Here is a 114,490-nt window from a genome sequence, read left to right as displayed (position 1 = left end):
GGAGATGTATATAAGGGAAAGCACCCCGTGCGGTATGTTCACCGTCACATCAGCCAAATAATTGAAGATTCGGGTGCCCCGGTCCGCCGAGACCCGCGAGGTCAGCAACTGCGGTCGTTCCTCGATGAACGACGTCGTCACGTTCCCCGCCCGAAAATCCGGGTCATCCAACACTGCTTGCAGGAACGGCACATTCGTGGCCACCCCACGAATCCGGACCTCAGCCAACGCCCGCCGCGACCGCGCCACCGCCGTCTCGAAATCCCTGCCCCGACACGTCAGCTTCACCAGCATCGAATCGAAATGCGCACTGACCTCCGCGCCCAACGTCGCCCCACCATCCAGACGCACCCCCGCCCCACCCGGAGTGCGGTAGGCGGTGATCCGGCCGGTGTCAGGCCGGAACCCGTTCGTCGGATCCTCGGTGGTGATCCGGCACTGCATCGCCGCGCCGCGGATCTGCACCGCATCTTGCGACAACCCCAACTCGGCCAACGTCTCCCCTGCGGCGATCCGCAACTGGGACTGCACCAAATCCACATCGGTGATCTCTTCGGTCACCGTGTGTTCGACCTGGATACGAGGGTTCATCTCGATGAACACGTGATTGCCGTCGCGGTCCACCAAGAACTCGACCGTGCCCGCACAGGTGTAGCCGATCTTGCGGGCGAACGCGACCGCGTCCGCGCAAATCTTTTCCCGCAACCCCGCCGGCATGTTCGGTGCCGGCGCCAGCTCGATCACCTTCTGATGGCGACGCTGCACACTGCAATCGCGCTCGAACAGATGCATCACGTTGCCATGCTGATCAGCCAGGATCTGCACCTCGATGTGCCGCGGGGCGATCACCGCCTGCTCCAAAAACACCGACGCATCACCGAACGCCGAATTCGCCTCCCGGGCAGCAGCTTCAATGGCCTCGCGCAACCCGTCGATGGTCTCGACCCGCCGCATCCCCCGGCCACCGCCACCAGCAACCGCCTTGACGAACACCGGGAACCGCATCGACTGCGCCGCAGCCATCAACTCATCAACATCCTCCGACGCCTCACTCGACGCCAACACCGGCAACCCCGCTGCTTTGGCTGCCGCGATCGCCCGGGACTTGTTACCCGTCAACTCCAAAATGTCGGCGCTGGGACCCACAAAGGTGATGCCCGCCTCCGCGCACGCCGCCGCCAGATCCGGGTTCTCTGACAAGAACCCATACCCCGGATAAATGGCGTCAGCACCCGCACCACGGGCCGCCGCAATCACCTCCGACACCGACAAATACGCCCGCACCGGATGCCCCGGCTCACCGATCTGATACGCCTCGTCAGCCTTCAACCGATGAACTGAGTTTCGATCCTCGTACGGGAACACCGCCACCGTCCCGGCACCCAACTCATACGCAGCACGAAAAGCACGAATCGCGATCTCACCACGGTTGGCCACCAACACCTTGCGAAACATCAACGCGCCTCCACATCGCCCACGAAATCATCACTCCACCATGACGACCCGACACCAGGTGCGGATAGTCGCGAATTGCGACCGGGATGGAGCTTCACGAATCCTAGGGGCGGTCGAAACCTCACAGCGCCGGACATGGCATCTGTGCGTAAGACGAAACCCGGTATGCACCTGCAGGGGGCGGCCAGAGGACGAACTCGTCGTTCACTTCCCTACAGGTTCGTCCTCGAGCGACGAGTCGGTGTCATAGAAGCCGCCGGGGCGGTTCTCGTACTTGTTGACCGCCCACGTCACCGCCCACAACACGACGCCGAGCAGCAGCATCACACCGGCGATCTTGTACTGGATCATCTGCGCGTCGGTCCTCGCCCACGGGCCCGCGAGGAACAAACAGAGCACCGCACCGAGCGCAGGTATCCAGACCGGCGCCCGGAAGAACGCCTTCACATCTCCGCGCTTGAGAACGAGGCACGCGACGTTGACCACCGCGAAGACACAGAGCAGTAGCAGGCCGGTGGTGCCGGAGAGTGCACCCACCACGGAATTTTCCGACAGCTGGTTCACCACGATGATCAACGCGAACGAGAGCAGCGTGGTGAAGATGATCGCCGTCCACGGTGAACGACGGCCCGGCAACACCTTGCCGAGCCCACGGGGCAGCACTCGCTGGTTGGCCATCCCATAGATCAGGCGACTCGCCATCAGCATGTTGATCAGCGCGGTGTTGGCGACCGCGAACACCGTCAGATACGGGAAGATCTCTTCGATCGGGACCGACGGCGCGCCCAGTTTCACCACCGACAGCAAGATGCCCTCATCCGAGTTCTCTGGCTCGAAGTCCAGCGGGAGTACCGCGATGACCGCGACCACCACCAGTACATAAATGAGGCAGGCGATGCCGAGACCGGACAGCATCACTTTGGGGAAGATCTTCTCGGGGTTCTTCGTCTCCTCGACCATGTTGACCGAGTCTTCGAACCCGACCATCGCGAAGAAGGCGATGGTGGTCGCGATCGTCACCGCCAGGAACCAGCCCTTGTCGTTGGCGTCTTCGAACACCACCAGGTTGCTGATGTCACCGTCTCCGGTTCCCCGGCCGGCGGCGACGAAGCCGATCACGATGACGATGATCAGCGCCGTCATCTCGACCAGGGTGAGGATCACGTTGAATTTCACGGATTCACCCACGCCGCGCAGGTTGATCAGGGCGAGCACGATCATGAAGGCCAGAGCGACCACCAGTTGGGCGGTTGTTCCGGTCGGGACGTCGAACCAGCCGAGCCCGTCGGCGTCACTGAATGATTCGTTCAGCCCGGCCAGGAGGTTGGCGGCCACCACATTCGACGACGTGGATGCGCTGGTGATGCCCGAGCACACCACCGCGAACGCGACCAAGAAGGTCAGGAAGTGGATACCGAAGGCCTTCTGTGCGTACAGGGCGGCGCCTGCACACTGCGGGAACTTGGTGACCAACTCCAAGTAGGAGAAGGCTGTCAGTGTCGCGACGGCAAAGGCGAGGATGAACGGCAGCCAGGCCATACCGCCGACGTTGTCGATCATGCTGCCGGTCACCGCGTAGACGCCTGCGCCGAGGATGTCGCCGACGATGAACAGCAGGAGCAGCTTGGGGCCCATCACCCGTTTGAGTGCGGTCGGTTCGCTCTTTTCCGGAGCGGGATCAACAGTCGTGGCCGTCATCGTCAACCATCCGTTCGCCGGGAATTGATTTCACTCAGCCTCTACCCCATTCGTCCGGCCCGCAAGTGGTACCGCCCAGCTCGAATGTCATTTTTCCGTAACGCTTTCGCCGTAGCGTGGCGAGCATGACCACCGTCGTCGAGAACGCCTACGTCATCACCATGGACGCCGGCCACCGTGAGATCGCCTCCGGGTCCGTCGTATTCGACGGCAATCGGATCACGGACGTCATCGACGGCAAGGTCGATCCTGCGATGGCGGACGGAGCCGAGATCGTCGACGGACGCGGCTGCATCCTCACCCCGGGCCTGGTCAACACTCATCACCACCTCTATCAGTGGCTGACTCGAGGCCTCGCCGCTGATCACACCCTGTTCCAGTGGCTCACCACGCTGTATCCCGTGTGGGCGGGCATCGACGAGAACGCCGTGAACGTGGCGGCAACCGGCGCGCTCGGCTGGCTGGCCCTCTCGGGGTGCACCACCAGCACCGACCACCACTACGTCTTCCCGAAAGAGGGTGGCGACATGCTCGCGGCCGAGATCATCGCGGCGCAGACCGTCGGCCTGCGTTTTCACCCCACGCGTGGCTCGATGGACCTGAGCGAGAAGGACGGTGGGCTGCCCCCGGACAGCGTGGTCGAGACCATCGACCAGATCATGTCCGCCAGCGCAGATGCGATCGACCGCTGGCACGACCCGGGCCCCGATGCGATGGTGAAGATCGCTCTTGCACCGTGTTCACCGTTCTCGGTGACTGCCGACCTGCTTCGTGCCTCTGCCGAACTCGCCAGAGAGAAACGAGTACGTCTGCACACACATCTGGCCGAGACGGAGGACGAGTCCGCCTATACGGCAGACCGTTTCGGATGCACACCGATCGAATACATGGAAACGGTCGGCTGGCTGGGCCCTGATGTCTGGTTTGCACACGGGGTCCACTTCGACGACCACGCGATCACGACCTTGGCTACCTCCGGGAGTTCGGTGGCGCATTGCCCGTCGTCGAACGGCCGTCTCGGTGCCGGAACCGCCCGCGCCCGTGATCTTTTGGCGGCGGGCGTCCCGGTCGGCCTGGGTGTGGACGGCGCGGCCTCGAACGAATCCAGCCGCATTCTCGAAGAAGCGCATCAGGCGGTGTTGATGGCGCGTGCCACCGGCGGACCGACGGCGCTCACCACTCGACAGGCACTCGAGATGGCCACGCTGGGCGGCGCGCGCGCACTGGGCTGCCAGGAAAGTATCGGCTCCATCGAATCCGGCAAGCTCGCCGACATGGTGCTGTGGCGACGGGACGGCTTGGGGCACGCAGGTATCGCGGACCCTGTCGCCGCCCTCGTCCTCGGCGCGGTTCCCCCGGTGGAACGTCTCTGGGTGAACGGGAAGACCGTCGTCAGGGCGGGAGAATTGACCACCATCGATGCCGAGGCGACCGCCGCCGAGGTGGCGGCCGCGCACGACGTCCTGATCGCGAAGGCCGGCTGATGGACCTGCACTCCGTCGAATCCGTTGTGGTGCCACGGAACCGCGCAGATCTGGCCGACTTGTCCGGCGCCGACGGCCTGATGGCCGGCGGCACCTGGCTGATGAGTGAACCGCAGATGCACCTGCACCGGCTGATCGACCTGCGGGGACTACGGTGGCCCGACCTCACGATCGCCGAGGAAGGTCTCGACATCGGCGCCACCTGCACCATCGATACGTTGCAGTCCACCACCTACCCGGGTGACTGGGTGGCCACCACAGTGTTCCGCCAGGCCGCGCGGGCGTTGTTGGCCTCGTACAAGATCTGGAAGAGCGCCACTGTCGGCGGCAACATCTGTCTCGGGTTCCCGGTGGGTTCGATGATCTCGATGTTGTCGGCGCTGGACGCCGAGTTGCTGATCTGGAAACCGGACGGGTCCGACGTCCGATGCACGGTCCCCCACTTCGTCACCGGCAACTCCACCACGGTCCTCGACGAGGGAGATGTGTTGCGCTCAGTACGGATCCCCGCTTCCAGCCTGCGCCAGCCAACCGTTCTGCGGAAGGTGGCCCTGTCCCCCCTCGGCCGGTCCGGAGCCGTGGTCGTCGGGCGCAGGACGCCGGACGGCGTCGTGATCTCGGTGACGGCGGCGACCGATCGCCCGTATGTGGTGGTCACCGACTCCTTGGACCCCGAAACCGTGGCAGCGCAGGTCGATTCCGCTGTCCCGGCCGGCGCCTATTACTCGGATGCCCACGGGGCGGCCGATTGGCGCCACCAGGTCACCGGAGTGCTCACCCGAGACGTCGTCGCGCACTTGGCCGGACTGTGAGGAGCACGCTGTGAAGATCAATGGTGAAGACGTGGCCGCCACGCCCGCGGCCGGGCAGTGTCTACGAACGTTCCTGCGCGACCAAGGCGAGTTCGGGGTCAAGAAGGGTTGCGACGCAGGCGATTGCGGTGCCTGCTCGGTACTGATCGGCGGCGAGCCGCACCATTCGTGTCTCATTCCGGCGTTCCGGGTGATGGACGCCGAGATAACCACGGTCACCGGACTCGGTACGCCAGAGAACCTGCATCCTGTGCAACAGCGGTTCGTGGACGCCGCCGGTTTCCAGTGCGGATTCTGCACCGCCGGAATGGTGATCACCGCAAGCACTTTCGACAAAGATCAGCGAGATGACCTACCGAACAGCCTCAAGGGCAACCTCTGCCGGTGTACCGGATACCGCGCGATCCGCGACGCCATCGACGGCGTGGTCGGCACCGAGAAGGTGTCGCCGGGAGACTCCGGTCCATCGATCGGCCGCTCGGTGTCGGCTCCGGCCGCACCACGTATCGTCACCGGGACCGAGCCGTACACGATGGATGGATTGCCGGACGACGTCGGCCATATCTCGGTGCTCGGGAGTCCACACGCGCACGCCCGCATCCTGTCTGTCGATGCCTCGGCGGCCGCGCAGATGCCCGGAGTACGAACAATTCTGACGTACCTCGACGATCCGGGGGTGCCGTTCTCGACCGCACGCCACGACCACCGCCACGACGACCCCGACGACGGATACATCTTCGACACCACGGTGCGTTTCATCGGGCAGCGGGTGGCCGCAGTGGTAGCCGACTCGATCACCATCGCCCGTCGCGCCGCCGAACTCATCGTGGTCGAGTACGACGTGCTGCCCGCCAACTTCGATCCGGCGGTGGCCACCGATCCCGCAACACCGACGGTGCACGGTGAGAAGGGGCCCGATTCGCGGATTGCGGATCCGGCCCGCAACCTCGTCGCCTCCGTCGACGGCACGGTGGGCGACATCGACGCCGGTCTCGCGCAAGCTCGTGACAGCGGGGGCGCTGTGGTCTCGGGAACGTGGCAGACGGCCCGTGTCCAGCACGCCCACCTCGAAACCCATGGCGCGGTCGCCTGGCGAGATGATGACGGCCGGGTGGTGGTGCGGTCCAGCACACAGGTCCCCTTTCTGGTGCGGGCCGAGCTGTGTCACATCTTCGGATTCAGCGGCGACAACGTCCGTGTGTACGCCGCTCGGGTGGGTGGCGGTTTCGGGGGCAAGCAAGAACTGCTCACCGAAGACGTGGCGGTGCTCGCTCTCATGAAGACTGAGCGCCCCGCGGTATACGAGTTCACGCGCACCGAGGAGTTCACCCGGGCCCCGTGCCGTCATCCGATGCGCGTGGGGGTGACGGCGGCGGCGGGCGCCGACGGAATCCTCACCGCGCTCTCGGTGTCGGTACTGTCCGACGCCGGCGCCTACGGAAACCACAGCAGCGGGGTGATGTTCCACGCCTGCAACGAGACCATGGTGCTCTACCGCTGCCCCAACAAGCACGTCGACGCACAAGCGGTGTACACCAACAACATTCCGTCGGGCGCTTTCCGTGGTTACGGCCTGGGCCAGGTCGCGTTCGGCATCGAGGGCGCGATCGACGAACTCGCGGCACAGCTGGGCATCGACCCGTTCGAGATGCGCCGTCGTAACGTGGTCGTCCCCGGAGACGAGTTCGTCGCCTGGGAGGTCGAAGAGGGCGACCTCGAGTTCGGGAGCTACGGACTCGACCAGTGCATCGATCTGGCCGAGCATGCGCTGATCGCCGGGCGTGCTGACCCGGCCCTGGCGGGCGAGGACGTGGCAGGCCGGCCCGGGTGGCACATCGGCGAAGGTATGGGGACGGCGATGATCGCCACCATTCCGCCGCGTGGGCATTTTGCCGACGTCGCGGTCACGCTGACCGATGACGGCACGTACATCGCCGCGGTCGGCACCGCAGAGTTCGGAAACGGAACCACCACCGTTCACAGCCAGATCGCGTCGTCGGCACTGGGGTGTTCACCGGGCCAGATAGCGATCAGGCAGGCCGACACCGATGAGGTCGGCTATGACACCGGCGCTTTCGGATCAGCCGGCACGGTGGTCGCCGGCAAAGCGCTCGGACTCGCGTGCGCTTCGCTGCGCGGCGAGATCCTCGCCATTGCAGCGCGTGCGCTCGACACTGATGTTGCCGAGTGCACGCTCGGACCGCAAGGCGTGCAGGCGGGCGCGGAGTTCATCGACCTCGCCGGGATCGTCACCGTTCACGGAGGACCACTGCGCGCCACGAGCACTCAGAACGGCACCCCGCGCTCGATCGCCTTCAACGTCCATGCGTTTCGTGTTGCGGTCAATTCCGCCACCGGCGAGGTGCGCATCCTGCAGTCGGTGCAGTCCGCGGACGCCGGAGTGGTGCTCAACCCGCAGCAATGCCGGGGCCAGGTCGAAGGCGGTGCGGCACAGGCGATCGGCAGCGCCCTGTACGAGGAGATGATCCTCGACGAGGGCCAGGTGCTCACACAGGTGTTGCGCAACTACCACATCCCCCAACTCGCCGATGTGCCGGAGACCGAGGTGTACTTCGCCGACACCTTTGATTCGATCGGCCCTCTCGGCGCCAAGTCCATGAGTGAGGCGCCCTACAACCCGGTGGCCCCCGCCCTCGAGAGTGCGATTCGCAACGCGGTGGGCGTCCGGGTGTACGAACTGCCGATGAACCCGTCACGGGTGTGGCGGGCCATCAGCAACGGTCAGCCGCACCAACCCGGGTCATGACCGTCGACCGGGCCCTTATCGCCGTCGACCGGGCCCTTACTGCCGTCGACCGGGCCCTTATCGTCGTCGACCGGGCTCTTACTGCCGTCGACCGGGCCCTTACCCCCGTCGACCTGGCCCCCATTTCATCGAGCGGGACTCTGCTTTAGATGGCGAGCCGGGTCGCCGGACCTGTCTCCATCCGGCCGGAAACGATCTGGAGGCCGTGGTGGGTCCCGGGTTTCAGCCACTGCGACAGCGTCGGGCCCTCGGAGAGCACGGTGACCCGGGCATAGCGCGCTCTGCCGGTGAGCTGGGCGCCGGCCAGCAGCAGGGCACCGTCCACCGGTTGGGCGAACCCGAGCCCGCCCTTGATCGGGAATGCCGGGCCACGGCCCTCGGACTGCGTCTGGACGGTCCAGTCCGGGCCTCCGGCAACGGAACCCGTGAGTACATCGCCGCTGAACTCGGCGAGTACCTTCGGCAGACTCCAGTGCTCACGCCCGCCATGGACCGAGGCCGCGGAGTCGACGGCGATGAACGGCACCGATATTCGCGGCATTGCGCCGAGGCCGGCGCCGGGTCGTCGCAGTACCGGGCTCGCCAGGATCTCCCGGTACGGGCCCACAGGCGACTCGAGATAGTCGACGACCATGCCGATGGTGATCGGGAGGACAGAGCCCTTCGGACCGATGGCCTTGGCCTGCTCTGTACTCCGATGCCACCACAGGGTGGCGCGCACCGCAGCCGGCCACGGCGGCGGCGAACTGATCGGCACGTCCCCTGGCTCGGTTGCGGACTCGGCAACACTCCACATCAGCATGCCCCTTTCGCGGACTCCGGCATCGTGACGAACAGGGGAAGGCGCAGTGCTCCAGGCGCACTCTCGGGGACCACCGGTGATCGCGGCGCCGTGGCAGCAACGCGCCGGTACGGCTCACCGAGGCCCGGGCGCTTGTCCTGCTCACCCTTGTTGGGCCACATCGCGATCGCTCGTTCGGCCTGAGCGGTGATCGTCAATGACGGATTGACACCGAGGTTCGCGCTCACCGCCGAGCCATCCACCACATGCAGACCCGGATGACCGTAGACGCGGTGGTACGGGTCGACCACACCGTGGTCGGCGTCGGCGCCGATCACACATCCGCCGAGGAAGTGTGCGGTCATCGGGATGTTCACCACTTCGGCGATCGAACCACCCGGGTCTCCGTCAATCTTGTCGGCAAGCAACCTGATGGCTTTGTGGCCCTGGGGTATCCACGACGGCGGAGGATCACCCGCTCCGCGGCGACTGGTCAGCTGCCGACCGAAAATCGTACGCTTGGAGCCCAATTCGAGTGAGTTGTCGTCGGTCTGCATCACCAGCGCGATCACCGTCTTCTCTGACCAGTGCCGCACGGACAGACTGCGGAAGAACGCTGCCGGGTGCCGCAATGCCACCCCGATGGTCTTGAACACTCGCGGGACCGGCCCGCCGCCATCGGACAGCACGGTCTGGAGTAAACCGATGGCGTTGCTGCCCTTGCCGTATCGCACCGGCTCGATGTGGGTGTGGTCGTCGGGGTGGAACGACGACGTGATGGCAATGCCCTGTGTGTAGTCGACTTTTCGATCACGAGCTGTCGCGGCCAGCACTGCCTCGCTGTTGGTGCGGACCACCGACCCGAGTTGGTCGGACAGCTCCGGCAGCTCGCCGGTCTCCTTCATGGCCAACAACAACTTCTGGGTGCCGTAGGTGCCGGCAGCGAAGACCACCTGACCGGCGAAGATCGATGTGTCCTTGCGCCGGAGTTTGGCGCCGGTGCGGCGGGTGACGACTTCGTATCCGTCGACGGCGGGCCGCACCCCCCGCACCGAGGTGAGAGGCAACACGGTGACCCCCGCGTTCTCGGCGAGGTGCAGGTAGTTCTTGACCAGTGTGTTCTTGGCGCCCACCCGACAGCCGGTCATACAGGAGCCGCACTCGGTGCACGCTGTACGTTCGGGCCCGACCCCGCCGAAGAACGGATCGGACTCTCGCTCGGTGCCGTTGCCGAAGAACACGCCGACCGGCGTGGTGGTGAAGGTGTCTCCCACCCCCATGTCGTCGGCGACCTCGCGCATCACCTTGTCCGCCGCCGTCACCAGTGGGTTGTCCACCACCCCCAGCATGCGACGGGCCTGGTCGTAATACGGGTTCAGCTCGTCCTGCCAGTCGGTGATGTGTCCCCACTGCGCGTCTTCGAAGAAGCGCTTCGGTGGTTGATAGAGAGTGTTGGCATAGTTGAGCGACCCGCCGCCCACTCCCGCGCCGGCCATCACCAACACGTCGGGCAGAAGGTGGATACGTTGCAGCCCATAGCATCCCAGCCACGGAGCCCAGAGGTACTTGCGGAGCCGCCAGCTGGTCTTGGGCAGCTGATCGTCGGTGAATCTGCGGCCGGCCTCGAGAACGGCCACCTTGTAGCCTTTTTCGGCCAGCCGTAGCGCGGCCACCGATCCGCCGAAACCTGATCCGACGACCACCACATCATAGTCGTTCATGCCGGCTCACTTTCGCGTGGTCGAGGCGCGGGCACCGTGCCGCGGCCGAGGTCGTAGTCACTCAGATCAGCCGAGCGCAACGCTTGTCGGAACTCCCACGTGAACGTCGGCCACATGACCGAGTTCCGACCGTTCTTGTCGAAATACCAGCTCGAACAGCCGCCCGAGTTCCACACCGTGCCCTCGAGTTGCTCGTCGATTCCCCGGTTGTATTCGGCCTGCTTGCGCTTGTTGACGTTCACCGAAGCGATGTTGCGAGAACGCATCTGGGTGATCGCCGAGCTGATGTACGCGGCCTGCGACTCCAGCATGAAGACGATGGAACTGTGACCGAGGTTGGTGTTCGGCCCGTACATGAGGAACAGGTTCGGGAAGCCGTGAACGGTGGTGCCGCGATACGCATTCGGGCTGCCGTTCCAGGTGTCGGCAAGGGTGCGCTCATCTTCGCCGTAGAGCACGCTGGCCACCGGTGGCTCGGTGGCGGTGAACCCGGTGCCGAACACGATGGCGTCGACCTCGTGTTCGCGGCCTGCACCGTCGACAACGCCGCTGGCGGTCACCGCCGCCATGCCGGTGTCCACGAGGGTGACGTCTTCGCGCGCCAGCGTGGACAACCATGTGTTGCTGAGCAACATTCGCTTGCAACCGATGGTGAACTTCGGCGTCAACTTCCTACGCAGCACCGGATCCTTGACCTGCTTGCGCAATTGACTCATGGCCAACAGCTTGAACATCGGCAGCAGGAACGTGAACTTCGCCAGGGCGACGACGTAGGCCTCGCGGTAGAAGTACAGACTGTTGCGTGCGAATCGCTGGGTGAACGGCGCCAGGCGATACAGCGTGCGTTCCAGCTTACCGATCTGCCGGTCGAGGCGCGGGATGATCCACGCGGGCGTCCGCTGAAAGACCGTCACATGCGCTGCAGGACCGGCCAATTCAGGTACGAACTGAATCGCCGAGGCCCCGGTCCCGACAACGGCGATGCGCTTACCCGCCGGATCGAAGTCGTGGTTCCAGGTGGCGCTGTGGAACATCGTGCCGGTGAACTTGCCGATGCCGGGGACGTCGGGAAAGCTGGGATTGGACAGCGTACCGGTGGCGGCGATCAGGACCTGCGCCTCGATCTGTCCTCGTGCGGTCGACACCGACCAGCGCGCCTTGTCTGCGTCCCACCGCGCGCCGAGCAGTTCACACTCGAAGACGGTGCGATCGCGCAGGCCGCTCTGGTCCGCCACCGATCGCAGGTACCCGAAGATCTCTGGCTGGCGAGCGTAGTTGTGCGTCCACTCCGGGCTCTGGGCAAACGAGAACGAATACAGATTGCTCGGCACGTCGCATGCGGCGCCCGGGTACGTGTTGTCTCGCCACGTCCCGCCGACATCGCTTGCGCGCTCGATGATCAGTACGTCGGCCGAAGGGGTGTCGGCGAGAATCTTGTGTGCTGCAGCCAGGCCGGCGAAACCGGTGCCGACGATCAACGTGTGCACAGACGCCGGAAGATCTTGCTGTTCGATCGGATCTGAACTCGGCGCGGTCATGTGGTGGTCACCATTGCCTCCCATATCGGTATCAACCGCTTGCGGAGCTCGCGGTCGGACTTCTCGTTGCGGAACAGTGCCGAGACCGCCAGTCCTCGGGCGAGTTCGACACTGATCTCGATGGCCTCTGGCGACATCCGGTCACCGAAGATCGCGGCGCCACCGGTGTGGATGGCTTCGTTGACCCGCGCCTCGAGCGGCAGCACAGCTGCATGCAGTGCAGGATCGGTCCGGGCCGCGATCCACAACTCGAGGGCAGCGTAGAAAAGCGGACCCGAGAAGGCGTCGAGAAATACCTCGACCCCGGGAACCTCGCCACTCGCATGAGCTCCGAGCAGTTCGTCCAGCCGCTGTTCCACCAGGTGCTCGACCGCCGCAACGACCAACGATTCCTTGGTCGGGAAATGGTGCAACTGGGCGCCGCGGGACACCCCCGCGCGTCGAGAGATCTCCTGGGTACTGGTCCCGGAATAACCGTTGTCGATCAGGCACGAGATTGCTGCGTCGAGCAGTCGCGCCCGCATCTGCGCAGTGCGCTCGGCCTGGGTTCGACTCTGCGACGGAGCCTGGCCGGCCTCCTCCGTCACGCGTGTGTTGGTCGCCACATCGGTGAGGTTAGCGAAGAATTAAGAAACAGTCCAGTCTGTTTGTAAGTTGATCTCGCAGCTGAAAAAGCCCACCACTTGGCCCGGGTATGTGGAACCCCGGACCAAGAGGTGGGCTCGGTCCAGAAGAACTAGCGCGCCAAGACACCCTTGGCGACATGGGTGATCTGCACTTCGTTGCTGCCTGCGTAGATCATCAGCGACTTCGCATCACGGGCCAGTTGCTCGACTCGGTACTCGGCCATGTAGCCGTTGCCACCGAACAACTGGACGGCTTCCATCGCGACTTCGGTTGCCGTGCGTGACGAGTAGAGCTTCATCGCCGACGCCTCGGCGAGGTCGACCGGCTTGCCTGCCTGCGACCGTTCGAGGGCATGGAAGACCATGTTCTGCACATTGATCCGGGCGACCTCCATCTCGGCCAGCTTGAGCTGGATGAGCTGCAGATCGGCGATGGGTTTGCCCCACAGGGTGCGCTGCTTTGCGTATTCGACGCAGAGTCGCTGGCACTCGTTGATGATGCCGAGCGACAGCGAGGCGATACCGACGCGCTCGAGAACGAATCCGGCCTTGGCGCCCTCACCGCCGCCTTTGGCACCGACCTCCTCCGTCTCGCCGAGGAGCCGGTCCTTGTCGAGCTTCACGTTGTCGAAGAACAGTTCGCCCGTGGGCGACGACATGATGCCCATCTTCTTGAACGGCTTGCCCTGAGTGAAGCCCTCCATGCCCTTGTCGAGGACAAAGGTCAAGACCTTTCGCTGGCGCCGATCGACCGACGAGTCGCCGTCGTCGAGCTTGGCGAAGACCACCGCGGTGTCCGCGAACGGACCGTTGGTGATGAATGTCTTCTGGCCGTTGAGGACGTAGTTGTCGCCGTCTCGCCGGACGGTGGTCTTCATGCCACCCAGTGCATCCGATCCCGAATCCGGCTCTGTGATCGCCCAGGCGCCCACCTTGTTCATGGTGACGAGGTCGGGCAACCACCGCTTCTTCTGGGCGAGCGTGCCCTTGGATCGGATCGTCGACGGGGTGAGTCCGAGACTGACACCCATCGAGGCGACGATGCCCAGGCTCACACCCGACAGTTCGATGTTGAGTATGGCGCCCATCGAAGTCATCCCCGGGCCGCCTCCCGAACCGGTCTTGGGCTCGGCTTCTCCGCGGGCCACCGCTTCATCCCTGGCGAACTCCTTCTCCAGGGCATCGGAGGCCATCGCATCCACGCCGAAGGTCTTGAGCAGGTTCCGGATGATGTCGTAGGGCGGGAGGACGCCCGTCTCGAGCTCATCGATGTGCGGACGGATCTCCTTGTCGATGAAGCCGCGCACGGCATCGCGCACCATCAGATCTTCTTCGGACCACTCGTACATGCAGATTCCCCTCGGATGTCGACGTTCTGCACCAACACTAGAATCCGAGATCACTTTTCGAGGCGGTTCACCGATTCCCGGATCCCGGCCGCAGACGCCAGCGGCCACCGCGACGACGTAATCGGATCACGTCTGCGGGCTGGACCTCGATGCCGAAGAAGTCCGCCCCGATCGCGGCCGCGACAACGCCCTGTGCGGTACCTCCGGCGACGACCACTGCGACATCGTCGCCGCCTCGGTCTTGCAGCCAACAGCGAAGGCGCCCAACAAAATCGACGACACTCTCGCCGCCATGCGGAGCGGCTGCCGGGTCGGCGAACCACCGACCGAGTTCGAGGGGGTCTACCTGATCGGGCCGCAGGCCGGTCCATCTGCCCAGGTCGATGGCCCGCAGTGCCGGTTCCACGTCTGCGTCCCGCGCGCCCATCAACCTGGCCGTGTCGCGCGCAGAAACGTCCGGAGCAACAAAGACTTTCGCGCCCGAGTGCAGGCGCAGACCCGTGGCATCGGCTTGTCCTCGGGTGTCCAGCGGCTCGTCGTGCGACCCGAAGGCCAACGTTGCATTGGGGCCCGTTCGTGCAGCCACGACCACTGTGAGATCCAGTGGGGGTTGGCCCGTCATGTCGGGCGGGCTCCGCCTTCCGCCCCGTTGCGAGCACCTGCACCGGTCGTGCGGGCCGTCTGTTTGCCGATCCAGTTGAGCGCCACCGCGAATCCGAGGCCGAGCACTGCCCACAAGATCACCTGATTGATCACCGAGTAATACCGGAAGTCGCCGAGCAGATCGGCCGGGAACCCCGGGAACACCATCGACTGGCCGTCCATGAGCGGGCCCGGCACCTCGTCGAAACTCGGCAGCAGGACCACGGTGACCGCGATCGCGGCCAGATACGCGCCGCCCGCCACCACTGCCGCATACAGGCCACCGATCTTCGGTGACAGCCAGAACGCCAAGACCGCTGCAGCGATCGTGAAGCCCACCGACAGCAGCAGGATCGTCAGGTACGCCCCACTGCGCGACCCGATCGTGTCGTCACCACCCACCGCGGGCGGATTCGCGGGATACGCACTGAAGGGAATGAGATACACCGCGACGAATCCGCAGACTGCGAGCAGAGCTGCCACCGTCCGCGGGTCGGTTGTCGGGTACCGCCGGCCGACGTAGGCCCACACAACCGTGAAGGCAACGGCGAAGAATGCCCCGATGATCAGGCCGAACACCACCGACCCCACACCGGCGCCGAAGTTCTGCTGCACCGTCCGGGAGAACAACTCGTGGTCGTGCGCGTGAGATCCGCCGGTCAGTTCGAGTTCGGCGTGCGACCGGCCTTCCTCATACCCGACGGCACGGTCGACGAGGGGCTCGATGTAGATCCGGGCGAAGACGAACGCGACGATTCCGGCGACCAGACCTGAGAGCAGTCCGGCGCCGATGAACTTCTTTTCCACGTGTTCGCCTGCTCAGTGGCAGGGGAAGCCGAGGAAGTGCCGCGCGTCGTGGATGTACTCGTGGACATGGGTGTCGCTGCCGAACACCGACACCGCGCCCTGGTCGAATCCGAGGAAGTAGTAGGCGAGGGACGCGACCATGGTGGTGGCGGTGAGCCAGAGTGCGGCATTCACGACCGACACATCCGGGACCGCGACGGCCAACGTGGGGGCACTCGAAACCGGTTGCGAGACCGAAGAACTCGACATTGATATCTCCTCTCGCGGGATGCGCGCCCCGCGTCGACCTGGTGGGTGTCGTGCCCCGGTCCCCTGACTTGCGGCTCCACCCGGTGGGTTGAGATCAGCTCACAGTGGCGCGACCGCTCCGGATTTGCACCGGATTTCCCGTTCGCACGACGTGCGCTGACTCTATTCCGCGGCGTTTTGCCCGGTCAACACCGACCCGCCGAATGATTGGCCGCCTGCGATCCCCCGGTCGGCGCCTTCTCCCTATATGTCAGACCCGTCATGGATCATGGAGCAATGGCCGCCCGCAAGTCCCCCACCTCGACATCCGGGGTGCCCAGCGCACAGAAGGTGCTCGGCCGCTTCACAGCGCCGACCCGTACGTGGTTCGACGCGGCCTTCCCGGCACCCACATCAGCACAGCTCGGGGCATGGAACTCCATCGCGGACGGCCAGAACACCCTGGTCGTCGCCCCCACCGGGTCGGGCAAGACACTGTCGGCATTCTTGTGGGCACTCGATCGGCTCGGCGCCGACCCGCTTCCCGACGGCGCCAAGTCCGCCGGCACGCGCGTTCTCTACGTCTCACCGCTGAAGGCTCTGGCCGTGGATGTCGAGCGCAACCTGCGCGCACCCCTGATCGGGATCACCCGGGCGGCGCAGGAGCTGAACCTGCCCGTCCCCCAGATCACGGTGGGCGTCCGATCGGGCGACACCCCGGCCGCACAGCGCCGTCAATTGCTCCGCACCCCACCCGACATCCTGATCACCACCCCCGAATCCCTCTTCTTGATGCTCACGTCGTCCGCGCGCGACACGCTCACCTCGGTGCAGACGGTCATCGTCGACGAGGTGCACGCCGTGGCGGGCACCAAGCGAGGAACCCATCTGGCGTTGTCGCTCGAACGTCTCGACGCCTTGCTCGAGAAGCCGGCACAGCGCATCGGGTTGTCGGCAACCGTCCGGCCGCCCGAACGTGTCGCGGGATTCCTCTCCGGCAGCCGGCCCTACACGATCGTGCAGCCGCCGGCGTCCAAGACGTTCGACCTCTCGGTCGACGTCCCTGTCGCGGACATGACCAACATCCCGGTGATCGCCGGCGACGAAGAGATCGACGACGAGGCATCCGCTCCGGCGGCCGGATCGCTGTGGCCCTTTGTGGAGAGCTCGATCGTCGACCTCATCGAGAAGAACCGGTCGACCATCGTCTTCACCAACTCCCGTCGCCTGGCCGAGCAGCTCACGGCCCGCCTCAACGAGGTCCATGCCACCCGGCTCGGCCAGGCACCGGAGCCCGCATCCAATCCGCGGGTGCCCGGCGGTGCGCCGGCTCAGGTGATGGGCAGTGGCGCCAGCAAAGGTGCCGAGCCCCTGCTCGCGCGCGCCCACCACGGATCGGTGAGCAAAGAGGTACGCGGACAGATCGAGGACGACCTCAAGTCCGGCCGCCTGCGGTGTGTGGTGGCCACGAGCAGTCTCGAACTCGGCATCGACATGGGTGCTGTCGATCTGGTCATCCAGGTGGAGGCCCCACCGTCGGTGGCCAGCGGATTGCAACGCATCGGTCGTGCCGGGCACCAGGTGGGCGAGATCAGTCAGGGTGTGCTGTTCCCCAAGCACCGCACCGATCTGCTGCGGTGTGCTGTGGCGGTCGAGCGGATGACCGACGGACTCATCGAAGAACTGGTCGTTCCGGCCAATCCGCTCGACGTACTGGCGCAACAGACCGTCGCGGTGTGCGCGACGGGCAGCATCGACGTCGACGAGTGGTACCAAATCGTCCGGCGCAGTGCGCCTTACGCCACCCTGCCTCGTCCGGTCTATGACGCCACGCTTGATCTGCTGTCCGGCCGTTACCCGTCCGACGAGTTCGCCGAACTACGACCGCGAGTGGTCTGGGACCGGGCCAAAGGCACGATCACCGGACGTCCCGGTGCTCAGCGTCTGGCGGTCACCTCTGGCGGCGCGATCCCGGACCGCGGGCTGTTCGCCGTGTACATGGTGGGCGAAAAGCAAACGCGGGTCGGCGAACTCGACGAGGAGATGGTCTACGAGTCCCGGGTGGGTGACGTCTTCGCCCTGGGCGCGACCAGCTGGCGGATCGAGGAGATCACGCACGACCGGGTGCTGGTCACTCCGGCGTACGGCCAGGCGGGCCGGCTGCCGTTCTGGCACGGCGACAGCATCGGCCGTCCTGCCGAACTCGGAGCCGCCATCGGCAAGTTCGTCGGCGAGCTCAGCAGCACGGACACGATGGCCGACCACGCCGAACGCCTCGGCCTGAATGCTTTCGCCCGAGAAAATTTGGCGCAGCTCATCTCTGAACAGCAGGCGGCCACCGGCCACCTCCCCACCGACCGCACGTTGTTGGTCGAACGCTTCCGCGACGAGCTCGGCGACTGGCGGGTGATCCTGCACTCCCCTTATGGCCTGAGAGTTCACGCGCCGTGGGCCAGTGCCGTCACCGCACGTCTGCAGCAGGACTACGGCATCGACGGGGCCGTCTCGGCCGCCGACGACGGGATCATCGTCAGGCTCCCCGACACCGACGACCAGCCTCCCGGTTCGTCGTTGTTCAGTTTCGAGCCCGACGAGATCGAGCAGATCGTCACCGAGCAGCTGGGCGGCTCGGCCATGTTCGCGTCACGGTTCCGCGAATGCGCTGCGCGGGCACTGCTGTTGCCACGGCGCAACCCCGGCAAGCGTGCGCCGCTGTGGCAGCAGCGTCAGCGCAGTGCTCAATTGCTGGATGTGGCAAGGAAATACCCGCAGTTCCCCATCATCCTCGAGGCGTTCCGCGAATGTCTGCAGGACGTGTACGACCTGCCGGCCCTTGTCGACATGCTCACCCGCATCCAGAATCGGCGCCTGCGGGTCATCGAGGTCGAGACCGAGACGCCGTCCCCGATGGCCTCCTCGTTGCTGTTCGGCTACGTGGGCGCGTTCATGTACGCCGACGACGCACCGCTCGCCGAGCGTCGCGCCGCCACCCTGTCCCTCGACACCGCGCTGCTGGCGCAGCTGCTCGGGCGCGTCGACCTACGGGAGTTGCTCGACCAGAACGTCATCGCCGACACCGAGGCCAAACTCCAACGCCTGCATCCGGACCGGCAGGCGAAAGACGCCGAAGGCATCGCCGACCTCTTACGCTGGCTCGGTCCGCTCACCGCAGACGCGGTGGCCCTTCGCTACTCCGGCGACGATTCACGCGAGCTGCTCACCGAGCTGGTGGGCGCCGGCCGGGCCATCGAGGTTCCCCGCGGCGGAGACATCGTGTGGTTCGCTGCCGCCGAAGATGCCAGCCGGTTGCGGGACGGGCTCGGGATCCCGCCACCGCAGGGCCTTCCGATGGCGTTCCTCGACCCGGTCGACGATCCGCTCGGCGACCTCGTCGGCCGGTTCGCGCGCACCCATGGCCCGTTCGTCGCAGCCGATGTCGCGGAGGCGCTGGGACTGGGCATCGCTGTTGTCCGTGACACCCTGGTGCGGCTGGCCGGCCAGCGGAGGGTGGTCGAAGGCGACTTCCGGCCCGAACCTGCCGGCACCCTGCGCAGCGGCGAGCAGTGGTGCAACTCCGAGGTCCTGTCCGGATTGCGCCGGGCCTCGCTCGCGGCAAGCCGGGCGGAGATAGCTCCCGTCAGCCACCAGACCTACGCGCGATTCGTCACCGGCTGGCAGCACGTCACCGACCGCACGCGTCTGCGCGGCATCGACGGGGTGTCTGCGGTGATCGACCAACTGGCCGGGGTTCCCATCCCCGCGTCGGCGTGGGAGTCACTGATCCTGCCCGCCCGGGTGTCCGACTACCGGCCCGACATGCTCGACGAGCTCACTGCGGGTGGCGAGGTGCTGTGGGCCGGGCACGGTCGGTTGTCCGGATCCGATGGCTGGATCAGTCTGCACCCCGCCGATCTCGCCGAGGACAGCCTGCCCGCACCCACCGAGATCGACATGGGCGATCTGCACGAGCGGGTGTTGGACCAGCTCGCTCCGGGCGGCGCCTTCTTCTTCCGTCAGCTGAGCGACTCGCTGTCCGTCGACGGTGTCGCGCCGCTCGGGTCGGACCTCGAGATGGCCTTGTGGGACCTGGCCTGGGCGGGTCGTATCAGCAACGACACGTTCTCTCCGGTGCGCGCCCTCCTCGGACCGGGCCGCAAACCCGGGGCCGTCCGGGGCATACCGGCGCACCGCGGGCGGCGCAGATTCGCGCGCACTCCCCGTACTGCGCCGATGTCGATGACGGGGCGATGGTTTGTCCTGCCCCCACCGCTGAGCGACCCCACATTGGCCATCGCCGCGCAGTGCTCGACGCTGCTGGACCGCTACGGCGTCGTCACCAAGGGCGCGGTGATGACCGAGGGCGTCGAAGGGGGCTTCTCTCGCGTGTACAAGGCCCTCACCGGATTCGAAGACAGTGGCAAGGTGCGACGCGGTTACTACATCGACGGACTCGGCGGTGCGCAGTTCGCCGCCACCACCACCGTCGACCGACTGCGCGACGAGGTGGAGACCATCGGTCAGTCCGCCATCCCCCTCGCCGCCACCGACCCAGCCAACCCGTACGGTTCCGCACTGGGCTGGCCGCCTCAGAAAGAAGGCCATCGCCCGGGCCGCAAACCGGGTGCGCTGGTGGTGCTGGTCGACGGCGACCTCGTGCTGTTCGTCGAACGCGGCGGAAAAACAGTGCTCACGTTCAGCGAGGACGCCGACACCCTCGCCGCAGCCACCTCCGCGCTGGCACGGGTGGTCATCCGAGGTCAGGTCGATCGGCTGTATGTGGAGAAGGTCAACGGAGAACCGGTGCTGACCGGTGACCTCGCCGAGCATCTCCGGGAAAGCGGCTTCTCGGCCACGCCTCGCGGCCTGCGACTGCGCCGCACCGGATGAAACTCGCGTGCGAAGTGGCCGGTGATGCACGTGCTGCCGGGTCGGGCGTTTTAGGCTGTACCCGGGCCGGGACGCACCACTGAAGGATGACCATGACGCAACAGGCAACGACAACTGCAGCGGCAACGCTCAGTTCGGAGCTGCCCGCCTGGCAGCAGGCTCGCCGCCTGCGGATCATCAAGGCTGCCAATGCCGCCCTCAAAGAGCAGGAGTACGAGCAGATCCAGATCCGCGACGTGGCCAATGGGGCCGGCGTCGCGTTGGGCACGCTGTACCGGTACTTCTCGTCCAAGGAGCACCTCTACGCCGCGGTACTGCTCGATTGGGCGGCACCCGCGTATGCGAGGTCGGGCGAGGAATTGTCCGAGCACCAGATCCGCGCGAAGATGAATGCCGTCATCTCCTCGTTCGAGCGACGACCGCACTTCTTCAAGGTGCACGTCATCTTGCAATCCAGTGCCGACCCCAACGCCAAGGCCTTGCTCGCTCAATTCTTCGAGGTCTGCCAACACACGTTGGCCGACGACTTCGCGCGCCTGGGACCCGAGGCAGCCAAGGATGCAGCGATCATGCTGTGGTCGATCATCAACACCGTGCTCACCGGGACGGTGTACAACGAGGGATCCATGGACGACGTCTATCGACTGTGCAACCGCTTCATCGACTTCCTGTTCGGTGCGCCCATCGACCCCTCCCTTGAAAACTAGATTTGAGTTCTAGTACGTTGGCCGGAAGACTTCCATCTTCCGATCTGACGCGCAGGAGTATCCATGGGTTTTCGGGGCGATGCCGCCGTGGTCGGTTTCCAAGAGCTTGCGCCGCAGAAGGTCTCGACTCGTACGCCGCGCTTCACCTTGGAGCAGTGGGCAACGCTGGGAGCGGCCGCGATCGCTGATGCGGGCCTCACCGGTGTCGAGATCGACGGGATCGTCACCTCCACCCTGCTCGAGTCCGAGATGTTCGTACCGTCCACGATCGCCGAATACCTCGGTGCGCGAATCAATTTCGCGGAGACCGTCGACCTCGGCGGCGCGTCGGCCGCCGCCATGGTCTGGCGCGCTGCCGCCGCCGTGGAACTGGGTATTTGCCAGGCTGTTCTGTGCGTGATCCCCGCGGACTACGGGGTTCCGTACAACGAGAAGAAGCCGCTGCCCGACAGTCTGACCGACATCCTGCTGTACGGCTCGTCGTCGAACCGGTTCGGTTCACCGCAGGCCGAGTTCGACATCCCGTTCGGGAACCTGGGCCAGAACGGCCCGTACGGCCAGATCGCGCAACTGTATCGATCGGTGTACGGCTACGACGAGCGGGCGATGGCCAAGATCGTGGTGGATCAGCGCGTCAACGCCAACAACACTCCCGATGCGGTGTTCCACGACAAGCCCCTGACCATCGAGGACGTTCTGGCGAGCCCGATGATCGCGGACCCATTGCGTCGACTCGAGATCGTGATGCCCTGTTCGGGCGGCGCCGCGGTTCTGGTGACGTCGGCCGACCTGGCCCGTCGGAGCAAGAACCGCCCGGTGTGGATCAAAGGTTTCGGCGAACACGTTGCGTATAAGACACCGACGTATGCGGAGGACCTCCTGGAGAGTCCGATCGCGCGTGCCGCCGAAACAGCGTTCGACATGAGCAGGCTCGACCGCTCCGACATGGACATGGTGTCGATCTACGACTGCTACACGATCACCGTGTTGATGAGCCTGGAAGACGCGGGATTCTGCGACAAGGGCAAGGGCATGGAGTTCGTTAATTCGCACGACCTGACGTTCCGAGGTGACTTCCCGCTCAACACCGCGGGAGGACAACTGGGTTTCGGTCAGGCCGGCCTCGCGGGCGGCATGCACCACGTATGCGACGCGACGCGCCAGATCATGGGTCGTGCGGGTGCGGCCCAGGTGCCCGACTGCAACCGGGCATTCGTCTCCGGCAACGGCGGCGTGATGGGCGAACAGACCACACTCGTACTGCAGGGCGACTAGGAAGCGATGACCTGATGACGTTCGCCAAACCGATGCCGGTGAAAACCCCTGTCAGTGCGCCTTTTTGGGACGCGCTCTCCGAACACAAGATCCGGATCCAGTACTCCCCCTCGTTGGGTCGTCACGTGTTCTATCCCCGGATCTTGGCGCCTGGGACGTTGGCCGATGATCTCGAATGGAGAGAGATTTCCGGGCTGGGAAAGCTGTACACGTTCACCATCGCGCGTAAACCGGTGTCTCCGCACTTCGCCGACTCCGTGCCGCAGCTGCTCGCCGTGGTGCAGTGGGACGAGGGACCGCGGGTGTCCACCGAGTTGGTCAACGTCGACCCCGCAAAGATTCACATCGGCATGCGGGTCAAGCCGGTGTTCTTCGACTACCCCGACGACGACGTCGCCTTGTTGCGGTACGAGCTGGCTGACTGACGCCGCGCCGGCGGGCGGTCAGTCCGGGACCGGCACGGGTTCCAGCAGTTCGGCGCGCGACTCCGGCGCGGCTGCACGCAGGGCATCAGCGGATTCATCATCGGGCTGCCGCTGCGATGCCACCTCCGCCTCGACACGCGCGAGATAGGTCTGCACCTCGAAGTCGGTACGGTCGCTGTCCCAATCGAGCAGCGGCGCAACGAGATCGGCAACCTCTCGTGCGCTCTTCACACCGCGATCCGGGTACTCGATCGCAATCCGCGTCCGCCGGGCCAGCACGTCTTCGAGGTGCAGTGCGGCTTCGCTGACCACCGCGTAGACCACTTCGACCCGCAGATACTGGGGCGCCGCGGCCAAGGGTTCGAGAAGGCTCGAGTCTTTCTTGGCGTAGGCCAACACCTCGTCGATCATCGAGCCGTAGCGGTTCAGCAAGCGACGGATGCGGTAGGGGTGCAACCCGAATCGCTGCCCGAGTTGATCGCACTGGTTGATCAGGGCGTGGTACCCCTCGGCCCCGACCAGGGGAACCTTGTCGGTGACCGACGGAGCCACCCGCACCGGGATGAAGTCGGTGATCGCGTCCACCGCGTCGGCGGCCATCACCCGGTAGGTGGTGTATTTCCCACCGGCGATGGCGACGAGGCCGGGCGCGACCTCGGCCACGGCATGCTCGCGAGACAGCTTCGACGTCTCGTCGCTCTCGCCCGCCAGTAGCGGTCGCAGGCCCGCGTAGACGCCTTCGATGTCGTCGTGAGTCAACGGTGTGACCAGCACCTCGTTCACCTTCTGCAGGATGTAGTCGATGTCCGCCCGAGTTGCCGCAGGGTGAGCGAGGTCGAGATTCCAGTCGGTGTCGGTGGTCCCGATGATCCAGTGTGTCTCCCAGGGGATGACAAACAGCACCGACGTGGCGGTGCGCAGGATGATGGCCGATTCGCTGACGATGCGGTCCCGTGGGACGACGATGTGGACGCCCTTGGACGCGCGGACCCGAAACCTTCCACGCTGCTTCGACAGAGCCTGGATCTCATCGGTCCAGACACCGGAGGCATTGATGACGCAGTGACTGCGGATGTCGGCGGTCTCACCGGTCTCGGTGTCTCGCACGCGGACTCCGCTCACCCGGTCGGCCTCCCGCAGGAATCCCGTGACCTGGGTGGAGGTTCGGATGACGGCGCCGTAGTGCGATGCGGTGCGGGCCACCGTCAGGGTATGACGTGCGTCGTCGACCACGGTGTCGTAGTAGGTGATTCCACCGGTGAGCGAGTTGCGTTTGAGCGCCGGGGCAATCCGCAGTGCGCCCGACCGGGACACGTGGCGTTGTCCCGGAACGGATTTGGCTCCACCGAGTGAGTCGTACAGGAACAGGCCGGCGGCCACGTACGGCCGTTCCCAAACGCGGTGGCTCAGTGGATACAGGAACGGCAGGGGCTTCACCAGGTGCGGCGCCAGCGTGCTCAGCGACAGCTCACGCTCATGGAGCGCTTCGCGAACCAGACCGAACTCGAGCTGCTCGAGGTACCGCAAACCACCGTGGAACATCTTCGACGATCGGCTCGATGTTCCCGACGCGATGTCGCGGGCTTCGACGAGGGCCACACGCAGACCGCGGGTTGCGGCGTCGAGCGCAGTGCCCACACCGACGATGCCACCACCGACCACCACCACGTCGAACAGCTCTGTGGACAGCCGTTGCCAGGAGTTCTCCCGATATCGAGGGCCCAGGTCGGACGGTCGATCGGGGTCGAATGCCGCTGCGCTCATCGCTATCTCCTCTGGTCACGGGTCGATCACCTGCCGCCGCGAACTCCGAAGCGGGCGAACCGGCCGGACTACCGCCGACAACGCTACCCGCTGGTAACCGGTCCGCCACCGCAAGTGGACCGGCCGTGTCCAAGTAGACAATCTGCGCGGATGGTCATGGGAAACTCGTTCCTGTGAGCAACAGCACCGGTTACATCGCTTCCATCGATCAGGGCACCACGTCCACCCGCTGCATGATCTTCGACCACGCCGGCCGAGTGGTCAGTTCTGAACAGATCGAGCATCAGCAGATCTTCCCGAAGTCCGGCTGGGTGGAACATGACGGTGCGGAGATCTGGCGCAACGCCCGGAGGGTGACCGCGGCCGCGATGGCCGCCGAAGATCTGTCCACCGCAGACATCCACGCCGTGGGCATCACAAATCAGCGTGAGACCACGCTGCTGTGGGATCGCGCGACCGGTGAGCCGATCTACAACGCCATCGTGTGGCAGGACACCAGGACCGCGGCACTCTGCGAGGAACTCGGCGGCGAGCACGGTGCCGCCCGGTATCAGGAGCGCACCGGCCTCCCTCTGTCCACCTACTTCGCAGGGCCGAAGATCCGCTGGATTCTCGACAACATCGATGACGCACGTGAACGTGCCGAGGCCGGTGAATTGTGTTTCGGCACAATGGATACCTGGCTGGTCTGGAACATGACCGGGGGTCCCGACGGAGGTCGACACCTGACCGATGCGACCAATGCGTCGCGGACCATGCTGATGGACATCGAGACGTTGCAGTGGGATGAGGAGATCTGTGCCGAGATGCAGATCCCGATGAGTGTTTTGCCGGAGATCTGCAGTTCGTCGCAGGTGTACGGACGGGTACGCGAGCGTGGGGCGCTCGCCGACGTGCCGATCGCGGGCATCCTGGGTGATCAGCAGGCGGCGACGTTCGGTCAGGCCTGTCTGGAGCCTGGTGAAGCGAAGAACACGTACGGCACAGGCAACTTCCTCCTCCTGAACACCGGTGAGGAGGTCGTCCGCAGCAGCCATGGATTGCTCACCACCGTGTGCTACAAGATCGGCGACAAGCGGCCCGTGTACGCACTGGAGGGCTCGATAGCGGTGACGGGTTCGCTGGTGCAGTGGCTGCGGGACAATCTCGGATTGATCGGCGCTGCAAGTGAAATCGAGACGGTGGCCCAGACCGTGGATGACAACGGCGGCGCCTACTTCGTGCCCGCCTTCTCCGGCTTGTTCGCGCCGCGTTGGCGGCCCGATGCCCGGGGCGTGATCGTGGGTTTGACCAGGTTCGTGAACAAGGGCCACATTGCGCGGGCGGCCTTGGAGGCCACGGCGTTTCAGACACGTGAGGTGATCGAGGCGATGCAGGCCGATTCCGGTGTCGAGTTGTCGACACTGAAGGTGGACGGCGGCATGGTGGTCAACGAGCTGCTCATGCAGTTCCAGTCGGACATCCTCGGTGTTCCCGTGGTGCGTCCGGTTGTCAGCGAGACCACTGCTCTTGGTGCGGCGTATGCGGCCGGGCTGGCTGTGGGCTACTGGGGCACCGAGCAGGATATTCGGGACAACTGGATGCAAGACAAATCGTGGGAACCGTCCATGGCCGCTGATGACCGGGATCAGCGATTCGCCGAGTGGAACAAGGCAGTCGAGCGTAGTTACGACCTGGCCTGACCTCAGGTCTTGTCAGGGGTGTCGGGGTTGTCAGGGCCGTCGGGGTCGTTCGCGTTGGGGGTGCCCGCTTGTGGATTCGTACCCGTTCCCGACACCGCGACCGAGCCGGCCTCGCCCGGCCTGGCCCAGTCGCCCAGGACGGGTGGTCCCACCAACGGAAGGCGCCCGATGATCTCCTCTGCGTTTTCGCGGGTGTGCAGATAGGACGCTGCGCGGTGTTCGCCTTCTTTGTCTCGGCCCCCGCCGCGTCCGGCTGCACCCGGCGGGATCATCGGCGACCCACCGCGAGTCGACGTTGTCGGGCCGGACCCAGGCATCGATCCGCTGCCGGCGGTTGGCGTCGCGAGGGGTGTAACCGGGCGTGCAGCAAGCGATTTCGGGTCCGCAGCGGCGCCGACTCCACCTGCGCCACCTGCTCCGAGTCCTCCGAGTCCCCCGCCGCCGCGTGCTCCGGTCCCAGCCGCTCCACCTGTGCCTGCGCCCGCAGTCCCCGGCCGGGCTCGAGCGGAGTTCGTCGCAGCGCCGGTCGCGCCGGCCCCGTTTGTCTGTCCGGAGATCGGTGACCCGAAAGCCCCGTTGAGCGGGCCGGGTGTTGATCCGCCGGCCTGTGCTGCCTCGGTTTGACCCACGTCACCGAGTGACAGCGGTTTGTCTGCTACCGGCTCGCCGCGGAAGGTCTCTTGTCCACCTGTGGGGCCCCCGGGCCCAGCGGAACCTGCCGCGCTCGCCGTGTTGTTGCCGCCGCCGACGCCTCCGAGTAGCCCTGAGTTGTCGCCGCTGCCCGAACTGCTGCCGTTGAGGCCGGCTGGATGGGTGTTGATCGGTTGGAAGTCGGCCCCCAGCTGTGGCAGTGGTACTCCGGTGTATTCGGGTAGCGAGCCGTTGGCGCCGATGACCGGGTTGCTGTAGATGTCGGTCATCGTCGTGGCCAGTTCGGATTGTTGCAGTACCTGCCGAGCGACGCTGGCAGCGTTGCCGCTGTATTGGGCGTCGAGGTCGGCGACGCTGCCCTGTGTCTGCGACAGGATCTTTGAGATGGCCGAGATCTGGTCTGCTATCTGCATTCCCACCGATGCGGAGTCGTCCATATGGCGAATCGCATCCATCGTCGCGTGCCGCGAGCCGGTGACCGACTCACCATGGAATTCCCCTTCGGGATACAGCCGCCCCAGCGTGGCGTAGTAGGTGTCCGACGCTGCCCTGATCCTCGCCGCGATCAACTTGATCGCCTCAGCGTCTGCTTCCGCCGAACTCGGCGCCATGCTGGCGCACACCGACCGCATCTCGTCGATCGCATGCCCGAACCAGTCCGTCTGCCCAATTGGCTTAGGCGCCATGAACTCCCCCGATTCACATAGTCCGTGCTATCTGCCTAGTCGTGCTAGCTGCCTAGTCAGTGCCAGTTGCCTGGTAGTGCCGCTTACCCCACCAGCGCCTCCCCAGGCGCCTCGCTGACTTGAACTTCAAAGCCATGTCCGCACTCATACTCCGTTGCGGGCCTCAGCCAGGGATCTTGTCGATATATGCGCGCGTGAAGTCTTCGACGAGCTTGCATGCGTCAACATTCGGTGGCCCAGGCAGTGGCGCGCTAGTAATTTGCGTAATGACACCTGCTTCGAACGACTGGACGTATGTCGCGCACATTGTGCTGTGTTGATACCTCAACGTGAAATAGCCGACCTTTTCATTTGCGAGATGTAAGTCGGGCATCCACTCCACCTCATCGGTAGCTCGGCGATACTCGGCGAGCGAGTTCGAATTAGTTACGACCTGGCCAAGGCCGAATTTATTCGGCATGAGCCAACCGCACCCGCGAGTACCCTGACCGTCAACTTCAGCGACATCCCTGATCTCTCCGGGGTCGACCCCAAACGTACGCAACTCGGCATCTGAGAAAGCCACACAGGGTTCGTATGGCGTTCCGTTGTTCGACTCGTTCCACCGGTTGGGAAATACTTTGTCGAAGGGAAGGGGAACAGGCACCCCAATCGAACTTTGCACTGGTTCAGTTGTCGTACCGGAAACCGCGCGCGTGCTTCGATCGTTCACCTGACAAGAACATATGAGCAAAAAGAGCAATAATGAAATAACCAGCCTAGCTGTCATTGCCGAAAACCTACCGCAGATTCCATGTCGGCGACATTCATTGAAGTCTTCGATTTGATGCAATTCGAAGCCAAGCTTCGAAGGTACGAGCTCTCCGAGTCCAAGACCTGCGCGAGGGAACTATTGCCGCCGCCGCGAATTAGTTCTCGAAGGTTTGCAATAACCCCTTCACCCTCAGCGCATTCACCAGCCCAGTTTGTCATCAAAACGTTAACCAAATTTGACTGTTCTTCCTGCAGCACAGTTGCAAACGCCTCAGCAGCTCTTGCCAGCTCGTCCCACTGCGCATCGGTGAACTTCACTTCGTCTGTCACAGATCACTCCCCCGTTAGACCCCTCGCTCGGGGTTAGACGTTAACCGGTCCTGGCTGGTTCCGTCCGATCCGTTCGCGGTTTGGTGGCTGCGCTGCCGTGTTCGGCTGACTGTTCCCATTTTGGCTGTAGCCAGGTGGTCGAGCCCTTGGCCATCGACTGGCCGCCGCCCATCCTCTCGCGCGACCCGCACGCGCACGCATACCAACGACTGGGCGACATCCAGCGCCAGTCGCACACGTCGTGAACCACCCCCAGACGCCGCTAGTGGTCCGGTTGCTCGCCTGGCTTCTCGCAGGCATCCGTGTCGTCGTTGGCTGGGTTTGCGGTCGACTCGTCAATAGGTTGCTGCTGGAGCTGCATGCGTTGTTCGCGGTCGTCGAGAGCCGCTTCGCGTTCGGCGATGATGCTCTGCCATGCGGCCTCGATGGTGTGGTCGGTGTGGTGGGCTCGGTTGATTCTTGGTTGTTGGTCGGGGTCGATGTATGTGGGTGGGATCCAGGCGACTCGGCCGGCGTCGGGGCCGTCGGTGACCATCACTGTCTGCCACTGGTCTTCGCCGGGCCCGATCATGGTGTGATGCGGGATGCAGGCCGGGGCCAGTTCGTCGATGTCGGTGAGGCCGCCGTCGGCCCAGGCGGTGGTGTGATGGATTTCGGTCCAGGAGATGGGGTTGCGACAACCTGGACTGGTGCAGCCGCGGTCTTTGGCGAACAGCGCCATCCGTTGGCCTTGTTGTGCGGTGCGTTTGGCCCGGGCGAAGTAGAGGACGTCGGCCGTGTGGTTGGCGAACACTGCCAGCGACCACTCCGCCCGGGCGGAGAGTTCAAGAGCATCTTTGACCGGCACATCAACACCGGAGGCGGTGTGGGCGATCCCGGCGGCCTCATCAAGCTGCTGTTTGGTCATCGTGATGATCACCTGCACCGGCAGCCCACGATGGGAAGTCCCCAACAGTTTGTACTCGAGGATGGTTTTGAGGATCGCTTTGAATGCGTCGTGCTGCCGTTGAGCACGGGAACGGGTGTCACGCCCGGCCGCGGCCTCGATGATTGCTGGGTCCATGGTCGGGTCATCGACGGCCCCGGTGGGTGAGTTCGGGTCGTCAGGATTGTTCATTCCTGGTGCTGCCCACACGTCCATCACCGTCCGAAACAGTGCGAGTGTTTGCGGGTCGAGGTTGCCAGTAATTTTGGCCATCATGTCCAAGCCCTGGGCACCGTCCGATAGGCCGCGGTTGCGTCGTCGGTCGACGTCGTCGGTGAGTGTCCCGTCCGGATCGACCCGCGCTAGTACTTCTCGACCGCACACCTCAAGCTCAGTCGGAGTCAACGTGCGGGCGTTGTCGGTCATCCACGCATCGACCACGTCATACACTTCCGGCGCTGACTTGTGCGGAATCTTGTCGCGGACTTTGAGCATCACATCCATGTGCGCCAACCCAATAACACCCTCGGCCAACGCTTCGGCAGCAGCCGGACATTTCGGAGGCAACGCCTCACCCTGCATCGACACCAACACACCGGCAGCATCGAGTGCTTTCAACCGTGAGGAGGCATCACCACGAGAGACCCGCAGCTCACTCATCACAAACCGGTGCAACGTCGAATGACCAGCCTTACGAAACAAACCTCGATCATTCACCTCCTGCAACCGCTTGAGACCTTGAAACGTCAGTGCCCGAACAACTCTCTCGTTCACCCGCACCAACTCGGCAACCTGCACATCATCAACATCAGCTGCGGACGCACCAGCAATCCGCTGCAGCACCGCATCGAGATCGCGATACAACCCCACCAACACCGCAACCGGCGGTGGATCCACCGTCACCGAATCACTCATCGAAAAGCCCCCCAGCCTGTCGAACGCTTAGGTCAATTCTAACAGCGAAACTGGATTTTGTCGAACACATGTTCGACTATTGGGCAGATTGCACCAGCTCATACGCGACGGCCAACCGCCGCACCCCTTCGGCGAGTTGATCAGGAGGAAGCGTGGCAAAACTCAGTCTGAGACAGTTCCCGAAGTCGGCGTCCACAGCAAACGCGGCGCCGGGTACAAATGCCACACCGACATCTAGCGCAGCAGGTAACAACTCCGTCGTATCGATGCCGGGCAGTCGAACCCAGCAGAACATGCCACCCTCAGGAGCTGTGAACTGAGCAGCCTCGCCGAACGTCCGCTGCAGTGATTCGGTCAAAGCGGTTGCCCGAGAGTAATACTCGGAGCAAACATCAGCGATGTGTCCGGAAAACCACTCGCGGTCGGCCAGCAGATCCGCAACCATCAACTGACTGAAGGTAGACCCACACAGGTCCGCCCCCTGGCGTAATCGCTCCACCAGTGCGACCACTTCGGGCGGGCCGCTCATCCATCCCACCCGCAGCGCAGGCGCAAGGACCTTGGATGCGGTACCGAGCAGAACCACTCGATCACTGTGTGCAGCAATCGGTCTCACCTCCGTGCCCGAGAAGCGAAGTTTGCCGTACGGATCGTCTTCCACCACCACGAAGCCGAACTCGTCGGCCAACCGGGCCAATTCCACCCGATTCTCGTCAGACGCGCTCACGCCGCCAGGATTGTGAAAGTTGCTGACAGTGTGGACTATTCGGGGGCGCTCGCCCTCTAGCAGCCACTCCCTGAGCAAGCCGACATCGATTCCATTCGGCGTGATGGGCAAGGCACGAACCCGCGCCCGCACCGACTGGAACACTTGGAGAGCTCCCACGTAGACAGGGTCGTCCACGATGACCAGATCACCGGGATTGACCAGCGCGTGTGCCAGCAAGAACAACGCCTGTTGCGACCCGTGCGTCAGCAACACGCGACCCGGGTCGTCGGTGCCGGTGTATTCGGCGACAACCTCGCGACACGACGACACACCGGCGCTCACGGTGTACTGCAGGGCGGTCGAGTCGGCGATGATCTGGGCGGCTGACTCTGCGATCCGTTGCGTGGGAATGAGTTCCGTTGCCGGAAGCCCGCCTGCCATGCTCAGCACATTCGGCTGTTCGGTGAGCTTGAGCAGGTCACGGATGGCCGACCCGCGCACGTTTGCGAGTGCGTGCGACGCTTCGTACCGAGGACTGAGGACGACCATTCGAATCACTCCAACACGTTCTGAGACATACAGGGACAGAAGGTGATGAGTGTGGTCACCGAGCAGGGCACGTCAGGTCAGCGCCCACATCGAACGTTAGCGGGCGTGACCGAAATGTGAAACCGTTCTCCCAAGCAGTGAGACGGCTAGTCGAGGTCGTCGTGTCGAACCAGCTGGCGCGCCGCCTCGGTGACCGATCCGGACAACGAGGGGTACACCGAGAACGTGGCCGCGAGGTCACTGACCATCAGCTTGTTCTGCACCGCCAGCGCGATCGGCAAAATCAACTCCGACGCATTCGGGGCCACCACCACGCCACCGATCACCACACCCGTCGCGGGCCGGCAGAAGATCTTCACGAAGCCGCGCCGCAACCCGCTCATCTTCGCGCGCGGGTTGGTGGCCAACGGCAGCATCACGGTGCGGGCCGGGTACTCCCCCGAGTCGATCGCCTGCTGACTCACCCCGACGGTCGCGATCTCCGGGCGCGTGAAGATGGCCGAGGCCACGGTCTTGAGCTTGATGGGCGTGACGCCCTCACCGAGTGCGTGGTACATCGCGATACGGCCCTGCATGGCGGCGACGGACGCCAGCGGCAAGAGGCCCGTGCAGTCGCCGGCCGCGTAGATTCCGGGCACACCGGTCCGCGATACCCGGTCCACCTGGAGGTAGCCGCCTTTGGCGAGTTCGAGCCCGACGGCCTCGAGGCCGAGGTGGTCGGTGTTGGGTACCGAGCCCACCGTCATCAAGCAGTGCGACCCCTGCACGGTCCGGCCGTCGGACAAGATCACCTTGACCCCGTCGGCCGTGCGTTCGACCTTGTCGGCGCGCGCGTGCTTGACCAGCTTCACGCCGCGCTCGGCCAACACGTCCTCGAGCACAAGAGCAGCGTCCTCGTCTTCGCCGGGCAACACACGGTCGCGGCTGGACACCATCGTGACGGGAACGCCGAGCTCGGTATAGGCGTGGACGAACTCGGCACCTGTGACACCCGAACCGACCACCACGAGGTGCTCCGGGAATTCGTTCAGGTCGTACATCTGGCGCCAGGTGAGAATGCGCTCACCGTCGGGCTGCGCGTCGGGCAGCACTCGCGGCGACGCGCCGGTTGCGATCAACACCACATCCGCGTCCAGGACTTCCTCGGCGCCGTCGGATCCGTCCGGGTTGATCGTTGTCGCGATCACGCGGTGCCGGCCTCGTCCCGACTCCTGCTCTCCGAGCTTTGCGCGCCCTGCGATGATCCGGACGCCCTCGGTGAGCAGCCGCGACCGGATGTCGGACGACTGCGCGAATGCGAGGTCACGTACCCGCTGGTGGATCTGCGGCAACGACACCAGTGCGCCGTCGTACCGAAGGTTGATGCCCAGGTCGACGGCCCGGCGGACCTCGGTGCGGATGCCGGCGGACGCGATGAAGGTCTTCGACGGAACACAGTCCCAGAGCACGCAGGCACCACCGATGCCGTCGCTGTCGACCACAGTGATGTCAGCCCCGTAGCTGGCGGCGGCAAGCGCCGACTCGTAGCCGGCGGGTCCGCCGCCGATGATCACGATCTTGGTCAATTCAGCTCAACTCCCTGAAGATGTCGGGTGCCCCGAGCGGCGGGCTGCCACGTAACGAATCTAGTCGATCTGCAGTCCTGCTTTCCCGATGGGCGGATGACCATCTAGGCTCCTCCCCGTGCCCATCTACGCCGCATACGGCTCGAACATGCACCCCGAGCAGATGCTGGAGCGTGCTCCCCACTCGCCGATGGCGGGTACCGGATGGCTGACGGGCTGGCGGCTCACCTTCGGCGGCGGCGACATCGGCTGGGAGGGCGCACTGGCAACAGTCACCGAAGACCGCGACAACCCCGACGCTCGCGTGTTCGTGGTGCTCTACGACGTGACCGAGGACGACGAATCCAGCCTCGACCGTTGGGAAGGCTCCGAGCTCGGCATACACCGCAAGATCCGGGCACGTGTCGACACCGCCGACGGTCCCGTGTTGGCATGGCTGTACGTCCTCGACGCCTTCGAAGGTGGCCTGCCCTCCGCCCGCTACCTGGGCGTGATGGCCGAAGCTGCCGAAATTGCGGGCGCGCCAAGCGATTACGTTCACCAGCTGCGACTTCGCGAGTCCCGCAACGTGGGTCCCGGACCCGAGTAGAGACGACCGGGGCCGGCGACGTCAGCGCATGGTCTGGCCGGCAGCGAGTACCACTCCGGCCAGGGCCCGCACGCCGATGGCCAGGGCCCGCTCGTCGAGATCGAAGTTCGGCTGGTGCAGATCTGTCTGCGGCCCGTGCCCGCTCCAGACCCCAAGTCGGGCCATGGCGCCCGGAACGTTCTCCAGGTACCACGAAAAGTCCTCGCCACCACCGGATTGAGCGGTGTCGGCCAACGCCTCGGGACCGATGTTCATCACCGATTGCCGCATCATTTCAGTGGACATCGGGTCGTTGACCACCGGCGGGACACCGCGTTTGTACACCAGGTCGTATCGAACGCTGAGCGGAGCGAGCAACCCCGAGATGATCTCACGCACCATCGGCTCCAGCAGTGCCCACGTCGCATGGTCGCCGGTGCGAACGGTGCCACGCAACCGGCCTTCCTGCGGTATCGCATTGGGGGCGTCTCCGGCGTGCGCCGATCCCCACACCATCACCGTGCTGGTTCGTGGGTCGATGCGCCGCGACAGCACGCCCGGCAGGCCGGTGATCACGGTTCCCATCGCGTAGACGAGGTCAGCGGTCAGGTGCGGGCGCGAGGTGTGTCCGCCCGGCGAATGCAATACCAGCTCGACGTGGTCGGCCGCCGACGTGATGGCCCCTGGCCGCAGTCCGACCTTGCCCACTTCGAGCTTGGGGTCGCAGTGCAGGGCAAAGAACTGGCTGACGCCCCGGGTGACACCGGCAGCGACCGCGTCCACCGCGCCGCCGGGCATCACCTCTTCGGCGGCCTGGAACACCAGCCGCACCCCGATCGGCAGATCGTCCATCGAGGCGAGCGCCTTACCGACGCCCAGCAGGATGGCGGTGTGCCCGTCGTGACCGCAGGCATGGGACACCCCCTCGACCGTGGAGGCGAACGGTTGCCCGGTGCGCTCGGCGATGGGAAGGGCGTCCATGTCCGCACGGAGCCCCACCAGCGGGCCTGCCGGTCCGAGATCGCACACCAGGCCGGTTCCCTGAGGCAGGATGCGCGGCGAGAGGCCTGCGTTGGTCAATTCGTCGAACACCACCCGAGTGGTCCGCAATTCACCCCGGGACAGTTCGGGGTTGGTGTGGAAGTCACGACGCCACGCCACCAGCTGCGCACTGTTCTGTGCCAGCCAGCTGTCCAGCTCTTTGAGGAAACGTTCCGGATCCACTCTCTGCCCACTCATGTCGAATACACACTCATCATCGATTGCCCACGATCTGCGATTTGCTCATCATCTGCGGTCTCTGACCGATCCGTCTCTCGTGCGCCTCCAGCAGTTCATCCCGCCATTGACCGTCGAGCGCCGCCGTTGCTGCCGTGCGCGCCAGCGCGATTGCCCCATCGACCACTGCCTGGTCCGCTGATGCCGACGCCGCCGCGGCCGCGAACTCCACCTCGTGGGTCCGGGCCCCATCGCTGTCGATACCGATCAGGGGGTGAATCGACGGCAGCATGTGACTGATGTTGCCCATGTCCGTACTACCCAGCGGCCGAACGCCTTCGACGGAAGGAGGCAGCACCTCACGACCGAGATCGGTGATCGCGTCTCGGTACGCGGCGAGCAGGCGCGGGTCGTGCCTCAGTTCGAGATAGGTCGGCGACACGGTGGACACCTCATGGGTACATCCGGTGGCGATGGCCCCGGCTGCAAAACAACCTTCGGCGCGCTCACCCAGATCCAACAGCGATGCTTCGTCTCGCGCACGCAGGTAGTAGAGCAGCTCACTGTGTCCGGCAACGATGTTCGGGGCGCTGCCCCCGACACTGATCATGCCGTGCAGCTGCTGTCCACGACGCAGGTGCTGACGCAGCAACCCCAAGGCCACCTGAGCGATCGTGGCCGCATCCGCAGCGTTGCGCCCACGTTCGGGCGCGGCAGAGGCATGCGACTCGACACCCGTGTAACGGATTGCCAGATCCGCCAATGCCAATGAGCTACAGGCGACTTCGTCCGCAGTCCCGGGGTGGACCATCAAAGCCATTGTCGCCGAATCGAAAACACCGGCCTCGGCCATGGCGATCTTGCCGCCACCGGTCTCCTCGGCAGGAGTTCCGAGTACCAACACGGTGATACCGAGCTCGTCCGCGATCTCGGCGAGGCCGCGCGCGGCTCCCACCGCAGCGGCCGCGATGACGTTGTGACCGCACGCATGGCCGATTCCGGGCAGCGCGTCGTACTCGGCACACAGCCCGACAACGAGGTCCCCAGAACCGTAGGTGGCCGTGAAAGCTGTGGGCAGATCCGCCACACCGACGTCGACGATGAAGCCGTGATCGTCGAGCAGATCGGTGATCTTGGACACGCTGCGATGCTCGGCGAATGCCAACTCGGGCTCGGCGTGAAGCGAATGGGACAACTCGACGAGGTCGCCGGCGACCGCGCGCACCGCACGGTCAGCTCGTATCTCGATCTCCGCCATCAGGCCATTCTCTCACCCGTGGCCACCGTGGTCCGAACGGAGTTAGCCAAGCAACGATGCCGGGGTGGGGCGCTCGAGGTCGGTCAGCAGCGGCGCACGAAGTCCCTGCTTGATCACGGCGAGTGTCGGCCCGGCCACGGTGGCACGTTCGGCCGCGACACCCGACGCCTCCGTGAGCAGGGTGTCGATGGCTGCGGTCTGTTCGACGATGCCTGCCTCCGCGGCATCGAGTGCGCCGTACCGACGTCCCGTGGTCATCGCCTCGATGGCCGTCGCGTCGGGCAGTCGGGTCCTCAGCAACGACGCCATCCCCACTGTGAACGGCATCCCCAGAAGCACTTCGGGTAGCGACCAGAACCCCCGTTCGGTGCGCATGATGCGGTGGTCGGCGCACAGTGCCAGCATTGCGCCGGCCCCGAACGCGTGACCGTTGATGGCTGCGACCGTCGGCAGCGGGAAAGTGAGCACTCGTACGTAGAGAGCGTGCACGCGGTCGAGGTACGCGGGGAGTTTGTCGGCGTTGGCGCCGATGTAGTCCACGTCCAATCCGTTCGAGAAGAACTTGCCGGCACCGGTGATGACCAGAGCGCCGGGGGTCGAGGTGGGCACCTCGTCGAGCAGGTTGTTGACGGTGTCCAGCCAATCCATGGTGAACCGGTTCTCGGGGTTGGTCTCGCTGGCCTCGGTCTCGACGGCGCCCAGGTGAAGAGTGTGTACGACGTCGGCAGTGGTCACATACGGCATGCGGTGACCATATCGCCTTAGGGTTGAGCCCATGGCAATCGACGGCGCAGATGTGGACCCCTTGACCGATCCCAGGGCAAGTGCCCAGGCGGCGGCTGCTGCCATCGCGCAGCAGAGCGGCCTCGACAACCATGATGTGGCTGTGGTCCTCGGCTCGGGGTGGGCGCCTGCCGCCGACGCGCTCGGCGCTGCTGAGACCAGCATCCCGATGGCGACACTGCCCGGCTTCACTCCTCCCAGCGCCGAAGGTCATTCGGGCATCGTCCACTCGTTGCACATCGGCGGTAAGTCGGTTCTGGTGTTGCTGGGCAGAACACACGCGTACGAGGGGCATCCGCTTGCACACGTGGTCCATGCCGTCCGCACAGCCGCGGCTGCCGGTGTCCGAACGCTCGTACTCACGAACGCTGCCGGCGGACTGCGCTCCGACATGACCGTCGGCCAACCGGTCCTGATCAGCGATCACCTCAACCTGACCGGCCGCTCGCCACTGGTCGGCGCGCAGTTCGTGGATCTGGTGAACGCCTATTCGCCGCGGCTTCGCTCCATCGCGCAATCCGTCGATCCCTCTCTCGCCGAAGGCGTTTACGCCGGGCTTCCCGGTCCGCACTACGAAACACCCGCAGAGATCAACATGCTGCGTGTCATCGGCGCAGACCTTGTCGGTATGTCCACCGTTCACGAGACCATCGCGGCCCGAGCGGAAAAACTCGAGGTACTCGGCATTTCCCTGGTCACGAATCTGGCAGCGGGCATCACCGGCGAGCCCCTGGACCACGAAGAAGTACTCGAGGTCGGCCGTGCATCGGCAACGCGGATGGGTCACCTGCTCGCCCAGGTGATCGAGAAGATCTGATCGTAGGATGAGCCACCTCGACAGGGTCCAGGCCTGGATCGACGCGGACCCGGACCCGGCCACCCGCCGCGAACTGCAGACCCTCGACTCCGATTCGATTGCCGAGCGCTTCTCGGACACATTGCATTTCGGCACCGCAGGACTGCGCGGTCCGGTTCGCGCTGGGCCGATGGGGATGAATGTCGCAGTGGTCACGAAGGCGACAGCAGGCGTTGGGCAATGGCTCATCGACCATGGCCATCACGGCGCGGCAGTTGTGGTCGGCCGCGACGCCCGGCACGGCTCTGAGCAGTTCTTCCACGCGACGACCGAAGTGCTTGCCGCGCAGGGTTTTGATGTCGTTTCGCTCCCCGATCCCGGCCCGACACCCCTGGTCGCCTTCGCGGTTCGCGATCTCGGCGCGGCTGCAGGGATCCAGATCACCGCATCTCACAACCCACCCGCCGACAACGGGTACAAGGTGTACCTCGACGGTGGCGCCCAACTGGTCCCGCCCGCCGACGACGAGATCGAGCAGCTCATCGGCCACACCGACGACGCAAGCTCGATCGCCCGTAACCCGGTGGACTCGGACTGCCGCGCCGACGCGAACACCGAGAGGTACCTGGCACGCCTCGGGTCGCGCTTCGGCACGCGGCGCAGCGACCTCAAGGTCGCGCTGACCGCCATGCACGGCGTGGGTGGCGAACTCGCGGTCGAAGCCCTGCGTCGGGCCGGTTTCACGAACGTCGTTGTGGTGCCCGAACAACAACACCCCGATCCCGACTTCCCGACTGCAACCTTCCCCAATCCGGAAGAACCCGGAGCCGCGGATCTCCTGCTGGACCTTGCCGATGACATCGACGCCGATCTGACCATCGCTCTCGATCCGGACGCTGATCGCTGCGCGGTCGGGGCCCTGGTGGAGGGTTCGTGGCGGATGTTGACCGGCGATGAAACGGGCGCGCTCCTCGGCGCCGGCATCCTCGCTTCCCGCAACACGGTGGCCGGAACCGCGAGCAGCCCGTTGGTTGCCAGCACGATTGTCTCCGGCAGCTTGTTGAGCAAGATCGCCGCGGCCGCGGGCGCACGCCACGCGACCACCCTCACAGGCTTCAAGTGGCTGGTCCGTGCCGGCGAGGGATTGGTGTACGCCTACGAAGAAGCCATCGGCCACTGTGTGGACCCGGACGCCGTCCGGGACAAGGACGGCATCAGCGCCGCCGTGGCCCTCTGCGTACTGGCAGACGATCTCGCCCGGGCCGGCCGAACACTCGCTGGGCGCCTTGACGAGTTGTTCGAACTGCACGGCGTCCACACGACCGGTCAGTATTCGCTGCGGGTCGACGACCTCGATCGGATCGCACAGATCATGCGGTCGCTGCGTCACGATCCGCCTTCTGAACTCACGGGAGTTGTCGTTGCGATGAAGGATTTTCGCTTGAACCCGCCAGCGCAATCAACGGACGCAGTGCAATTCACCGGCACCACCGACACCGGAACGATCCGGGTGATCGCACGCCCGTCGGGTACCGAACCGAAGCTGAAGTTCTATCTGGAGGTAACCGAATCTCCCGGGCAGCCGCTCGGCGATGCGCATGTGGCTGCCCAGCGACGATTGGCGCAGCTGACGGACGAGGTGTCGGCATTGACCAACGCCGGCCACCGGTAGGGTGAGCGCGTGAGCGGCAACTTCTACCCGACTCCCCCGCCGAGATCACCGTGGGCCTCCCCTCTGGTCATCGGCGCAATCGTGGCGGGCGTCTTGGTCCTCGCGCTCGCGGTGCTCCTGGGCTTCCTCTTCATCCCCGCGGACGAAGAATCCTCGGCGTCCGGCAGCAGCACCACGGCGCCGCCCCCGACCACATCGCAGCAGGTATCCACAAAAACCGAGACGGTGACCGCCACAACGCCCCCGATCACCACACCAACGGTCTCGACGCCGCGGGCCACGCCCACGGTGCCGGGCACCGACTGGCAAGGTTTCGTCAGCGGGCCCCGCTGCAATGCGGCCGGTGATCCGGCAGTGATGATCGGCCAGACCGCGCGGTCGAATGTTGTTGTCTGCCAAGTCGGTACCCAGGTCGGCCGCTACTACTACAAGGGGCTCGCGGACGGCCAGAGCACCGAGCTGCAATTCCCCACCCGGTCGGGTGATCAATTCGTCGCGGTCAACGTCGACACCACGTACGAGATGACACCCGCAGCCCTGACCATCTCGACCAACGGTTCGGTGGTCGCTGCCGAGCCGATGATCTACTACTGGACCAACTGATCTCGTGGTCGCTCCCAGCTCTCGTGAGGTGCTTCACGCCGCACACATCGATGTGGTGCGCGGCGGGCGATTCCTCCTGCGCGACATCACCTTCACCGTTCACGCCGGAGAGCATTGGGCGCTGCTCGGACCCAATGGCGCCGGTAAGTCGACGCTACTGAACATTCTCGGAGCGTTCGGTCACCCGACCCGTGGCACGGTGGACGTGCTCGGTCGCCGCCTCGGCCGGGTGGACATGCGCGAATTGCGCACGCACATCGGGCACGTGGACCCGCGGCACCGATTGGATCTGCCGTTGTCAGCTCACGACGTGGTGCTCACCGGCCTCACCAACACACCCGAGCTCGACCGCAGGCGTACGTATACCGCCGACGAGAACAGACATGCCGACGAACTTCTCGACCTGCTGGGGATGTCGGACCGCCGAAAGTCGGTGTGGACGCTGATGAGCCAGGGCGAACGGGGCCGGACGCTGATCGCGCGAGCTCTGATGGCACGCCCCTCACTGCTGTTGCTCGACGAGCCGGCAACCGGACTCGATCTCGCCGCCCGGGAACAACTACTCGGGAGCATCGACCAACTGCGCCGCGAAGTCGTCGATCTCGCCAGCGTTCTGGTGACCCATCACCTCGAGGATCTGCCCACCAGCACCAGCCATGCCCTGCTATTGCGCGACGGCCTCACGGTGGCACGCGGCGAGGTCGACGACGCCCTGACCACCGACACCATCAGTACCTGCTTCGACCATCCTGTACAGGTGCGCCGCGACGGCGGACGATGGTCCGCACGCAGTCACCCTTAGGAGAACCGGAGGAACCAACCGTGTCCGCAGCGTTCCCGCCGATCACCGGCTTCCATCACGTGAGTCTCACCGTGAGCGATGTCGACCGGAGTATCACCTGGTATCAGGATGTGTGCGGATTCCGGTTACGGAGACGCCATTCGAGCTACAACCTGAAGAAGGCCCTCCTCGCCCACGAATGCGGGGTTCAGGTGGTACTCAACGGCCATGGGACCGACGCCATCACGGGTCACTTCTCCGAGTTCCGTTGCGGTCTGGATCACCTCGCGCTCGCGGTCCCCGACCTGCGAGCCCTCGAACGCTGGCTGGCCCATCTGGACGCCGCGGGCGTCGAGCACAGCGGGATCGCCGTCGGCTCCACCGGCCATCTCATCGCTTTCCGTGACCCCGACGGCATCGCGCTCGAGTTCTACACGGTCTGACCGAGCCGCCCGACCCCGCGTCGGCTGCCGGGTGCATCGGCTGAGGCTGCGGTCAGCGCGGCCCGAACTGGCGGTCCCCGGCGTCGCCGAGCCCGGGTGTGATGTATGCGACGTCGTTGAGCCCGTCGTCGACGGCCGCGGTGACCAGGCGCACCGGATAGCCCGATTTCTCCAGCGCCTCAACACCTTCCGGCGCGGCGACCACGCACACCGCAGTGATATCGGTTGCCTTGCGCTGAACCAGGAGCTCGATCGTGTGCAGCATCGACCCACCGGTGGCAAGCATCGGGTCGAGCACGAACACAGGCTGGCCGGTCAGATCGTCCGGCAGCGATTCGAGGTACGGAACCGGCTGATGCGTGTCTTCGTTACGGGCGATCCCGACGAACCCCACGTTCGCTTCCGGCACCATCGCGTGCGCCTGTTCCACCATCCCGAGGCCGGCACGCAGAACGGGAACCAACAGTGGCGGCGCCGCAAGACATACTCCCGTGGTGGTGGTCACCGGCGTCGTGACCGGCACCTCCGCGACCGGCGCTCCGACGAGCGCCTCGTAGATCAGCATCTGGGTGAGGTCGGCAAGGGCGCCCCGAAAGGCGGCGTTGCCGGTTCGCTCGTCGCGCAACGTGGTCAGCCTTGCGGCGGCCAATGGATGATCAACAGCTCGGATCTGCATTGCCCAACCATACGAGGGAACCGCCACGCCCGGCGATCGCGTCGAATGCCCATGAGTCAGGTCTCCGTTGATCCCGCCGCCCTCCGAACCGCCTCCCTCGGCACCCGTGCCGTCGGCGAGGACATCGCCACACATGCCTTGGCCGGCCGCGCCGACGCGTCGCTGCTCGCTCCGGTGTTCGGCATCATCGGAGCCGAGTTCGCGGCCGCGGCCGCGATGGTCACCGACCGGCACTGCCGCGAGATCGAGCAGCTGGCGGCCAGGATCCAGACACTCGGTGATGGCCTGCACGGCGCGCGGGCCGTCTACACCGACACCGACGACAACAGCGCGGCGCAGATCGTGGCGATCTGATGATCCCCATCGAGCTTCTGCTCGCGCCGCTGAACGCACTGATCACGGCGATGGGAACCGGCGTGCTGCCCGCGGGCGCTCCTGCGACGCAACTTCGTTCCACCGCAGCGGTTCTCGACGACGCGAGGGCCTCGCAGCATCGATTGAACAGCGAGCTGGCACCACAGTGGTCGGGTGCCGGTGGCTCGCAGGCTCTCGCCACGCTCGACCAGGCGGTCCGGGACACCGCGAACCATTGCGACAACAGCTCCGACATCGCCGAGGTGATCGAGTCGGCGGCCGACAAGGTGCGCCTGGCCTCCGTCGAACTCCAGTCGATCCTCGATTCTTTTGTCACCATCGCCTCGGCCATGGGACCGTCACTCTTCACCCCCGCCGGTGTGGCTGCGGTCATTCCGGTCGCGATGACGCATATTCAACGCGGCATCGCCGTGCTCGAAAAGACCCGAGCCGCATTGGCCGACGACACCCAACGCCTGATGGCCATCGGCCGTACCCCTGCGGGCTCAGCGACGGTCGACACCCAATTGGCGCGAGTCGGCGACGAACTCGGAAATCTCACCGACGCAGCGTTTGGGCCGGTGCAGGCTGCTGCCCCAGTCACATCTCAAGACGCGGCCACAGGAGCGCAGACACTGCCGGCCGGATTGTCGGCAACCAACCCCGGTGGCACCGGCGTCGCCATCACCCTGCCCGACGGGTCGGTCGCCTACGCACCGAACGAACGAGCCGCAACAGCGGTACGGGCAGCACTGAGCCAGCAGGGCGTGCCCTATGTCTGGGGCGGCACCACGCCCGGGCAGGGTCTGGACTGCAGCGGTCTGACCCAATGGGCCTACCGGGAGGCCGGAGTCGAATTGCCCAGGCTTGCCCAGGAACAGGACACAGCCGGCGTCGCGATCGCACAATCCGATCTCCAGCCGGGTGATCTCGCCGTGTGGTCGGGACACGTCGCCATGTATGTGGGCAACGGTCAGCTGGTTGAAGCCGGTGACCCGGTCAGCGTGTCCCCGCTGCGTACGACCAACATGGGTCAGACCTTCGAAGGGTTCTACCGACCGCGATGACTCGAGCGACACCACCGGCGATCCGGCACCGTCACGATCCGGCCATGCCCGATGTAGCCGACGTTCAGGATCGGTGACTAGGCTCTGTGGCCATGGCCGGAGACATCGTCCCAATCGAACTCGGAATCACCGAGGGCAACGCGTTCACCCTGTGGGCCCCACGCTGGCGTGAGGGTGACGATGAGTGGGAGGCATTCCTCGGTCTCGACGAGGATCTGTACGGCTTTGCGTCCGTGGCAGAACTGGTGGCCTTCATCCGTTCGGGCGACGACAACGATCTGGTCGAACACCCCGCGTGGAACACCGTTGTCGGACTCAAGGCGGACGAACTCGAACCGGCCGAGGACAAATCCTTTGACCTGATCGCCGTTCCCGAGCTTGCCTCTGAAGACCCCACACCCGAGGTCATCGCAAAACTCGAGGACGTACTCGAGATCGTCCGAATCATCGGCGAGGTCTGCGAACTGACCCCGATCACCAAGTTCTTCAACGGCAACCCCATCCTCGGTGCCGTCACCACCGGCACCCGTAACTTCCAGGGCCGTGACGGTGAAGAACTGTGGGGGCGCATCGGAACACTCATCGACAAGCGCTGGGACGACGTGGTCGATGCCATCGACGAGGTGATCACGAGCCCCGAGGTCGACGCTGACCTGGTGTCGGTGGCCGAGGCTGAGATCCTCGCCGCCGCCAGCGCCGAGGACGAAGACGAGCCCGACGACGACATCGAATTGATCGACGGCGAATCGGACGACACCGATTCCGATGATGACGACGACGAAGACCTCGACGACGAAGACGAAGATGACGACGAGGACGATTTCTGGGCGTCGGTCGGCATCGACCCCATCCAGATCATCACCTCCGACGGCGAGTTCTTCACGCTGCGTTGTTATCTCGACGACGACCCGGTCTTCTTGGGAGCACGCGGCAAGATTTTCGCCTTCCCCTCGCACCGGGCCCTGGAACGGTTCCTCGCCGACGACAACGAACACGACCTTTCCGTGGTCAGCACCTTCGAAGAGATCCAGGTCGCCGCAACCGACGGGTCGCTGGAGATCGAGGTGTACGAGGACAACGTGTACGTGCTGCCCGGCCTCACCGAGGACATCGCGGACGGTCCCCGCCGCATCGACCGCCGCCAGCTGGAGTTGGCGGTCGAGCTGTTCACCGACGCAGCCGATTTCGCCGACGACGATTCCGTTGCGGAAGCGCTCGGTTCCACGACGCCGCTGGGCTGGTTCGTCAACTACGCGCTCAATCCCGACCCGAAGCGCTTGGCCCCGAGCCCGCCCTTCGACAACGAGTCAGAGGCGTGGCGGGCGCTGGAGCACGAGTTCGAGACCCGGCTCGACAAGAAACGCGGTTAGTCGGCCGCAGGGTTGGCCCGATCGACGGCGATAGCGGCCCGGTCGACGGCAGTAACGGCCCGCTCGACGGCAATAACGGCCCGGTCGACGGTGATAACGGCCCGGTCGACGGCGTTCAGCCGATGAGGACCGCGTACCCCGGCTTGATGACGTCGTCGATGATGGCAAGTCGTTCATCGAAGTGGATGAACGCCGACTTCATCGCGTTCACCGTGAACCGTTCGAGGTCGGCCCAGCCGTAGTCGAACTGGTCGACGAGCACCTTGCACTCCCGGCTCATGGTGGTGTCACTCATCAGCCGGTTGTCGGTGTTCACCGTCACCCGGAACCGCAATCGGGCCAACACGTTGAACGGATGAGTTACCAGACTCTCGACGGCACCGGTCTGGACGTTGCTGCTCGGACACAGTTCCAGCGGAATCCGCTTGTCGCGCACGTAGTTCGCCACATCGCCCAGTTGGGCGTCGGGGAATGCGCCTGCCGCGAGATCGGTGCCGGGCGGCAGGACGATGTCCTCGATCACCCGGACCCCATGCCCGAGGCGATCGGCACCGCAGAAGCTGATCGCCTCGTGGATCGACGGCAGTCCGAACGCCTCACCGGCATGGATGGTGAAGGGTGCGTTGTTCGCCCGCATGTACTCGAACGCATCGAGATGCCTGCTCGGCGGGTAACCGGCCTCGGCGCCCGCGATGTCGAAGCCCGCGACGCCGCGGTGACGGAATCGCACTGCCAATTCGGCGATCTCCCTCGACCGAGCGGCGTGCCGCATCGCGGTCACCAGAGTGCGCACCTGGATCTTCCGGCCCCGGTCTGCCGCGTGTGCGGTGCCGTCGGCGAATCCTCGCAGCACGGCCTCGACAACCTCGTCGAGGGTCAGGCCGGCTTCCAGATGTTGTTCAGGGGCGAAGCGGACCTCCGCGTACACCACCCCGTCGTCGGCGAGGTCTTCGGCGCATTCACGGGCCACCCGTTCCAGTGCCGCGGCCGTCTGCATCACCGCAACGGTGTGTGTGAACGTCTCGAGGTACCGCACCAAGGATCCGCTGTCGGCGGCTTCGCGGAACCACGAGGCCAGGCCGGGGACGTCCTCGGCGGGCAGATCGTCGTAACCCACATCCCGTGCCAACTCCAGCACGGTTCCCGGGCGCAGTCCGCCGTCGAGATGGTCGTGCAGGAGCACCTTCGGCGCGAGGGAGATCGTCGGCAAGTCCAGCGGCGCGGGTGTCATGTGTCGACGGTAACCCGATCGATCACCCGCGACCGGGCTTGCGGCGCTGTCGAACCGATCACGGCGGCCTCGGCCAGTGCCGCCGACCCGGCAGCAAAACGTTGCGGCGTTCCGGTGTACATGGTGAACAGCGGGTCGCCCACGGCCACCCGGTCGCCGGCGCTCACATGGAGCTTCACACCGGCCTCCGCCTGGACTGCTTCGCCCTGCCGTTCCCGGCCCGCACCCAGTCGCCACGCGGCCACGCCGACAGCCATGGCATCGATCGTTTCGACCACCCCGGCGGTCTGCGCGCGGATGACCTCGGACTCGGTGGCCACGGGCAGCGGCGCGCGCGGGTCGCCACCCTGGGCCCGGATCATCGCGTCCCAGACGTCCATCGCCTTGCCGTTCGAAAGGTTGTCCGCCGGATCCACCCCGGTGATCCCTGCGGCGTCGAGCATGGCGGCCGCCAATGCCACCGTGAGTTCGACGACGTCGGGCGGTCCGCCACCGGCGAGAACGTCAAGGGATTCTGCGACCTCCAGCGCGTTCCCTGCCGTCAGCCCCAAAGGCTCTGACATCGAGGTCAGCAGAGCCGAGGTGCGCACACCTGCTTGGTCACCCAGCTCCACCATGGTCTCGGCCAGCTCGCGTGCATCGGCCTCGGACTTCATGAAGGCACCGGAGCCGACCTTGACGTCCAGCACCAGCGCGCCGGTTCCCTCCGCGATCTTCTTGCTCATGATCGAACTCGCGATCAGCGGAATCGATTCGACTGTCCCCGTGACGTCGCGCAGCGCATAGAGCTTCTTGTCGGCCGGGGCCAGAGTTGAACCCGCGGCGCAGATCACGGCGCCGACGGACTCGAGCTGCGCGACGATCTCGTCGTTCGTCAGGTCCGCTCGCCAGCCGGCGATGGCCTCGAGCTTGTCCAACGTGCCACCGGTGTGCCCCAGTCCGCGCCCGGACAGTTGCGGCACCGCGACGCCGAAGGACGCGACGAGCGGCGCCAGCGGCAACGTGATCTTGTCCCCCACCCCACCTGTCGAGTGCTTGTCGACGGTCTTCAGTTTCTTGCCGTCGCGCCGGAGATGGGTGAAGTCCATCCGTTCTCCGGAGTTCATCATCGCCGCCGTCCAACGGGCGATCTCACGGCGATTCATGCCGCGCAACAGGATCGCCATCGCGAGGGCCGACATCTGCTCCGCGTGCACCGACCCGTGGGTGAACGCATCGATGACCCAGTCGATCTGCCCGTCGGTCAACGCGTGACCGTCTCGTTTGGTGGCGATCACCGTGACCGCGTCGTGGATCTCAGGCATCATCGACCTCCTTGTTCTCGTCAGCCCCATCGACCACTCCGCCATCAACCGCTCCGCCATCGACCACTCGGCCGGCCTCGAGATCGGCGGGCCCGAACGAGTCCGGCAGCAGAACGCCCAACGGCTTGGGACCATCGCGGTGATCGATCAGCATCGTCGCCCCGCCGTGCTCGAGCAACACTTGGCGACAGCGCCCACAGGGCATCAGGATCTGCCCCCGGCTGTCGGTGCAACTGAGCGCCACGAGGCGCCCACCACCGGAAACGTGGAGGTTTCCGGCCAGCGTGCACTCGGCGCAGAGCCCTAAACCATATGAGACATTTTCCACATTGCAACCGGTAACAATTCGCCCGTCGTCGACTAGGGCGGCAGCGCCCACGGGGTACCGCGAGTAGGGGACGTAGGCACCCTTCATCACCTCTATTGCTCTGTCCCGCAATAGATTCCAATCGATATTGGCCGACATTTCGCAGCCTTTCGCTCGCGGCGGACAGCACGGACGCATCCGCGCCTGACATGTGAAGAATGGTAAGGCAACCCTAATTCGAGATGCCTTGGGGCTCTTGTCGACTCGGGGAGGATTCCACCCTCGTTCAGCTTAGGTTTAAGGTTTGTTTTGTGGGTCCACGATCGAGCTGCCGGAACCGCGCTCGACGCGTCCATCAACGATGTTGGAGGCCAATTTCTCGATGAGCATTCCTACAGAGACCGCGCCCGCCCCGGTGCGCAAACGTTCCCTGTATCGGGGTGACCCAGGCATGTGGTCCTGGGTACTGCACCGGATCACCGGTGTCTCGATCTTCTTTTTCCTCTTTGTACACGTGCTCGATACGGCAGTGATCCGGATCGACCCCGACAAGTACTCCGAGATCATCGAGACGTACAAGAACCCGATTGTCGGCCTGATGGAAATCGGCCTAGTGGCGTGTGTGCTCTACCACGCTCTCAACGGCGTTCGCATCATCCTGATCGACTTCTGGTCGAAGGGCCCCAAATACCAGCGTCAGATGCTGTGGATCATTCTGGGCCTGTTCGTCATCCTGTTCGGCGCGGCGACGGTCCGGTTGCTGCAGCTCATCGTGGAACACATCTAGGGAGGCCGGACGATGACCACATCACAAACCCCCCGGATGGCCAAGACGTATGGCACCGACCACGACCGGCCGGCCAGTCTGGACAACCCGCGCTCACCGCGCCGCCCCAAGGGCGGCAACTTCGAGAAGAACGCATGGCTCTTCATGCGCTTCTCCGGCCTCGCGCTGATCATCCTGACCATCGGCCACATGTTCATCATGTTGGCCTGGGACGACGGTGTTCACCGGATCGACGCCTCGTTCGTCGCGGCGCGCTGGAAAGAACCGTTCTGGCAGGTCTGGGACATCTCGATGCTGTGGCTGGCCCAGCTACACGGCGGCAACGGTGTCCGTACGGTGATCGCGGACTACTCGCGAAAAGACTCGACACGTTTCTGGCTGAACGTCCTGCTGGCGCTGTCGATGATCCTGGTGCTGCTCACGGGCACGTACGCCCTGCTCACCTTCGACATCACGAGCGTGGGCTGACCCGATCCGCCTTCCGGCCACGACCCGCATGCCTCCGGCGAGCACCCACCGGCCGCATCCGGTGACACTGATGAGAGAGAAGCCATAGATGCAGGAACACCGTTACGACGTGGTGATCGTCGGCGCCGGCGGCGCCGGGATGCGCGCGGCCATCGAGGCCGGTCCGCGCACCCGAACAGCTGTGCTGACCAAGCTCTACCCCACCCGTAGCCACACCGGCGCTGCGCAGGGCGGCATGTGCGCCGCTCTGGCCAACGTCGAAGAGGACAACTGGGAGTGGCACACCTTCGACACCGTCAAGGGCGGCGACTACCTCGCCGACCAGGACGCGGTCGAGATCATGGCCAAGGAGGCGATCGACGCCGTCCTCGATCTGGAGAAGATGGGCCTGCCGTTCAACAGGACCCCCGAGGGCAAGATCGACCAGCGTCGATTCGGCGGGCACACCCGCGACCACGGCAAGAGCCCCGTCCGTCGCGCCTGCTACGCGGCCGACCGCACGGGCCACATGATCTTGCAGACGCTCTACCAGAACTGCGTCAAGCACGATGTCGAGTTCTTCAACGAGTTCTACGCGCTCGACATCTGCCTCACCGAGAACGACAAGGGCGAGAAGGTTGCCACCGGTGTGGTCGCCTACGAACTGGCCACCGGTGAGATCCACGTCTTCCACGCCAAGTCGATCGTCTTCGCGACCGGCGGTTCGGGACGCATGTACAAGACCACGTCCAACGCGCACACCCTCACCGGTGACGGTATGGGCATCGTCTTCCGCAAGGGTCTGCCGCTGGAGGACATGGAGTTCCACCAGTTCCACCCGACAGGTCTTGCCGGTCTGGGCATCCTGATCTCCGAAGCCGTACGCGGTGAGGGCGGCATCCTCCGCAACGTGGACGGTGAGCGGTTCATGGAGCGCTACGCCCCCACCATCAAGGACCTCGCTCCCCGCGACATCGTCGCCCGCTCCATGGTTCTGGAGGTTCTCGAGGGCCGCGGCGCCGGACCGAACAAGGACTACGTCTACATCGACGTGACCCACCTCGGCGAGGAAGTCCTCAACGAGAAACTGCCCGACATCACCGAGTTCGCTCGCACGTATCTCGGCGTCGATCCGGTCACCGAGTACGTCCCCGTGTTCCCCACCTGCCATTACGTCATGGGTGGTATCCCCACCAAGATCAACGGCGAGGTACTGGCGAACAACGACGAGGTCGTGCACGGGCTGTACGCCGCCGGTGAATGTGCATGCGTCTCGGTCCACGGTGCGAACCGCCTCGGCACCAACTCGCTCCTCGACATCAACGTCTTCGGCCGTCGCGCCGGAATCGCAGCGGCCGAGTACGCGCTCAACACGGACTTTTACGAGATGCCCGAGGAGCCGACCAAGATGGTCGACGGCTGGCTCGAGACCATTCTCTCCGAGCACGGACACGAGCGTGTCGCCGACATCCGTACCGAGCTGCAGGCCTCGATGGACGCGAACGCCTCGGTGTTCCGTACCGAAGAGACCCTCAAACAAGCACTCACCGACATCCACGGATTCAAGGAGCGCTACAACCACATTCGTGTTCACGACAAGGGCAAGCGCTTCAACAGCGACCTGCTCGAGGCCATCGAACTCGGCTTCCTCCTGGAGATGGCCGAGGTCACCGTGGTCGGAGCGCTGAACCGGAAGGAATCGCGCGGCGGCCACGCCCGCGAGGACTACCCCGATCGCGACGACACCAACTACATGCGGCACACGATGGCATACAAGAAGGGCGACACCCTTCTCTCCGACATCGAGTTGGACTACAAGCCAGTGGTCCAGACCCGTTACGAGCCGATGGAGCGGAAGTACTGATGACCATAACCACCGATGTCGCCGCCGGCGAAGCTCCCGACGGCCCCGCACTCCCCCCGGTCCCCGACGAGGCGACCATGGTCACCCTGAAGATCCGCCGGTTCAACCCGGAAGATCCGGACGCACAGGGTTTCGAGAGCTTCCGGGTTCCGGCGTTGCAGACCGACCGCCTGCTGAACCTGCTGCACTACGTCAAGGGCTACCTCGACGGCACGCTGACGTTCCGTCGGTCGTGCGCCCACGGGGTGTGTGGTTCCGATGCCATGCGAATCAACGGTGTGAACCGGCTGGCCTGCAAGCTGCTGATGAAGGACATGCTCCCCAAGGACAAGTCCAAGGAAATCACGATCACCATCGAGCCGATCCGCGGTCTGCCCGTGGAGAAGGATCTCGTGGTGAACATGGAACCGTTCTTCGACGCCTACCGTGCCGTCAAGCCGTTCCTGATGACCAGCGGCAACGAGCCGACCCGTGAGCGCATCCAGAGTCAGACCGACCGCGCACGGTTCGACGACACCACCAAGTGCATCCTGTGTGCCTGCTGCACCACCAGTTGCCCGGTGTACTGGAGCGAGGGCAGCTACTTCGGTCCCGCAGCCATCGTCAACGCTCACCGCTTCATCTTCGACAGCCGCGACGAAGGTGCCGCAGAACGTCTGGACATCCTCAACGAGGTCGACGGCGTGTGGCGTTGCCGCACCACCTTCAACTGCACAGACGCCTGCCCCCGCGGCATCCAGGTGACCCAGGCAATCCAGGAAGTCAAGCGCGCGTTGATGTTTGCCCGCTGATCTCGGCAAGTTCCGATACACGCAGTGGCCGTCACCTCCAGGTGACGGCCATTGTGCTGTCCGGGGCCGGTTCAGTAGTGGTAGGTGTCCGACGGGGCAGGCATGTGGTCGGGGTCGTCGTATTCTTCGCTGAACTCGATGCCGTAGGCGCGCGCGAGGTCGAGGATCTTGGTGCCGCGGGCAATGCGTGGCAGGTCGGACCCGTTGCGGATCTCGCCGCCGTCACGTTCGAACTCGGCGAAGAATTCCAATGCCCAGGCGATCTCCTCGTGCGAAGGTGAGAGACCCTCGTTGACCGCTGCGCACTGGTCGGGCGTGAGGCAGATCTTTCCTGTCATCCCGAACTCGGCGCTCACGGCCGTGGCCTCGCTCAGCTTGAGTGCCGACGACCCGACCGTGGGCCCGTCGATCGCACTCGGCAGGTGGGCAGCTTTCGCGGCGATGGTGAAGCGCGATCGGGCGTACGCGAGCGTGGCGGGCTGATCGCCGAAACCGGTGTCGCGCCGGAAATCACCGATACCGAAGGCCAGTCTGAAAGTGCCCTTCGCCGAGGCGATCTCGCTGATCCGCTCCAAGCCGCGAGCGGTCTCGACCAGCGCGACGATGGGCACACCCGGCAGTCGTTTGGCTGTCTCGGTCACGTGGTCGACCGACTCGACCATGGCCAGCATCACGCCTCCGACCGTCACCTTGCCCAGCGCGTCGAGATCGTCGGCCCACCACTGCGTACCGAAGCCGTTGACACGTACCCAGTCACGATTTCCGTCCCCGAGCCAGCGGACCACGTTCTCGCGGGCGGCCACCTTGTCCCTCGGGGCGACGGCGTCCTCGATGTCGAGAACGACGATGTCGGCACGCGACTGGACAGCAGCCTGAAACCTCTCGTACTGCAGACCGTTCACCAGGAGCCAGCTGCGCGCCAGCACGGGGTCGATACGAAAACCGATGTCGTCGGGGTCGATGGCGGTGGCATTCTTCGGAGCGTTCACAACAGACAATGGTCCTCTATCGATCCACGTCGGATCAACGGGGGCAAATGGGCGTGCGCGGCGCTGTCCACCATGAAGTCCACGAGACGAGCCGATAGGCGGGTCCGTGGCGGGTTCGTCAACTAAATCAGTCGTTGTGTTACTGATCTGGAAACAATTTCGTTGTTGTGGCGCGGTTTGACTGTCGAAACCGTACGGTAAGCATGTTCGATCCCCTCACCGTCCGGAGATACCCATGGCCATTTCGGAAGCACCCGGTACCGCCGTCTCAGACAAGGGTCTGCGCGCCGGCTCACTGGGATTGGTGGGCAACGTCGTCATCGGCCTGTCAGCCGTGGCACCCGCCTACAGCCTTGCCGCCACTCTCGGTTTTGTCGTCGCAGCAGTGCACGAAAAGGCTCCGGCCATGTTCGTGCTCGCCTTCATCCCCATGCTGCTGATCGCGTTCGCCTATCGCGAGCTCGGCCAGGACACTCCCGACTGCGGCACCACGTTCACGTGGGGCACCAAGGCATTCGGGCCCTTCGTCGGCTGGATCGGCGGCTGGGGTCTGGCGGTGTCGGCGATCATCGTGCTCGCCAACGTGGCCGAGGTCGCCGGCGTCTACCTGCTGCGGTTCCTCCACCTCGATTCCTGGGCCGAGAACATCTGGATCAAGGTGCTGCTGGGCAGCGCCCTGATCGTGATGATGACCTGGGTCAGCATCCGCGGCATCGTCATCAGCGAGCGGATGCAGAACGTCCTGATCGCCGTCCAGTTCGGTGTCCTCATCACCGCCAGCGTGATCGCCCTCGTCAAGGTCGGGCTCGACAAGGCCGGCCCACAGGCGATCAACCCCGAGCTCAGCTGGCTGTGGCCGAGTGGCCTCAGTTCGTCCGCGATCGCCGAAGCCGTCATCCTCTGCATCTTCATCTACTGGGGCTGGGACGCCTGCCTGGCCGTCGGAGAGGAGACCAAGGACTCCGCGAAAACACCGGGCCGCGCTGCCGTCCTCACCACGGTCATCCTGGTCTGCACCTACGTCCTGGTTGCCTACGCCATCCAGTCGTTTGCCGGATTCGGCGACACCGGCATCGGCCTGAACAACGAAGAGAACGCCGACGACGTGCTGACCATCCTCGGCGATCCGGTTGCCGGGGCCGTGCTCTCGGCACTGCTGCTGCTCACCGTGTCGATATCAGCGCTGTCGTCCACACAATCCACCATCCTGCCGACCGCCCGCGGAACGCTCTCCATGGCCGTCTACGGGGCGATCCCCAAACGTTTCGCAACCATCCATCCCCGTTACATGACACCGGCATTCGGCACAGCCGTCATGGGCGGGGCGGCGCTCGCGTTCTACCTCGTGTTGTCACTCGTCAGCGCCAACACCCTCGGCGACTCGGTGGCATCTCTGGGCCTGGCTGTCGCCTTCTACTACGGGATCACCGCGTATGCCTGCGTCTGGTACTTCCGCAAGACACTGTTCACATCTGTCCGAAACCTGTTCTTCCGCGGCATCTTCCCGCTTCTGGGCGCCCTTGCGATGACGTGGGCCTTCATCAAGAGCGCGATCGACATGTACTCGATCGACTACGGGTACACCTCTGTCGGCGGCGTCGGCGGCGTGTTCGTCATGGGTGTGGGCATGTTGGTGCTCGGTATCCCACTGATGTTGCTGTGCTTCGCCTTCGGGCCGAAGGACTTCTGGAAGGGCAAGACGCTCAATGCCCGCACCGAAGTCAAAGTCCCTGATGTGTACTGAGGTCGGGCAGCCGTCCGCACCCGCAGTGCCCGCTCGAACCCTGACCACAACGCCTGCAACGAAAGCCGGTTCACACTCATGAGATTGACAGTGGGTTACCTCTACACCGACACCGGTGATGACGGGGTGAACCTCGCCATCGCCATCGCCCGTGCCACCGGGGCCGCGATCGACCTCGTCTGCGTGGTGCGTGCAACCGAGCCGGATGGTTCACCGGGTCGGACGAGCTACCAAGAGGCGCTGGTTCGGAAAGCACAGCAGTGGCTCGACGAGGTGGTCGAGGACATCCCAGACGGCATCGATGTGAAGACGCACACCCCGGTCGCCGAATCGTTCCCCCAGTGTCTCATCGAGTTCGCTCTCGAGACCAAGGCAGCGATGATCGTGGTGGGCGGCACGAGCGACGGAATCCTGGGCAAACACACCCTCGGAACCATCTCGTCGGCTCTGACCCACGCCTCACCGGTCCCGATCGCTCTGGCGCCCCGCGGATACAGCCGCGTCGACATCCCCACCATCGACACGTTGACTGTGGCCGTGCCGACTACGGAGTCAAAAGACAATCCGCTCCCGTTTGCCCTCGGCCTCGCACGGGAAGGCGGATTGAATCTTCGTCTCCTGTCGCTGGTCTCTCACGACGGATACGCCGGTACCGACGACGGTTCATCCGAGGTTCGCGCCCGCCACGTCGCCGCGGCGCAGGCCAACCTCAGGCTCGCCGAAGAAAGTTGTGGCGGGGCCGTCGGCATCGAATCGCTTGTCGCCGACGGCGACACGGTCGAGGAAGCGCTCGACGAATTGCGCTGGGGGCCCGGAGATGTCGTGGTGATCGGGTCAGGACGGCTTGCTCCCCCACGTCGGGCTTTCCTGGGTTCCATGTCGGCCCGCATCCTGAGGAACACCGATGCGCCGATCATCGTCGTACCAAAGGATTTCACGCCCTGACCAGCCCGATCTTGGTGGGTCAGGAGTCGAAGCCGAGGCCCAGCGCGTCCATGGTCTTGAGCCACAGGCCCCGTCGGCCCTGATTGCGGTCGGCACGCCCGAACTCATGGCGGGTGACGGTGATCCCGAACCACCGCAACGGCTCCGGCGGGAAGGGCAGCGGCTTTTTCTGCACCATCTTCAGCCGGGTTCGTTCGGTGTCCTTGCCGTCGACCAGGTCGAGCGCCGTACGCGCCCCGAAGTGTGAGGCCCCGACACCGAGCCCGGTGAAACCGAGTACGGACACCGCCTTGCCGCCCATGCTCACGTCCCAGAAGTTGCTGAACCGCGAGCAGGTGTCGATCACGCCTCCCCAGGCGTGGCTGGCCTTGATCCCTTCCAGCTGCGGGAACACCTGCAATAAATGTTCGGCCAACAGGGCGAATTCCGCCGGGCGCTGGGCATGCCGGGGATCGGTGTCCGAACCGTAGTGGTAGATCGCATCCCAGCCGCCGAACAGGATGCGGTTGTCGGCGGTGAGCCGGAAGTAGTGGAAACGGTTGCCCGAGTCGGCAAGTCCCTGGCGACCCGTCCAGCCGATGGCCGCGAGCTGTGGATCGGTGAGCGGCTCGGTCATGATTGCGTAGTCCCAGACCGGAACCATCAGATAACCGAGCTTGCGGCGCAGGGGTTTTGATGCAGCCGTCGCCAGTATCACCTTCGCTGCATCGACCGTGCCGTAGCCCGTCTGCAGGTGCACACGGTCACCCACGGAACGGAGATCGGTGACCTCGCTGTGTTCGTACACGCGGACGCCAAGGCGTTCGGCTGCCGCGGCCAGACCCCAGGCGAGGCGCGCGGGATCGACCAAGATCACGTCGGGGTCGTAGACCGCCCCGTGAGCCATCGGGCTCGAGATGTGGCGGGCGAGCTCGTCGCCATCGAGGAATCGCAACGGCTGGTCGAGGCTTTGACCTTGACGCGCAACGTCTTTCAGACCGTCTACTTGCCACTGGAAATTGGCGATGTCGAGCTCACCGTTGCGCTCTGCGTCGGCGTCGATGCCCAGGCGCCGCATCGCAGCTTCGATCTCATCGAGTGTCTCCACACCCATCCGGAGCAGCTCGGGCAACTCATCGGCGTAGCGGTCCAGTCCGTTCACCAGGCCATGGGTCAGACTGGCCGAACAGAACCCGCCGTTGCGTCCAGACGCTCCTTCGGCGATCCACGCGCCCTCGAGCAGGATGACCGACCGCGCAGGATCTGCCTCGGCCGCCTGTACCGCTGCCCACAGTCCGGTGAACCCACCGCCGACGATCGCCAGGTCCGCAGCCGTCGATCCGCTCAGCCGTCCCCGTGCAACGGGACGTTCGGGCCGGTCGAGCCAGAAGGGCGCCGGCGCCGCCTCGGCTACCACGGCCGTTCCCCGGGCGGTGGGCGAGGATGCCCAGGCCGCGGACTTCTCTACTGCGGCAGGCTGAAGATTGTTCGGTGCCATGGTTTTTGCGCTACTCCTGTGATGTCGCTCATCACGTGTTTGATGGTGAGGTATTCGTCCAGCGAGTAGGTGGACATGTCCTTGCCGAATCCGGACGCACCGACTCCGCCGTGCGGCATCTCGCTGATGATCGGGATGTGGTCGTTGATCCACACGCATCCGGCGCGAATCTCGCGGGAAGCACGCTGAGCGCGGTACAGATCGCGGGTCCATGCAGATGCGGCCAACCCGTACACGGTGTCGTTGGCGCGGCGCAGTGCATCGTCATCGTCGTCGAAGGCACTTACAGTCAGTACGGGGCCGAAGACCTCGTCTCGGTACACCTCGGCATCCTCGGGTACGTCGGCGAGCAGGGTCGGCAGATAGAAGGCGCCCGGGCCCGCTGGAACGGTGCCGCCGGTGACCACCCGGATGCCACCGTCGCGGGCGCGATCCACCATCGCCGACACCTTGTCGCGATGGGCAGCCGAGATGAGTGGGCCCATGTCGGTCGCCGGATCGGTGGGATCACCCACCCTCACGGCGGACATCAACTCGGCCACACCGGCCACGAAGTCGTCGTACAGGGGTCGAGCCACGATGGCTCGCGTGGCGGCGGTGCAGTCCTGGCCGGAGTTGATCAATGCCCCGGCGACCGCGCCGTGGACGGCTGCCTCGAGGTCGGCATCATCGAACACCACCAGCGGGGCCTTGCCCCCCAGTTCCAACTGCACGCGGGTGCCGTGAACTGATGCCTGAGCCATCACCTGACGGCCGACCCCCGTCGATCCGGTGAAGGTGACCACGTCGACGCCGGCATGGCCGGCGATGGCGGCGCCCACCTCAGCGCCGGTGCCGGTCAACACGTTGAACACCCCGTCTGGCACTCCGGCCTCCGTGGCCAGGCGGGCCAACGTCAACGTGGTCAGCGGCGTGAGTTCGGCGGGCTTGAGAACCACGGTGCATCCGGCGGCCAATGCAGGCATGACCTTCCAGACCGCCATCTGCAACGGATAGTTCCACGGCGTGATCGACCCGACCACACCGACTGGTTCGCGCCGGATGGATGAGGTGTGCTCACCGGAGTACTCCGCCGTCGCCTTCCCTTCCAGATTGCGGGCCAGACCCGCAAAGAAGGTGGTGTTGTCGACGCATCCGGGCACGTCGAACTCGGTGGCGAGCCGGATGGGCTTTCCGGTGTGACTCACCTCTTCGGCCGCGAGGGCGTCGGCCGCCGCCGACATCGCGGATGCGAGCTCGGCCAGCACCGCACCACGATGCGCCGGTGTCGCGGACGCCCAGTCCCGCAGCGCATCTCGTGCGACGTCCACCGCGGTGTCCACGTCCCGCGCCGAGGCGAGGGACGTGGAGGCGACAGATATACCGGTGGCCGGATCGATGACGTCGTGCGTGGGCCCTGCGCCGACGAGCTCGGCACCACCCACCCAACCGGCGGCAAACGACGATGTCTTGATCATGGAGGTCCTCGCACATGCGTGGTCGATTGGTCAGCGGTGCCTGCCACCTTACTGGCCGATTGCGAAATCCGCGACCGTATTGCCTTTTGAACGACCAATTCACCCGTAGTTGTTGCAGTTCGCTACGAAATCCGTAACCATGGCAATGCGAAGATCGAACCAGGATGCGCATCGAGAAGAATCGGGACCATGACCGATCAGCAACCGATAGCCCTAGACGACATCTCCAAGCAGATCATCGAGGAGCTGCAGGCCGATGGCCGACGTTCCTATGCCTCGGTGGGCAAGGCGGTGGGACTGTCGGAGGCTGCGGTGCGCAACCGGGTTCAGCGACTCAGCGATGCCGGGGTGTTGCAGATCGTGGCGGTCACCGATCCCATGCAGGTGGGGTTCGCCCGCCAGGCGATGATCGGGATCCGTTGCACCGGAGACACTGCCGAGTTGGCTGACGCATTGGCAACCATCGAGGAGATCGATTACGTCGTGCTCACGGCCGGCTCCTTCGACATCGTCATCGAAGTGGTGTGCGAGGACGACGAGCATCTGCTGGACGTGCTGAACAAGAAGGTCCGATCGCAGCCTGGTGTGACTGGGACCGAAACCCTGGTCTACCTGAAATTGGTTAAACAACAATACAATTGGGGTACGCGATGACCGCTCTGGACACCGAGACAACAAGCCTGGGCACCCGCTCGGCACGCCACCTGTGGGGACATTTCTCCCGGCACGGCGACCAGACCATCCCTCCCGTGATCACCCGCGGCGAAGGGGCGCGGATCTTCGATGATCGCGGGCAAAGCTACCTCGACGGCCTCTCGGGCCTGTTCGTGGTGCAGGCCGGGCACGGACGTGACGAGCTGGCCGACGCCGCCGCCAGACAGGCAAAGGAACTGGCTTTCTTCCCCTTGTGGTCGTACGCGACGCCACCAGCGATCGAACTCGCCGAGCGCCTCGCCGGATACGCCCCCGGCGACCTGAACCGGGTGTTCTTCACCACCGGCGGCGGCGAGGCCGTCGAGAGTGCGTGGAAGCTTGCCAAACAGTACTTCAAGCTCAAGGGCAAACCCGGAAAGCACAAGGTGATCTCGCGGGCGATCGCCTACCACGGCACACCACAGGGAGCTCTCGCGATCACCGGCATCCCGGCACTCAAAGAAGCCTTCGAGCCTTTGACGCCCGGTGCGTTCCGCGTGCCCAACACCAACATCTACCGCGCGACCGAGCACGGCGACGACCCGAAGGCGTTCGGCAGGTGGGCGGCCGACCGGATCGCCGAAGCCATCGAGTTCGAGGGCCCCGACACCGTTGCGGCGGTCTTCCTGGAGCCGGTACAGAACGCCGGCGGCTGTTTTCCGCCCCCACCCGGCTATTTCCAGCGGGTCCGCGAAATCTGCGACGAGTACGACGTTCTGCTGGTGTCGGACGAGGTGATCTGTGCCTTCGGCCGGATCGGTTCCATGTTCGCCTGCAGCGACTTCGACTACATCCCCGACATGATCACGTGCGCCAAGGGGATGACGTCGGGCTACTCCCCGATCGGCGCGATGATCGCCTCGGATCGGTTGTTCGAACCCTTCAACGACAACTCGACCTCATTCGCTCACGGATACACCTTTGGCGGACATCCTGTTTCGGCCGCCGTTGCGTTGGCGAACCTCGACATCTTCGAACGCGAAGGCCTCAACGACAGGGTGAGGGACCTCGCGCCGGCGTTCCGGTCGACGCTGGAACGGCTGAACGATCTGCCCATCGTCGGGGATGTGCGTGGCGAGGGCTACTTCTACGGGATCGAATTGGTCAAGGACAAGACGACCAAGGAGACCTTCACCCCCGATGAGTCCGAACGCGTCCTGCGCGGCTTCCTTTCCACCGCACTGTTCGACGCCGGCCTCTACTGCCGGGCCGACGATCGTGGCGACCCGGTTGTCCAACTCGCGCCACCGCTGATCTGCGGACAGGCCGAGTTCGACGAGATCGAGCAGATCCTGCGTTCGGTTCTGACCGAGGCGTACAGCAAGATCTGACCTGCGCCGAGGCCTGGTCCGGTGACCCCTCCCGGACCAGGCTTCGGCGGTGGTCGCCGAGCCCCTACTTTCACTCAGCCTGAGCCGAACCCTGTTCCGCGGCGGCACCCTCGGACAGACTCGACGACATGACTGCCATCGTCGAATCGCGTTCCACCACCGCCAGTTCCATCGCGGTCCCGCGCACCGCTCTGTCGGTGACCAAACTCGGCGAGCACCTCGGCGCACGGGTTGACGGCGTGCGTTTGTCGGCAGACCTCGATGCTGCCACCGTCGAGGCCATCCGCTCGGTGATCGCCACCCACAAGGCCGTGATCTTCACCGGCCAGCACCACCTCGACGACGACGCGCAGTACGCATTCGCATCCGTCCTGGGCAGCCCCACCAAAGCGCACCCCACGGTGCTGTCCCGCGGTGAGGACCTCCTGCCGCTCGAAGGGGCCGCGAACTCCTGGCATACCGATGTGACATTCGTCGACCGAATCCCGAAGATCTCGATCCTGCGTTCCATCCAGCGACCGGGCTACGGCGGCGCGACGATGTGGGCATCGACCGTCGCCGCCTACGCTGCACTCCCCGTCCCGTTGCGCGCGCTCGCCGACCGGTTGCGGGCTGTGCACTCGAACGACTACGACTACGCCGAACACCTCACGGTCGGCGACAGTTCCGATCCCGAGTATCGAGCAGAGTTCGGGAAGACCATCTACCGAACCGAGCACCCCGTGGTTCGCGTTCATCCCGAGACCGGTGAGCGCGCACTCACTCTCGGGCACTTCGTCCAGTCATTCACCGGGTTCAGAACCTCGGAAACAGCAGACCTACTCAGACTCTTTCAGGCCAGAATCGAACGGCCCGACAATACATTCCGGTGGAATTGGAATGAAGGCGATGTTGCCATCTGGGACAATCGGTCCACCCAGCATTACGGCGTCGCAGACTTCGGTGATCAATACCGTCGGGTCAACCGGGTCACCCTGGCCGGGGACATCCCGGTGGGAGTGCACCGCGATCGGTCGACGATCATCTCAGGTGACGCCTCGAACTACTCCGTTGTCGAAACGCCCAGCCCGCTGATCGGCTGGGAACCGGCCAGCAACGCGAGTATTCGCGGGTACGCAGATCTCCCGGTGAATTAATCCTGGGCGCGCCGAAAGGCGACAGTCTTCGCACGTCACCTGGACATTTTCGGGCACGGTAAAAGAAAAACCGCGTTCGTCCGGGGCCGGATAGTGATTACTGCTTAGTATTGCCGTGATGACAACGGCACACTCTCGATTACTTCGCCTGTTCGCCGCGATCACCACGGCGATATTTGCAGCGGCCCCAGCCATTATTGCCGCGCCACACGCCGGCGCCGCGCCAGGCGACGGCGGCATTGTCTCGGCCGCCCCCACCCTGAGCCTCGATTCACTGGGCGCAGGAGAAAACCTCGCCTTTCCCGGCCAACAGGGTTCGACAACAGTGACAATTCCTGTGCCCGAAGGGCTGACGCCGACCGACATTCGAGCCACGGTTCAGCTGCCGCCGAATGCGCAGGGCGCCACCCTGACCGTCGTCCAAGACGGCGAGACATTGTCATCCATCGACGTGCCGTCAGCCGACCGGACGCCGGTCACAATCGGGTTGCGCGGCGCCGAGGTCATCGACAACGCGGTCATCGTCACCATTCGCAGTTTTGTTGTGCCACCGCCGGGTTTCTGTGTATTCGATGAGACCGATCAGCTCACGCTTCTCACGCCGTCTGTGGTCTTCTCCGGAACCGAGATTGCGCCCACCGTCGTCGCGGACTTCCTGCCGCCGATCCTCCAGCGACTGACCATCGCGACCCCGGCAACACCGACTCAAGCAGAATCCAATGCGGCCGTCGCGCTGGCATCTGCTGTGGTCGGCTATTACGGCGAGCAACCCGTCGACATTGTGATGCAGACCCTTCCGGAAGGCCAGTCCGCGCTCACCACCCCATCCACGGCGCTCGAGAGACAGGTTGCCGTCATCGAACGCCCCGACAGCGCGGTGACCCTCCTCGGGACATTGGGAGTGCCGGCGCTGTTGCTCAGTGGTCCGGCCACAGATTTGACCAACCAGACGCGGCTGTTGACCAGCGACATGTCGCGGCTGGCGGTGAGTTCGAAGGCAGTGGCCGGGCCGTTGCGCGCGAGCCCGCAACTGCCACCGGATTCGACCACGCTGCGTGACCTGGGTGAGCCGGGTGCCAGCGCCACCGCCCTCACCGATCCCAAGGTCTCGATCGGCCTCGATCAGACACGCCTCGGCCGGCCCACCGGCGACATCAAGGTCAACCTCAAGGGGTCGTACACGCCGCTCCCGCCGAACTATGGCGGCCAGGTGGTGGTCTCGGTCGGTGACGAGGTCGTCACCCGATGGGCCACCGAGCCGAGCGGGACCATCGACAAGATGATCACCATCCCCGACCGGCTACTCCAGCGTTTCACCGACCTCAACGTTGCCGTGGACGCCGCCGGTGACACCGGGGCATGCGGCGAGGCCAGTCCCATCACGCTCGACGTCAGCGGCGACAGCCCGGTTCAGAGCAGTCCGGCCACACCGCCGGTGCCGCCTGGATTCCAGTCGGTGCCGCAGGCGTTGATGCCCGAACTCCAAATCGGTCTGACAGTCGGGTCTTTCGCCGACACCGCCCGCGCCGTGTCCATCATCGAGGGTGTTCAGCGCCTCAGCGCGGTACCGCTGGGAACAAGTGTGGTGCCGCTCGAAACCGCGACAGCCTCGAAGCTCCCGGCCATCCTGATCGCCGCCGACAATTGGGACGATCCCACCATCGACCTGCCGGTGAGCAAATCCGGTAACAACCCCATCGATCTCGCCGGCGTCGACGGAAACGGCGACGAGACGACACTGACACTCGACCCGGCGGTGAACTTCGGCTCGTTGCAGACCGTCGTCGACGGTGGGCGGACGGTCCTGGTGGCCACCTCGACCGGCGCCCCTGGCCAACTCGACGCGTTGCTGGGATGGCTGGGCGCCGATCGGGATCGATGGGTCCGACTCAACGGCAATGCCCTTGTGGCGGTTCCCGACCGCGACCCCGTGGCGCTGACCGTCGACATCGGCGCTACGTCGGTCACCTCCGACTCCGAAGACAACCGCTCACTCATCCGGTGGATCGGGGCGGGTGTTCTCGTGGCGATCGCGATAGTTGTCGCCCTCATCGTGATCCGCAGTCGCCGGCGCGAACCGGGAAGCTGATCCGTGGCGGCGTCGTCCGGATCGATCTTCTCGCGGTGGCACCCCGCATCGCGAATCGCGCTGCGATGGGCCATCATCCTCGCAGCGACATTCATCGCCTTCTACTCGACGTGGCGCAACATCTCCGAAGAGGCGTACTCGGGTAGTTTGATCGGCTACGTCTTCTCGGTGCCGTGGCTGGCGTTGCTGGCGGCGCAGGGCGTGGCCCGGCGCCGTACCGGCGAGTTGCCGATCCACGACAGGCAGACGGACGTCATCGTCGGGTTCATGGGCCTGATACTGGCATTGCTCATCAAAGGCGTTCTGCTGCGCAGATACTCGGACGACTTCAGCCTTCTGCATCTCGATCTGCTCGCGATGTGGATCTTCCTCATCAGCGCCAGCATCATGATGTTCGGTCTGCGGCCGGTCACCCGATTCGCGTGGGTCTGGCTCCTCCTGCTCATGATGTTCCCACTGCCCTATCGGATCATGGTGATCACCCTGGGTGGCGGCCGTCAGATCGCCGGGCTGGTCGCGCTAGGGCTCGCTGCGTTCGCGACCGCCATCGCCGTCGGACGCACCTGGCAGCGCGCGGTGACCGGCGCAGCGTTGACGTTTGCGGTCGGTGGCGCAATCCTGCTGGTACTCATCGAGTTCTACCCCAATGCGCCGGTGATGGTGTACCAGCAGACCCCCACCCTGACCGCGACGGTGGTGGTCAGCCTCGGTCTCTACTTCTACTCGCGCCGGGGAGAGAAGAAACGTCCGCTCGAACGGTCGATCAACCCGTTGACAGCCGCCGAGGTGTGGCGATCGGTGCCGGTTGTCGCGGTCATCGCGATCCTTCTGGCATTGATCACGCTTCCCGTTCCCAGCCTTCCGCCGGTACGCCAGGTGGACGGCCTACCGTTTCGCACACCGCTCATCTCCCCTCCGCAATGGCAGACGACAAGCACCGTCGAATACCGGTGGGTCAAGCGGTTCTTCGGCACCAACTCGGTCCTGATCCGGCAACGAATGCTCGCGGAAGAGGGAAACTTCGAGTGGGACAAGCTGTCCCGCCCGCGGGAGGTGGTGGTCGACAGCGTCACCAGCCGTCGACCGATCTCGTTCACCATCTACCCCGACAACGTCCTCTACGACATGTCACAGACCCGCTCCAGCGCAGGACGTGACGTCAACCTCGGTAACGGAATCACCGGGCGGATGTACGCGGTGGTCGACGACAAGCTGCTCGTCACCTGGACCAAACTCACGTGGACCTGGGAAAACGGCGGCGCCGCACAGCGGGTGACCGTGCTGACCGTCGACAATCACGAGGCGAACGCACCGTTTCCCGAGCCGGCCAACGCACTGGTCAGCAACCTCAACACGGTCTTCACCGTGCTGCTCCGCGGCAATTCCGTGGTGACCAACACCGACCCCGTGTTCAAGGACGAGGGGCTGCTCACGGAGTTCGGTAGAGACCTGGTCGAGGCGCAGCTCGCGCCGCTCAAGAAACAGGTGCCTGCATGACGGGGCCACCGGAGCACCCCACGCGGCCCTCGGTTCCCGGTGAACTGAGCGAGGAGTTCAAGGCCGCGGCGTTGCACGATGCCATCGAGGGGCTCCGTGAGGCCGATCCGCTCAGATCGGCGTCGATCGCAGTTCTGGGATGGCAGAAGAACTTCCTGATCGGGCTCGTCGTGGTGGTTGTCGGGTTCGCGATCTGGCAACCCATTCCCACAGCAACTGCCCTGATCGGTGTCTGCACCCTCGGTTACGTCTGGTCGATGATCGACAGGCTGCTGCTGTTCCGGCGCGGGCTGGCATCGGGCCCGATCAACATCAGCGACGAACGGGCCCGGGCAATCCCCGACGCCGACCTCCCGCTGTACACCATCCTGGTACCCGCCTACAACGAACCAGAGGTGGTTGCCGATCTCATCGGCGCGATGGCCGCGCTCGAGTACCCGTCGGACAAGCTGCAGGTCCTGTTGCTGCTCGAGGCCGATGACGACGTCACGATCTCGGCAGCCGAGGGGTGTCAGGACGTCGAGATGATCACCATCGTGCTGGTCCCGGCGGCCGACCCCCGAACCAAACCGAAAGCCTGCAATTACGGACTGCACCTGGCAACCGGTGAGATCGTCACCATCTATGACGCCGAGGACCTGCCCGATCCCCTTCAGCTCCGACGTGTGGTGGCAGCCTTTGCCTCAGAAGATGATTCGGTGGCGTGCGTCCAGGCCAAACTCGCGTTCCACAACGGCAGGCAGAACATGCTCACCGGGTGGTTCACCGCCGAGTACGGACTGTGGTTCGGATACCTGTTGCCGGGCCTGATGCGCAGCAAAGCCCCGATCCCGTTAGGCGGCACGTCCAATCATCTCCGACGCTCGGTACTCCGGGAGATCGGTGCGTGGGATCCGTTCAACGTCACCGAAGATGCCGACCTCGGTGTCCGCATAGCCGAGACCGGCTACCGCACCGCCGTCATCGACTCGGTCACCCTGGAAGAGGCCAACAGCGATCCCATCAACTGGGTCCGCCAGCGATCACGGTGGTACAAGGGCTATCTGCAGACCTGGCTGGTACATGTCCGACGACCGGTGGGCCTGTGGCGGGCGATCGGTACCGTGAGTTTCATCCGGTTCACCTTGCTGTTGGCCGGTACACCCGTCATCGCCTGCCTCAATCTCGTCTTCTGGTTGATCACCGTCTCGTGGTTTCTCGGCCAGCCCGCGGTCATCGGCGAAGTCTTCCCCTGGTACATCTATTTCCCCGCGCTGGTGTCGCTGATCTTCGGCAACGGCGCCACCATCTACATGAACCTGATCGCGCTGCGCGAAGACGATCGTCCCGATCTGCTGTTGCCTGCCCTGACCGTGCCGCTCTACTGGGTGATGATGAGTGTGGCCTCGGCAAAAGGGTGCTACCAGCTGATCCGCAATCCCTCGTACTGGGAGAAGACCTTCCATGGGTTGTCCGCGAAGCCGGACAGCGACTCCGGTGTCGGACAACCAGATGCGGCGGCAGCCGCATCGAAGAACGGACCGAGCCAGGTTCCCCTCGACGCGGCGGGCGGCAATGTCTGATCGCGGACTCGGCCGGACCATCTACTTCGTGAGTCTCGCCGTCTACGTGGTGGTCGGCTACGTACTGTGCGTGCGTGAAGGATTCATCATCGGCGACTCGCTCTCCCGGGTGTCTTCGGCACAGACCGTTCTGTTCAGTCGCGATCCGCACGTCGCGGCCATCGGTTTCGTCTTCACGCCTCTGACCTCGCTGATCCAGTTGCCCGCAGTGGCATTCAGCCCACTGTGGGCACCGTTGACCGAACGAGCCTTTTCCGGGGTACTCATGTCGGCGGCCTTCATGTCCGGTGCCGCAGTACAGATCTTCGCAACTGCCGCGGACCGCGGACTGCCGCGGTCGTTCGCCTTGATCGTCACCGCACTGTTCGCGTTCAACCCGATGATCGTCTTCTACGGGTCGAACGGTATGAGCGAGGCGCCATTTGTGTTCTTCGTGTGCTGGGCGGTGCGCCGGTTGATCGCCTGGACCACAGACGACGACGTACACCACCTCGCGGCTGCCGGCATCTCGCTGGGTCTGGGTTACCTCACCCGTTATGACGCCGTCGCCGCCATCGCCTGTGCCTCGCTGCTCGTCGCAGCGACCACGGCCATCCGCGCCTCGCCGCGGCTGCGATGGCGACGGGCCCTGCTGGACGGCGGATTGGTCGCGGCACCGGGCTTTTTCGCCTTCATCGGCTGGGCTGCGAGCAGCTGGCTCATCACGGGTCAGGCATTTGCACAGTTCAGTTCCCAGTACGGCAACTCGGCGATTCTCCAGCAGTCCGACGGCGGTGGAACAGATTTCGTGCCCGGCGTCGAGTTCGCGTTGGTGTCCACCGTGCTCTTGGCACCGACGCTGATCCCGCTGGCCCTCGCTGCCGGAGTCGCCGGATGGCGGCGTGGCGACTGGGCTCCGCTGCTGGTGCCGATAGTGCTGTTCGGTAGCGTTCTGGGCTTCCAGGGGTACAGCTACGCCACTGGATCGACCTTTGGCTTCCTGCGGTTCTACATCGTCGCGATCCCGTTGGCCGTCACGCTCGCCATCCTGCTCGTCCCTGCGCGCGCGTGCACGATCACAAAACGACGGGGCAAATACGCACCACCACCACCGGAGGCCCGTCGTTCGCCCGCTCGTCACCGGGTGGGTACCGCCCGCACCTGGCCTGGACTTGCAGTGGCCGTCATCTTGGTCGCGATCACCGTGCCCGCCTCGGCGTACGGCATGAGCAAACCCAAATATGCCCCGCAGGAGTATGCGCTGGGTGCGGTACTCGACCCGGACCCGGACAACGTCACCGAACGCAAGGCCACCGAACACCGCATTGCGTCAACGTTTTCCACCGAGCGAGAGCTGGCGAAGTATCTCGACAGCCTCGACCTGCCCGAGGGCTCGGTGCTGACCGACACCGTCTACGGATTCGCTGTTGTCGCCGCATCTCGAAAGCCCAAGACCTTCGTGGTCCCCTCTGATCTGGATTTCACCGCCTACCTGAACGACCCCAGCAGAAATCAGGTCCGATACCTGTTGTCGGTGCCCAACACCGGTCGCGGCGAGTCCGACGCGGTGAACCTGCGGTATCCGACGTTGTACGAAACCGGCGCCGACATCGCGACTCTGGAGCTCGAAGTACCCAATGACGGTGAGGATCAGCCCGATTGGCGGGTCTACCGGGTGGAGGAAGCTCCGACGCTCTAGGGACTCATCGCCCGGATCACGGCAAAGATGGGATCACCGGGGCCGATGTCGAGCGTGCACTCGCCGAGCCGGGGGTCGGGCACAAACGCCCAGAACAGCGCACCGGCGGTGCCCGCTGCCCGTTGGGCGGTGATCTTGCGCGTCAAGTCGTCCGCGCGGCCCTGCAACGGCCCACACGACCCCGCCATCTGGCCCATCTCGGCAACCACCAGCGGTTTGCCGACCAGACCGGCCTGTTGGATCCGTCGCTGCAGTCCGTCGGTCGCCGTACCCGGCAGCGGCTCACCCCGCGGCCCGTAGTCGTGATAGTCGAGTACGTCGATCCCCGGCGATGCAGCGACATATTGGTATTCGTCGCCGCGCGAACCACACTGACCGCCGCCGGCGAGCCCGGCCCAGATCGGGGTGTCCGGGTCGAGTGCACGCAGCCGGGCACCGGCGACATCGAAGAACTTCCGGAGCACCTCTGCCGAACGAGGCGGACAGAGCCGGTTCTGCCACGAACACCGACTGTCATTGCAATTGCTCGGCTCGGCCTCCCCGACCAGTTCCCACCCGGCGAGCGCGCGAGAATTTCCCCACCGAGCCACCGCTGTGTCCAGCCAGGACGCATATGCCATCGGCGAATCGTCGGTCGCAGGATCGTCCCAGCGGTCAGCGAACCACGAGTGATCCTTGAACTCGAAGTCCTCACAGGCACCCTCACCCGCCGAGAGCACCGCGACGAGCATCTGATCGTGGTCGGCCGCCTCCTTGAAGATCTGGTCCAAGCGCGCGAAGTCGATCTCACCGGTGTCCTTGTCCGTGGCGAACGACGAGAACAGATTGAACCGGGTGACCGCGTTCGGGGGCAAGGAGGCGAAATACTTGTTCAGGTCGACCTGCGCGCCGCAACCTTCGTTGAGTTGCCAGTCGGTTCCCAGTTGATAGGCCGCGAAACCGACGGGCCACCACGGTTTTCCGTCGAGGGTCAATCCCCTGGCGGACGTGGCGACACGGGGGGAGTCCGTCGTCGGATCGTCACGGTCTGACGATCCACAGCCGGCGGTACCGACGACCACGGCCAAAACGGAGGTCAGTACCGCGAGCACGAACCTGCCGGGCAGCCGACGTCGCGTCCCGGGGACGTTGATCTCGACGCGGCTCATCAGCGAATCCTAGCCAGATAAACGACATTTCGGCGAACATTGACGCTGGCAAACCCCGGTGCGGCACACACCGTCCACCTGCAGGCAGGTGGGGCGCAAGGGTCTGGTGCCCGGTACGCTGCAGGCGATGATACGACCGATGGTGCGTGCCGCAGTGATGGCGATGGTGGTGCTGCTGGCACCCGGCTCCATCGGCCTGGGAGCGGTGACGGCGGCGCCGATCCAGGGCACACCGACCGCAGGTGCGCCGGCACCCGAGACCATCACCGACAGCTGCCCATACAAGACGCTGCCGATTCCTCCTGTCGACGAATCCGAGGTGGTTCCGCCGGGCTCATCCTCACCCACACCACTGCCCGTGCCCAGCCCACCGGTCGGTGGTGAAGCACTCGGCGGATGCGGCGTGGTCGCAGCCCCAGGTGCGGCTCCCCCACCCGCCGGACTCACCGCCGCGGGTTGGCTGATCGCCGATCTGACCGCAGGCAAGGTTCTGGCGGCCAAAGACCCTCACGGTCGGTACCGGCCCGCCAGCACCATCAAGGTCCTGCTGATCCTGGTGGTTCTCGACGAGTTGGATCTCGACGACACGGTCACCGGGACGCAGGAGGACGACGAGGTGGAGGGCGATGCCGCCGGTGTCGGGCCGGGTGGCGTCTACACGGTGCGCGAACTCCTGGCAGGTCTGATGATGGTGTCCGGCAACGACTGCGCCAACGCCCTGGCCCGCGCTCTCGGCGGCCCGGAAAAGACAGTCGACAGGATGAACGAGAAAGCGCGCGAGCTGGGCGCCCTGGACACACGCGCGGCGTCGGCGTCCGGTCTGGACGGTCCGGGGATGAGCAGCTCCCCGTACGACGAGGCGCTCATCTTCGCCGAGGCCCTGAAGAACGACGACTTCGTGGCGATCTCGCAGCAGACGCAGATGAGGTTTCCCGGCTATCCAGGCATGCCGACGCCCACCCCCACCGACCAGAGCGTCGACAGCGCGGTCGCCGCGACCACCACACAGTCGACTCCTGCCGGGGATCCCGGGATCGACCTCTACAACATGAACCAGCTGCTGTACGACTATCCCGGCACCCTCGCAGGCAAGACGGGCTACACCGACGATGCCCGAAAGACTTTTGTGGGCGCGGCGGAGCAGGACGGACGCACCATTCTTGTGGTCCAGATGTACGGCCTCAACGACTCCTACGGCTCGTTCTGGCGACAGGCCGAGGCAATGCTCGACTATGGATTCGCCCAGTCACCGGATCTGTTCGTCGGCTCGCTCACCGACGACCCCGCATCGCCGAGTTCGGTGGAGTACTCCGGTGGCACCGACGAAGACGTGGCCGGTTCCCCATCCGTGCAGGATTCGGGCCGGTCGTCATGGACGGCCCGGATCACCATCGGGCTTGCCGGAGCACTCGTTGTCATCGGGTTGATCTACGCCGGGTTACGGGTGAACAGACGGCGCTGACACTCGGCCCGGTTGCCCGGTAACCCGGTTGCGATCAGAACGCGCGGGGTAATGCTGCGGCATGCGTATCGCCATCACCGGAGCCAGCGGCAACCTGGGCACGGCACTCCTGTCCGAGCTTGCCGGGTCCGGACATGACCTGATCGGGATCGCACGACGGATTCCCCAGTCGGTGCCGCCGTACGACAGTGCCCGATGGCTCGCGATAGACGTCGGCGGCCGGCATGCGGTCCGACAATTGACGGCGGCATTCGAAGGTGTCGATGCAGTCGTCCATCTGGCATGGCAATTCCAGCCGTCGCATCGCGTCGGGCAATTGCGTGCGACCGGGGTCCAAGGCACCGGCAATGTGCTCGCCGCCTCGGCGGCCGCCGGCATCGGCCACCTGGTGCACATGTCGTCGGGCGCGGTGTACAGCAGCGTCGACGATCACCGCGCTGTTGATGAATCGTGGTCGCGATCAGGCGTCAAAGAGTCGGTCTACAGCATCGGCAAGGTCGACGCGGAGCGGTCGATCGACGAGTGGGAGCAGACACATCCGAACACCCCGCCGGTCGCCAGACTTCGTCCCGGCTTCATCGGCCAGGGAGGAATCGGCGCCGAACTCCTCCGTTACGCCCTCCCCGGCTACTTCCCCGCTGGTCTGCTGAAAGCACTCCCCATAGTTCCCTTGGACCGCTCATTGACCATCCCCGCGGTTCATGCGCGCGACGTTGCCGTCGCGATCGGCACCATCATCGATCGACGCGCTCACGGCGCCTTCAACCTCGCCGCCGATCCGCCGGTGACCGCGGCCGACATCGCCGCCGCCCTGGGCGCGCGCTTGGTGCACGTCCCGAAGCCGGTGGTCGCCGGCGCGGTTGCCCTGTCGTGGCGGCTGCACGTGCAACCGGTTGACCGCGGCTGGATCGAGTTGGCCTACCAAGTACCCCTTCTCGATTGCACCCGCGCACGCCAGGAACTCGACTGGGCTCCCAGGTTCAGCGGAACAGAGACCATCGAACAATCAGTGGATGCCGTGCTCGAATCCGAGGACGGGGCGAGCCCCCCGCTGCGACGCCGCAACCTCATCGGCGAAGTGGGCAAGGTACTCAGCGGCCGTGGCGTGGCAACCCGCGACAAGGCCTGAGCGACAAGCTCATTCGGCCCGCGTCAGCGTCCCGACCCCGGCCGGGCCAAGAACTTGTGCGCTGCCGCTTTCGCCACGTCCGGCGTCACAGCGTCGACCGCCGCCATCGCCTTCGACATGATGGAGCTCGCCACCACTTTGCGCTTCCCGCTCATCATCGCCTCATAACCTTGGCGCGCGACCTCACCGGCGTCGTCCTTCTTACCCTGCCCCATCTTCGTGTCGTCCATCTGCGCCCGATGGAAGAAGTTGGTGGCCGTGGGACCCGGCATCAGTGATGTGATGGTGACCGCGCTGTCATTCAACTCACCTTGCAGCGCTTCGACAAACGACTGCACAAAGGACTTCGACGCGTTGTACACCGCCTGGTACGGCCCCGGCATCGTGGAAGCGATCGACGAGGTGACGAGGACCTTGCCCTCATTGCGTCGCACCATGTCTTCGAGGACGAGTTTGGTCAAATGCACCGTTGATTTCACATTGAGGTCGATGACCGACATGGTGTCGGGCAACGGGGTGTCGAGAAAGGCGCCGCCCCGCCCGACACCTGCGTTGAGTGCCGCTGCGGCCAAGGGGCGTCCGTCTGCCGCGACAGCTGCGTAGACCTGCGCCACGCCGTCCTCGGTCCGCAGATCGGCGGTGACCGACCGAACATGAGCACCGGTCTCACCGAGACGCTCGGCGGCGGCGTCGATCTTCTCGCTGTCGGCAGCGACGATGAGGTCGTAACCATCTGCGGCGAAGAGTGCGGCGAGCTCGTAACCGATTCCGCTCGAGGCGCCGGTCACGAGAGCAAGTGGTTTCCCGGTTGGTGTGCTGGGCGAATTCGTCATGACGTGTGCGTACCCGATACCGGACGGTGTCAACCGGCGCGGCGAACCATGGACACCGTCAGCGTTTGCGTCCCCGTAATGCCGAGATGCCCAGCGCAGCGACCACTCCTGCCCCGATGGCGGCCGCGGTGCCCCGCGGGGACAAGCCATCGCGGACGTCGACCCGCGGACTGATGACCACCGGATCGGGGACCCGCGTCGCTTCGAACTTGCGATTGATCGGATCGGTGGCAGCCCACGCCGTGGCGAACAAGATGATCCGTGTGGTGATGAAGGCAAAGACCATGATTCCGAGGATCGGCCCGAAGGTCGCCCCCGCCGGACCCGTCAGGACTGATTTCAGGTAGAACGAGGCAACGAGCTTGAAGATCTCGAAGACCACGGCAGTCAGCAGGCCGGCCTTGGCCGCGTTCCGGAGCGGCAGTGCCACCCGGGGCAACTTCGCGATGACCCAGGTGAACAGCAACCACGACGCAAGGATCGACAACACGTACGACACGGCCCGGATGCCCACCGACACCCCGGGCAGGTCGTCGGCATTCAACCACTCGAGGATCTTCAGGGTGAGTCCGCTGCTGGACAACGCCGAAAGGGAAAACGTCAGGACGATCGCGAGGAACAGTCCCGCCAGCGCACCGAGGTCGGCCAGCTTGGTCTTCACCACCCCTGCCGACTCCGGCTCGGGACCCCACTGGACGGTCAGTGCGTTGCGCAGATTGGCCATCCACCCCAGCCCTGCGTACAGCGCGACCACCAACCCGACGACACCGATGGTGGTACGTGACTCGATCGCCTGGTCCATCAGATCGGTCAGCTGCTGACTCATGCTGCCGTCCACGGACTCGGCGATCTCGTCCTTCGCCTTGTCCAGGAGGTCGGGGTTGCCCGCGAACACGAAGCCCGCGGTGGCGAATCCGATCATCAGCAGCGGAAACAGGGCGAACACACTGAAATAGGTTGCGCCCGCAGCGAAGAAGTCACCCTTGCTGTCCTGGTAACGCGTGCCCGCAGCCACCAGGTGATCAAGCCACGGTCGCTGCGCGCGCTGCCTGTCCAGGAAGGACGGCTTCTCGGACGCTTTGTCTGTCTCTGGAGTGGACATCGAATCCCCGTTCGGTTCGTCCGTCGAGCCCTTCGCGTCTGGCGGGCGTCGGGTCAGTCGGGTGCCACGGGAGCGGCGAATCCGACTTTGTCATACACCTTCTGGACGGTGCGGGACGCGACGTCACGGGCACGATCGGCTCCGGCGGCCAACACCCGGTCGATCTCGGCGCGGTCGGCCATCAGTTCGTCGAATCGCGCGCGCAGCGGAATCACGAACTCGCTCAACGCCTCTGCCGTGTCCACCTTGAGCTGGCCATAACCCTGGTCGGCGTACCCGGCGACGAGATCGTCGACGGACTTGCCGGTCAGCGCCGACTGGATGGTCAGCAGGTTGCTCACCCCTGGTTTGTTCTCCCGGTCGAAGACGATGTCGCGACCGTTGTCCGTCACCGCAGAGCGCAGCTTCTTGGCCGAGCGTTTGGGATCGTCGAGGAGGTTGATCAGACCCGAATCGGATTCGGCGGATTTGCTCATCTTGGCCGTCGGATTCTGCAGGTCGTAGATCTTGGCCGTCTCGGCCACGATGTAGGACTCCGGCACCACAAACGTCTTGCCGAAGCGGGAGTTGAACCGTTGCGCCAGGTTTCGCGTCAGTTCGAGGTGCTGGCGCTGATCCTCGCCGACGGGGACCTGGTCCACCCCGAACGTGAGGATGTCGGCGGCCATCAAGATCGGGTAGGTGAACAGACCGACGCTCGCGTGGTCCACACCCTGCTTCGCCGACTTGTCCTTGAACTGAGTCATCCGGCTTGCTTCGCCGAATCCGGTGATGCACGACAGCACCCAGGTCACCTGTGCGATCTGCGGCACGTGGGACTGCAGATAAATGGTCGCGCGATCCGGATCGACGCCCAGCGCGAGCAGTTGGGCAACACTGCGGCGCGACCGGTCGCGGAGCGCCTTGGGGTCGTGCGCTGCAGTGATGGCGTGCATGTCCGGGATGAAGTAGAAGGCGTCCTCGAACTCGTCCTGGAGGGCGACCCACTGCTGAACAGCACCCAGGTAGTTGCCCAGATGGAACGAATCGCTGGTCGGCTGGATACCCGACAGCACGCGTCTGCGCCGCTCTGATGTCCCGGTCTCGGTAGTCGCTTCAGTCACCTGCGTGATTCTTCCATTCTGCGGCGGGAGGATTCACGAGTACTCCACCGTGACGGGGGCGTGGTCGGACCAGCGGAGGTCATAGGCGTCGGCCCGGTGCACGTACGACTTGGTGGCCCGTTGTCCCAGTCGCTTGTTCGCGAGCTGGTAGTCGATCCGCCAGCCGGCGTCGTTGTCGAAGGCCTTGCCGCGCCAGCTCCACCACGAGTACGGGCCGGGCACCTCACCCGCCAGTTCGCGGGCGACGTCGACCCAGCCGGCCTCGAGCAGTCCCGCGACCCACTGCCGCTCCTCGGGCAGGAAGCCAGGGTTCTTGACGTTTCCCTTCGCGTTCTTCAGGTCGAGCTCGGTGGGTGCGATGTTCCAGTCACCACCGATGACCACGTCGCGGCGTTTGCGCGACAATGCCGCGAGATGGGCAGCGAACTCATCGAGGAACCGGAACTTCTCCTCGCGCTTCGGGCCGTCCGCAGCGCCCTTGGGCAGGTACAGGCTGGCCACGGTCAGATCACCGAAGTCGGCCTCGACGTACCGGCCGGTACCGTCGAACTCGTTGCTGCCGAACCCCTTACGAACACGGCCCGGAGCCGAGCGCGACAGGATCGCCACACCTGAGTGACCCTTGACCGTCGACTCGTTCAGCGTGAGATGCCACCCGTCGGCGAGGGCGGGGGCGAGTGCTTCGACCACCTGCTCTTCGGTGGCCCGGGTTTCCTGCAGCAGCACGTGGTGGGTGTCGGTGTCGCGCAGCCACGGCAGGAGCCCCAGGTTGCGCTCGGAGCGATGTTTCACCGCTGCCCGGATGCCATTTGCGTTGATCGTGGTCACGATTGTCGTCACGTCCGACGACCCTACGTGCGGATCACGACATCACCGGCAGCGGTCCACGAACTCCGCGCGGGTCAACGTGCGTCGACCGCGACCAGCTCGTCCGACTGCGGAAGAACCGGAGCCTTGGTCCGGACCCGCCGGGCATACGCGAGGGCCAACGCCAGGACGAGCAGACCTGCCACTGCCAACCCGGCGCCGAGCAGAGACGGCGCGCGGTACCCGTACCCGGCCGCGATCACCAGACCGCCGAGCCAGGCCCCCCCGGCGTTGGCGATGTTGAGTGCCGAGTGGTTCAGCGCAGCGGCGAGCGTTTGCGCGTCCTCGGCGACATCCATCAGACGGATCTGCAACGCCGGCGTCAGCGCGGTCCCGCTGACACCGATCAGGAACGTGAGCACCAGGGCGGCCCACGGGTTGCTGGCGAGCAAAGCAAACAGGATGAGTACCACCGTGATCGCCACCAGCCCGATGAAGATGGCCCGGACCACACCGCGATCGGCAAGTGCACCGCCGGCGATGTTGCCGGTGACCATGCCGAGGCCGAACAGCATCAGCGCGATGGGGATGAACGATTCGGACACTCCGGAAACGCTGGTCAGCGTGGTGCTGATGTAGGTGTAGAACGCGAACATCCCGCCGAATCCGACGATCCCGATGAACAGCGTGAACCACACCTGAGGCCGGGTGAGGGCGCCCAGTTCGGTGATGGGGTTGGTGATCTTCATGCCGGACAACGTCGGCAGGAACACCGACAGGGCACCGATGGTCAGCAGCCCGATCACCACGACCACGACAAATGCGGCGCGCCATCCCAGGGTGCTGCCGAGCCAGGTGGCGGCAGGGACACCGATCACGTTGGCGACGCTGAGGCCCAGCATCACCTGCCCCACCGCCTTGGCCCGTGCGTCCGGGCCGGCGAGGTGTGCTGCGACCAGAGCCGCGACCCCGAAGTAGGCGCCGTGGGGAAGGCCTGCGACAAAGCGGGCCACCATGAGCATGCCGTAACTCTGCGCGAGCACGGTGGCGGCGTTGCCGATGGTGAAGGCCACCATCAGGGCGATCAGGAGTGTGCGCCGGGACATCCGGGCGGTCAGCGCAGCGATCAGCGGTGCGCCCACCACGACACCGAGAGCGTAGGCAGAGATGACGTGTCCGGCGGTGGGTTCGGTGGTCCCGAGGGAGTCCGCGATCGACGGGAGCAGTCCCATCGCCACAAACTCGGTGGTGCCGATCCCGAAGGCACCGAGGGCAAGAGCCAGGACTGCGTTGCGACGACTTCCCCGCCAGCCCCGCCATCCCTGCGGGTTCGCACTGGAAACAGGGGTACTGACGGCAGACATGGTTCATCCTCTCGAGGGCGCTTGGGGTGAGGCGGCGACGCTGCCGGGCAACCAAGATTTCAACTGCGTGGCCACCGCGATGATTCCCTGCGATGAGGTGAACTCGCCCACAGCCGGGAGATGGAGCTCAGTCCTTGCTGAGCCCGGCCTTGACGCCCCTTCACGACGTTGTCGACTCTCGCCGAACCGCCACCGGCACGCGGGAAAAAGTGCTGTTACGCAAGGTCAGAATCAGTCTGCGCAGGATGCTTTTTTGGCCGGGTGACGCGTGTTATATCCTTATCGCCAGGTCATGAGTATCAGCGACAAGCCCCGGCTCGCTGATCGGCAACCCTCCAACCGCGGTGGGGTGCTCCGGGTGATGACCAGGCCAGCGGTTTTTCGCCGCGGCAAGCGCGGGTCCGAAGGTCGGACCCAACAGTTGGATGCACCACCGACCATGAAGGAAGAAGTTCGCCATGTCTGACACTGACGTCAATCCCGCCGACAACTGGAGCTTCGAGACCAAGCAGGTCCATGTTGGTCAGAGCCCCGATTCGCAGACCTCGGCCCGGGCATTGCCGATCTACCAAACCACCTCGTACACCTTCCGTGACACCGAGCACGCAGCGAACCTCTTCGGACTCGTCGAACCCGGCAACATCTACACCCGCATCATGAACCCGACGCAGGATGCCGTCGAGCAGCGCATCGCGGCACTCGAGGGTGGCGTCGCCGCTCTCCTGGTCGCGTCCGGTCAGGCCGCCGAGACCTACGCCATCCTCAACATCGTCGAGAACGGCGGGCACGTCGTGTCGAGCCCGCGGCTCTACGGCGGTACCTACAATCTCTTCCACTACACACTGCCCAAGCTGGGCATCGAGGTGGGCTTCGTCGAGGACCCCGAGGATCTCGACAGCTGGCGTGCGGCGATCAAACCGAACACCCGCGCATTCTTCGGTGAGACCATCTCCAACCCCAACAACGAGATCCTTGATCTACCGGGAATCAGCTCGGTCGCGCACGAGGCGGGCCTGCCCCTCATCGTCGACAACACCGTCGCCACCCCGTACCTGATCAACCCCCTCGCCCACGGCGCCGACATCGTCGTCCACTCGGCAACCAAGTACCTCGGCGGCCACGGCACAGCAATCGGCGGAGTGATCGTCGACGGCGGAACCTTCGACTGGCGTCAACAGCGAGACGGCAAAGACCTGTTCCCGGGCTTCACCACCCCGGACCCCAGCTACCACGGTGCCGTCTTCGCAGACCTCGGCGCACCGGCCTACGCGCTCAAGGCCCGGGTCCAGTGGCTGCGCGACACCGGCGCTGCGATCTCGCCGTTCAACGCCTTCCTCATCGCGCAGGGTCTGGAGACCCTGAGCCTGCGGATCGAGCGGCACGTGTCCAACGCTCAGGCCGTCGCCAAGTATCTCTCCGAGCACGCTCAGGTCGAGTCGGTCGCGTACGCCGGCCTCGAATCGTCGCGCTGGTACAAGCGGGGTCAGGAACTCGCCCCGCGCGGTCAGGGCGCCATCATCGGCTTCGAGATCGCCGGTGGCGTCGATGCCGGCAAGCGGTTCGTCGAGGGACTCACCCTGCACAGCCACGTCGCCAACATCGGCGACGTGCGCTCGCTGGTGATCCACCCGGCCTCCACCACCCACTCCCAGCTGCTGCCGGAAGAGCAGCTCGCCGCGGGTGTCGCCCCCGGGCTGGTCCGGTTGGCAGTAGGCATCGAGAACATCGCCGACATCATTGCCGACCTCGACGCAGGCTTCGCCGCAGCCAAGTGACGACGAGCCCCAAGCCGACATTGAGCACCGACCCGCACACGCCCCCGCGAATCCACCCGGATTGGGAGTCGCTGCCTGACGGGAAGCTGACCAGTGTGTCGGTGGGGCCCATCGAGCTCGACAACGGCGAGCGCATCGAGAACGTCACCCTCGCCTTCCAGCGGTGGGGCACACTCTCGAAAGCGCGCGACAACGTGGTGCTGGCGCTACACGCGCTCACCGGTGACTCCCATGTCACCGGCCCGGCCGGACCCGGTCAGCCCTCCCCCGGTTGGTGGGATGGGCTGATCGGTCCGGGCGCCGCCGTCGACACGAACGAATGGTGCGTGGTCTCGGCCAACGTCCTCGGCGGTTGTCGGGGGTCCACCGGACCGGCATCGCTCGATTCCGAAGGGCGCGTGTGGGGTTCACGGTTCCCGCAGATCACCGTGCTCGACCAGGTTCGGGCCGAGGTCGCACTGATGGACGCCCTCGAGATCGACACCGTCGCAGCGGTCCTCGGTGGGTCCATGGGCGGCGCGCGGTCGCTCGAGTGGGTGATCGGCTACCCCGAACGAGTGCGCAGTGCACTCATCTTGGCTGTGGGCGCCCGGGCCTCCGCGGACCAGATCGGCACCCAGACCACCCAGATCGCCGCCATCCAAGCCGATCCCGACTGGCAGGGCGGCGACTATCACGGCACGGGCCGCAGGCCGACCGCGGGATTGGGAGTTGCGCGGCGCATTGCGCACATGTACTACCGCCACGAACTCGAGTTGGATGAGCGCTTCGCGAATTCACCCCAGGGACAAGAGAATCCGCTCGAAGGTGGCCGTTACGCCGTCCAGAGCTACCTCGAACACCAGGCCGACAAGTTGGTCCAGCGGTTCGATCCCGGCAGCTACGTGGTGCTCTCGCAGGTCCTCAACCACCACGACGTCGGCCGCGGGCGAGGCGGCGTCGAGGCGGCGCTGCGTAGCTGCGAGGTCCCGGTGATCATCGGCGGTATCGACTCCGACCGTCTGTACCCGATCCGTCAGCAGGTCGAGTTGGCCGAACTGATGCCGGGATGCGTCGACGGCTTGCACGTTGTGCATTCGGCCAACGGCCACGACGGATTTCTGACCGAATTCGATGCGGTCTCAGAGCTTCTGAAGAAAACCGTCGATCTGGCGCGGCGCTGACTCAGCGCTAGACCTTTTTGCCGGACTCCTGTCAGGCGATCAGCGCGCTTGCGGTGTGGGCGCGATGGCGTCTGGGATCGTCGTCGGGGCGATCGGCGTCATGGCGGGCGGGGACTCGATGGCTGTGCTGCCAGGAGGCGGTGTGGTCGGATTACTTGTCGGCGGAACAAGTGTGGGGGTCCACGGGAGCGACGGCAACGGGAACGGCCACAGCGACGGGCTCAACGTGGACGTCGACGGCCGGGACGGTCCGGTGCCCGCCGGCAATTCCGTTGTGGCCCAACCCGGGTCCGAGTTTCCAGCGCCACCGCCGCCACCTCCACCGCCACCGGCAGCCGGTGGTGCCGGATCGACAGTGGTGGTGATCGTCACCGGCTGAGGTTGCACGGGTGGACGGTCCGGTGTGCTCACGCGCGGACTGGAGATCTCGATGGTGGTCGTGGGCGGCGCCGCGGTGGTCGTCGTGGACGACGTAGGTGGCTGCGACGTCGGAGTACTCGGATTGCCCGCCAACGACGAACCCACCGCGTACACGGTCATCAGTGCGCCGGCGAGCAAGGCCCCGAACACGGCAAGCGGCGCGGCCGAGAGCCAGTCGCGACTGCGCCGGCCACCGATGAACGCCAGATCGGCACCACCACGTCCCCGGGCCGCGATCTTCGCGGCGCCGGTGGCCGCCACCGACTCCGGCCCCTTGGGCAGAACTGCCTCGAGACCGGCGGCGTCGACGATCAGGTCACGGAAGATCGGGATGTTGGCAATGCCGCCGACGAGCACCACTGCTTCTGCCCCGGGGGCGTGCGGCCCGTTCACGTAATCGCCGACCACGCGTGCGGCATGCTCGGCCATCGGAGCGGTCAGCCGTTCGAGCGAGGTGCGGGTGACGGTCACCGGGTCGGCGCGGTTACCGACCATCAGCGCTGTCGAATCCTTGCTGGACAGTTCCTCTTTGGCGGTGCGGCAGGCGCTCAGCACCGTGGACTTGCGCCGTCCGCGTAAGCGGCCAGAACCCACGACGTCATCGGCGATCAGCGAATCCAGTGCGATACCGGCAACCGATTCGCTGCGTTGGTAGTCGGTGATGCGACGACTCGACGGGTCGAGGCAGTACATGCCCATCCCGGTGTCGCCGAGGTCGACGACGACCACCTGAGCGAAGCGATTGATCTCACCCGTACTGATCAGCTGGTGCGCTACGGCCTCGGTCTCCGCGACCAACTGGATCTGACGTTTGGCGCCGGTCCCCTTGGACGCGATTTCCCGGGCGTGCTCATCGGTTCGGTAGGCAACGCCGATGGTGCCGACGCGGTCGCCGCGCTCTCGCGCCTGGGTGAGCATCAGATCGATGCCGGAATTGATCCTTCCGGCCCGGGTCAGTCCATCGGTGGGGTCGACGTCGATCACCCGGCCCAGAGAATCGACACGACCACTCTCGTCGGTCGTCAGCAGAACGCAGTGGACCATTCCACTGCCTGCGGACAGGCCCAGCGAGGTGTTCATTGCTCTCTTCCGAACTGTTGATGTGTCGCCTGCCTGCGCGGATGCGGTTCTTCCACATCGTGCGACAAGCTCTCCTGGCGTGCCCCCCAGCACTTTGTTTGCCGGCTCCTGGCCGACGATCGACAACGACCGTCGCCGCTCAGGTCAACCGACTCGTGCAGTAACAGACACAATTGTAATCAATCTGTGCCCAAAGGGTCGATCGAGGTAGCCAACCACAGTATTGCGACGCCGGCCGAGGCCATGGTCACGACGTCGGCGAATCGTCCACGCACCTCGAGGAGACCCACCCTGGAACTGGGCAGAACCGCACGTAGGAGCGCTGCGAGAAGGGCAGCAGACCCGAAGACAAAGGCTCCACGCCGCCAGCGGTCGAACACCAGGAACACCGCTGCGATCACAACCAGGGCGACGACGGCCAAGAAAGGGATCTGCACGAGAACCCACCGCAGCCTGCGAACCTGGTGCAGCCGACGAGCTCGGTTCCGTGCGGCACGATCGGCCCCACCTCGGGTGTCGGACGACCTGGGCGTCATCTGCTGTCGGCGATCAACGCTGTGCGAGCGCGGACTCTGCGCGTTCCACGACGTTGGCCATCAGGAACGCCCTCGTCAGTGGTCCGACGCCACCAGGGTTGGGAGATACGTGGCCTGCCACGTCCCAGACATCGGCCGCGACGTCTCCCACCAGACCGGCATCGGTGCGGCTCACGCCCACGTCCACCACCGCAGCGCCCGGTTTCACCATGTCGGCGGTGATCAGCCCAGCCACACCCGCGGCAGCTATCACGATGTCGCCGCGCCCGACCTCGGCGGCCAGATCCCGGGTACCGGTGTGACAGAGGGTCACCGTGGCGTTGTCGCTGCGCCGCGTCAGCAACAGACCGATGGGGCGGCCAACGGTGACTCCGCGGCCGACCACCACCACGTGGGCACCGGCGATCTGGATGTCGTAGCGTCGCAACAGATGCAGGATGCCCCGGGGGGTACACGGCAGAGGCGCGTCGGACGAGGTTCCGGAACCGTCGAGGACCAGCCGGCCGAGGTTGATCGGGTGCAGACCGTCGGCGTCCTTGTCCGGGTCGATCCGCTCGAGGGCGGCGTTCTCGTCGAGGTGCTTCGGCAGCGGCAACTGCACGATGTACCCGGTACACGCCGGGTCCGCATTCAGGTCGTCGATGGCCTCGTTGAGCTGTTCGGTGGTGATGTCGGCCGGCAGGTCCTTGCGGATGGAGGCGATCCCGAGTTTGGCGCAGTCGTTGTGTTTGCCGCGGACATAGGCCTGCGAGCCCGGGTCGTCGCCGACGAGGACCGTGCCGAGTCCGGGGGTGACCCCCGCAGCCCGAAGTTTGTCCACGCGGGCCTTGAGGTCGGTGAAGACCTCGTCGCGGGTGGCTTTTCCATCCAGTACGGCTGCGCTCACGGTGCCATTGTTCCAGGCGCCGGTGATACCCGGTGCCAGGGGCACGCGCAGGATCGATGAGTGGTCATTCGAGATCGAACCACGCCACTGCGGGCGCCTCGATCCCGCCGACCCAGACGCGCCCGTTGTGTTCGACCACACCCGTGCTCTGACCGAAACCGGCGACGGGGACCCGGTACTCCGCGACGACCCGGACAGTGGCCAGATGGATCTTGAGCAGACGCATCGGTGCCACCGCCTTCGGCAACAGACGATCCGGCAGCCGCCAGAGCAGTTTGCGCAGACCGGGTCTGCCGGCCAGGGCGTCGAGTGTGCCGTTGCGGTTGGCCACGAGGGCGAGCCACATGTGCTCACCATCTGGTGCCAGCGAACTGTTGTCGGGAAAGGCGGGCAGACCGTCGAGAACCACCGAATCGGTTCCCGTCTCCAGATCGAAGGACCGTAACCGGTAGGCGCCGGTCTCGGCGATCAGCAGCCGACCCTGGTGCACGACCAGTCCGTTGGCGAACTGCAGACCGGTCAGGACCACGTCAGCAGTACCCGACCAGGGCGAGGTCGATGAATCGTGAGAGCCCGGATCACCGGGATCATTCAGCACCACGCGCAGCAGCCTGCCCGCGCCCGAGTGCTCGAAGATGTCGGCCATGTACATCTCATACGGATGGCGGGTGGTCGACTGGGTCACGTAGAGCTCGACTGGCCGTGGATCGGGGCCGTCGGTGGCGGCGGTGACCACCACGTTGGAACAGAAGGTCAGCCGTTCTCCACCGACCTGGTCGACGACCGTGTCGATGCGTCCGGACCGGACGTCCATGTGCAACAGGCCGCGCTCGCTGTCGCAGATGAACAGATGTTCGCCGAACAGCTCCATACCCAAGGGGCGCCCACCGGTGTTCGCCACCACCTGCCGCGAGTGGTCGACCGGGTCGATGCAGATGATGTTGCCGCCGATGGCACCGGTGTAGACCCGTCCTTTGCGGTCCACGACGACGTCCTCGGGTGAATCGTCGTCCAGGGTGATCACCGTGACTTCAGGGGTGAGCGGAGCCGGCCAGCCCGCGGTGTTCGCAGGAGGCGGCGTCCAGGCCACCGGGTGGATGACCGGCTTCTTCGGCGCACTGTTGTGCTTGTAACCAGGCCTCCGGGCCTCACCAGGTGTGTGGGTCACAACTCTCCTCCCCCGATCCGCAGACCGTGTGCCACCGCGAACTCCATGGCCTGGTCGGGATCGACCGAGGCGTCGGTCACCGACGCCTGCAGCCAGAGCATCGGGTCGCATCGCGCACCGCGCAGGTTCGCTTGTCCGAGTTTGACACCTACAGCCCGGATCCCGGTGAGATCTGAGCCGGAGAGATCCGCGCCGATCAAGATGGACTCGGTCAGGTTCGCCTCGCGGAGGCGGCATCCCCGGAGCACCACGCCCGACATGTCCAGACCGCCGATCGACATCAGCGACATGTCGCAGTCGATCATCGTCAGGGGCCGAACCCGCGAGTGGGTGATGACCGAGCCGACCAGACTGCAGTCGGCCATCTCGACCTTGTTGAGATGGGTGCGCTCGAAGTGGCAATTACGGAATGCACTCGACCGATGCCGGGAGCGGGCCAGACTCGCGCCGGTGAAGTCGCAATCGGTGAATGTTGTGCCCTCCGTGGACAGCTCGCTGAGGTCACATTCGACAAAACTGCATCCGACGAACTGCCGGCCCATCCATTCCTCGCCGGAATGGTCGGCAAAATCGAACCGTTCGTCCACGGTGGCCTCATCGCTCATGAGTGCATGTCTACACCGCCACGGCGACACCGCCGAAGAGTCCTCCATGGCGGTGAGTCAAGCTTGACGAGTGTTCCGACTGCTGTTCCACGAGCCCTGCATACCCCCCAACACCGGCAACGCGATCCGGTTGGCGGCCAACACCGGGTGTCAGCTACACCTGGTGGAACCGCTGGGATTCGACCTGTCCGAACCCAAGGTGAAGCGTGCCGGGCTCGACTACCACGACATGGCCTCGGTGACCGTGCATGAGGATCTGTTCTCCGCCTGGGGTGCGCTTGCCCCACAACGGGTTTTCGCCTTCACCGCCCATGCCGACACGTTCTACACCGACATCCACTATCAACCCGGCGACGTTCTGTTGTTCGGTCCCGAGCCCACCGGGCTGTCGGAAGAGGTGATGTCCGACCCACACGTGACCGAACGTGTCCGAATCCCCATGTTGGCCGGCCGGCGTTCGCTCAACCTCGCGAACGCGGCGAGCATCGTTGTGTACGAGGCATGGCGACAGCACGGTTTCGCCGGGGCGGTCTAGCGATCGGGGTGGTCGGACTATCGAGCTGATCTGACGTCAGTCGATCGGAAGGCCACGCATCACGAAACGCCGGAGCATTCCCGCTGTCGGCTGGTCCAGTCGGAGTTCGGCGTTGTCCGACTCATGAGGTGCGGTCACCCGTAAGACCAATTCGCCGCCGGGCAGGATGTCGGCGGAATAGATGTGGTCGCTGCGTTCCCATCCGAGGTGCAGACCACCGTCGGCAGTTGCGCTCGGCGCCGACTCGTTCCAGTAGGAACTGGGCAGTCCATTGCGGTAGATCTCGTAGAACTCTTTGGCTTGCGGGCTCGGGGCCAACGAGTCAGCACCCTGCCAACCGTCTTCGAGCGCCCAGACGATCGCGATCTGAGTGTCCAGCGAGTTCTCGCTGTCGGTGGTCTCGACAGCCCCGGGTGTCTGGCGGTTGAGATTGTTCGAATAGCTGCGCGTCATCTACCGAGGCTAGTCGCTGCGGGCCGGTAAATACAGGCCGCCGAACGTGCCCACCCATGCCGGTACTGGCTAGCGATCCCAATCAACCCGTTCGGCCATGGCCAGCAACGTGTTTCGCCGGCCTGGGCTGGTGGCGGCGATCCAGGCGATCTTGCCGTACACATGCTCGCGGAAACGCGGATGGTCGTCGCGGTTCTGGGCGTGGGCGCCCGTACGAATGGCGTTGTGCAGCAATGCCCTGAGGTTGTCGTAGTCGACCCGGCCGACCCTGGGCCGGTCGTTGACCACCAACCCCGCGAGTTGCTGCCGCTGGTGTGAGTACATGATCTTCGTCTTGTCAGGGTGAACGGTGAAGCCTTCGTCGGCGATGATCCGCAGCACTGTCCAGAGCACCTTCCCTGCGTTCATGACGTCGCCCGAGATGGCCAGATCGTCGCCGTAACGGCTGTAGTGAAGGTTGTTCTGCTGGGCATAACCCCAGATCCGGCGGTCCATGGTGCGCATGACCAGGTTGGCCAGGGCCGGCGAGGTCGGGGCGCCCTGCGGTAGATGCCGCCCCCGCAGCAGCGACGCGTGGGCGAAGTCGAGACCTCGAAGGACATCGGGAGGTGTTGCGGTGGTGCATATCTCAGACAAGAGCCGGGCTGTCCTCCGGTAACCGACAGCTGCGAATACCGCGCGCACCCGCGCCGAGGTGATGGTCGGAAAGCAGTTCCGTAGATCGACCCGCAGCACCACGTTGCGGTCGGAGTGTGGCCAGGCAAAACTCGCGGTGGACCGGCCTGCGACAAATCCCTGCGCCGCGCGATGCGGCGGGATGCGATCGAGTATCTCTCGGAGTATCCGGCGCTGGATCTCGCGTAGATGGGGTTTTGGGGCCTCGATCACCCTGACGCCGTCACGTTTGGGGATCGCGACATACCGATAATGGACGAGCGCAGTCTTTTTCGAGCGTAGCCAGTGGCCTCGATCGGCGAACCACTCCAGTTCGCCCACCGTGAGGCCGAGCCAGCGCGCCACATCGGTGGCGTCGGCCAGTGGAGTGAGACCGAACGTCATTTCGGGCGTCGGCAGTTCATCGAAGACGTGGCTGCGGTTCTCGATGACCATCGACCACAGCGCCCTGCGGACGGCCTCCGGCTCGGGCCTTTCGGGGAACTTCTCGAGCAGCAGACCGAGCAGGGCCGTGGCTGTGGCAGGCGCCATCGTTGCCGCAAGCATGTCGCCCAGTGCATGGACCGACCACCGCGGATCCACCTCGAGCCGGTTGATCAGCAGGTCGAGCGACCGTGCCGGGATGCGGATTCCGGGGCCCAGGCCACCGAGGTCGTCAGGATGTCCGGAGTCGGTGGGGTCGCCCAGATCGGTCGAGTCGGTGGTCATGAGGCAGATGCGCGGCGGCGGGGCGACCAGAACTCTCGTCTGCGGCGCCGGGTAGCACGCGGAGCGTGCCTGCCGGCGTCGGACGCTGATACCAACTGCGAGATGCACCCAGGGGTTGCCCCTGAGACGGGTTCGGAGAACCCACTCTCGCCCCGCCCACCGCGCATCCCGTCATGCTAGTGCCGGCCGGTACTCGCAGCGATCCATCAAACGGCCCACCAGCCGCTGACCGTGCCGAAACTCGCGTCGAGTGGGCCGATACGCTCCGCGTCGGCACGGTCAATCCCGGTTTCGGCACGGTCGACGGGTGTTTCGGCACGGTCGACGGGTGTTTCGGCACGGTCGACGGGTCAGGCCCAGTCACGAGATCGGGATCCGACACGGAGGTCCATGCGCTGCAGGCGGTCGGCCACCACCGTCACCGCCCCCTCGGCATTTTGCACCCGCCCCCGGATCAGCAGGGCGGGCGCCGTCTGAGCCAGTTTGCGGTATTTCGCCCAAAGACCTACCGAGCACACCACATTGACCATCCCGGTCTCGTCTTCCAGGTTCACGAACGTCACCCCCGCCGCCGTGGCGGGTCGTTGCCGGTGGGTCACCGCACCGCCGACCAGCACGCGGGAACCGTCGGGCACCGACAACAGGTCCGCTGCCGCGACCACTCCCAGCGCGTCGAGCTGGGGGCGGATGAACTCGGTGGGATAGCTGCCCGGGCTGACCCCCGTCGCCCACACGTCCGACGCCGCCATTTCGACCTCACTCATCCCCGGAAGTGCCGGCGCAGCACTGTTCTCATGCAGCGGCAGCCGGTCGGACTTCTCCTGAGCTGCCGAACCGGCATCCCACAACGCCTGCCGTCGACTGATGCCGAAACAGTCGAATGCCCCGGACGTGGCCAAGGCCTCGAGCTGGTTGGTGCTCACATTCGTACGCCGGGACAGGTCCGCTGCGCCCGTGAACGCGCCACCGGTCAAGCGCTGCTCGACGATCTGCTCGGCCAATTCGGTACCGATCGACCGCACCGACGCCAGCCCGAGGCGCACGTCGAGTCCGTCGTTCTCCAGATCGGCGTCCACCTGCGAGAGGTTGATGTCAGGACCATGTACGGCGACGCCGTGGCGCCGGGCGTCGGCAACCAGCGTCTGCGGTGAATAGAAGCCCATGGGCTGCGCTTTGATCAACGCCGCGCAGAAGGCCGCCGGGTGATGCAGCTTGAGCCAGGACGAGTAGAACACCAGGGACGCAAAACTCTGCGAATGACTCTCCGGGAAACCGAAATTGGCGAACGCTGCCATCTTCTCGAAGATGCGGTCGGCCATCTCCCCGGTGATGCCGTGCAGATCCTTCATCCCCTGGTAGAACCGGCCGCGTAGCCGGTTCATCTTCTCCGGCGATCGCTTCGACCCCATCGCGCGGCGCAACTGGTCGGCCTCCGCGGCACTGAACCCGGCCACATCCACCGCAACCTGCATCAACTGCTCCTGGAACAGCGGCACCCCCAGCGTTCGCGCGAGTGCCGCCTCCATCGAAGGGTGTTCACAGGTCGGCTCTTCCAATCCGTTGCGACGCCGGATATACGGGTGCACCGATCCACCTTGAATGGGCCCGGGGCGGATGAGCGCCACCTCCACCACCAGGTCGTAGAACTTGCGTGGCTTGAGGCGGGGCAGCGTTGCCATCTGCGCCCGCGATTCCACTTGGAACACCCCGACGGTGTCTGCTTTGCACAACATGTCGTACACGGCTTTTTCGGTCAGATCGATCTTCGCCAGGTCCACATGGATGCCGCGGTGCTGCTCGAGGAAGTCGATGGCGTAGTGGATGGCCGAGAGCATTCCCAGACCCAGCATGTCGAACTTCACCAGACCGATGGCAGCGCAGTCGTCTTTGTCCCATTGCAGCACACTGCGATTGGGCATCCTGGCCCATTCGGTGGGACAGACGTCGGCGATCGGCCGGTCGCAGATCACCATGCCGCCGGAATGGATTCCCAAATGTCTCGGCATGCCGTTGATCTGATTGGCGAGGTCGACCACATCGTCGGGGATGTCGTGTTCGTTGGCCTTTGCCGCATCGTATCGATGCACCTGTTTGCTCCAGGCATCCTGCTGCCCCACCGAATACCCCAGTGCGCGAGCCATATCCCGCACCGACGACTTGCCCCGATAGGTGATCACATTGGCGACCTGAGCGGCGTTCTGCCTCCCGTACCGCCGGTACACGTACTGGATGGCCTCTTCTCGCAGATCCGACTCGATGTCGATGTCGATGTCGGGCGGGCCATCGCGGGCAGGTGACAGGAATCGTTCAAACAGCAGATCGTTGCCGACCGGGTCGATCGCGGTGATGCCCAGTGCGTAACACACCGCCGAGTTGGCTGCACTGCCGCGGCCCTGACAGAGGATGTCGTTGTCGCGGCAATACCTGACGATGTCCTCGACCACCAGGAAGTAGCCGGGGAACCCGAGGGTGTCGATCACATCGAGTTCGTGCTCGATCTGCTCATACGCCTTGGGATGGCTCTGCGGCGTTCCGTACCGCTCGGTGGCCCCACGTGCGGTCAGTTCTCGCAGCCATGAACTCTCCGTGTGCCCTTCGGGTACGTCGAACGGCGGCAACTGCGGTGCGATCAGATGCAGTCCGAAGGCGAGCTCGCCGGCCAGCATCGCGGCGTTGTCGATGGCATCGGGGTGAGCACTGAGAAGCCGCGCCATCTCGTCCCCGCTGCGCAGGTGGGCGCCCCCGAGGGGCGCGAGCCAGCCATCCATCTCATCCAGGCTGCGGCGGGCACGCACCGCGGCCATCGCCATCGCCAGCCGCCTGCGATGTGGCGCCGAGAAGTGGGCGCCCGTGGTCGCCACCGTCATCACCCGATTGCGCCGGGCCAGCCCGGCGAGCACCGCGTTGCGTTCATCGTCATCGGCCATTCCTTGCGCGGTCAGTTCCACGGCCACGTTGTCGCGGCCGAACAGGTCGACCAACTCACCGAGCGCTGCATCGGCGGCATCTGGGCCACCCGACGACAGTGCCTGGCGCACAGTGCCTTTTCGGCATCCGGTGAGTATCAGCCAGTGCCCGTCCGCGGCCCCTGCCAACGTCTCGACGTCAAAACGCAGGAGTCCCTTCTCACCTGCGGCCATGTGTCCGGCGGCGATCTGCCGGGACAGCCTGCGGTAGCCCTCCTGACCCCGGGCCAGGACCAGCAGATGCGAACCGTCCGGATCGGCCACACCGGTGCGAGGGGCATCACGCAGCAGCGAGAGTTCGGAGCCGAAGACGGTGGGCAGCTTCCATTCCAGGGCTGCCTCGGCGAAACGCACCACCCCGTAGAACCCGTTGTGGTCGGTGATCGCCAAGGCTTCGAGGCCCAGCCGATGCGCTTCCTCCGCCATCTCCTCGGGACTGCTGGCCCCGTCGAGAAAACTGTAGGAGCTGTGGGCGTGCAGTTCGGCGTACCGGACCTGCGACTTGCCTCGTCGTAACTCGCCGGCCTCGTAGGGCGTGCGTTTACGCGACCACGCCGGACTGTCGCCACCGTCGCCGGCAAAGGTCTCGCCGGATCGGCCGCCGACATGCGGCCGCCCGGAGAGAACCCGTTCCAGCTCCGACCAGGTCGGAGGGCCGTTGTGCCAACCCACACCTCACCGTATCGAACATGTTTTCGATGAACAAGCCCGGCGATTGCCAGCTCGCAGCGCTCACCACGGACCGGCCCGGACAGCCGATTATGTCGGCACGGGTCACCCGACTCTGGCATTGTTGACCCACATGATGCACCGCGATGTCGGTGGCCCGAGCGGCCGGAGACAACACCCCTCGCCACACTCGACAGCAGCCGGCCGCACCCTCACACACCTCAACGGCACGGCGCGGTGACCCACACCGACAGTGTCGACTCAGGCCCCGACAACAGGGTGCTCACTGCCACCGCAGCCCTGGACACCCCGTTTCTCGCCGTCGACGACGTCGTTCTCGACGCCAACCTCGCACGGATGTCCGAGTTCGCCGCCGGATCGGGTCTGGCGCTGCGCCCGCATGCCAAGACCCACAAGAGCACCGAACTCGCCCACCGTCAGATCGCGCATGGAGCGGTCGGGCTGACCGTCGCCACCATCGGTGAAGCCGAGGTGTTCGCGGCGGCGGGCATCACCGATCTGTTCATCGCCTATCCGCTCTGGGTCACCGAGAGCAAGGCGCAGCGACTTCGCAGGGTCATGGATCAGGCCCAAGTGCTCCTGACCGTGGATTCGGCGGCAGGCGCCGGGCAGTTGGCACAGCACCTGCCTGGCGCGCGTGTGCTCGTCGAGATCGACAGCGGTCATCACCGGACCGGCGTGCATCCTCAGCGCGCCGGCGATGTCGGACATCGTGCGGTGGCGGCAGGACTGAAAGTGCTCGGCGCGTTCACCTTTCCCGGACACAGCTACCAACCCGGCCGTCCCGCCGGGGTGGCCAGGCAAGAGTCCGGAGCCCTTGCCATGGCAGCCCAGTCGCTGCGCAACGGCGGTATCGATCCGGTCATCCGCAGTGGTGGTTCGACGCCATCGGCGAGCGAGGCGGATCCTTCGGTGCTCACCGAGATCCGGCCGGGCGTGTACGTGTTCGGTGATGCCCAGCAGGTGGAATTGGGTATCTGCACGTTCGCGCAGGTGGCGCTCACCGCGGTCACCACGGTCGTCCACCGCGAAGCAGGCAAAGTGGTACTCGATTGTGGCAGCAAGGTTCTGGGGGCTGACCAGCCCGCGTGGGCCAGCGGCGGTGGCCGTCTGCCGACCTATCCCGACGCCCGTGTCATTGCACTGTCCGAACACCACGCCACCGTCGACTTCGCCAATTCGCAGTCGCGGCCGGAGGTGGGAGACCGGGTTCAGGTGGCGCCCAATCACGTCTGTGCCGCAGTCAATCTCGCAAACGAGCTGATGGTGGTCGACCTCGCCGGTGAGGTGACGCCGTGGCGGGTGAGCGCACGAGGAGCCAACTCGTGAGAGCCCTGTGGACGGTGGTGCTGATCATCACCCTGACCGTGGCCGGCTGTGCCCGGGAATCGGAGCAGGCGGTGACCGCACAACTGACCAAGGCCTCCGGGGTCCGCTTCGACCAGATCGGCGTCGACGAAGTGCGTGAAACGGCAGACACCATGGTCGTCGACACCACGGGGTTCGGCGTCGACGTGCTGCGGGGCACCGACCTCTCGGACAATCAGGTGATCTCTCCGTGGAGCGCGATGATCGCACTACAGATGCTGCGGGCGGGCGCGGGTGGCACCACCGCTGCCGAACTCGATGCGGTGATCGGTCAGCAGGACGACGATGCCAGTGCGGCGCTGATCGGACAGCTCGATCGATTCGACGGTGATCCCGGCGGCGTCGACGAGGACAAACCCCCCACCCCACCGGTGTTCCATCAGGCTGCCGGAATCTTCATCGACGATTCGGTGGAGGTCGCCGCCGAATACCTCGAAGTGCTCGGCAGCCGTTTCGACAGCGGGGTGTATCCGGTGGACTTCACATCGCCTGACACCGAATCCGCCATCGACAAATGGCTGGCGGTGAACACCGGGGGCAAGATCCTCGAGACCCCCACCGACTACAACCCGGACACGGTGATCAGCCTTCTCTCGACCGTCTACCTCGCAGCCGCGTGGCAACAGCCGTTCTCACCGGATTCCACTGCACCAACCGATTTCACCTCCGCTGACGGATCGGTCGACGAGGTCAACATGATGCGCAGAACGGTCTCGGCCAACTGGGTCTCCGGCGCGGGGTGGACCGGCGTGCAACTGCCCTATTCCGACGGACTGGCCATGCAGGTGTTCTTGCCCGAGGGCCGCGACGTGAGGACGATACTCGACCAACAGGTGCTTTCCGGGGCGAGCACACAGCTGCGTTCGGCGCCCACCACATCGGTGTCGGTGAGTCTGCCTCGATGGGAGGTGGAGAGTTCGGTGGATCTCAAGACCGTGCTCGAAGCGCTCGGCGTCCGAGAACTGTTCACCGACGCTGCCGATTTGAACGGCATCAGCCCCCAGCTGCTCGTCACGGCCGCCGCCCAGGACAGCACCATCACGGTGGGCGAAAAAGGCACGGTGGCAGCGTCGGCGACCCAGATCGATGCCGGTGTCACCGCGATGCCCCCTGAGCAGATGGAACTCTTCGTCGCCGACCGACCATTCGTGTACCAGATCATCGACACCTCAACGGGTTTGCCGCTGTTCCTCGGATCGATCAACAAGCCGGGGAGGGTCTGATGGCGCGGACGGCGCACCGATACGCAGCCCTGTTGCGCGGTGTCAACGTGGGTGGCATCCGAATCAAGATGGCCGACCTCAAGGCCTGCGTCGAAGCGCTCGGGCACACGAACGTCAAGACCGTGCTCGCCAGCGGCAATGTACTGTTCGAGTCACCGAGTACCGATGTGGACGGGCTCACCGCTGCACTCGAGAAGGCTTTGTCCGACCGATTCGGCTACGCGGCAGGGGTTCTCGTGGTGCCTGTCGACAGGCTCACTGCGATCATCGACGCCTACCCGTTCCCCGAACGAGACGACTGGCACGCATATGTCGTCTTCTACTCCGACCCCGTTCAGGTCGACCTCGTCGCCGCGATCGCGGACGAACTCGATCCGCAGCAGGAACAGATCGCAGCAGGCGAGTCGGTGCTGTACTGGCAGGTACGAAAAGGCGACACCCTCGACAGCGTGATCGGTAAACGCACCGGATCGAAGAAGAAGTCGGATTCCGGCTGGTTCCTCACCAACCGGAACCTCAACACCTTACGTAAGTTGCAGTGAATTGCCCTGCGCTGCAGGGTGTCAGCCTGCAGCGGGTACCAGCGACCGCTCGCGGATGTCTGCTGGCAGGTCTTCGTCCGGATGCCCGAGCCCCAGGTTTTCCCGCAACGTGCTGCCCTGGTACTCCGTACGGAACAGACCGCGACGCTGGAGCTCGGGGACCACATAGTCGACGAAGTCGTTGAACGTTCCCGGTGTCTGGGCCGTGGAGACGATGTAGCCATCGGCTTCTCCCCCGGTGAACCCGGCCTCGATCTGATCGGCCACGTCGGAAGCGGTACCCACGAATTGCGGCAGCAGCACTCCCTGCGCGTAGAGCTTGCCGATGTCGCGGAGCGTCAGGCTGTTCCGTTCACTCAGACGCCTCGCCACATCGAACAGTCCCTGCGTTCCGGAGACGGAGATGTCTTCCAGTGGGGCGTCGAGGTCGTACTGCGAGAAGTCGTGGTCGGTGTGTACCGACAGTGTGATCAGGCCCGAGATCGGATCTGCGAGTTCGTTGTGGAACGCCTGCTTCTCCCGGGCCATCGATTCGGTCTCACCGATGAACGGGATGAACGAGGGCAGGATCTTGACATGGTCGGGATTGCGGCCCACGTCGACCACACGCGACTTGACGTCGTCGTAGTAGGCCCGACGCCCTTCCGGCGTCGGGTCGATCTCGAAGATGGCTTCGGCCCATCGGGCCGCAAAATCCTTTCCTGTGGAGGACGATCCGGCCTGGATGAGCACCGGACGATGCTGGGGTGATCTCGGCTGGTTCAGCGGGCCCCGGGTGCGGTAGTACCGACCGTCGTGGTCGACCGGACGAACCTTGTCCGCATCGGCCCACACCCCGCTCGCCTTGTCCGCGACAACGGCGTCCTCGTCCCACGCCGACCACAGCTCCACTGCGGTCTGCACGAACTCCTCGGCTCGCAGATATCGCTCGTCGTGTGCCACGTGCTGGTCGAAACCGAAATTGAGCGCTTCGGCCTGGGTCAGGGATGTGACGATGTTCCATGCCACCCGGCCGCGGGATATGTGGTCGAGGGAGCCGAAGACCCGAGCGAGTTCGTACGGGTGGAAGTAGGTGGTGGACTTGGTGATCGCGATGCCCAGATGGCTGGTGACCGCGGCGATGCTGGCGGCGACAACGGACGGATCGAGTGTCGCGGCGGCCTGGGTGCCACGACGCAGTGGTTCGGACTGATCTGCACCGAAACGCAAGGGGGCGGCCAGCAGATCCGCGAAGAACGCGAAGTCGAACTTGCCGCGCTCGAGGATGCGGCCGACACGGTGATAGTGCTCGGGTGAGAAGAATTCCGTCGTGGAGCCCGGGTGCCTCCATGCGGCATGGGAATGGGTGACGGGCGAGGCGATCAGGAATCCGCCCAGGTGCAGTTGACGACTCATCGGTATCAGGTCCTTCGGGTGTCGAGAGGGCGCCGGAAGGCGCTCGCTGCCATCGAAGTCGGGAACGACGGACTGTCCAAGTGTTCTCGTCACCCTGGGTGAAACAGGGCCCACATCCGCCGTGCGGCGTACCGTGCGTCATTCGTACACGCCTTCGACGGTCCACTGCCCATCTTGGTAGTGCAGCAACAATGCTCGTGAATCCTCTAGCAGCACTTGCGCTCTGGCGTATGTCCCGACATGCACATCGACGCCACCGCCACCATCCCCCGGCCCTGCGGCCCACCACCGTTCGTCGGTGGCCCACGGCCCCGCCCACCAGCTCAACGACCAACTGCGCCGGCCCCAGGTCAGACTGGCCGGATCGGCACTGAAACTGCCGCGGGCAGTGACCTGCACCGGGGAGTCCTCGGCGTCGAGAAGGGTCACCGGTGCCATCGGCAGCACTGAGGGCGACGGTCCCGGCAATTGCCCCGGCCAGGGGGCATCCGGGTCGGCCTGTGCCACCAATTCGTCCCCGAGGGGTACCAGGGTGATCTGCTGACCGGGCCCACGGCCACCACTGCGTACCGGAACCTGCACGCGTTCGCCTCCCAACAACCCCTGCACCCGCACCAGTGCCCGGCGCACCCGCTCGGCCACTTCTCCGTCTCCTCCGGCCAATCCCCCGCCCGTGAGCCCGAGTTGCATCGCACCCGAGCCGATCACCTCCACCGGATCGAGACGCAACATCACCACCGGCCCATCTGGGCGGTCGGCGGCGCTGCGTCCGGAAAGCCACCCTTCCAATTGCCAGCGGATCCGGTCAGCTGTCGCGTCAGGGGTCAGCGGCTGTGCACAACGCCAGGTGCGGGAGTACTCACGACCGCTCTCGGTGGTGGCCTGCACGGTGAGCCGCGTGCAGGCCACCGACGCCGCGGCCAGCACATCGTGCAGCTGGGCGGACAGTCGCCTGCCGATGAAGGCGGCGGCATCGACGCGGTCCACCGGTGGGTCGCAGCGATGTTCGACGACCAGGTCCGGTGGTGGCGCTTGCCCCGACGGCGGGCGTTGCGGCAATGCCCGAGCGGTGCGGTGCGCGAAGATCGCGTCCGCCCCGAAGCGGGTGGCGACATCGGTGGACGACAGTTCGGCAAAGGCGCCGATGGTTCGAAGCCCCATCCGCCACAGCAGATCGACCAGGGCAGGTCGATCGTCGGCACACATGCTGGGCTCCACCGCCAATTGCGAGATACGCAGTGGCGCAAGGAACTCGGCACCTTTGCCCGGAGGTACCACCTTGCCGAGCCGAGCAGCGATGATCGCCGTGAAGAGTTCGTCGGCGATACCCACCTGGGATTCGATGCCACAGGCAGACACCACGTCGGTGAGTTTTTCGGCCGCCGCCTCTTCACCACCGAAATAGCGCGCAACCCCACGGGCTGGCAGCACCAGAAGTCCCGGCCGCAACACCTCGACCATCGGGATCAGTTCGGCGACGGCGGCGGCCACCGGTTCGAACAACCGGGCATCACGTCCCTCGTCCGCATCTGTCACGGTCAGCTGGGGGCACCGCGCCTGGGCATCGCGTTTACGCATCTCCCGGCGCACCCCCACCGCACGTGCCGCGGCAGAACAGGCGATCACGCGGCCGGACCGCAGCACCGCAACCGGACGATCCGGCGACAGATCCATCTCTGCCGCCGCGGCGACGGCCGGCCAATCCGGGCACCAGACCCCGAACACCCGATCACTCATCTACAACGCCACCGGCAGCGAAGGAGCATCGTACGAATTGCTCTGGGAGTCGACCACATCGACGAGCTGCACCCGGTCGCCGCAATGCATCACGTCCAGCCGGGTATCGGCTCCGGCGAATCCGCGTCCGTGTGAACGGACCGCGAGTGATACACCTCCGAGTCGGCCGTAACCACGCCGCACAGCAGAAGGCTGGTGGGCGGTGGGCTGATGCCGGTACGCACAGACCCGCGACTGCAACTTCACATGTGCTCCCGACCACGTGCCGTCGGTGACCACCAGCACCGCGCCCTTGCTACGAGCGCGGGCCATCACCACCCGGCTGCGCGAGGGTGGCACCGAGATACCACCGAGGCCCACCACCACCAGGTCGAGTCCATCGAGCAGCACCGCGGCGATCTCCACCGGATCTGGCCCGGGGTCGGGTATTACCGCGATCCGGGACAGGTCGGCCCCCATCTCGACCGCCGCGAGCAGACACAGCTGCGGCTGACCGATGACCGCCACATGACCGCCGTCGGCACTGACCTGTGCGATCAGCGACAACAACAGCGACCGTGCACCCTCCAAGGCCAACACCTGACCACGAATCAGCCCGGCACCGGGGAGCACCCGTTCGAGAGCCGGCGGGACAGCCAGCCTCTCGCGGTCGGTGTACTTCTCCTGCTCATTGACAACCGCCGACATCTGTCTTTGTGGCACAACGGATTCGGGCTTTGATCGAGTGGTGGCAGCAGCGAGGGTCTGCCGCAACATCGCCAGCTTCTGCGCCTTGTCCGGAGCTGTCTCCATGGTCTGCATCGCACCCCTGTCCATACTCCCCACCAAGGAGGAAGTGGCGCAGGGAAGTTGCAACCACCGGTCTGACTCGAACACATTTTCGATTCTTTTCGAATGTAGGTCAGCACTCCGACAAGCGTCAATACGCCTCGGCGCGTCGTCCGGGCGAGTCGTCCTCGCCCGGCACACCACCCACTCCAGTCTCAGGAGTCCACTAAGGTCAGACCAATGAGCGCCTCTTCCTACCGCGTTCCCGGCCCCGATTATCTGGTTGCCGGGCGGTACCGTCTGCGCTCGAAGATCGGTGGCGGTGGCATGGGCGCCGTCTGGTTGGCGCACGACACCCTCCTCGACCGGCAGGTCGCCATCAAGCAGGTGTTGTCGGTGGCCGGCATGACCGAGGACTCCGCCGCCGAGATGCGACAGCGAGCCATGCGCGAGGGCCGGATCGCGGCCCGGCTGAGTCATCGCAACGCCATCGCCATGCACGATGTGGCACTCGACGCCGGTGAGCCCTGGTTGGTGATGGAATACCTGCCCTCGCGCAGCATCGCCGAGATCCTCCATCAGGCCGGCACCATGCCCGTCAAGCAGGTGGCCCAGATCGGCGCCCAGGTGGCCGACGCCATGGCCGAGGCCCACAACGCAGGCATCATGCACCGCGACATCAAGCCGGGCAACATCCTCATCGCAGAAGGACGCAACGCCGGGCTGGTGAAGCTGACCGATTTCGGGATCTCGCGGTCCAAGGACGATGTACAGCTCACCCAGACCGGAGTGATCACCGGTACCCCGGCGTACTTCGCTCCCGAGGTCGCCCGCGGCGAAGATCCGACGGAGGCCTCCGACGTCTACTCGCTCGGCTCCACCCTCTACACCTGCGTGGAAGGTCAGCCGCCGTTCGGGCTCGACGAGAACTCCCTGGTGCTGCTGCACAAGGTCGCCCGCGGCGAGATCATCCGACCCCAGCGGGCCGGAGCCCTCGAGGGCGCTCTGCTCGCCATGCTCGAGCCGAGTCCGGCCCGCCGGCCGACGATGGCCGGGATCCGCGATCGGCTTGCCCAGATCGCCGCGGGCGATGCCGGCAACACCGCACAGATCCTCACCAGTCCGCTGGATCGACGAACCGCGCCTCTCCCTCCGCGGCCACCCACCCGGCGCATCCCGACCACCACCGAGTCAGGTCTCCCGGCGGCTCACGGACCGACCACTGTCGGGCGGGCCCACCCGACCTCGGGTGTCGGCGAGTCCTGGCAGGTCACCCAGCACTCACGGCCGGTGTTCTCCGGATTTGACCAACCACCCGGGAAGACCGATCCGCCCCGCCACGCAGCTCTCGCCGCCGCGGTGTTCCTGGCGTTCGTGGTGCTCGCCGCCATCGCGGTCACCCTCATCGCACTGCTCCGCTAGACCACGCGTCGCCTCGAGCCCTACGCACCGGTTCGGATCAGTGCGCCGCACACACGGCGCCCGTCGGCACTAGCTGATGTGCCGGTTGGCGGCCCACCTGGTGAGTGCGTTGCGATTGGACTGCTGGGTCTTGCGCAGGACATTGGACGCGTGGGTCTCCACCGTCTTGATGGAGATAACGAGGTCTTCGGCGATCTCCCGATACGTGAACCCCCGGGCCAGCAGCCGCAGGACCTCCATCTCGCGTGGAGTCAGCGAATCGAGTTCCGGATCCAGATGTGGTTCCGGCACGGGCGATTTCCCGGTGAACGAATCGAGCACGAATCCGGCCAGACGCGGACTGAACACGGCGTCCCCGTCTGCGACCCGGCGCACGGAGTCGGCCAATTCCGAGCCGCCGATCGTCTTGGTGACATAGCCGCGGGCACCCGCGCGAATGGTGGCGATGACGTCTTCGGCGGCGTCGGACACACTCAGCGCCAGGAAGACGGGCGACTTCTGCGGTGCGGCGTCGGCGACACCTCGCAGCACCGCGATCCCCCCACCGGCAGGCATGTGCACATCGAGCAACACCACGTCCGGTGACGACTGGAGGATGCCCGCGATCGCATCGCCGACCGCCCCTGCCTCCCCGACCACGGCCATGTCGGTCTCCGAGGCCAGCTCCGCTCGTACGCCAGAGCGGAAGACACCGTGGTCATCCACAAGAAACACCCGGTATGGCTCACTTCGGCCGGTCATCGCCCCAACTCTCTAATTCACCGCATCCGATTCGGAACCGGCGTCCTCACCGAGGTCCGTGACCGACGGCGTCTCGCCGCCACGCGGCATCGACATCCGGACATCAACCCCTCGACCGGCGGCCGACTTGATCTCAACGCTACCGCCGTGCCGCTGCACCCGCGCCTTGATCGACCCCGACACCCCGCGGCGATCTTCTGGTACCTGGTCGGGGTCGAAGCCGACGCCACGGTCGCGGACGAACACCTCCACCTGCGAGCTCTCCACCTCGGCGTACACATCAACCGAGCGTTCCCCGGAGTGTTTGGCGGCGTTGACAAGTGCCTCCCGCGTCGCCGCGATCAGCGCAGCCCATCGACGGTGATCGCCACTCCAGGAGGGATCATCGGCCGTGACGTCGCCGACGGTCACCACCTCCACTTCGACGCCGTAGTGGTCTTCGACCTCGGCGGCCACGGCCTTGAGTGCGGTGGTCAGCGAATCGCTCTGCTGCCCTTCACCTTCGAACAGGTAGCGGCGCAGTTCGCGTTCCTGACTCCGCGCCAGGCGCTGCACCTCTTCGGCATGTCCCGACCGCTTCTGGATCAGCGCCAGGGTCTGCAGCACAGAATCGTGGAGGTGCGCGGCGATCTCTTCCCGTTCGGCATTGCGGATGCGTGCGGCGCGTTCGGCCCCCAGCATCCGGGCCATCCGCAACCACAACGGGATCGTCAGCAGCAGCACACCCAGCACCGTCGCGGCGACGGCCAGCAACGTGGTACTCAACCCGCCGATCCGGTTGTTCCCGGCCAGCACCACCACCACCAGGCCGATCACCACCAGCGTTGCGCCACCGGCGATTCGGGTCCAGGTGATCGCCCGGGCCGACGCGGACCTGGGCCTCCATGTCGAATCGAGTTCGCGCCAGACAAGTGATGCGCCGACCGCCACCACCACCAGCGGGATGAGGAATTGCGCGGGGGTGCCTGAGGCCACGAACCCCACCGACACCACTGCGACCACGCCGACGATCGCCAGGCCGATTCCCTGCCGCCGTTCGGAGGAGGTCGGCGGTTCGGTGTCGGTACCCGGCGGGCACATGAACCAGAGCAGACCGTAGGCGCACACGCCGGCCCCGGCCAGTGCGCTGAGCACGACGAACACCACGCGCACCCGAAAGGCGTCCACTCCGAGGTGGTCGGCCACGCCTCCGGCGACCCCGCCGATGACACGGCCACCATCGCGGCGGTGGACACGTTCGACTGTTGGCACCAGTCGATAGTGGCACGCGCCCGCGGTCGCACACATCAGGGACAATCCCCAGATGTGATTCCAGGGAGCAGATCAGGGTGAATCCCGATGGTGCGGTGCCCGACCCGTGATCAGTATTGAACACATGAGTGGAGATGTCCCGAAGACGAAGCGAAGCTCGACCATCACTCCCGACGAAGCGAAGCGGAGCTCGACCAGAAGTCCCCAGCACGAAGCGAAGCGGAGTTCGACCATGAATGCTGCATCCAGTCCCACCATCAATGCCGAAGTACTGCAGAACATGTGGCGAACGCGCCCGGCACGTGCGGCGTCGGGTTCGACGATCGGCGGCGTGTGCACCGGGATCGGTGTCCGGTACAAGGTCGACCCCACACTCGTGAAGGTGGCGTTCATCGTCTCGGCACTGTTCGGCGGTGCAGGCATCCTGCTCTACATCGCTGCGTGGATCGTGCTGCCCGAAGGTGCTCCTGCGCAGTCGTCTCCGGACACCGCGATGCGCGCCAACCGCTTTCGGCATGGGATGCGCCATGCCTCATCTCACCCGCCGACCGTTGTCGCAGTGGCCGTCGTGGCCGTCGTGGCCTTGATCGCCGGGCCCCATCTCGCGTGGAGCAGTGGTGGCCTCCTCGGCCTGGCGCTGATGATGCTGGGCTGGTGGTTGCTCTACCAGCGCACGCCGGCCCCCGAGCCCGGTACGAGCGCCGACACGTTAGGGCAACAGGCTGTCGGCGATCCGGTCACCGCAGGCGGTTCGTGGTGGCAGACCGCCACAGGTGTGCACACCCCCGCTGCGGGCGGGCATTTCCAGAGCTGGACTCCCCGCGCCTGGCTCAAGGAGGACCCACCGGCGACGGCGGCCGACGCGACGCAGACACCTGATGGTGAGGAGGCGGACTCCGATGTCGAACCGCCTCTCCCGACCCCACCTTCATGGGACCCACTGGGCGCGGCGCCTTTCGCCTGGGATCTACCGGAACCGTCGTCGCCGGTGGAGCGCACACCGTCATCACGCTTCACCCCGGTGGTGCTCGGTATCGCGGTCATCGTCGCAGCGGTCGCGGCGGCTATCGGCACGGAGGTGGATTGGTTCGGTCCGGCACGGGTCGGGGCCATCGCGTTGGCCGTGGTCGCAGGCGGATTGGTCATCGGAGCATTCATCCGTAAGGGCGGTGGCCTGATCCCGATCGCCATTCCCCTCGCCGGGTTCGTGGTGATCGCCACGGTGATCGGCAACGTGAACTTGCCCGAGGGTGGCATCGGCGACCGCGACTGGAAGCCGCTCTCGGTCGCCGACCTCCAGGAGCAGTACTCGCTGACGATGGGTTCGGCACGACTCGACCTGACCGCGCTCGAACTCGACGCCGACAAGAAGGTGACGATCGACATGGGTGTCGGCGATTTCAAGATCATCGCGCCCGAGAACATGAACCTGCGCGCCGATTGTGAAGTGGCCATCGGACAGGTCAAATGCCCCGAAGGCCTCGAGGGCGGACCTGATGGATCACAAGGTCCGGTGCTGACCATCGACGCGCATTCGACCATCGGAAATGTGGAGGTCATCCGTGACTAGGTTCGCACCATTTCAAGCCGTGACCGGAATTGCCGGACTATTGGTGGCCTTGTGGGCCATCGCGGGCGGCCCCGAACTCAACGGCTCGGATTCGACGATGTGGATCGCGCTCGCCGTTGCTGTCGGGGTGGGACTCATCCTGATCTTCAGCGGAGGCAGAGAAAAGAAAAAGCTGCCCGGGGTGTCTGAGAACGAAACGACCACGTAGCAGTAGTCGCATCGATCCGACCGCGCAGCAGCGGCCGGATCGATGCGTCGATTCACCGAGAAAGCGGCTTTGTCCACGTGATCGAATAGCGGAAGAGCAATTCGCGCCGAAAGCGTGATCCGGGCAGGAGTTCGGACGCATGGGTGCGCATTTCCCGATACGAGACCGGTGGCGGCCACACAATCGGCGACGGCTGTTTCCACACGTTTCGCCGCGCCACCGCGGCGCCCGCGGCCACAGTGGACACATAATCCAACGCACGATCGCGCAGGCCTTCACTGCCGGCGCAGCCGATCACGACAAGCGTTCCCCCAGGGCGGATGAGTTGTCCGATGCGCCGCAGGCCCTGACGGGGCTCCATGTGATGCAGTGTCGCCACCGAGACGACCGCATCGAAAGACTCTGGTTCGAACGGATGCCTGAGGACGTCGCCCCAGATGTAGTCGATGTCGTCCGACTTCGCCGCCGCCATGTCGACGCTCGCCTCGTCGGAGTCGATCCCGACCACGTGCGGTATGGATCGGCGCAGAAGCCGGGTCAGCATTCCCTCACCCGAGCCGACGTCGAGCACCGACTCTGCTCGGCCTTGCAGCGAACGCTCGATGAATGGGTAGTAGTGGGTGTTGAAATTCCAATGTTTCGAATCCGATGCAATGTGGTCATGGTCTTCGATTCGAAGAAGAGACCAACGTTCTTTGACCGAATTGTTGCCGCTCATGATCGCCATCTGATGCCCCCAACCTGTTCGCGGACATACAACACAAACGTGTTGTGTCCCACATATGAACCGTGTACTTCACCTTGTAGCCAGAATGGTGAATTCACAAACGAGGCCGATTCGACAATTCGGTGATACGACCCCGCTCGCACCCACCATTACTTTTGCAAACGTAGCACGGAGTCGATTTAGGGTTGCCCCAGGCGATCACTCCGATTGATTTGTCAGCATGTTCACAATAGGCAGATACAAATCAAACATTGAAATGCGCGCTGGTGGCAGGCCTAAAAGAAGGGCTGGACATCCGATTCAGAACGAATGGATGGGAAAATCCCATACGAGAGTGAAACTACTGATTCACATCGACGAATGGAACCCATCGCGCCCAGGCGGGTGAGCGCGAACCTACTCCCATTCGATGGTGCCCGGGGGCTTGCTGGTGACGTCGAGTACCACCCGATTCACCTCAGGCACCTCGTTGGTGATCCGTGTCGAGATCTGTTCGAGCACCTCGTAAGGAATACGGGTCCAGTCGGCCGTCATCGCATCTTCACTCGACACCGGACGCAACACGATCGGATGACCGTACGTGCGGCCGTCGCCCTGCACACCCACACTGCGCACGTCGGCGAGCAGAACCACCGGACACTGCCAGATCTGGTGATCCAAACCGGCGGAGGTCAGTTCCTCACGGGTGATCAGATCAGCCTTTCGGAGGAGTTCGAGACGGTCTGCGGTGACCTCGCCGACGATCCGGATCGCCAGGCCCGGACCCGGGAAGGGCTGGCGTCCGACGATTTCCTCCGGCAGACCCAACTCACGCCCGACAGCCCGGACCTCGTCTTTGAACAGCAGGCGCAGTGGCTCCACCAGGCTGAACTCGAGATCCTCTGGCAGGCCACCGACGTTGTGGTGACTCTTGATGTTCGCCGTACCGGTTCCGCCCCCCGACTCCACGACGTCGGGGTACAAGGTGCCCTGCACGAGGAAGTCGACCTTCTCCCCTTCGGCTGCCCGGTCGCCGAGTACATCGCTCACCGCTCCTTCGAAGGCGCGGATGAACTCGCGGCCGATGATCTTGCGTTTGGTCTCCGGATCACTGACGCCTGCCAACTCACGCAGGAACGTCTCCTCGGCGTCAACCGTCACCAGACGAGCGCCGGTAGCGGCCACGAAGTCCTGCTGAACCTGCTCGCGTTCGCCGGCCCGCAACAATCCGTGGTCGACGAAGACACAGGTCAGCCGATCTCCGATGGCTCGCTGTACCAGCGCGGCAGCCACCGCCGAGTCGACACCGCCGGACAGACCACAGATGGCGGTGCCGTCACCGATCTGTTGACGGACCTGCTCCACGAGCGCATCGGCGATGTTCGCCGCGGTCCAGGTGGGCTTGAGGTCGGCGACCTCATGCAGGAAACGGGTCAGGATCTGTTGACCGTGCGGTGTGTGCATCACCTCGGGGTGGTACTGCACACCGGCCATCTGGCGTTCGATGCTCTCGAATGCGGCCACCGGGGCGCCCGCCGTCGAAGCCGTGACCTCGAACCCGGGCGGCGGTTCCTGGACCGCGTCGTTGTGGCTCATCCACACCGGCTGTTGGGCCGGGGTGCCCGAGTGCAGCACGCCGCCCTCAGTGGTCATCGTGGTGCGACCGAACTCGCGCCCGCCGGTGTTGGCCACGACGCCGCCCAGCGCATTCGCCATGGCCTGGTAGCCGTAACAGATCCCGAACACCGGAACGCCGAGGTCGAACAGATCGCCGTCGATTCCCGGTGCGTCGTCCGCATAGACCGACGCAGGTCCTCCGGACAGGATCAGCGCGACCGGGTTCTTCGCCTTGATCTCGTCCAGGTCGGCGGTATGGGGAATCACCTCGGAGTAGATCCGGGCCTCGCGCACGCGACGCGCGATCAGCTGGGCGTACTGCGCCCCGAAATCGACCACCAGAACCGGTCGCGGAGCCGCTGATTCCACACCTGTATCTTCGCTGTCTGCCACGCCTGTCAGTCTAAACCCGGCCGGGGTCGTGCCCGTCCCACCGGCAACCGGACGAGGTCGGCACTCAGGCGCTCACACCGTCGGTCTTGGTGATCACCGTCAGTGGCAGCCGAAGTGCACCGGGCGCATCCGCCGGAACCACCGGCGCCTGGGGCGGCGTCGGCGAGATCCGTTCGTAGGGCTCCCCCTGCGGCGGCCGGGCGTCATGCTCACCCTTGTTGGGCCACAACGCAATTGCGCGCTCGGCCTGCGCACAGATCGACAGCGAGGGATTCACGCCGAGGTTCGCCGAGATGGCCGCGCCGTCGGTGATGTGCAGCGTCGGGTAGTTCCACACCCGGTGGTAGGGGTCGATCACACCGGTGTCGGGGCTGTCGGAGATCACACACCCACCGAGGTAGTGAGCTGTGAGGGGCATGTTGAACACATCTCCCCAGGTTCCGCCGGGCAGACCGTCGAACTGTTTCGCCGCACGCTCGGTGGCTTCGTTACCCGCCGGGATCCACGTGGGGTTTGGCTCCCCATGGCCCTGTTTGGTGGTGACCAGACGCCATGGCCCGAATTTCTTCACAAAGGTGGTGAGCGAATTGTTCCGGTTCTGCATCACCAGCAGGATCACCGTGCGCTGACTCCACCGCCGCAACCAGATCAGCTGCAGAACGCCCCGCCAACCCTCTTCACGGGCCTTGTCGAGCAGCTTGAGCCGCCTCGACCGACCCGGCTTGTCGTCGGTGAGGAATGTCTGCAGCGCCGCAATGGCGTTGGATCCCTTGCCATATCGGACTGGTTCGATGTGCGTGTCGGGCGACGGGTGGAACGACGAGGTGATCGCGATGCCCTCGGAGAAATCCTGTGCCGGGTCGTAGGAACGGCGCATCGCACCCAAGATCGATTCGGAGTTGGTGCGGGTCAGCAGACCCAACGTCTCGGAAAGCTCCGGCAGCGAACCCCTGTCCTTGGCCAGATGCATGATCTTCTGGGTGTTGAACGTACCGGCGGCGACGATCACCTGACCCGCGGTCAGGGTCCGGCGGCGCGCACCGATCCGTCCCCACGCCGCCGACCGAGCCGTGTGCACCTTCCAGCTGCCGTCTGCCTGCGGATCCAGCCCGGTGACGGTGGTGCGGTCGAGAATCGTCGCGCCGCGTGATTCGGCCAGACCGAGGTAGTTCTTCAGCAGGGTGTTCTTCGCGCCGTACCGGCATCCGGTCATGCAGGCGCCGCACTCGACACACACCGTCCGGTCGGGGCCTGCGCCACCGAAGTACGGATCGGCCACCCGCTCACCCGGAGTTCCTGTGCCACCGGACTTCTCACCGAAGAACACGCCCACGGGGGTCGGCCCGAAGGTGTCCCCCACCCCCATTTCGTCGGCAACCTGCCGCATAACGCGGTCGGCGTGGGTGACGATGGGGGTGCTGACCACACCCAGCATGCGGCTGGCCTGGTCGTAGTACGGCGACAGCTCGCTCTCCCAGTCGGTGATGTGCTCCCACTGCGGATCCCGGAAGAACGGTGTCGGCGGTTTGTAGAGAGTGTTGGCATAGTTCAGCGACCCGCCGCCGACGCCCGCACCGGCCATCACCATCACGTCTTTGAGCAGATGGATACGTTGGATGCCGAACATCCCCAGTTTGGGAGCCCACAGCCACTTGTGCAGTCGCCAACTGGTTTTGGCGAACTGGTCGTCGGCGTACCGTCGGCCCGCTTCGACGACACCGACCTTGTAGCCCTTCTCGACCAGTCGTAGGGCGCTGACACTCCCACCGAAGCCCGATCCGACGATCAATACGTCGTAATCGTGCTTCTCGCGAGTGGCCGGCTGCTCGGGCTGGGAGTAGCTGTTACCGCGTGATACAGACACCACGCCATCGTACATTGGTACGTTACCGGCCGGTAACGTATAGCGAATTCTCGCTCGGGATAAGCCAGAGGCGAGTGTTCAGTCGCAGGCCGACAGGCCGACCTTCTGAAACTCCTTGAGGTCGGAGTATCCGGCCTTGGCCATCGAACGCCGCAATGCGCCAACGATGTTGAGGTGTCCGAACGGGTCGTCGGTGGGCCCGTGCAACACGGTCTGCAGGTCGGGCCTGCCTTCGTCCTCGGCCACGGCCAGCAGTGCGCCACGAGGCATAGACGGATGTGCGGCGGCAGCGGACCAGTAATAGCCGCGGCCGGGCGCTGAGGCTGCCGCAGCCAAAGGCGTGCCCAGAACGGCGGCGTCGGCGCCGCAGGCGATCGCCTTGGCCAGCTCGCCGGAGTTGTGGATATCGCCGTCGGCGATCACGTGGACGTAGCGCCCGCCGGTTTCGTCGAGGTAGTCACGGCGGGCCGCAGCGGCATCGGCGATGGCCGTGGCCATCGGAACCCCTATCCCGAGGACTTCCCCGGTGGTGGTTGCCCCGGCGGTGGAGCCGTAACCGACGATCACCGCGGCAGCACCGGTACGCATCAGGTGCAGGGCGGTGCGGTGGTCGTGCACGCCACCGGCGATCACCGGTACGTCCAGTTCGGAGATGAACGTCTTGAGGTTCAGCGGCTCGGAATCCCCTTGTGAGACATGCTCGGCGGAGATGATCGTGCCGTGGATGACCAGGAGCTCCACCCCTGCTGCCACCAGCACGGGCGTGAGCTCGGCAGCCTTTTGTGGGCTGACCCGCACCGCGGTGGTGACGCCGGACTCACGAATCGACGAGACAGCCTGACCGAGCAGGTCCGGATCGATGGGTGCCGCATGGAGTTCCTGCAGCTTGCGCACTGCCGCTGTCGGATCGATCTCGTCCTCGGCGATCCGCACCACCTCGGCGATCTTGGCCTCGACATCGCGGTGGCGAGCCCAAAGGCCTTCACCGTTGAGGACGCCGAGACCCCCGTGCCGACCCAGTTCGACAGCCGACTGCGGCGAGACGAGCGCGTCCGTGGGGTGACTCAAGATCGGGATCTCGAACCGGTAGGCATCGAGCTGCCACGCGGTCGACACCTCTTTCGACGAGCGTGTGCGCCGAGACGGCACGATGTTGATGTCGCTGAGTTCGAACGTCCGACGGGCCGTACGGCCCATCCCGATGTCCACATGATCACGCACGAGGGTGCCTTTCGTCACTGCTGCACACAGAACCGCATCGGTGAACACCGACGGACCGGTTCACGAACTGACTCGACCTGCCCGAAATCGGATCGGTGCCGGCCGCCTTGAGAACTCAGCGGGAAGTGTAGTTGGGCGCCTCGACGGTCATGGTGATGTCGTGCGGATGGCTTTCTTTCAGGCCCGCCGCCGTGATCTGGACGAACTGGGCGTTCTGCAGCTCGGCGATCGAGCTCGAGCCGGTGTACCCCATCGCAGCGCGCAATCCACCACCCAGCTGATGGATCACCTGGTTGAGAGGTCCACGGAACGGCACTCGACCCTCGATGCCCTCGGGCACGAGCTTCTCTTCGGAGAGCACATCATCCTGAAAGTAGCGGTCTTTCGAGTAGGACTTCGCCTGGCCGCGACCCTGCATCGCGCCGAGTGAGCCCATACCCCGGTAGCTCTTGAATTGCTTGCCGCCCACCAAGATCAGCTCGCCCGGCGCTTCCGCGGTGCCGGCGAGCAGCGAGCCGAGCATTGCAGTCGATGCGCCTGCCGCCAGCGCCTTGGCGATGTCGCCGGAGAACTGCAGCCCGCCGTCGGCGATGACCGGAACCCCAGCCGGCTTGCAGACCGCAACTGCTTCCATGACCGCAGTGATCTGCGGGGCGCCCACGCCGGCGACCACACGGGTGGTGCAGATCGAACCGGGTCCGACCCCGACCTTGACCGCATCGGCACCGGCCTCGACGAGAGCGGAAGCCGCAGCACGGGTCGCAACGTTCCCGCCGACGATCTGCACCTTGGACCCGATCTCGGCCTTGAGTTTGCTGACCATCTCCAGGACCAGACGGTTGTGCGCGTGCGCGGTGTCGACGATGATCACGTCCACCCCGGCGTCCGACAGTGCCATGGCCCGATCCCACTGGTCACCGCCGGTTCCGACCGCGGCCCCGACCAGCAGCCGCCCGTCGGCGTCCTTGGTGGCATTGGGGTGCTGCTCTGTCTTGACGAAGTCTTTGACCGTGATCAGACCGGTCAGCCGACCGTGGCCGTCGACGATCGGGAGCTTCTCGATCTTGTGCCGTCGCAGCAGGCCGAGCGCGGCTTCAGCGGATACGCCCTCCTGGGCGGTGATCAGTGGCGCCTTCGTCATCACCTCGGAGACCGGCCGGTTCTGATCGACCTCGAAACGCATGTCCCTGTTGGTGATGATGCCGACGAGCTCGCCGGCGTCGTCGGTGACGGGCAGGCCCGAGATACGGAAGCGGGCACACATCGCGTCGACCTCGGCCAGCGTGTTCGACGGGCTGCAGGTCACAGGATCGGTGACCATGCCGGCTTCGGACCGCTTGACCGTTTCCACCTGCCCTGCCTGGTTCTCGATCGAGAGGTTGCGGTGCAGCACACCCATCCCACCGGCGCGGGCCATCGCGATGGCCATGCGGGATTCGGTGACTGTGTCCATCGCCGAGCTCACCAGGGGCACCCGCAACGTGATGTCGCGGGTCAGTTGCGACGAGGTGTCCACGTCGCTCGGGATCACGTCGGAGGCCGCGGGCAACAGCAGGACGTCGTCAAAGGTGAGGCCGAGCATGGCGACCTTGTTCGGGTCGTCGCCGCCGGTCCACACCGGGCCTCGTGCCTGGGCGGAGCCGGCTGTCGGGTTGTTCATTCCGGGCACGCTCATTCCGGTCAGGCCTGTTCCACTTCGGATCGGCATGTTGTCATTTCGATGGGTCCATCCTATCTGCTCGGCGGACCTCCTCAGGACGTCGCGTCCCGCCCCCGGCGGTGCCCTCTTCGAGCGCTGACTCGGCCGTCGGCCCTCCCCCTGCGCCCTACAGGTCGTTCACCTATGTGAAGGAGGATCGTTCATCCAATCGGCGTCGATCTTTCATTCATGCGGTGCACAGACTGGCGCCGGTGGGGTGAGGCTGACTACCGTGGTCAGCGTGCGAGATCATCTGCCGCCGGGGCTGCCACCGGACCCGTTCGCCGACGATCCCCGAGGGGACCCGTCGGCGGCGCTGGACGCCGCCCCACCCGGTGAGCCACTGGACGCGAACGAACGCATGGCGATCGAGGAAGACCTCGCCGATCTCGCTGTCTACGAGGCACTTCTGCACCGCCAGGGGATCCGCGGTCTCGTCGTGGTGTGCGACGACTGCCAGCTCGACCACTATCACGACTGGGACATGCTGCGCGCGAACCTGCTGCAGCTCCTGGTCGAGGGCACGGTACGACCGCACGAGCCGGCCGTGGACCCCAGTCCCGAGGCGTACGTCACCTGGGACTACTGCCGCGGTTACGCCGACGCGACGATGCACGCCAAAGACGAGGACTGACTTTCTCCCCCAACCGCGGGCGTCGGGCCGATCAGCCCGGCGGCGGTAGCGGAACGCTGGTGGTGGTGGAGGTGGTCGTCGGGGTCACCGGCGGCTCACTGGTCACGGTTTCGTCGGTGGTCGGTGGTGGCGTGGACACCGAGGTCGTCTCCGACGGGATCACCGTCACCGTCTGCTGGGTCTCGGTGATCGTCACCGGGGGCAGCTGCAGCTGTGGCAGCTGCGTCTCCAACGGCGGAATTGTCACGGTCGTCGGGAGAGTGATGGTCGGCAGGACGGCCGTGAGCAGACCACGCAGTTGGTCGATCTTCGCCTGCAGCTCGGCCCGCCTGTCGGCGTCGGTCACGTCGGCCAGTTGTGACTCGGCCCGGTTCAGCAAGGTCTGGGCCGCGGACTTGTCACCCGTCGACAACAGGTCGACGGCGTGATCGAGGTCGGTCTCGACGTCACCGGCGGCCAGCGTTGCCGAGGCGTCCGCTCCGAACATCGCTTCTTTGACACCCCAGAGTGGATCACCGGGCGAGGCGTCATGGGCCACCACCGACAGACCGCCGAACACGATCGCGCATGCCGCCGCGGCGCCGGCCGTGTAGCGGGCCACGGTCAGCGACCGGCGACGGGTCGCGGTCCTTCGCTGCGCGGTGATGCCTGCCTCGACCTCTTCGAGGGTCGGGCTTGCAGGCATCGGGGCAGCTGAGACCTCGGCACGCCAGTTGGACAGCAGCGCCGCCAGTTCGTGGTCCACAGGCGTGTGCGCAGGCACTCCGCGCTGGGACACCAGAGCGTCGATGAACTCGTCGTCGGCGCGGACCGCGCCGAGGTTCACCGGGATGGAGTCTTCATCGATCGCCTCGGATGCCGATGAGGGCACGCTCTGGAAACGCTCGTCGGATTCATCACCGAACCCCTTGCCACCACGTCGATCGCGCCTGTCACCCATCGCCCTCACCTACCCTTCTCGATCTCGGTCTTCAATTTCGCGAGTGCCCTGTGTTGAGCCACCCGCACCGCTCCCGCCGTACTCCCCACAGCGGACGCGGTCTCTTCTGCCGACAGCCCGACAACCAGTCGGAGCACCAGCACCTCACGCTGTTTGTCCGGGAGGGTCGACAACAGTTCGTTCATCCGACGGCCCGCGTCGGAGTCCAGCGCCCGCTGTTCGGGTCCGTCGTCGACGGCCATCCGCTCGGGCATCTCATCCACCGGCTCGGCCTTGTTACGACCCGCCGCTCGATGAGCATCGGCAACCTTGTGGGCGGCGATGCCATAGACGAACGCCATGAACGGTCTGCCCTGGTCTTGATACCGGGGCAGAGCTGTCATGACGGCCATGCAGACCTCCTGCGCTACGTCGTCGGCGGAGAGCGAATGCCGCTCACCACCTCCGACCCTGGCCCTGCAATAGCGCACAACCAGGGGGCGGACACTTTCGAGTACGTCGGAGAGAGCCGATCGGTCGCCCTGCGCTGCGGCAGAGACAACCCGGTCCAACTCTTCACCTGTAAAAATCATCGCTCGTAGACGTCTCCGCGTTACCTTCGCCGATTGGTGCCGGCCGCGCGGAGGCCATACCCCCGGCGGTAAGTCGCTAGTAGCTTAGCCAGCGAACGGCCTCGCGTTCTCGCCGCTAGCGCATCGCACCGCCGCGAGCGGCCAGTTCGTGCCTCAGATCGCCCGCACTCGGCGATCCGTCGGCGCCGAGCGCTTCGAGCAACATGGCCGATGCCCACCGCAGCGGCAGTTGACCAGCGAGTGCGGCTGCATCACCAACTCGCTGGGCTCCCTCGATGGCGCGCGTCGTCTCCCCCGCGCTCGCCGCGGCCGCAGCAGCGATCATTTCGGTCTTGATGCGATGCCGCTGCGAAGGACATCCCCTGGCCACGGCGAGAGCTGCCGACGAGTGTTGTTGTGCGGTTTCGGGGTCACCGGTGTACATCGCGAGTTCGGCCCGGACCCACAGTGAGCGCAGGGCCGGTCGGCCGGACCACACCCATTCGCTGCCCTCGATGCGTTCATGCGAGTCGATCAGGAGGGCGTCGACCCGGTCCAGCAGTCGCGCCGCAGCACCGAACATCCCGCGCCCGAGATCGTCGGCGGCCAGACCGGTGAGTGCGTCGCACCAAGCAGACAACCGGGGTCCGGTGATCGTGGCCGAATCGGACCCTGCCGCCGGAGTCGCGAGCAGGGCCAGTGCCTGTGCGTCATGGTGAACGGCGCGAAAGTGCTCTCCACCTTGGCGCAGATGCGCGGCGCGCGTACTCGCGGCAACGGATCGGAGAACTACGTCAGTGCTGGTGATGGCGATCCGGCGCAACTCGGTAGCCGCCGCGGCGTAGTGGCCGCTGCCGCCCAACGCGACGGCGCGAAACCACCTGTCCCAGCCGTCGACCGCCACTGGAAGTGGGTACTCGTCCGCACTGCCGCCGAAGGCGATCGCGGGTAGTGTGACCTGCATCGCCCTCCTCACATCACGGCGCGGTAACCAAGTTAGCGTGAATTTAACTTACTGAAACCGGGTCAAAAGTCGACTCGACGTCAATCTGAGGTCACCGGAACATTTCCTGCGGGTAAATTGCAGCACTTCGGCGTTTTCCCTCCATACGTGGATCTCAAACCACCGCGAGCTCGGGCGACAGCACTCGAACGGCCCCTGACGTGCGCATACGCCGTCTGCCTTCGCCATGCCCCGACGCCAGTCGCCATCACAAAACAACAGGGCGTCGATAAACAAATGGTTAACATCGCCCGAAGTTCGCGTCTTCAATTGGCGGAATCAAGGCCTGTTGACTCCATTTCCTCGCTTTGCATACGGTGTGCTGGACGTCGAAAACAACGCGGTCTCGACAAGTCAGTCACTATTACGCCTCACCGGCA

At 65.2% G+C, this 114,490-nt stretch carries 95 protein-coding genes, 1 pseudogene and 2 riboswitches; of the genes and pseudogenes, 42 read left to right on the top strand and 54 right to left on the bottom strand.

Features of this window, described 5'->3' with window-relative positions; genetic code table 11:
- Positions 1 to 1,455 (bottom strand): ATP-binding protein (locus CSW57_RS06800; protein WP_143696491.1); only part of this gene is annotated, 1,455 nt, incomplete at its 3' end.
- A gap of 204 nt (positions 1,456 to 1,659) precedes the next feature.
- The gene (locus CSW57_RS06795; RefSeq protein ID WP_099381932.1) at positions 1,660 to 3,153 is read right to left on the bottom strand and encodes an APC family permease; all 1,494 of its coding nucleotides are present in this window, start codon (positions 3,151 to 3,153) and stop codon (positions 1,660 to 1,662) included.
- Positions 3,154 to 3,278: 125 nt separating this feature from the next.
- On the opposite strand from CSW57_RS06795, the gene CSW57_RS06790 reads away from it, so the two are divergent.
- The 3 genes from CSW57_RS06790 to CSW57_RS06780 are packed head-to-tail and all read left to right on the top strand — an operon-like array spanning position 3,279 to position 8,216.
- A complete protein-coding gene (locus tag CSW57_RS06790) occupies positions 3,279 to 4,637 on the top strand; it encodes an 8-oxoguanine deaminase (RefSeq protein ID WP_099382126.1) in 1,359 nt (452 codons plus the stop codon).
- A complete protein-coding gene (locus CSW57_RS06785) occupies positions 4,637 to 5,449 on the top strand; it encodes an FAD binding domain-containing protein (RefSeq protein ID WP_099381931.1) in 813 nt (270 codons plus the stop codon). Before CSW57_RS06790 ends, CSW57_RS06785 begins: the two co-directional genes overlap by 1 nt.
- 10 nt (positions 5,450 to 5,459) lie before the next feature.
- Entirely contained in the window at positions 5,460 to 8,216 is a 2,757-nt protein-coding gene (locus CSW57_RS06780; protein ID WP_099381930.1) for a molybdopterin-dependent oxidoreductase, read from the top strand.
- A gap of 145 nt (positions 8,217 to 8,361) precedes the next feature.
- On the opposite strand, the gene CSW57_RS06775 is transcribed toward CSW57_RS06780, so the two are convergent.
- The 8 genes from CSW57_RS06775 to CSW57_RS06740 form a co-directional block, all read right to left on the bottom strand.
- Entirely contained in the window at positions 8,362 to 9,012 is a 651-nt protein-coding gene (locus CSW57_RS06775; protein ID WP_099382125.1) for a hypothetical protein, read from the bottom strand.
- Entirely contained in the window at positions 9,012 to 10,718 is a 1,707-nt protein-coding gene (locus CSW57_RS06770; protein WP_099381929.1) for a GMC family oxidoreductase, read from the bottom strand. Before CSW57_RS06770 ends, CSW57_RS06775 begins: the two co-directional genes overlap by 1 nt.
- Positions 10,715 to 12,256: a flavin-containing monooxygenase gene (locus CSW57_RS06765; protein WP_099381928.1), complete on the bottom strand. Its 1,542-nt coding sequence runs from the start codon at positions 12,254 to 12,256 to the stop codon at positions 10,715 to 10,717. The genes CSW57_RS06770 and CSW57_RS06765 overlap by 4 nt, the downstream gene beginning before the upstream one ends.
- Entirely contained in the window at positions 12,253 to 12,780 is a 528-nt protein-coding gene (locus tag CSW57_RS06760; protein ID WP_099382124.1) for a TetR/AcrR family transcriptional regulator, read from the bottom strand. Before CSW57_RS06760 ends, CSW57_RS06765 begins: the two co-directional genes overlap by 4 nt.
- A gap of 212 nt (positions 12,781 to 12,992) precedes the next feature.
- On the bottom strand, positions 12,993 to 14,231 hold the full coding sequence (locus tag CSW57_RS06755) for an acyl-CoA dehydrogenase family protein (RefSeq protein ID WP_099381927.1): 1,239 nt from the start codon (positions 14,229 to 14,231) through the stop codon (positions 12,993 to 12,995).
- A 67-nt stretch (positions 14,232 to 14,298) separates the two neighbouring features.
- Positions 14,299 to 14,853: a histidine phosphatase family protein gene (locus CSW57_RS06750; RefSeq protein WP_099381926.1), complete on the bottom strand. Its 555-nt coding sequence runs from the start codon at positions 14,851 to 14,853 to the stop codon at positions 14,299 to 14,301.
- Entirely contained in the window at positions 14,850 to 15,680 is an 831-nt protein-coding gene (locus CSW57_RS06745; RefSeq protein WP_099381925.1) for a CbtA family protein, read from the bottom strand. Before CSW57_RS06745 ends, CSW57_RS06750 begins: the two co-directional genes overlap by 4 nt.
- A gap of 12 nt (positions 15,681 to 15,692) precedes the next feature.
- Positions 15,693 to 15,929, bottom strand: coding sequence for a CbtB domain-containing protein (locus CSW57_RS06740; protein WP_030171297.1), 237 nt, complete (start codon positions 15,927 to 15,929; stop codon positions 15,693 to 15,695).
- A 40-nt stretch (positions 15,930 to 15,969) separates the two neighbouring features.
- A riboswitch (cobalamin riboswitch) is annotated at positions 15,970 to 16,098 on the bottom strand.
- A gap of 107 nt (positions 16,099 to 16,205) precedes the next feature.
- Between CSW57_RS06740 and CSW57_RS06735 the strand changes: the two genes are divergently transcribed.
- The 4 genes from CSW57_RS06735 (at position 16,206) to CSW57_RS06720 (ending at position 23,202) form a co-directional block, all read left to right on the top strand.
- The gene (locus CSW57_RS06735) at positions 16,206 to 20,795 is read left to right on the top strand and encodes an ATP-dependent helicase (protein WP_099382123.1); all 4,590 of its coding nucleotides are present in this window, start codon (positions 16,206 to 16,208) and stop codon (positions 20,793 to 20,795) included.
- Between the two features lie 92 nt (positions 20,796 to 20,887).
- Positions 20,888 to 21,502, top strand: a complete 615-nt coding sequence (locus CSW57_RS06730; RefSeq protein ID WP_030171295.1) for a TetR/AcrR family transcriptional regulator — start codon at positions 20,888 to 20,890, stop codon at positions 21,500 to 21,502.
- A gap of 63 nt (positions 21,503 to 21,565) precedes the next feature.
- Positions 21,566 to 22,777, top strand: a complete 1,212-nt coding sequence (locus CSW57_RS06725; RefSeq protein WP_023961652.1) for a thiolase family protein — start codon at positions 21,566 to 21,568, stop codon at positions 22,775 to 22,777.
- Between the two features lie 11 nt (positions 22,778 to 22,788).
- Positions 22,789 to 23,202: a Zn-ribbon domain-containing OB-fold protein gene (locus tag CSW57_RS06720; protein WP_099382122.1), complete on the top strand. Its 414-nt coding sequence runs from the start codon at positions 22,789 to 22,791 to the stop codon at positions 23,200 to 23,202.
- 18 nt (positions 23,203 to 23,220) lie between these two features.
- Here the strand turns inward: CSW57_RS06720 and glpD are convergent, their stop codons facing one another.
- Positions 23,221 to 24,966, bottom strand: a complete 1,746-nt coding sequence (gene glpD, locus CSW57_RS06715; protein WP_099381924.1) for a glycerol-3-phosphate dehydrogenase — start codon at positions 24,964 to 24,966, stop codon at positions 23,221 to 23,223.
- A 194-nt stretch (positions 24,967 to 25,160) separates the two neighbouring features.
- Here glpD and glpK point away from each other — a divergent pair, with 194 nt between their 5' ends.
- Positions 25,161 to 26,648 (top strand): glycerol kinase GlpK, encoded by a 1,488-nt coding sequence (glpK, locus tag CSW57_RS06710; RefSeq protein ID WP_099382121.1) that lies wholly within the window; start codon positions 25,161 to 25,163, stop codon positions 26,646 to 26,648.
- 2 nt (positions 26,649 to 26,650) lie between these two features.
- Here the strand turns inward: glpK and CSW57_RS06705 are convergent, their stop codons facing one another.
- The 6 genes from CSW57_RS06705 to CSW57_RS06685 form a co-directional block, all read right to left on the bottom strand.
- Complete coding sequence (locus CSW57_RS06705; RefSeq protein ID WP_143696490.1) at positions 26,651 to 27,985, bottom strand: hypothetical protein; 1,335 nt, start codon at positions 27,983 to 27,985, stop codon at positions 26,651 to 26,653.
- 163 nt (positions 27,986 to 28,148) lie between these two features.
- Positions 28,149 to 28,754, bottom strand: a complete 606-nt coding sequence (locus tag CSW57_RS24835; protein WP_099381922.1) for a DUF3558 family protein — start codon at positions 28,752 to 28,754, stop codon at positions 28,149 to 28,151.
- The gene (locus tag CSW57_RS24260; protein ID WP_143696489.1) at positions 28,751 to 29,068 is read right to left on the bottom strand and encodes a hypothetical protein; all 318 of its coding nucleotides are present in this window, start codon (positions 29,066 to 29,068) and stop codon (positions 28,751 to 28,753) included. The genes CSW57_RS24835 and CSW57_RS24260 overlap by 4 nt, the downstream gene beginning before the upstream one ends.
- A 262-nt stretch (positions 29,069 to 29,330) precedes the next feature.
- Entirely contained in the window at positions 29,331 to 30,908 is a 1,578-nt protein-coding gene (locus tag CSW57_RS06695) for an HNH endonuclease signature motif containing protein (protein WP_099381921.1), read from the bottom strand.
- A 76-nt stretch (positions 30,909 to 30,984) separates the two neighbouring features.
- Complete coding sequence (locus tag CSW57_RS06690) at positions 30,985 to 32,166, bottom strand: aminotransferase-like domain-containing protein (RefSeq protein WP_099381920.1); 1,182 nt, start codon at positions 32,164 to 32,166, stop codon at positions 30,985 to 30,987.
- 146 nt (positions 32,167 to 32,312) lie between these two features.
- Positions 32,313 to 33,731 (bottom strand): NAD(P)H-quinone dehydrogenase, encoded by a 1,419-nt coding sequence (locus tag CSW57_RS06685; protein ID WP_099381919.1) that lies wholly within the window; start codon positions 33,729 to 33,731, stop codon positions 32,313 to 32,315.
- A 118-nt stretch (positions 33,732 to 33,849) separates the two neighbouring features.
- On the opposite strand from CSW57_RS06685, the gene CSW57_RS06680 reads away from it, so the two are divergent.
- Positions 33,850 to 34,320, top strand: a complete 471-nt coding sequence (locus CSW57_RS06680) for a gamma-glutamylcyclotransferase (RefSeq protein WP_023962161.1) — start codon at positions 33,850 to 33,852, stop codon at positions 34,318 to 34,320.
- 21 nt (positions 34,321 to 34,341) lie between these two features.
- Here CSW57_RS06680 and CSW57_RS06675 read toward each other — a convergent pair whose 3' ends face one another.
- The 3 genes from CSW57_RS06675 to CSW57_RS06665 are packed head-to-tail and all read right to left on the bottom strand — an operon-like array spanning position 34,342 to position 37,519.
- Positions 34,342 to 35,538 (bottom strand): amidohydrolase, encoded by a 1,197-nt coding sequence (locus CSW57_RS06675; RefSeq protein WP_099381918.1) that lies wholly within the window; start codon positions 35,536 to 35,538, stop codon positions 34,342 to 34,344.
- A gap of 16 nt (positions 35,539 to 35,554) precedes the next feature.
- Entirely contained in the window at positions 35,555 to 36,775 is a 1,221-nt protein-coding gene (locus CSW57_RS06670) for an amidohydrolase (RefSeq protein ID WP_189339142.1), read from the bottom strand.
- A gap of 42 nt (positions 36,776 to 36,817) precedes the next feature.
- A complete protein-coding gene (locus CSW57_RS06665; protein ID WP_099381917.1) occupies positions 36,818 to 37,519 on the bottom strand; it encodes an enoyl-CoA hydratase/isomerase family protein in 702 nt (233 codons plus the stop codon).
- A 52-nt stretch (positions 37,520 to 37,571) separates the two neighbouring features.
- Between CSW57_RS06665 and CSW57_RS06660 the strand changes: the two genes are divergently transcribed.
- From CSW57_RS06660 to CSW57_RS06640, 5 genes are read left to right on the top strand one after another with little or no spacing between them, the layout of a single operon-like run.
- A complete protein-coding gene (locus CSW57_RS06660) occupies positions 37,572 to 38,375 on the top strand; it encodes a purine-nucleoside phosphorylase (RefSeq protein WP_099382119.1) in 804 nt (267 codons plus the stop codon).
- A 7-nt stretch (positions 38,376 to 38,382) separates the two neighbouring features.
- The gene (locus CSW57_RS06655; RefSeq protein ID WP_099381916.1) at positions 38,383 to 40,026 is read left to right on the top strand and encodes a phospho-sugar mutase; all 1,644 of its coding nucleotides are present in this window, start codon (positions 38,383 to 38,385) and stop codon (positions 40,024 to 40,026) included.
- 9 nt (positions 40,027 to 40,035) lie between these two features.
- Positions 40,036 to 40,629 (top strand): hypothetical protein, encoded by a 594-nt coding sequence (locus tag CSW57_RS06650; protein ID WP_099381915.1) that lies wholly within the window; start codon positions 40,036 to 40,038, stop codon positions 40,627 to 40,629.
- 4 nt (positions 40,630 to 40,633) lie between these two features.
- A complete protein-coding gene (locus tag CSW57_RS06645; protein ID WP_223249070.1) occupies positions 40,634 to 41,431 on the top strand; it encodes an ABC transporter ATP-binding protein in 798 nt (265 codons plus the stop codon).
- A 20-nt stretch (positions 41,432 to 41,451) separates the two neighbouring features.
- Positions 41,452 to 41,853, top strand: a complete 402-nt coding sequence (locus tag CSW57_RS06640) for a VOC family protein (RefSeq protein ID WP_223249069.1) — start codon at positions 41,452 to 41,454, stop codon at positions 41,851 to 41,853.
- Between the two features lie 52 nt (positions 41,854 to 41,905).
- On the opposite strand, the gene upp is transcribed toward CSW57_RS06640, so the two are convergent.
- Entirely contained in the window at positions 41,906 to 42,529 is a 624-nt protein-coding gene (upp, locus tag CSW57_RS06635) for a uracil phosphoribosyltransferase (protein WP_099382118.1), read from the bottom strand.
- Positions 42,530 to 42,580: 51 nt separating this feature from the next.
- Between upp and CSW57_RS06630 the strand changes: the two genes are divergently transcribed.
- From CSW57_RS06630 to CSW57_RS06620, 3 genes are all read left to right on the top strand, one after another.
- Positions 42,581 to 42,883, top strand: a complete 303-nt coding sequence (locus CSW57_RS06630) for a type VII secretion target (RefSeq protein ID WP_189339140.1) — start codon at positions 42,581 to 42,583, stop codon at positions 42,881 to 42,883.
- Entirely contained in the window at positions 42,883 to 43,950 is a 1,068-nt protein-coding gene (locus CSW57_RS06625; RefSeq protein ID WP_099381912.1) for a C40 family peptidase, read from the top strand. Before CSW57_RS06630 ends, CSW57_RS06625 begins: the two co-directional genes overlap by 1 nt.
- Positions 43,951 to 44,042: 92 nt before the next feature.
- Positions 44,043 to 45,320, top strand: coding sequence for a primosomal protein (locus CSW57_RS06620; protein WP_099381911.1), 1,278 nt, complete (start codon positions 44,043 to 44,045; stop codon positions 45,318 to 45,320).
- Positions 45,321 to 45,435: 115 nt separating this feature from the next.
- On the opposite strand, the gene CSW57_RS06615 is transcribed toward CSW57_RS06620, so the two are convergent.
- The 3 genes and pseudogenes from CSW57_RS06615 to CSW57_RS06605 all read right to left on the bottom strand — a co-directional run.
- A complete protein-coding gene (locus CSW57_RS06615) occupies positions 45,436 to 46,551 on the bottom strand; it encodes an adenosine deaminase (protein WP_099381910.1) in 1,116 nt (371 codons plus the stop codon).
- Positions 46,548 to 47,858: a thymidine phosphorylase gene (locus tag CSW57_RS06610; RefSeq protein WP_099381909.1), complete on the bottom strand. Its 1,311-nt coding sequence runs from the start codon at positions 47,856 to 47,858 to the stop codon at positions 46,548 to 46,550. Before CSW57_RS06610 ends, CSW57_RS06615 begins: the two co-directional genes overlap by 4 nt.
- A gap of 61 nt (positions 47,859 to 47,919) precedes the next feature.
- A pseudogene (locus CSW57_RS06605) lies at positions 47,920 to 48,321 on the bottom strand (cytidine deaminase); the annotation flags it as partial.
- A 223-nt stretch (positions 48,322 to 48,544) separates the two neighbouring features.
- Between CSW57_RS06605 and sdhC the strand changes: the two are divergent.
- The 4 genes from sdhC (at position 48,545) to CSW57_RS06585 (ending at position 52,051) form a co-directional block, all read left to right on the top strand.
- Positions 48,545 to 48,949, top strand: coding sequence for a succinate dehydrogenase, cytochrome b556 subunit (gene sdhC, locus CSW57_RS06600; RefSeq protein ID WP_038254497.1), 405 nt, complete (start codon positions 48,545 to 48,547; stop codon positions 48,947 to 48,949).
- 12 nt (positions 48,950 to 48,961) lie between these two features.
- Positions 48,962 to 49,417 (top strand): succinate dehydrogenase hydrophobic membrane anchor subunit, encoded by a 456-nt coding sequence (locus tag CSW57_RS06595; protein ID WP_099381907.1) that lies wholly within the window; start codon positions 48,962 to 48,964, stop codon positions 49,415 to 49,417.
- Positions 49,418 to 49,505: 88 nt separating this feature from the next.
- The gene (gene sdhA, locus CSW57_RS06590) at positions 49,506 to 51,260 is read left to right on the top strand and encodes a succinate dehydrogenase flavoprotein subunit (RefSeq protein WP_099381906.1); all 1,755 of its coding nucleotides are present in this window, start codon (positions 49,506 to 49,508) and stop codon (positions 51,258 to 51,260) included.
- Entirely contained in the window at positions 51,260 to 52,051 is a 792-nt protein-coding gene (locus CSW57_RS06585) for a succinate dehydrogenase iron-sulfur subunit (RefSeq protein WP_099381905.1), read from the top strand. The genes sdhA and CSW57_RS06585 overlap by 1 nt, the downstream gene beginning before the upstream one ends.
- 71 nt (positions 52,052 to 52,122) lie before the next feature.
- Here CSW57_RS06585 and CSW57_RS06580 read toward each other — a convergent pair whose 3' ends face one another.
- The gene (locus CSW57_RS06580) at positions 52,123 to 53,040 is read right to left on the bottom strand and encodes an HpcH/HpaI aldolase/citrate lyase family protein (protein ID WP_099381904.1); all 918 of its coding nucleotides are present in this window, start codon (positions 53,038 to 53,040) and stop codon (positions 52,123 to 52,125) included.
- Between the two features lie 235 nt (positions 53,041 to 53,275).
- Here CSW57_RS06580 and CSW57_RS06575 point away from each other — a divergent pair, with 235 nt between their 5' ends.
- Positions 53,276 to 54,784, top strand: coding sequence for an APC family permease (locus CSW57_RS06575; RefSeq protein ID WP_099381903.1), 1,509 nt, complete (start codon positions 53,276 to 53,278; stop codon positions 54,782 to 54,784).
- 78 nt (positions 54,785 to 54,862) lie between these two features.
- Positions 54,863 to 55,729: a universal stress protein gene (locus tag CSW57_RS06570; protein WP_099381902.1), complete on the top strand. Its 867-nt coding sequence runs from the start codon at positions 54,863 to 54,865 to the stop codon at positions 55,727 to 55,729.
- A 19-nt stretch (positions 55,730 to 55,748) separates the two neighbouring features.
- Here the strand turns inward: CSW57_RS06570 and CSW57_RS06565 are convergent, their stop codons facing one another.
- The gene (locus CSW57_RS06565) at positions 55,749 to 57,206 is read right to left on the bottom strand and encodes an NAD(P)/FAD-dependent oxidoreductase (protein ID WP_099381901.1); all 1,458 of its coding nucleotides are present in this window, start codon (positions 57,204 to 57,206) and stop codon (positions 55,749 to 55,751) included.
- Positions 57,173 to 58,663: an aminobutyraldehyde dehydrogenase gene (locus CSW57_RS06560; protein ID WP_099381900.1), complete on the bottom strand. Its 1,491-nt coding sequence runs from the start codon at positions 58,661 to 58,663 to the stop codon at positions 57,173 to 57,175. Before CSW57_RS06560 ends, CSW57_RS06565 begins: the two co-directional genes overlap by 34 nt.
- A 189-nt stretch (positions 58,664 to 58,852) precedes the next feature.
- Here CSW57_RS06560 and CSW57_RS06555 point away from each other — a divergent pair, with 189 nt between their 5' ends.
- The 7 genes from CSW57_RS06555 (at position 58,853) to CSW57_RS06525 (ending at position 68,649) form a co-directional block, all read left to right on the top strand.
- Positions 58,853 to 59,317 carry an Lrp/AsnC family transcriptional regulator gene (locus tag CSW57_RS06555; protein ID WP_023962114.1) on the top strand — a complete coding sequence of 155 codons (465 nt, stop codon included), beginning with the start codon at positions 58,853 to 58,855 and terminating at the stop codon, positions 59,315 to 59,317.
- Entirely contained in the window at positions 59,314 to 60,687 is a 1,374-nt protein-coding gene (locus CSW57_RS06550) for an aspartate aminotransferase family protein (protein ID WP_062800066.1), read from the top strand. The genes CSW57_RS06555 and CSW57_RS06550 overlap by 4 nt, the downstream gene beginning before the upstream one ends.
- A 128-nt stretch (positions 60,688 to 60,815) precedes the next feature.
- On the top strand, positions 60,816 to 61,823 hold the full coding sequence (locus tag CSW57_RS06545; RefSeq protein ID WP_099381899.1) for a TauD/TfdA dioxygenase family protein: 1,008 nt from the start codon (positions 60,816 to 60,818) through the stop codon (positions 61,821 to 61,823).
- 118 nt (positions 61,824 to 61,941) lie between these two features.
- Entirely contained in the window at positions 61,942 to 63,912 is a 1,971-nt protein-coding gene (locus tag CSW57_RS06540) for a hypothetical protein (RefSeq protein WP_223249067.1), read from the top strand.
- A 3-nt stretch (positions 63,913 to 63,915) separates the two neighbouring features.
- Entirely contained in the window at positions 63,916 to 65,409 is a 1,494-nt protein-coding gene (locus CSW57_RS06535) for a hypothetical protein (RefSeq protein ID WP_099381898.1), read from the top strand.
- Complete coding sequence (locus CSW57_RS06530; protein ID WP_099381897.1) at positions 65,406 to 66,971, top strand: glycosyltransferase; 1,566 nt, start codon at positions 65,406 to 65,408, stop codon at positions 66,969 to 66,971. The genes CSW57_RS06535 and CSW57_RS06530 overlap by 4 nt, the downstream gene beginning before the upstream one ends.
- Positions 66,964 to 68,649 (top strand): ArnT family glycosyltransferase, encoded by a 1,686-nt coding sequence (locus CSW57_RS06525; protein ID WP_099381896.1) that lies wholly within the window; start codon positions 66,964 to 66,966, stop codon positions 68,647 to 68,649. The genes CSW57_RS06530 and CSW57_RS06525 overlap by 8 nt, the downstream gene beginning before the upstream one ends.
- On the opposite strand, the gene CSW57_RS06520 is transcribed toward CSW57_RS06525, so the two are convergent.
- Complete coding sequence (locus CSW57_RS06520) at positions 68,646 to 69,797, bottom strand: beta-mannosidase (protein WP_099381895.1); 1,152 nt, start codon at positions 69,795 to 69,797, stop codon at positions 68,646 to 68,648. The two genes, CSW57_RS06525 and CSW57_RS06520, sit on opposite strands and share 4 nt — an antisense overlap.
- Positions 69,798 to 69,924: 127 nt before the next feature.
- Between CSW57_RS06520 and CSW57_RS06515 the strand changes: the two genes are divergently transcribed.
- Both CSW57_RS06515 and CSW57_RS06510 read left to right on the top strand, forming a co-directional pair.
- The gene (locus tag CSW57_RS06515; protein WP_099382115.1) at positions 69,925 to 71,259 is read left to right on the top strand and encodes a D-alanyl-D-alanine carboxypeptidase family protein; all 1,335 of its coding nucleotides are present in this window, start codon (positions 69,925 to 69,927) and stop codon (positions 71,257 to 71,259) included.
- 61 nt (positions 71,260 to 71,320) lie between these two features.
- Positions 71,321 to 72,388, top strand: a complete 1,068-nt coding sequence (locus tag CSW57_RS06510) for an NAD-dependent epimerase/dehydratase family protein (protein WP_099381894.1) — start codon at positions 71,321 to 71,323, stop codon at positions 72,386 to 72,388.
- A gap of 23 nt (positions 72,389 to 72,411) precedes the next feature.
- On the opposite strand, the gene CSW57_RS06505 is transcribed toward CSW57_RS06510, so the two are convergent.
- The 5 genes from CSW57_RS06505 to CSW57_RS06485 form a co-directional block, all read right to left on the bottom strand.
- Positions 72,412 to 73,221: an SDR family NAD(P)-dependent oxidoreductase gene (locus CSW57_RS06505; protein WP_099381893.1), complete on the bottom strand. Its 810-nt coding sequence runs from the start codon at positions 73,219 to 73,221 to the stop codon at positions 72,412 to 72,414.
- 58 nt (positions 73,222 to 73,279) lie between these two features.
- On the bottom strand, positions 73,280 to 74,323 hold the full coding sequence (gene yhjD, locus CSW57_RS06500; RefSeq protein WP_099381892.1) for an inner membrane protein YhjD: 1,044 nt from the start codon (positions 74,321 to 74,323) through the stop codon (positions 73,280 to 73,282).
- Between the two features lie 53 nt (positions 74,324 to 74,376).
- The gene (gene trpS, locus CSW57_RS06495; RefSeq protein ID WP_099381891.1) at positions 74,377 to 75,426 is read right to left on the bottom strand and encodes a tryptophan--tRNA ligase; all 1,050 of its coding nucleotides are present in this window, start codon (positions 75,424 to 75,426) and stop codon (positions 74,377 to 74,379) included.
- A 33-nt stretch (positions 75,427 to 75,459) separates the two neighbouring features.
- Entirely contained in the window at positions 75,460 to 76,266 is an 807-nt protein-coding gene (locus CSW57_RS06490; protein WP_099381890.1) for an exodeoxyribonuclease III, read from the bottom strand.
- A gap of 62 nt (positions 76,267 to 76,328) precedes the next feature.
- Positions 76,329 to 77,597, bottom strand: coding sequence for an MFS transporter (locus CSW57_RS06485; protein WP_099381889.1), 1,269 nt, complete (start codon positions 77,595 to 77,597; stop codon positions 76,329 to 76,331).
- Positions 77,598 to 77,885: 288 nt separating this feature from the next.
- Positions 77,886 to 77,999: riboswitch (SAM riboswitch) on the top strand.
- A gap of 56 nt (positions 78,000 to 78,055) precedes the next feature.
- On the opposite strand from CSW57_RS06485, the gene CSW57_RS06480 reads away from it, so the two are divergent.
- Positions 78,056 to 79,372 carry a bifunctional o-acetylhomoserine/o-acetylserine sulfhydrylase gene (locus CSW57_RS06480; protein WP_099381888.1) on the top strand — a complete coding sequence of 439 codons (1,317 nt, stop codon included), beginning with the start codon at positions 78,056 to 78,058 and terminating at the stop codon, positions 79,370 to 79,372.
- A 20-nt stretch (positions 79,373 to 79,392) separates the two neighbouring features.
- Complete coding sequence (metX, locus tag CSW57_RS06475) at positions 79,393 to 80,535, top strand: homoserine O-acetyltransferase MetX (protein ID WP_099382114.1); 1,143 nt, start codon at positions 79,393 to 79,395, stop codon at positions 80,533 to 80,535.
- 39 nt (positions 80,536 to 80,574) lie between these two features.
- On the opposite strand, the gene CSW57_RS06470 is transcribed toward metX, so the two are convergent.
- From CSW57_RS06470 to CSW57_RS06450, 5 genes are all read right to left on the bottom strand, one after another.
- Entirely contained in the window at positions 80,575 to 82,035 is a 1,461-nt protein-coding gene (locus CSW57_RS06470; protein WP_099381887.1) for an Hsp70 family protein, read from the bottom strand.
- Positions 82,036 to 82,214: 179 nt separating this feature from the next.
- Positions 82,215 to 82,571 carry a DUF3017 domain-containing protein gene (locus CSW57_RS06465; RefSeq protein WP_099381886.1) on the bottom strand — a complete coding sequence of 119 codons (357 nt, stop codon included), beginning with the start codon at positions 82,569 to 82,571 and terminating at the stop codon, positions 82,215 to 82,217.
- Positions 82,572 to 82,584: 13 nt separating this feature from the next.
- Entirely contained in the window at positions 82,585 to 83,457 is an 873-nt protein-coding gene (locus CSW57_RS06460) for a bifunctional methylenetetrahydrofolate dehydrogenase/methenyltetrahydrofolate cyclohydrolase (protein WP_099382113.1), read from the bottom strand.
- Positions 83,458 to 83,521: 64 nt separating this feature from the next.
- On the bottom strand, positions 83,522 to 84,625 hold the full coding sequence (locus tag CSW57_RS06455) for a strictosidine synthase (protein WP_099381885.1): 1,104 nt from the start codon (positions 84,623 to 84,625) through the stop codon (positions 83,522 to 83,524).
- Positions 84,622 to 85,230 (bottom strand): pentapeptide repeat-containing protein, encoded by a 609-nt coding sequence (locus CSW57_RS06450; RefSeq protein ID WP_099381884.1) that lies wholly within the window; start codon positions 85,228 to 85,230, stop codon positions 84,622 to 84,624. The genes CSW57_RS06455 and CSW57_RS06450 overlap by 4 nt, the downstream gene beginning before the upstream one ends.
- Before the next feature lie 70 nt (positions 85,231 to 85,300).
- Here CSW57_RS06450 and CSW57_RS06445 point away from each other — a divergent pair, with 70 nt between their 5' ends.
- The gene (locus tag CSW57_RS06445; protein ID WP_099381883.1) at positions 85,301 to 85,765 is read left to right on the top strand and encodes a tRNA (cytidine(34)-2'-O)-methyltransferase; all 465 of its coding nucleotides are present in this window, start codon (positions 85,301 to 85,303) and stop codon (positions 85,763 to 85,765) included.
- Positions 85,766 to 85,801: 36 nt separating this feature from the next.
- Here the strand turns inward: CSW57_RS06445 and CSW57_RS06440 are convergent, their stop codons facing one another.
- The 3 genes from CSW57_RS06440 to CSW57_RS06430 form a co-directional block, all read right to left on the bottom strand.
- Positions 85,802 to 86,218 (bottom strand): hypothetical protein, encoded by a 417-nt coding sequence (locus CSW57_RS06440; RefSeq protein ID WP_099381882.1) that lies wholly within the window; start codon positions 86,216 to 86,218, stop codon positions 85,802 to 85,804.
- A gap of 69 nt (positions 86,219 to 86,287) precedes the next feature.
- A complete protein-coding gene (locus CSW57_RS06435; RefSeq protein WP_223249066.1) occupies positions 86,288 to 87,601 on the bottom strand; it encodes a reverse transcriptase family protein in 1,314 nt (437 codons plus the stop codon).
- Positions 87,602 to 87,951: 350 nt separating this feature from the next.
- Positions 87,952 to 91,239, bottom strand: coding sequence for an error-prone DNA polymerase (locus CSW57_RS06430; protein WP_099381881.1), 3,288 nt, complete (start codon positions 91,237 to 91,239; stop codon positions 87,952 to 87,954).
- Between the two features lie 276 nt (positions 91,240 to 91,515).
- Here CSW57_RS06430 and CSW57_RS06425 point away from each other — a divergent pair, with 276 nt between their 5' ends.
- Genes CSW57_RS06425 through CSW57_RS06415 form a run of 3 tightly spaced genes read left to right on the top strand, consistent with a single transcriptional unit; the run spans position 91,516 to position 94,390 of the window.
- Positions 91,516 to 92,586 carry an alanine racemase gene (locus CSW57_RS06425; RefSeq protein ID WP_262982248.1) on the top strand — a complete coding sequence of 357 codons (1,071 nt, stop codon included), beginning with the start codon at positions 91,516 to 91,518 and terminating at the stop codon, positions 92,584 to 92,586.
- A complete protein-coding gene (locus CSW57_RS06420; protein WP_143696488.1) occupies positions 92,583 to 93,848 on the top strand; it encodes a serpin family protein in 1,266 nt (421 codons plus the stop codon). Before CSW57_RS06425 ends, CSW57_RS06420 begins: the two co-directional genes overlap by 4 nt.
- The gene (locus CSW57_RS06415; protein ID WP_099381879.1) at positions 93,848 to 94,390 is read left to right on the top strand and encodes a DUF1697 domain-containing protein; all 543 of its coding nucleotides are present in this window, start codon (positions 93,848 to 93,850) and stop codon (positions 94,388 to 94,390) included. Before CSW57_RS06420 ends, CSW57_RS06415 begins: the two co-directional genes overlap by 1 nt.
- Before the next feature lie 21 nt (positions 94,391 to 94,411).
- On the opposite strand, the gene CSW57_RS06410 is transcribed toward CSW57_RS06415, so the two are convergent.
- From CSW57_RS06410 to CSW57_RS06400, 3 genes are all read right to left on the bottom strand, one after another.
- Complete coding sequence (locus tag CSW57_RS06410; protein ID WP_099381878.1) at positions 94,412 to 95,785, bottom strand: LLM class flavin-dependent oxidoreductase; 1,374 nt, start codon at positions 95,783 to 95,785, stop codon at positions 94,412 to 94,414.
- Between the two features lie 138 nt (positions 95,786 to 95,923).
- On the bottom strand, positions 95,924 to 97,522 hold the full coding sequence (locus tag CSW57_RS06405; protein WP_099381877.1) for a DNA polymerase Y family protein: 1,599 nt from the start codon (positions 97,520 to 97,522) through the stop codon (positions 95,924 to 95,926).
- On the bottom strand, positions 97,523 to 98,314 hold the full coding sequence (locus CSW57_RS06400) for a hypothetical protein (RefSeq protein ID WP_223249064.1): 792 nt from the start codon (positions 98,312 to 98,314) through the stop codon (positions 97,523 to 97,525). It lies immediately after the preceding gene.
- A 216-nt stretch (positions 98,315 to 98,530) separates the two neighbouring features.
- On the opposite strand from CSW57_RS06400, the gene CSW57_RS06395 reads away from it, so the two are divergent.
- The gene (locus CSW57_RS06395; protein ID WP_099381876.1) at positions 98,531 to 99,712 is read left to right on the top strand and encodes a serine/threonine-protein kinase; all 1,182 of its coding nucleotides are present in this window, start codon (positions 98,531 to 98,533) and stop codon (positions 99,710 to 99,712) included.
- Positions 99,713 to 99,781: 69 nt separating this feature from the next.
- Here CSW57_RS06395 and CSW57_RS06390 read toward each other — a convergent pair whose 3' ends face one another.
- Positions 99,782 to 100,453, bottom strand: coding sequence for a response regulator (locus tag CSW57_RS06390; RefSeq protein ID WP_099381875.1), 672 nt, complete (start codon positions 100,451 to 100,453; stop codon positions 99,782 to 99,784).
- Between the two features lie 12 nt (positions 100,454 to 100,465).
- The gene (locus CSW57_RS06385; RefSeq protein WP_223249063.1) at positions 100,466 to 101,704 is read right to left on the bottom strand and encodes an ATP-binding protein; all 1,239 of its coding nucleotides are present in this window, start codon (positions 101,702 to 101,704) and stop codon (positions 100,466 to 100,468) included.
- Between the two features lie 232 nt (positions 101,705 to 101,936).
- On the opposite strand from CSW57_RS06385, the gene CSW57_RS06380 reads away from it, so the two are divergent.
- Both CSW57_RS06380 and CSW57_RS06375 read left to right on the top strand, forming a co-directional pair.
- The gene (locus CSW57_RS06380; protein ID WP_223249062.1) at positions 101,937 to 103,274 is read left to right on the top strand and encodes a PspC domain-containing protein; all 1,338 of its coding nucleotides are present in this window, start codon (positions 101,937 to 101,939) and stop codon (positions 103,272 to 103,274) included.
- 19 nt (positions 103,275 to 103,293) lie between these two features.
- Positions 103,294 to 103,482, top strand: a complete 189-nt coding sequence (locus CSW57_RS06375) for a hypothetical protein (RefSeq protein WP_143696487.1) — start codon at positions 103,294 to 103,296, stop codon at positions 103,480 to 103,482.
- 52 nt (positions 103,483 to 103,534) lie between these two features.
- Here CSW57_RS06375 and CSW57_RS06370 read toward each other — a convergent pair whose 3' ends face one another.
- From CSW57_RS06370 to guaB, 5 genes are all read right to left on the bottom strand, one after another.
- The gene (locus CSW57_RS06370; protein WP_099382109.1) at positions 103,535 to 104,200 is read right to left on the bottom strand and encodes a class I SAM-dependent methyltransferase; all 666 of its coding nucleotides are present in this window, start codon (positions 104,198 to 104,200) and stop codon (positions 103,535 to 103,537) included.
- A gap of 405 nt (positions 104,201 to 104,605) precedes the next feature.
- Entirely contained in the window at positions 104,606 to 106,198 is a 1,593-nt protein-coding gene (guaA, locus tag CSW57_RS06365) for a glutamine-hydrolyzing GMP synthase (RefSeq protein ID WP_223249061.1), read from the bottom strand.
- A 64-nt stretch (positions 106,199 to 106,262) separates the two neighbouring features.
- Positions 106,263 to 107,987 carry a GMC family oxidoreductase gene (locus CSW57_RS06360; protein WP_223249090.1) on the bottom strand — a complete coding sequence of 575 codons (1,725 nt, stop codon included), beginning with the start codon at positions 107,985 to 107,987 and terminating at the stop codon, positions 106,263 to 106,265.
- A 153-nt stretch (positions 107,988 to 108,140) separates the two neighbouring features.
- Complete coding sequence (locus CSW57_RS06355; protein ID WP_099382108.1) at positions 108,141 to 109,283, bottom strand: GuaB3 family IMP dehydrogenase-related protein; 1,143 nt, start codon at positions 109,281 to 109,283, stop codon at positions 108,141 to 108,143.
- 115 nt (positions 109,284 to 109,398) lie between these two features.
- Entirely contained in the window at positions 109,399 to 110,943 is a 1,545-nt protein-coding gene (gene guaB / locus CSW57_RS06350; protein WP_099382107.1) for an IMP dehydrogenase, read from the bottom strand.
- Between the two features lie 280 nt (positions 110,944 to 111,223).
- On the opposite strand from guaB, the gene CSW57_RS06345 reads away from it, so the two are divergent.
- The gene (locus CSW57_RS06345) at positions 111,224 to 111,616 is read left to right on the top strand and encodes a DUF5319 domain-containing protein (RefSeq protein WP_023962030.1); all 393 of its coding nucleotides are present in this window, start codon (positions 111,224 to 111,226) and stop codon (positions 111,614 to 111,616) included.
- Between the two features lie 31 nt (positions 111,617 to 111,647).
- On the opposite strand, the gene CSW57_RS06340 is transcribed toward CSW57_RS06345, so the two are convergent.
- The 3 genes from CSW57_RS06340 to CSW57_RS06330 form a co-directional block, all read right to left on the bottom strand.
- Entirely contained in the window at positions 111,648 to 112,556 is a 909-nt protein-coding gene (locus CSW57_RS06340) for an anti-sigma-D factor RsdA (RefSeq protein ID WP_099381870.1), read from the bottom strand.
- A gap of 5 nt (positions 112,557 to 112,561) precedes the next feature.
- Positions 112,562 to 113,128 carry a sigma-70 family RNA polymerase sigma factor gene (locus tag CSW57_RS06335; protein WP_099381869.1) on the bottom strand — a complete coding sequence of 189 codons (567 nt, stop codon included), beginning with the start codon at positions 113,126 to 113,128 and terminating at the stop codon, positions 112,562 to 112,564.
- 115 nt (positions 113,129 to 113,243) lie between these two features.
- Positions 113,244 to 114,071 carry a hypothetical protein gene (locus tag CSW57_RS06330; protein ID WP_099381868.1) on the bottom strand — a complete coding sequence of 276 codons (828 nt, stop codon included), beginning with the start codon at positions 114,069 to 114,071 and terminating at the stop codon, positions 113,244 to 113,246.
- Positions 114,072 to 114,490: the final 419 nt, after the last annotated feature.

The organism is Williamsia muralis (genome assembly GCF_002735905.1).
In the GTDB taxonomy this organism is placed as follows: Bacteria; Actinomycetota; Actinomycetes; order Mycobacteriales; family Mycobacteriaceae; genus Williamsia; species Williamsia muralis_A.
The sequence above is the reverse complement of the archived record's forward strand: the minus strand, read 5'-3'. Positions and strand labels throughout refer to the sequence as shown.

What these genes read in the sequence shown, in the direction of transcription:
- CSW57_RS06795 (WP_099381932.1), bottom strand. Translation starts at nt 3,153, where the DNA reads ATGACGGCCACGACTGTTGATCCCGCTCCGGAAAAGAGCGAACCGACC.
- CSW57_RS06790 (WP_099382126.1), top strand. Translation starts at nt 3,279, where the DNA reads ATGACCACCGTCGTCGAGAACGCCTACGTCATCACCATGGACGCCGGC.
- CSW57_RS06785 (WP_099381931.1), top strand. Translation starts at nt 4,637, where the DNA reads ATGGACCTGCACTCCGTCGAATCCGTTGTGGTGCCACGGAACCGCGCA.
- CSW57_RS06775 (WP_099382125.1), bottom strand. Translation starts at nt 9,012, where the DNA reads ATGTGGAGTGTTGCCGAGTCCGCAACCGAGCCAGGGGACGTGCCGATC.
- CSW57_RS06770 (WP_099381929.1), bottom strand. Translation starts at nt 10,718, where the DNA reads ATGAACGACTATGATGTGGTGGTCGTCGGATCAGGTTTCGGCGGATCG.
- CSW57_RS06765 (WP_099381928.1), bottom strand. Translation starts at nt 12,256, where the DNA reads ATGACCGCGCCGAGTTCAGATCCGATCGAACAGCAAGATCTTCCGGCG.
- CSW57_RS06760 (WP_099382124.1), bottom strand. Translation starts at nt 12,780, where the DNA reads ATGCGGGCGCGACTGCTCGACGCAGCAATCTCGTGCCTGATCGACAAC.
- CSW57_RS06755 (WP_099381927.1), bottom strand. Translation starts at nt 14,231, where the DNA reads ATGTACGAGTGGTCCGAAGAAGATCTGATGGTGCGCGATGCCGTGCGC.
- CSW57_RS06750 (WP_099381926.1), bottom strand. Translation starts at nt 14,853, where the DNA reads ATGACGGGCCAACCCCCACTGGATCTCACAGTGGTCGTGGCTGCACGA.
- CSW57_RS06740 (WP_030171297.1), bottom strand. Translation starts at nt 15,929, where the DNA reads ATGTCGAGTTCTTCGGTCTCGCAACCGGTTTCGAGTGCCCCCACGTTG.
- CSW57_RS06735 (WP_099382123.1), top strand. Translation starts at nt 16,206, where the DNA reads ATGGCCGCCCGCAAGTCCCCCACCTCGACATCCGGGGTGCCCAGCGCA.
- CSW57_RS06730 (WP_030171295.1), top strand. Translation starts at nt 20,888, where the DNA reads ATGACGCAACAGGCAACGACAACTGCAGCGGCAACGCTCAGTTCGGAG.
- CSW57_RS06725 (WP_023961652.1), top strand. Translation starts at nt 21,566, where the DNA reads ATGGGTTTTCGGGGCGATGCCGCCGTGGTCGGTTTCCAAGAGCTTGCG.
- glpD (WP_099381924.1), bottom strand. Translation starts at nt 24,966, where the DNA reads ATGAGCGCAGCGGCATTCGACCCCGATCGACCGTCCGACCTGGGCCCT.
- CSW57_RS06705 (WP_143696490.1), bottom strand. Translation starts at nt 27,985, where the DNA reads ATGGCGCCTAAGCCAATTGGGCAGACGGACTGGTTCGGGCATGCGATC.
- CSW57_RS24835 (WP_099381922.1), bottom strand. Translation starts at nt 28,754, where the DNA reads ATGACAGCTAGGCTGGTTATTTCATTATTGCTCTTTTTGCTCATATGT.
- CSW57_RS06695 (WP_099381921.1), bottom strand. Translation starts at nt 30,908, where the DNA reads ATGAGTGATTCGGTGACGGTGGATCCACCGCCGGTTGCGGTGTTGGTG.
- CSW57_RS06690 (WP_099381920.1), bottom strand. Translation starts at nt 32,166, where the DNA reads ATGGTCGTCCTCAGTCCTCGGTACGAAGCGTCGCACGCACTCGCAAAC.
- CSW57_RS06675 (WP_099381918.1), bottom strand. Translation starts at nt 35,538, where the DNA reads ATGAGTGGGCAGAGAGTGGATCCGGAACGTTTCCTCAAAGAGCTGGAC.
- CSW57_RS06670 (WP_189339142.1), bottom strand. Translation starts at nt 36,775, where the DNA reads ATGGCGGAGATCGAGATACGAGCTGACCGTGCGGTGCGCGCGGTCGCC.
- CSW57_RS06665 (WP_099381917.1), bottom strand. Translation starts at nt 37,519, where the DNA reads ATGCCGTATGTGACCACTGCCGACGTCGTACACACTCTTCACCTGGGC.
- CSW57_RS06655 (WP_099381916.1), top strand. Translation starts at nt 38,383, where the DNA reads ATGAGCCACCTCGACAGGGTCCAGGCCTGGATCGACGCGGACCCGGAC.
- upp (WP_099382118.1), bottom strand. Translation starts at nt 42,529, where the DNA reads ATGCAGATCCGAGCTGTTGATCATCCATTGGCCGCCGCAAGGCTGACC.
- CSW57_RS06630 (WP_189339140.1), top strand. Translation starts at nt 42,581, where the DNA reads ATGAGTCAGGTCTCCGTTGATCCCGCCGCCCTCCGAACCGCCTCCCTC.
- CSW57_RS06625 (WP_099381912.1), top strand. Translation starts at nt 42,883, where the DNA reads ATGATCCCCATCGAGCTTCTGCTCGCGCCGCTGAACGCACTGATCACG.
- CSW57_RS06620 (WP_099381911.1), top strand. Translation starts at nt 44,043, where the DNA reads ATGGCCGGAGACATCGTCCCAATCGAACTCGGAATCACCGAGGGCAAC.
- CSW57_RS06615 (WP_099381910.1), bottom strand. Translation starts at nt 46,551, where the DNA reads ATGACACCCGCGCCGCTGGACTTGCCGACGATCTCCCTCGCGCCGAAG.
- CSW57_RS06610 (WP_099381909.1), bottom strand. Translation starts at nt 47,858, where the DNA reads ATGATGCCTGAGATCCACGACGCGGTCACGGTGATCGCCACCAAACGA.
- sdhC (WP_038254497.1), top strand. Translation starts at nt 48,545, where the DNA reads ATGAGCATTCCTACAGAGACCGCGCCCGCCCCGGTGCGCAAACGTTCC.
- CSW57_RS06595 (WP_099381907.1), top strand. Translation starts at nt 48,962, where the DNA reads ATGACCACATCACAAACCCCCCGGATGGCCAAGACGTATGGCACCGAC.
- sdhA (WP_099381906.1), top strand. Translation starts at nt 49,506, where the DNA reads ATGCAGGAACACCGTTACGACGTGGTGATCGTCGGCGCCGGCGGCGCC.
- CSW57_RS06585 (WP_099381905.1), top strand. Translation starts at nt 51,260, where the DNA reads ATGACCATAACCACCGATGTCGCCGCCGGCGAAGCTCCCGACGGCCCC.
- CSW57_RS06575 (WP_099381903.1), top strand. Translation starts at nt 53,276, where the DNA reads ATGGCCATTTCGGAAGCACCCGGTACCGCCGTCTCAGACAAGGGTCTG.
- CSW57_RS06570 (WP_099381902.1), top strand. Translation starts at nt 54,863, where the DNA reads ATGAGATTGACAGTGGGTTACCTCTACACCGACACCGGTGATGACGGG.
- CSW57_RS06565 (WP_099381901.1), bottom strand. Translation starts at nt 57,206, where the DNA reads ATGGCACCGAACAATCTTCAGCCTGCCGCAGTAGAGAAGTCCGCGGCC.
- CSW57_RS06560 (WP_099381900.1), bottom strand. Translation starts at nt 58,663, where the DNA reads ATGATCAAGACATCGTCGTTTGCCGCCGGTTGGGTGGGTGGTGCCGAG.
- CSW57_RS06555 (WP_023962114.1), top strand. Translation starts at nt 58,853, where the DNA reads ATGACCGATCAGCAACCGATAGCCCTAGACGACATCTCCAAGCAGATC.
- CSW57_RS06550 (WP_062800066.1), top strand. Translation starts at nt 59,314, where the DNA reads ATGACCGCTCTGGACACCGAGACAACAAGCCTGGGCACCCGCTCGGCA.
- CSW57_RS06545 (WP_099381899.1), top strand. Translation starts at nt 60,816, where the DNA reads ATGACTGCCATCGTCGAATCGCGTTCCACCACCGCCAGTTCCATCGCG.
- CSW57_RS06540 (WP_223249067.1), top strand. Translation starts at nt 61,942, where the DNA reads ATGACAACGGCACACTCTCGATTACTTCGCCTGTTCGCCGCGATCACC.
- CSW57_RS06530 (WP_099381897.1), top strand. Translation starts at nt 65,406, where the DNA reads ATGACGGGGCCACCGGAGCACCCCACGCGGCCCTCGGTTCCCGGTGAA.
- CSW57_RS06525 (WP_099381896.1), top strand. Translation starts at nt 66,964, where the DNA reads ATGTCTGATCGCGGACTCGGCCGGACCATCTACTTCGTGAGTCTCGCC.
- CSW57_RS06520 (WP_099381895.1), bottom strand. Translation starts at nt 69,797, where the DNA reads ATGAGCCGCGTCGAGATCAACGTCCCCGGGACGCGACGTCGGCTGCCC.
- CSW57_RS06515 (WP_099382115.1), top strand. Translation starts at nt 69,925, where the DNA reads ATGATACGACCGATGGTGCGTGCCGCAGTGATGGCGATGGTGGTGCTG.
- CSW57_RS06510 (WP_099381894.1), top strand. Translation starts at nt 71,321, where the DNA reads ATGCGTATCGCCATCACCGGAGCCAGCGGCAACCTGGGCACGGCACTC.
- CSW57_RS06505 (WP_099381893.1), bottom strand. Translation starts at nt 73,221, where the DNA reads ATGACGAATTCGCCCAGCACACCAACCGGGAAACCACTTGCTCTCGTG.
- yhjD (WP_099381892.1), bottom strand. Translation starts at nt 74,323, where the DNA reads ATGTCCACTCCAGAGACAGACAAAGCGTCCGAGAAGCCGTCCTTCCTG.
- CSW57_RS06485 (WP_099381889.1), bottom strand. Translation starts at nt 77,597, where the DNA reads ATGTCTGCCGTCAGTACCCCTGTTTCCAGTGCGAACCCGCAGGGATGG.
- CSW57_RS06480 (WP_099381888.1), top strand. Translation starts at nt 78,056, where the DNA reads ATGTCTGACACTGACGTCAATCCCGCCGACAACTGGAGCTTCGAGACC.
- CSW57_RS06470 (WP_099381887.1), bottom strand. Translation starts at nt 82,035, where the DNA reads ATGAACACCTCGCTGGGCCTGTCCGCAGGCAGTGGAATGGTCCACTGC.
- CSW57_RS06465 (WP_099381886.1), bottom strand. Translation starts at nt 82,571, where the DNA reads ATGACGCCCAGGTCGTCCGACACCCGAGGTGGGGCCGATCGTGCCGCA.
- CSW57_RS06450 (WP_099381884.1), bottom strand. Translation starts at nt 85,230, where the DNA reads ATGAGCGATGAGGCCACCGTGGACGAACGGTTCGATTTTGCCGACCAT.
- CSW57_RS06440 (WP_099381882.1), bottom strand. Translation starts at nt 86,218, where the DNA reads ATGACGCGCAGCTATTCGAACAATCTCAACCGCCAGACACCCGGGGCT.
- CSW57_RS06435 (WP_223249066.1), bottom strand. Translation starts at nt 87,601, where the DNA reads ATGACCACCGACTCGACCGATCTGGGCGACCCCACCGACTCCGGACAT.
- CSW57_RS06415 (WP_099381879.1), top strand. Translation starts at nt 93,848, where the DNA reads ATGGCGCGGACGGCGCACCGATACGCAGCCCTGTTGCGCGGTGTCAAC.
- CSW57_RS06410 (WP_099381878.1), bottom strand. Translation starts at nt 95,785, where the DNA reads ATGAGTCGTCAACTGCACCTGGGCGGATTCCTGATCGCCTCGCCCGTC.
- CSW57_RS06405 (WP_099381877.1), bottom strand. Translation starts at nt 97,522, where the DNA reads ATGAGTGATCGGGTGTTCGGGGTCTGGTGCCCGGATTGGCCGGCCGTC.
- CSW57_RS06400 (WP_223249064.1), bottom strand. Translation starts at nt 98,314, where the DNA reads ATGGAGACAGCTCCGGACAAGGCGCAGAAGCTGGCGATGTTGCGGCAG.
- CSW57_RS06395 (WP_099381876.1), top strand. Translation starts at nt 98,531, where the DNA reads ATGAGCGCCTCTTCCTACCGCGTTCCCGGCCCCGATTATCTGGTTGCC.
- CSW57_RS06390 (WP_099381875.1), bottom strand. Translation starts at nt 100,453, where the DNA reads ATGACCGGCCGAAGTGAGCCATACCGGGTGTTTCTTGTGGATGACCAC.
- CSW57_RS06380 (WP_223249062.1), top strand. Translation starts at nt 101,937, where the DNA reads ATGAATGCTGCATCCAGTCCCACCATCAATGCCGAAGTACTGCAGAAC.
- CSW57_RS06370 (WP_099382109.1), bottom strand. Translation starts at nt 104,200, where the DNA reads ATGAGCGGCAACAATTCGGTCAAAGAACGTTGGTCTCTTCTTCGAATC.
- guaB (WP_099382107.1), bottom strand. Translation starts at nt 110,943, where the DNA reads ATGAACAACCCGACAGCCGGCTCCGCCCAGGCACGAGGCCCGGTGTGG.
- CSW57_RS06340 (WP_099381870.1), bottom strand. Translation starts at nt 112,556, where the DNA reads ATGGGTGACAGGCGCGATCGACGTGGTGGCAAGGGGTTCGGTGATGAA.
- CSW57_RS06335 (WP_099381869.1), bottom strand. Translation starts at nt 113,128, where the DNA reads ATGATTTTTACAGGTGAAGAGTTGGACCGGGTTGTCTCTGCCGCAGCG.
- CSW57_RS06330 (WP_099381868.1), bottom strand. Translation starts at nt 114,071, where the DNA reads ATGCAGGTCACACTACCCGCGATCGCCTTCGGCGGCAGTGCGGACGAG.